127 protein-coding genes, 10 tRNA genes and 6 pseudogenes (2 of these 143 running past the window's edge) are annotated in these 108,642 nt (G+C 57.8%); 111 read left to right on the top strand and 32 right to left on the bottom strand.

Translation table 11 applies throughout. The features are described from left to right. The 41 genes from tsf to DN611_RS07640 form a co-directional block, all read left to right on the top strand. Positions 1 to 749, top strand: partial view of a translation elongation factor Ts gene (gene tsf, locus DN611_RS07835; protein WP_021749870.1) — the 3' portion only. 169 nt of this gene lie to the left of the window's left edge; only the last 749 of its 918 coding nucleotides appear in the window; its start codon lies beyond the left edge, outside the window; the stop codon is at positions 747 to 749. A gap of 156 nt (positions 750 to 905) precedes the next feature. Beyond that, positions 906 to 1,568, top strand: coding sequence for a site-2 protease family protein (locus tag DN611_RS07830; RefSeq protein ID WP_025544547.1), 663 nt, complete (start codon positions 906 to 908; stop codon positions 1,566 to 1,568). Positions 1,569 to 1,578: 10 nt separating this feature from the next. Beyond that, the gene (locus DN611_RS07825) at positions 1,579 to 2,364 is read left to right on the top strand and encodes a segregation and condensation protein A (RefSeq protein ID WP_119311030.1); all 786 of its coding nucleotides are present in this window, start codon (positions 1,579 to 1,581) and stop codon (positions 2,362 to 2,364) included. Beyond that, positions 2,361 to 3,014: an SMC-Scp complex subunit ScpB gene (gene scpB, locus DN611_RS07820; protein WP_021749874.1), complete on the top strand. Its 654-nt coding sequence runs from the start codon at positions 2,361 to 2,363 to the stop codon at positions 3,012 to 3,014. Before DN611_RS07825 ends, scpB begins: the two co-directional genes overlap by 4 nt. Positions 3,015 to 3,053: 39 nt before the next feature. Further along, positions 3,054 to 3,734, top strand: a complete 681-nt coding sequence (locus DN611_RS07815) for a DUF2953 domain-containing protein (RefSeq protein ID WP_021749875.1) — start codon at positions 3,054 to 3,056, stop codon at positions 3,732 to 3,734. An 18-nt stretch (positions 3,735 to 3,752) separates the two neighbouring features. Further along, entirely contained in the window at positions 3,753 to 4,151 is a 399-nt protein-coding gene (ytfJ, locus tag DN611_RS07810; RefSeq protein WP_174232996.1) for a GerW family sporulation protein, read from the top strand. A gap of 42 nt (positions 4,152 to 4,193) precedes the next feature. Then, entirely contained in the window at positions 4,194 to 5,294 is a 1,101-nt protein-coding gene (locus DN611_RS07805; protein ID WP_249390744.1) for a D-alanyl-D-alanine carboxypeptidase family protein, read from the top strand. 12 nt (positions 5,295 to 5,306) lie between these two features. Beyond that, the gene (locus DN611_RS07800; protein ID WP_119311029.1) at positions 5,307 to 6,017 is read left to right on the top strand and encodes a pseudouridine synthase; all 711 of its coding nucleotides are present in this window, start codon (positions 5,307 to 5,309) and stop codon (positions 6,015 to 6,017) included. Between the two features lie 196 nt (positions 6,018 to 6,213). Beyond that, a complete protein-coding gene (locus tag DN611_RS07795) occupies positions 6,214 to 7,080 on the top strand; it encodes a MurR/RpiR family transcriptional regulator (protein ID WP_021749879.1) in 867 nt (288 codons plus the stop codon). After that, on the top strand, positions 7,073 to 8,323 hold the full coding sequence (locus tag DN611_RS07790) for an NAD(P)/FAD-dependent oxidoreductase (protein ID WP_119311028.1): 1,251 nt from the start codon (positions 7,073 to 7,075) through the stop codon (positions 8,321 to 8,323). The genes DN611_RS07795 and DN611_RS07790 overlap by 8 nt, the downstream gene beginning before the upstream one ends. Next, positions 8,320 to 9,000, top strand: coding sequence for a (d)CMP kinase (gene cmk, locus DN611_RS07785; RefSeq protein WP_025545046.1), 681 nt, complete (start codon positions 8,320 to 8,322; stop codon positions 8,998 to 9,000). The genes DN611_RS07790 and cmk overlap by 4 nt, the downstream gene beginning before the upstream one ends. Beyond that, on the top strand, positions 8,997 to 9,608 hold the full coding sequence (locus tag DN611_RS07780; protein ID WP_021749882.1) for a lysophospholipid acyltransferase family protein: 612 nt from the start codon (positions 8,997 to 8,999) through the stop codon (positions 9,606 to 9,608). Before cmk ends, DN611_RS07780 begins: the two co-directional genes overlap by 4 nt. Further along, the gene (locus tag DN611_RS07775) at positions 9,605 to 11,560 is read left to right on the top strand and encodes a bifunctional 4-hydroxy-3-methylbut-2-enyl diphosphate reductase/30S ribosomal protein S1 (protein ID WP_119311027.1); all 1,956 of its coding nucleotides are present in this window, start codon (positions 9,605 to 9,607) and stop codon (positions 11,558 to 11,560) included. The genes DN611_RS07780 and DN611_RS07775 overlap by 4 nt, the downstream gene beginning before the upstream one ends. 189 nt (positions 11,561 to 11,749) lie before the next feature. Then, positions 11,750 to 13,096, top strand: a complete 1,347-nt coding sequence (locus tag DN611_RS07770; protein WP_021749884.1) for a butyryl-CoA:acetate CoA-transferase — start codon at positions 11,750 to 11,752, stop codon at positions 13,094 to 13,096. A gap of 266 nt (positions 13,097 to 13,362) precedes the next feature. Beyond that, positions 13,363 to 13,860 carry a CarD family transcriptional regulator gene (locus tag DN611_RS07765; protein ID WP_021749886.1) on the top strand — a complete coding sequence of 166 codons (498 nt, stop codon included), beginning with the start codon at positions 13,363 to 13,365 and terminating at the stop codon, positions 13,858 to 13,860. Between the two features lie 66 nt (positions 13,861 to 13,926). Next, positions 13,927 to 14,655 carry a 2-C-methyl-D-erythritol 4-phosphate cytidylyltransferase gene (ispD, locus tag DN611_RS07760; protein WP_256264794.1) on the top strand — a complete coding sequence of 243 codons (729 nt, stop codon included), beginning with the start codon at positions 13,927 to 13,929 and terminating at the stop codon, positions 14,653 to 14,655. Then, a complete protein-coding gene (gene ispF, locus DN611_RS07755) occupies positions 14,652 to 15,137 on the top strand; it encodes a 2-C-methyl-D-erythritol 2,4-cyclodiphosphate synthase (RefSeq protein ID WP_442950792.1) in 486 nt (161 codons plus the stop codon). The genes ispD and ispF overlap by 4 nt, the downstream gene beginning before the upstream one ends. A gap of 80 nt (positions 15,138 to 15,217) precedes the next feature. Next, positions 15,218 to 15,469, top strand: coding sequence for a DUF3343 domain-containing protein (locus DN611_RS07750; protein ID WP_021749889.1), 252 nt, complete (start codon positions 15,218 to 15,220; stop codon positions 15,467 to 15,469). Continuing rightward, positions 15,466 to 16,590 (top strand): aminotransferase class V-fold PLP-dependent enzyme, encoded by a 1,125-nt coding sequence (locus DN611_RS07745; RefSeq protein WP_119311025.1) that lies wholly within the window; start codon positions 15,466 to 15,468, stop codon positions 16,588 to 16,590. Before DN611_RS07750 ends, DN611_RS07745 begins: the two co-directional genes overlap by 4 nt. 103 nt (positions 16,591 to 16,693) lie before the next feature. Further along, the gene (cdaA, locus tag DN611_RS07740; RefSeq protein ID WP_021749891.1) at positions 16,694 to 17,578 is read left to right on the top strand and encodes a diadenylate cyclase CdaA; all 885 of its coding nucleotides are present in this window, start codon (positions 16,694 to 16,696) and stop codon (positions 17,576 to 17,578) included. Beyond that, positions 17,568 to 18,890, top strand: a complete 1,323-nt coding sequence (locus DN611_RS07735; protein ID WP_119311024.1) for a CdaR family protein — start codon at positions 17,568 to 17,570, stop codon at positions 18,888 to 18,890. Before cdaA ends, DN611_RS07735 begins: the two co-directional genes overlap by 11 nt. Then, positions 18,887 to 19,297, top strand: a complete 411-nt coding sequence (locus DN611_RS07730; RefSeq protein WP_021749893.1) for a SoxR reducing system RseC family protein — start codon at positions 18,887 to 18,889, stop codon at positions 19,295 to 19,297. Before DN611_RS07735 ends, DN611_RS07730 begins: the two co-directional genes overlap by 4 nt. Positions 19,298 to 19,301: 4 nt before the next feature. Then, positions 19,302 to 20,207, top strand: coding sequence for a DUF5685 family protein (locus tag DN611_RS07725; RefSeq protein WP_119311023.1), 906 nt, complete (start codon positions 19,302 to 19,304; stop codon positions 20,205 to 20,207). Continuing rightward, positions 20,204 to 20,863, top strand: coding sequence for a J domain-containing protein (locus tag DN611_RS07720; RefSeq protein WP_119311022.1), 660 nt, complete (start codon positions 20,204 to 20,206; stop codon positions 20,861 to 20,863). Before DN611_RS07725 ends, DN611_RS07720 begins: the two co-directional genes overlap by 4 nt. 29 nt (positions 20,864 to 20,892) lie before the next feature. Continuing rightward, positions 20,893 to 21,774, top strand: a complete 882-nt coding sequence (locus DN611_RS07715) for a YicC/YloC family endoribonuclease (RefSeq protein ID WP_021749896.1) — start codon at positions 20,893 to 20,895, stop codon at positions 21,772 to 21,774. A gap of 6 nt (positions 21,775 to 21,780) precedes the next feature. Next, a complete protein-coding gene (locus tag DN611_RS07710; protein ID WP_021749897.1) occupies positions 21,781 to 22,026 on the top strand; it encodes a DUF370 domain-containing protein in 246 nt (81 codons plus the stop codon). 12 nt (positions 22,027 to 22,038) lie between these two features. Next, a complete protein-coding gene (gene gmk / locus DN611_RS07705; RefSeq protein WP_021749898.1) occupies positions 22,039 to 22,635 on the top strand; it encodes a guanylate kinase in 597 nt (198 codons plus the stop codon). 61 nt (positions 22,636 to 22,696) lie between these two features. Further along, positions 22,697 to 22,945: a DNA-directed RNA polymerase subunit omega gene (gene rpoZ, locus DN611_RS07700; protein WP_021749899.1), complete on the top strand. Its 249-nt coding sequence runs from the start codon at positions 22,697 to 22,699 to the stop codon at positions 22,943 to 22,945. 18 nt (positions 22,946 to 22,963) lie between these two features. Further along, positions 22,964 to 25,423 carry a replication restart helicase PriA gene (gene priA, locus DN611_RS07695; protein WP_119311021.1) on the top strand — a complete coding sequence of 820 codons (2,460 nt, stop codon included), beginning with the start codon at positions 22,964 to 22,966 and terminating at the stop codon, positions 25,421 to 25,423. A 28-nt stretch (positions 25,424 to 25,451) separates the two neighbouring features. Continuing rightward, entirely contained in the window at positions 25,452 to 25,982 is a 531-nt protein-coding gene (gene def / locus DN611_RS07690; protein ID WP_021749901.1) for a peptide deformylase, read from the top strand. 4 nt (positions 25,983 to 25,986) lie between these two features. Next, entirely contained in the window at positions 25,987 to 26,901 is a 915-nt protein-coding gene (fmt, locus tag DN611_RS07685; RefSeq protein ID WP_021749902.1) for a methionyl-tRNA formyltransferase, read from the top strand. A 32-nt stretch (positions 26,902 to 26,933) separates the two neighbouring features. After that, positions 26,934 to 27,677 carry a zinc metallopeptidase gene (locus DN611_RS07680; protein WP_119311020.1) on the top strand — a complete coding sequence of 248 codons (744 nt, stop codon included), beginning with the start codon at positions 26,934 to 26,936 and terminating at the stop codon, positions 27,675 to 27,677. Continuing rightward, on the top strand, positions 27,674 to 28,999 hold the full coding sequence (rsmB, locus tag DN611_RS07675; RefSeq protein ID WP_119311019.1) for a 16S rRNA (cytosine(967)-C(5))-methyltransferase RsmB: 1,326 nt from the start codon (positions 27,674 to 27,676) through the stop codon (positions 28,997 to 28,999). The genes DN611_RS07680 and rsmB overlap by 4 nt, the downstream gene beginning before the upstream one ends. 10 nt (positions 29,000 to 29,009) lie before the next feature. After that, complete coding sequence (rlmN, locus tag DN611_RS07670) at positions 29,010 to 30,053, top strand: 23S rRNA (adenine(2503)-C(2))-methyltransferase RlmN (protein ID WP_021749905.1); 1,044 nt, start codon at positions 29,010 to 29,012, stop codon at positions 30,051 to 30,053. Further along, positions 30,050 to 30,796 (top strand): Stp1/IreP family PP2C-type Ser/Thr phosphatase, encoded by a 747-nt coding sequence (locus DN611_RS07665; protein WP_021749906.1) that lies wholly within the window; start codon positions 30,050 to 30,052, stop codon positions 30,794 to 30,796. Before rlmN ends, DN611_RS07665 begins: the two co-directional genes overlap by 4 nt. A 13-nt stretch (positions 30,797 to 30,809) precedes the next feature. Continuing rightward, positions 30,810 to 32,816, top strand: a complete 2,007-nt coding sequence (gene pknB / locus DN611_RS07660) for a Stk1 family PASTA domain-containing Ser/Thr kinase (RefSeq protein ID WP_119311018.1) — start codon at positions 30,810 to 30,812, stop codon at positions 32,814 to 32,816. Next, a complete protein-coding gene (gene rsgA / locus DN611_RS07655) occupies positions 32,809 to 33,696 on the top strand; it encodes a ribosome small subunit-dependent GTPase A (RefSeq protein ID WP_021749908.1) in 888 nt (295 codons plus the stop codon). The genes pknB and rsgA overlap by 8 nt, the downstream gene beginning before the upstream one ends. A 109-nt stretch (positions 33,697 to 33,805) precedes the next feature. After that, positions 33,806 to 33,961, top strand: coding sequence for a hypothetical protein (locus tag DN611_RS16810; protein WP_021749909.1), 156 nt, complete (start codon positions 33,806 to 33,808; stop codon positions 33,959 to 33,961). A 15-nt stretch (positions 33,962 to 33,976) separates the two neighbouring features. After that, positions 33,977 to 34,051, top strand: coding sequence for a stage V sporulation protein SpoVM (gene spoVM / locus DN611_RS17295; RefSeq protein ID WP_119311903.1), 75 nt, complete (start codon positions 33,977 to 33,979; stop codon positions 34,049 to 34,051). Between the two features lie 177 nt (positions 34,052 to 34,228). Continuing rightward, positions 34,229 to 35,767, top strand: a complete 1,539-nt coding sequence (locus DN611_RS07645) for a DUF3794 and LysM peptidoglycan-binding domain-containing protein (RefSeq protein ID WP_021749911.1) — start codon at positions 34,229 to 34,231, stop codon at positions 35,765 to 35,767. 91 nt (positions 35,768 to 35,858) lie between these two features. Then, the gene (locus DN611_RS07640; protein WP_021749912.1) at positions 35,859 to 36,284 is read left to right on the top strand and encodes a hypothetical protein; all 426 of its coding nucleotides are present in this window, start codon (positions 35,859 to 35,861) and stop codon (positions 36,282 to 36,284) included. A 90-nt stretch (positions 36,285 to 36,374) separates the two neighbouring features. On the opposite strand, the gene DN611_RS07635 is transcribed toward DN611_RS07640, so the two are convergent. The 3 genes from DN611_RS07635 to DN611_RS07625 all read right to left on the bottom strand — a co-directional run bounded on the left by DN611_RS07635 (position 36,375) and on the right by DN611_RS07625 (position 38,840). Continuing rightward, positions 36,375 to 37,160 carry an amino acid ABC transporter ATP-binding protein gene (locus DN611_RS07635; protein WP_021749913.1) on the bottom strand — a complete coding sequence of 262 codons (786 nt, stop codon included), beginning with the start codon at positions 37,158 to 37,160 and terminating at the stop codon, positions 36,375 to 36,377. 15 nt (positions 37,161 to 37,175) lie between these two features. After that, positions 37,176 to 37,865: an amino acid ABC transporter permease gene (locus DN611_RS07630; protein ID WP_021749914.1), complete on the bottom strand. Its 690-nt coding sequence runs from the start codon at positions 37,863 to 37,865 to the stop codon at positions 37,176 to 37,178. Positions 37,866 to 37,967: 102 nt separating this feature from the next. Further along, the gene (locus DN611_RS07625) at positions 37,968 to 38,840 is read right to left on the bottom strand and encodes a transporter substrate-binding domain-containing protein (RefSeq protein WP_119311017.1); all 873 of its coding nucleotides are present in this window, start codon (positions 38,838 to 38,840) and stop codon (positions 37,968 to 37,970) included. A 221-nt stretch (positions 38,841 to 39,061) separates the two neighbouring features. Between DN611_RS07625 and spoIVA the strand changes: the two genes are divergently transcribed. Continuing rightward, a complete protein-coding gene (gene spoIVA, locus DN611_RS07620) occupies positions 39,062 to 40,537 on the top strand; it encodes a stage IV sporulation protein A (RefSeq protein WP_021749916.1) in 1,476 nt (491 codons plus the stop codon). Positions 40,538 to 40,753: 216 nt separating this feature from the next. Here spoIVA and DN611_RS07615 read toward each other — a convergent pair whose 3' ends face one another. Genes DN611_RS07615 through DN611_RS07600 form a run of 4 tightly spaced genes read right to left on the bottom strand, consistent with a single transcriptional unit; the run spans position 40,754 to position 42,904 of the window. Then, entirely contained in the window at positions 40,754 to 41,062 is a 309-nt protein-coding gene (locus DN611_RS07615; RefSeq protein WP_021749918.1) for a CPCC family cysteine-rich protein, read from the bottom strand. 16 nt (positions 41,063 to 41,078) lie between these two features. Next, positions 41,079 to 41,606, bottom strand: coding sequence for a methylated-DNA--[protein]-cysteine S-methyltransferase (locus DN611_RS07610; RefSeq protein ID WP_256264792.1), 528 nt, complete (start codon positions 41,604 to 41,606; stop codon positions 41,079 to 41,081). 60 nt (positions 41,607 to 41,666) lie between these two features. Beyond that, positions 41,667 to 42,242 (bottom strand): Ada metal-binding domain-containing protein, encoded by a 576-nt coding sequence (locus DN611_RS07605; protein WP_119311016.1) that lies wholly within the window; start codon positions 42,240 to 42,242, stop codon positions 41,667 to 41,669. Then, complete coding sequence (locus DN611_RS07600) at positions 42,239 to 42,904, bottom strand: DNA-3-methyladenine glycosylase family protein (protein WP_119311015.1); 666 nt, start codon at positions 42,902 to 42,904, stop codon at positions 42,239 to 42,241. The genes DN611_RS07605 and DN611_RS07600 overlap by 4 nt, the downstream gene beginning before the upstream one ends. A gap of 176 nt (positions 42,905 to 43,080) precedes the next feature. Between DN611_RS07600 and DN611_RS07595 the strand changes: the two genes are divergently transcribed. Next, the gene (locus DN611_RS07595; protein ID WP_119311014.1) at positions 43,081 to 43,851 is read left to right on the top strand and encodes a type III pantothenate kinase; all 771 of its coding nucleotides are present in this window, start codon (positions 43,081 to 43,083) and stop codon (positions 43,849 to 43,851) included. A 5-nt stretch (positions 43,852 to 43,856) separates the two neighbouring features. Next, complete coding sequence (locus DN611_RS07590) at positions 43,857 to 44,402, top strand: GNAT family N-acetyltransferase (protein WP_267288360.1); 546 nt, start codon at positions 43,857 to 43,859, stop codon at positions 44,400 to 44,402. 59 nt (positions 44,403 to 44,461) lie between these two features. Here the strand turns inward: DN611_RS07590 and DN611_RS07585 are convergent, their stop codons facing one another. Beyond that, positions 44,462 to 45,700, bottom strand: coding sequence for a 6-phosphofructokinase (locus DN611_RS07585; protein ID WP_119311013.1), 1,239 nt, complete (start codon positions 45,698 to 45,700; stop codon positions 44,462 to 44,464). 214 nt (positions 45,701 to 45,914) lie between these two features. Here DN611_RS07585 and fba point away from each other — a divergent pair, with 214 nt between their 5' ends. Beyond that, positions 45,915 to 46,883 (top strand): class II fructose-1,6-bisphosphate aldolase, encoded by a 969-nt coding sequence (fba, locus tag DN611_RS07580; protein WP_021749927.1) that lies wholly within the window; start codon positions 45,915 to 45,917, stop codon positions 46,881 to 46,883. Between the two features lie 78 nt (positions 46,884 to 46,961). On the opposite strand, the gene DN611_RS07575 is transcribed toward fba, so the two are convergent. Both DN611_RS07575 and mtnN read right to left on the bottom strand, forming a co-directional pair. Next, on the bottom strand, positions 46,962 to 47,192 hold the full coding sequence (locus DN611_RS07575) for a DUF6485 family protein (protein WP_021749928.1): 231 nt from the start codon (positions 47,190 to 47,192) through the stop codon (positions 46,962 to 46,964). After that, entirely contained in the window at positions 47,189 to 47,914 is a 726-nt protein-coding gene (gene mtnN, locus DN611_RS07570) for a 5'-methylthioadenosine/S-adenosylhomocysteine nucleosidase (RefSeq protein ID WP_119311012.1), read from the bottom strand. The genes DN611_RS07575 and mtnN overlap by 4 nt, the downstream gene beginning before the upstream one ends. A 191-nt stretch (positions 47,915 to 48,105) precedes the next feature. On the opposite strand from mtnN, the gene trpS reads away from it, so the two are divergent. The 4 genes from trpS to DN611_RS07550 are packed head-to-tail and all read left to right on the top strand — an operon-like array spanning position 48,106 to position 52,211. Continuing rightward, the gene (gene trpS, locus DN611_RS07565) at positions 48,106 to 49,113 is read left to right on the top strand and encodes a tryptophan--tRNA ligase (RefSeq protein ID WP_021749930.1); all 1,008 of its coding nucleotides are present in this window, start codon (positions 48,106 to 48,108) and stop codon (positions 49,111 to 49,113) included. Positions 49,114 to 49,126: 13 nt separating this feature from the next. Next, a complete protein-coding gene (locus tag DN611_RS16990; RefSeq protein ID WP_021749931.1) occupies positions 49,127 to 50,272 on the top strand; it encodes an MraY family glycosyltransferase in 1,146 nt (381 codons plus the stop codon). Further along, positions 50,273 to 51,421 carry a non-hydrolyzing UDP-N-acetylglucosamine 2-epimerase gene (gene wecB, locus DN611_RS16985; protein ID WP_025544616.1) on the top strand — a complete coding sequence of 383 codons (1,149 nt, stop codon included), beginning with the start codon at positions 50,273 to 50,275 and terminating at the stop codon, positions 51,419 to 51,421. 37 nt (positions 51,422 to 51,458) lie between these two features. Beyond that, a complete protein-coding gene (locus DN611_RS07550; protein ID WP_119311011.1) occupies positions 51,459 to 52,211 on the top strand; it encodes a hypothetical protein in 753 nt (250 codons plus the stop codon). A gap of 97 nt (positions 52,212 to 52,308) precedes the next feature. Here the strand turns inward: DN611_RS07550 and DN611_RS07545 are convergent, their stop codons facing one another. The 3 genes from DN611_RS07545 to DN611_RS07535 are packed head-to-tail and all read right to left on the bottom strand — an operon-like array spanning position 52,309 to position 54,703. Then, the gene (locus tag DN611_RS07545; protein WP_021749934.1) at positions 52,309 to 52,455 is read right to left on the bottom strand and encodes a hypothetical protein; all 147 of its coding nucleotides are present in this window, start codon (positions 52,453 to 52,455) and stop codon (positions 52,309 to 52,311) included. Between the two features lie 11 nt (positions 52,456 to 52,466). After that, entirely contained in the window at positions 52,467 to 54,476 is a 2,010-nt protein-coding gene (gene feoB / locus DN611_RS07540) for a ferrous iron transport protein B (RefSeq protein WP_021749935.1), read from the bottom strand. After that, positions 54,473 to 54,703, bottom strand: a complete 231-nt coding sequence (locus tag DN611_RS07535; RefSeq protein ID WP_119311010.1) for a FeoA family protein — start codon at positions 54,701 to 54,703, stop codon at positions 54,473 to 54,475. Before DN611_RS07535 ends, feoB begins: the two co-directional genes overlap by 4 nt. 246 nt (positions 54,704 to 54,949) lie before the next feature. Between DN611_RS07535 and DN611_RS07530 the strand changes: the two genes are divergently transcribed. Together DN611_RS07530 and DN611_RS07525 are read left to right on the top strand one after the other, a co-directional pair. Continuing rightward, a complete protein-coding gene (locus DN611_RS07530) occupies positions 54,950 to 55,318 on the top strand; it encodes a VOC family protein (RefSeq protein ID WP_119311009.1) in 369 nt (122 codons plus the stop codon). A 153-nt stretch (positions 55,319 to 55,471) separates the two neighbouring features. After that, a complete protein-coding gene (locus tag DN611_RS07525) occupies positions 55,472 to 56,017 on the top strand; it encodes a DUF4352 domain-containing protein (protein ID WP_025544618.1) in 546 nt (181 codons plus the stop codon). A 78-nt stretch (positions 56,018 to 56,095) separates the two neighbouring features. On the opposite strand, the gene DN611_RS07520 is transcribed toward DN611_RS07525, so the two are convergent. After that, positions 56,096 to 57,352 (bottom strand): diaminopimelate decarboxylase, encoded by a 1,257-nt coding sequence (locus DN611_RS07520; protein ID WP_021749940.1) that lies wholly within the window; start codon positions 57,350 to 57,352, stop codon positions 56,096 to 56,098. Positions 57,353 to 57,741: 389 nt separating this feature from the next. On the opposite strand from DN611_RS07520, the gene yedF reads away from it, so the two are divergent. Genes yedF through DN611_RS16800 form a run of 4 tightly spaced genes read left to right on the top strand, consistent with a single transcriptional unit; the run spans position 57,742 to position 59,965 of the window. Beyond that, on the top strand, positions 57,742 to 58,401 hold the full coding sequence (gene yedF / locus DN611_RS07515; protein ID WP_021749942.1) for a sulfurtransferase-like selenium metabolism protein YedF: 660 nt from the start codon (positions 57,742 to 57,744) through the stop codon (positions 58,399 to 58,401). Beyond that, positions 58,398 to 59,540 (top strand): aminotransferase class V-fold PLP-dependent enzyme, encoded by a 1,143-nt coding sequence (locus DN611_RS07510; RefSeq protein ID WP_119311008.1) that lies wholly within the window; start codon positions 58,398 to 58,400, stop codon positions 59,538 to 59,540. Before yedF ends, DN611_RS07510 begins: the two co-directional genes overlap by 4 nt. 2 nt (positions 59,541 to 59,542) lie before the next feature. After that, on the top strand, positions 59,543 to 59,779 hold the full coding sequence (locus tag DN611_RS07505; protein ID WP_119311007.1) for a DUF3343 domain-containing protein: 237 nt from the start codon (positions 59,543 to 59,545) through the stop codon (positions 59,777 to 59,779). A gap of 12 nt (positions 59,780 to 59,791) precedes the next feature. Further along, on the top strand, positions 59,792 to 59,965 hold the full coding sequence (locus DN611_RS16800) for a DUF6472 family protein (protein WP_021749945.1): 174 nt from the start codon (positions 59,792 to 59,794) through the stop codon (positions 59,963 to 59,965). Between the two features lie 75 nt (positions 59,966 to 60,040). Here DN611_RS16800 and DN611_RS07500 read toward each other — a convergent pair whose 3' ends face one another. Both DN611_RS07500 and DN611_RS07495 read right to left on the bottom strand, forming a co-directional pair. Beyond that, positions 60,041 to 60,733, bottom strand: a complete 693-nt coding sequence (locus tag DN611_RS07500; RefSeq protein WP_119311006.1) for a M15 family metallopeptidase — start codon at positions 60,731 to 60,733, stop codon at positions 60,041 to 60,043. Between the two features lie 514 nt (positions 60,734 to 61,247). After that, a tRNA-Pro gene (locus tag DN611_RS07495) sits at positions 61,248 to 61,323 on the bottom strand. A gap of 168 nt (positions 61,324 to 61,491) precedes the next feature. On the opposite strand from DN611_RS07495, the gene DN611_RS07490 reads away from it, so the two are divergent. From DN611_RS07490 to DN611_RS07480, 3 genes are all read left to right on the top strand, one after another. After that, positions 61,492 to 61,579, top strand: a tRNA-Ser gene (locus tag DN611_RS07490). A 27-nt stretch (positions 61,580 to 61,606) separates the two neighbouring features. Beyond that, a tRNA-Ser gene (locus DN611_RS07485) sits at positions 61,607 to 61,700 on the top strand. Between the two features lie 519 nt (positions 61,701 to 62,219). Further along, positions 62,220 to 62,513, top strand: coding sequence for a hypothetical protein (locus DN611_RS07480; RefSeq protein ID WP_145985075.1), 294 nt, complete (start codon positions 62,220 to 62,222; stop codon positions 62,511 to 62,513). Between the two features lie 52 nt (positions 62,514 to 62,565). Here DN611_RS07480 and DN611_RS07475 read toward each other — a convergent pair whose 3' ends face one another. Then, positions 62,566 to 63,372 carry a hypothetical protein gene (locus tag DN611_RS07475; RefSeq protein WP_119311004.1) on the bottom strand — a complete coding sequence of 269 codons (807 nt, stop codon included), beginning with the start codon at positions 63,370 to 63,372 and terminating at the stop codon, positions 62,566 to 62,568. A gap of 307 nt (positions 63,373 to 63,679) precedes the next feature. On the opposite strand from DN611_RS07475, the gene DN611_RS07470 reads away from it, so the two are divergent. From DN611_RS07470 to DN611_RS07450, 5 genes and pseudogenes are all read left to right on the top strand, one after another. Then, on the top strand, positions 63,680 to 64,384 hold the full coding sequence (locus DN611_RS07470; protein WP_119311003.1) for a hypothetical protein: 705 nt from the start codon (positions 63,680 to 63,682) through the stop codon (positions 64,382 to 64,384). Positions 64,385 to 64,453: 69 nt separating this feature from the next. Beyond that, positions 64,454 to 64,660 (top strand): annotated as a pseudogene (locus DN611_RS07465) (M23 family metallopeptidase); the annotation flags it as partial. 16 nt (positions 64,661 to 64,676) lie between these two features. Next, positions 64,677 to 64,982, top strand: a complete 306-nt coding sequence (locus DN611_RS07460; RefSeq protein ID WP_119311002.1) for a hypothetical protein — start codon at positions 64,677 to 64,679, stop codon at positions 64,980 to 64,982. Positions 64,983 to 65,114: 132 nt separating this feature from the next. Further along, positions 65,115 to 65,393, top strand: a complete 279-nt coding sequence (locus tag DN611_RS07455) for a DUF6103 family protein (RefSeq protein ID WP_119311001.1) — start codon at positions 65,115 to 65,117, stop codon at positions 65,391 to 65,393. A 1-nt stretch (position 65,394) separates the two neighbouring features. Further along, a complete protein-coding gene (locus DN611_RS07450) occupies positions 65,395 to 66,408 on the top strand; it encodes a hypothetical protein (RefSeq protein WP_119311000.1) in 1,014 nt (337 codons plus the stop codon). A 26-nt stretch (positions 66,409 to 66,434) separates the two neighbouring features. Here the strand turns inward: DN611_RS07450 and DN611_RS07445 are convergent, their stop codons facing one another. Further along, entirely contained in the window at positions 66,435 to 66,614 is a 180-nt protein-coding gene (locus tag DN611_RS07445) for a hypothetical protein (RefSeq protein WP_119310999.1), read from the bottom strand. 77 nt (positions 66,615 to 66,691) lie between these two features. Between DN611_RS07445 and DN611_RS07440 the strand changes: the two genes are divergently transcribed. The 6 genes from DN611_RS07440 (at position 66,692) to DN611_RS07415 (ending at position 72,693) form a co-directional block, all read left to right on the top strand. Further along, complete coding sequence (locus DN611_RS07440; RefSeq protein ID WP_119310998.1) at positions 66,692 to 67,114, top strand: hypothetical protein; 423 nt, start codon at positions 66,692 to 66,694, stop codon at positions 67,112 to 67,114. Between the two features lie 480 nt (positions 67,115 to 67,594). Further along, positions 67,595 to 68,041 (top strand): hypothetical protein, encoded by a 447-nt coding sequence (locus DN611_RS07435; protein ID WP_119310997.1) that lies wholly within the window; start codon positions 67,595 to 67,597, stop codon positions 68,039 to 68,041. After that, positions 68,023 to 69,615, top strand: coding sequence for a MobP3 family relaxase (mobP3, locus tag DN611_RS07430; protein WP_119310996.1), 1,593 nt, complete (start codon positions 68,023 to 68,025; stop codon positions 69,613 to 69,615). Before DN611_RS07435 ends, mobP3 begins: the two co-directional genes overlap by 19 nt. 29 nt (positions 69,616 to 69,644) lie before the next feature. Continuing rightward, complete coding sequence (locus DN611_RS07425) at positions 69,645 to 70,544, top strand: DUF3991 and toprim domain-containing protein (RefSeq protein ID WP_119310995.1); 900 nt, start codon at positions 69,645 to 69,647, stop codon at positions 70,542 to 70,544. Further along, positions 70,541 to 72,403 (top strand): type IV secretory system conjugative DNA transfer family protein, encoded by a 1,863-nt coding sequence (locus tag DN611_RS07420; RefSeq protein ID WP_442950791.1) that lies wholly within the window; start codon positions 70,541 to 70,543, stop codon positions 72,401 to 72,403. Before DN611_RS07425 ends, DN611_RS07420 begins: the two co-directional genes overlap by 4 nt. Further along, positions 72,400 to 72,693, top strand: coding sequence for a helix-turn-helix domain-containing protein (locus DN611_RS07415; RefSeq protein WP_119310994.1), 294 nt, complete (start codon positions 72,400 to 72,402; stop codon positions 72,691 to 72,693). The genes DN611_RS07420 and DN611_RS07415 overlap by 4 nt, the downstream gene beginning before the upstream one ends. 405 nt (positions 72,694 to 73,098) lie before the next feature. Here the strand turns inward: DN611_RS07415 and DN611_RS07410 are convergent, their stop codons facing one another. Continuing rightward, entirely contained in the window at positions 73,099 to 73,569 is a 471-nt protein-coding gene (locus DN611_RS07410; RefSeq protein ID WP_119310993.1) for an RNA polymerase sigma factor, read from the bottom strand. A gap of 14 nt (positions 73,570 to 73,583) precedes the next feature. Here DN611_RS07410 and DN611_RS07405 point away from each other — a divergent pair, with 14 nt between their 5' ends. From DN611_RS07405 to DN611_RS07340, 14 genes are all read left to right on the top strand, one after another. Continuing rightward, the gene (locus tag DN611_RS07405; protein ID WP_119310992.1) at positions 73,584 to 74,060 is read left to right on the top strand and encodes a metallophosphoesterase; all 477 of its coding nucleotides are present in this window, start codon (positions 73,584 to 73,586) and stop codon (positions 74,058 to 74,060) included. A gap of 16 nt (positions 74,061 to 74,076) precedes the next feature. Next, the gene (locus tag DN611_RS07400; protein ID WP_119310991.1) at positions 74,077 to 74,472 is read left to right on the top strand and encodes a hypothetical protein; all 396 of its coding nucleotides are present in this window, start codon (positions 74,077 to 74,079) and stop codon (positions 74,470 to 74,472) included. A 209-nt stretch (positions 74,473 to 74,681) separates the two neighbouring features. Continuing rightward, a complete protein-coding gene (locus DN611_RS07395) occupies positions 74,682 to 75,116 on the top strand; it encodes an Hsp20/alpha crystallin family protein (RefSeq protein WP_108979725.1) in 435 nt (144 codons plus the stop codon). A gap of 163 nt (positions 75,117 to 75,279) precedes the next feature. Continuing rightward, a complete protein-coding gene (locus DN611_RS07390) occupies positions 75,280 to 75,813 on the top strand; it encodes an HdeD family acid-resistance protein (protein ID WP_119310990.1) in 534 nt (177 codons plus the stop codon). A gap of 114 nt (positions 75,814 to 75,927) precedes the next feature. Next, a complete protein-coding gene (locus tag DN611_RS07385) occupies positions 75,928 to 76,314 on the top strand; it encodes a hypothetical protein (RefSeq protein ID WP_108979727.1) in 387 nt (128 codons plus the stop codon). 73 nt (positions 76,315 to 76,387) lie between these two features. Next, positions 76,388 to 76,627, top strand: a complete 240-nt coding sequence (locus DN611_RS07380) for a hypothetical protein (protein ID WP_162497703.1) — start codon at positions 76,388 to 76,390, stop codon at positions 76,625 to 76,627. Between the two features lie 353 nt (positions 76,628 to 76,980). Continuing rightward, positions 76,981 to 77,217 (top strand): helix-turn-helix domain-containing protein, encoded by a 237-nt coding sequence (locus tag DN611_RS07375; RefSeq protein ID WP_108979729.1) that lies wholly within the window; start codon positions 76,981 to 76,983, stop codon positions 77,215 to 77,217. A 29-nt stretch (positions 77,218 to 77,246) separates the two neighbouring features. After that, a tRNA-Glu gene (locus DN611_RS07370) sits at positions 77,247 to 77,323 on the top strand. A gap of 6 nt (positions 77,324 to 77,329) precedes the next feature. Further along, positions 77,330 to 77,405, top strand: a tRNA-Gln gene (locus DN611_RS07365). A gap of 1 nt (position 77,406) precedes the next feature. Then, positions 77,407 to 77,483: transfer RNA gene (locus DN611_RS07360), tRNA-Cys, on the top strand. A gap of 3 nt (positions 77,484 to 77,486) precedes the next feature. After that, a tRNA-Glu gene (locus DN611_RS07355) sits at positions 77,487 to 77,563 on the top strand. A gap of 9 nt (positions 77,564 to 77,572) precedes the next feature. Then, a tRNA-Trp gene (locus DN611_RS07350) sits at positions 77,573 to 77,647 on the top strand. Positions 77,648 to 77,653: 6 nt separating this feature from the next. Continuing rightward, positions 77,654 to 77,729, top strand: a tRNA-Gln gene (locus DN611_RS07345). Between the two features lie 96 nt (positions 77,730 to 77,825). After that, positions 77,826 to 77,913 (top strand) — tRNA-Tyr (locus DN611_RS07340). A 131-nt stretch (positions 77,914 to 78,044) separates the two neighbouring features. On the opposite strand, the gene DN611_RS16980 is transcribed toward DN611_RS07340, so the two are convergent. The 3 genes from DN611_RS16980 to DN611_RS07330 all read right to left on the bottom strand — a co-directional run bounded on the left by DN611_RS16980 (position 78,045) and on the right by DN611_RS07330 (position 79,876). Beyond that, a complete protein-coding gene (locus DN611_RS16980) occupies positions 78,045 to 78,500 on the bottom strand; it encodes a DUF4368 domain-containing protein (protein WP_227145533.1) in 456 nt (151 codons plus the stop codon). A 180-nt stretch (positions 78,501 to 78,680) separates the two neighbouring features. After that, entirely contained in the window at positions 78,681 to 79,601 is a 921-nt protein-coding gene (locus DN611_RS16975) for a recombinase family protein (RefSeq protein ID WP_333637358.1), read from the bottom strand. Between the two features lie 56 nt (positions 79,602 to 79,657). After that, positions 79,658 to 79,876, bottom strand: coding sequence for a hypothetical protein (locus tag DN611_RS07330; protein WP_008978047.1), 219 nt, complete (start codon positions 79,874 to 79,876; stop codon positions 79,658 to 79,660). Between the two features lie 191 nt (positions 79,877 to 80,067). Here DN611_RS07330 and DN611_RS07325 point away from each other — a divergent pair, with 191 nt between their 5' ends. The 11 genes and pseudogenes from DN611_RS07325 to DN611_RS07275 all read left to right on the top strand — a co-directional run. Then, complete coding sequence (locus tag DN611_RS07325) at positions 80,068 to 80,595, top strand: TetR/AcrR family transcriptional regulator (RefSeq protein WP_071430984.1); 528 nt, start codon at positions 80,068 to 80,070, stop codon at positions 80,593 to 80,595. A gap of 19 nt (positions 80,596 to 80,614) precedes the next feature. Beyond that, positions 80,615 to 82,132, top strand: coding sequence for a cardiolipin synthase (cls, locus tag DN611_RS07320; RefSeq protein ID WP_008978049.1), 1,518 nt, complete (start codon positions 80,615 to 80,617; stop codon positions 82,130 to 82,132). A 7-nt stretch (positions 82,133 to 82,139) separates the two neighbouring features. Continuing rightward, a complete protein-coding gene (locus DN611_RS07315) occupies positions 82,140 to 82,601 on the top strand; it encodes a hypothetical protein (protein ID WP_009295644.1) in 462 nt (153 codons plus the stop codon). Between the two features lie 9 nt (positions 82,602 to 82,610). Beyond that, complete coding sequence (locus tag DN611_RS07310; RefSeq protein WP_008978051.1) at positions 82,611 to 83,729, top strand: MGDG synthase family glycosyltransferase; 1,119 nt, start codon at positions 82,611 to 82,613, stop codon at positions 83,727 to 83,729. After that, positions 83,719 to 84,420, top strand: a complete 702-nt coding sequence (locus DN611_RS07305; RefSeq protein ID WP_008978052.1) for a phosphatase PAP2 family protein — start codon at positions 83,719 to 83,721, stop codon at positions 84,418 to 84,420. The genes DN611_RS07310 and DN611_RS07305 overlap by 11 nt, the downstream gene beginning before the upstream one ends. A gap of 2 nt (positions 84,421 to 84,422) precedes the next feature. Beyond that, a complete protein-coding gene (locus tag DN611_RS07300) occupies positions 84,423 to 85,577 on the top strand; it encodes an AI-2E family transporter (RefSeq protein WP_071430986.1) in 1,155 nt (384 codons plus the stop codon). A 43-nt stretch (positions 85,578 to 85,620) separates the two neighbouring features. Next, positions 85,621 to 86,070: pseudogene (locus DN611_RS07295) on the top strand (sensor histidine kinase); the annotation flags it as partial. 33 nt (positions 86,071 to 86,103) lie between these two features. Continuing rightward, entirely contained in the window at positions 86,104 to 87,168 is a 1,065-nt protein-coding gene (locus DN611_RS07290) for an FUSC family protein (protein WP_005946426.1), read from the top strand. Next, positions 87,158 to 87,282 (top strand): annotated as a pseudogene (locus tag DN611_RS07285) (CDP-alcohol phosphatidyltransferase family protein); the annotation flags it as partial. The gene DN611_RS07290 and the pseudogene DN611_RS07285, both read left to right, overlap by 11 nt. A gap of 122 nt (positions 87,283 to 87,404) precedes the next feature. After that, on the top strand, positions 87,405 to 88,394 hold the full coding sequence (gene bsh, locus DN611_RS07280) for a choloylglycine hydrolase (protein WP_009295645.1): 990 nt from the start codon (positions 87,405 to 87,407) through the stop codon (positions 88,392 to 88,394). 395 nt (positions 88,395 to 88,789) lie between these two features. Then, a pseudogene (locus tag DN611_RS07275) lies at positions 88,790 to 89,343 on the top strand (transposase); the annotation flags it as partial. Between the two features lie 19 nt (positions 89,344 to 89,362). Here the strand turns inward: DN611_RS07275 and DN611_RS07270 are convergent. From DN611_RS07270 to DN611_RS07260, 3 genes are all read right to left on the bottom strand, one after another. Then, entirely contained in the window at positions 89,363 to 90,019 is a 657-nt protein-coding gene (locus tag DN611_RS07270) for a hypothetical protein (protein WP_119310988.1), read from the bottom strand. A 264-nt stretch (positions 90,020 to 90,283) separates the two neighbouring features. Beyond that, positions 90,284 to 90,661 carry a type II toxin-antitoxin system death-on-curing family toxin gene (locus tag DN611_RS07265; protein ID WP_108979730.1) on the bottom strand — a complete coding sequence of 126 codons (378 nt, stop codon included), beginning with the start codon at positions 90,659 to 90,661 and terminating at the stop codon, positions 90,284 to 90,286. Next, entirely contained in the window at positions 90,658 to 90,909 is a 252-nt protein-coding gene (locus DN611_RS07260; RefSeq protein ID WP_108979731.1) for a type II toxin-antitoxin system RelB/DinJ family antitoxin, read from the bottom strand. Before DN611_RS07260 ends, DN611_RS07265 begins: the two co-directional genes overlap by 4 nt. Before the next feature lie 238 nt (positions 90,910 to 91,147). On the opposite strand from DN611_RS07260, the gene DN611_RS07255 reads away from it, so the two are divergent. Beyond that, positions 91,148 to 91,588: a hypothetical protein gene (locus DN611_RS07255; protein WP_119310987.1), complete on the top strand. Its 441-nt coding sequence runs from the start codon at positions 91,148 to 91,150 to the stop codon at positions 91,586 to 91,588. Positions 91,589 to 91,895: 307 nt separating this feature from the next. On the opposite strand, the gene DN611_RS07250 is transcribed toward DN611_RS07255, so the two are convergent. Together DN611_RS07250 and DN611_RS07245 are read right to left on the bottom strand one after the other, a co-directional pair. Continuing rightward, entirely contained in the window at positions 91,896 to 92,096 is a 201-nt protein-coding gene (locus DN611_RS07250) for a helix-turn-helix domain-containing protein (RefSeq protein WP_252267274.1), read from the bottom strand. A gap of 39 nt (positions 92,097 to 92,135) precedes the next feature. Then, positions 92,136 to 92,960 carry an XRE family transcriptional regulator gene (locus DN611_RS07245; protein ID WP_119310985.1) on the bottom strand — a complete coding sequence of 275 codons (825 nt, stop codon included), beginning with the start codon at positions 92,958 to 92,960 and terminating at the stop codon, positions 92,136 to 92,138. A 183-nt stretch (positions 92,961 to 93,143) separates the two neighbouring features. Here DN611_RS07245 and DN611_RS07240 point away from each other — a divergent pair, with 183 nt between their 5' ends. The 3 genes from DN611_RS07240 to DN611_RS07230 all read left to right on the top strand — a co-directional run bounded on the left by DN611_RS07240 (position 93,144) and on the right by DN611_RS07230 (position 94,880). After that, entirely contained in the window at positions 93,144 to 93,866 is a 723-nt protein-coding gene (locus tag DN611_RS07240; RefSeq protein ID WP_119310984.1) for an ImmA/IrrE family metallo-endopeptidase, read from the top strand. A 15-nt stretch (positions 93,867 to 93,881) separates the two neighbouring features. After that, positions 93,882 to 94,115 (top strand): hypothetical protein, encoded by a 234-nt coding sequence (locus tag DN611_RS07235; protein WP_119310983.1) that lies wholly within the window; start codon positions 93,882 to 93,884, stop codon positions 94,113 to 94,115. Between the two features lie 318 nt (positions 94,116 to 94,433). Continuing rightward, positions 94,434 to 94,880 carry a sigma-70 family RNA polymerase sigma factor gene (locus tag DN611_RS07230; RefSeq protein ID WP_119310982.1) on the top strand — a complete coding sequence of 149 codons (447 nt, stop codon included), beginning with the start codon at positions 94,434 to 94,436 and terminating at the stop codon, positions 94,878 to 94,880. Between the two features lie 490 nt (positions 94,881 to 95,370). Here DN611_RS07230 and DN611_RS07225 read toward each other — a convergent pair whose 3' ends face one another. Then, a complete protein-coding gene (locus DN611_RS07225) occupies positions 95,371 to 95,631 on the bottom strand; it encodes a hypothetical protein (protein WP_119310981.1) in 261 nt (86 codons plus the stop codon). 217 nt (positions 95,632 to 95,848) lie between these two features. Here DN611_RS07225 and DN611_RS16795 point away from each other — a divergent pair, with 217 nt between their 5' ends. The 9 genes and pseudogenes from DN611_RS16795 to DN611_RS07190 all read left to right on the top strand — a co-directional run bounded on the left by DN611_RS16795 (position 95,849) and on the right by DN611_RS07190 (position 102,140). Next, a complete protein-coding gene (locus DN611_RS16795; RefSeq protein WP_174232995.1) occupies positions 95,849 to 95,992 on the top strand; it encodes a hypothetical protein in 144 nt (47 codons plus the stop codon). A gap of 75 nt (positions 95,993 to 96,067) precedes the next feature. Further along, positions 96,068 to 97,660 (top strand): recombinase family protein, encoded by a 1,593-nt coding sequence (locus tag DN611_RS07220; protein WP_119310980.1) that lies wholly within the window; start codon positions 96,068 to 96,070, stop codon positions 97,658 to 97,660. Further along, positions 97,660 to 98,409 (top strand): recombinase family protein, encoded by a 750-nt coding sequence (locus DN611_RS07215; RefSeq protein WP_119310979.1) that lies wholly within the window; start codon positions 97,660 to 97,662, stop codon positions 98,407 to 98,409. The genes DN611_RS07220 and DN611_RS07215 overlap by 1 nt, the downstream gene beginning before the upstream one ends. After that, positions 98,406 to 98,948 (top strand): annotated as a pseudogene (locus DN611_RS17290) (recombinase family protein); the annotation flags it as partial. The gene DN611_RS07215 and the pseudogene DN611_RS17290, both read left to right, overlap by 4 nt. Beyond that, the gene (locus DN611_RS07210; RefSeq protein WP_442950798.1) at positions 98,928 to 100,058 is read left to right on the top strand and encodes a recombinase family protein; all 1,131 of its coding nucleotides are present in this window, start codon (positions 98,928 to 98,930) and stop codon (positions 100,056 to 100,058) included. The pseudogene DN611_RS17290 and the gene DN611_RS07210, both read left to right, overlap by 21 nt. Continuing rightward, complete coding sequence (locus DN611_RS07205) at positions 100,055 to 100,801, top strand: metallophosphoesterase family protein (protein ID WP_119310977.1); 747 nt, start codon at positions 100,055 to 100,057, stop codon at positions 100,799 to 100,801. Before DN611_RS07210 ends, DN611_RS07205 begins: the two co-directional genes overlap by 4 nt. Positions 100,802 to 100,896: 95 nt before the next feature. Next, positions 100,897 to 101,289, top strand: a pseudogene (locus DN611_RS17285) (DUF1016 N-terminal domain-containing protein); the annotation flags it as partial. Positions 101,290 to 101,377: 88 nt separating this feature from the next. Beyond that, entirely contained in the window at positions 101,378 to 101,848 is a 471-nt protein-coding gene (locus DN611_RS16670; RefSeq protein WP_119310976.1) for a low molecular weight protein-tyrosine-phosphatase, read from the top strand. Positions 101,849 to 101,939: 91 nt separating this feature from the next. After that, the gene (locus DN611_RS07190) at positions 101,940 to 102,140 is read left to right on the top strand and encodes a hypothetical protein (RefSeq protein WP_333637355.1); all 201 of its coding nucleotides are present in this window, start codon (positions 101,940 to 101,942) and stop codon (positions 102,138 to 102,140) included. 105 nt (positions 102,141 to 102,245) lie between these two features. Here DN611_RS07190 and DN611_RS07185 read toward each other — a convergent pair whose 3' ends face one another. The 4 genes from DN611_RS07185 to nth all read right to left on the bottom strand — a co-directional run bounded on the left by DN611_RS07185 (position 102,246) and on the right by nth (position 104,082). Continuing rightward, on the bottom strand, positions 102,246 to 102,602 hold the full coding sequence (locus DN611_RS07185; RefSeq protein ID WP_119310975.1) for a hypothetical protein: 357 nt from the start codon (positions 102,600 to 102,602) through the stop codon (positions 102,246 to 102,248). A gap of 3 nt (positions 102,603 to 102,605) precedes the next feature. Then, complete coding sequence (locus tag DN611_RS07180) at positions 102,606 to 103,031, bottom strand: hypothetical protein (RefSeq protein ID WP_021750686.1); 426 nt, start codon at positions 103,029 to 103,031, stop codon at positions 102,606 to 102,608. Between the two features lie 30 nt (positions 103,032 to 103,061). Continuing rightward, complete coding sequence (locus tag DN611_RS07175) at positions 103,062 to 103,322, bottom strand: hypothetical protein (RefSeq protein WP_025544228.1); 261 nt, start codon at positions 103,320 to 103,322, stop codon at positions 103,062 to 103,064. 115 nt (positions 103,323 to 103,437) lie between these two features. Then, entirely contained in the window at positions 103,438 to 104,082 is a 645-nt protein-coding gene (gene nth, locus DN611_RS07170; RefSeq protein WP_021750684.1) for an endonuclease III, read from the bottom strand. Positions 104,083 to 104,248: 166 nt separating this feature from the next. Between nth and DN611_RS07165 the strand changes: the two genes are divergently transcribed. The 4 genes from DN611_RS07165 to DN611_RS07150 all read left to right on the top strand — a co-directional run. Next, positions 104,249 to 105,661 (top strand): sodium:solute symporter family protein, encoded by a 1,413-nt coding sequence (locus DN611_RS07165; RefSeq protein ID WP_021750682.1) that lies wholly within the window; start codon positions 104,249 to 104,251, stop codon positions 105,659 to 105,661. Between the two features lie 87 nt (positions 105,662 to 105,748). Then, positions 105,749 to 106,876, top strand: coding sequence for an aminopeptidase (locus tag DN611_RS07160; RefSeq protein WP_021750681.1), 1,128 nt, complete (start codon positions 105,749 to 105,751; stop codon positions 106,874 to 106,876). 15 nt (positions 106,877 to 106,891) lie between these two features. Further along, positions 106,892 to 108,148: a peptidase T gene (gene pepT / locus DN611_RS07155; protein ID WP_021750680.1), complete on the top strand. Its 1,257-nt coding sequence runs from the start codon at positions 106,892 to 106,894 to the stop codon at positions 108,146 to 108,148. A 4-nt stretch (positions 108,149 to 108,152) separates the two neighbouring features. Further along, positions 108,153 to 108,642 carry the 5' portion of a M24 family metallopeptidase gene (locus DN611_RS07150; RefSeq protein ID WP_021750679.1) on the top strand. It continues 584 nt past the right edge of the window, so the window shows 490 of its 1,074 coding nt (coding positions 1-490); the start codon lies at positions 108,153 to 108,155; its stop codon lies off the right edge, out of view.

The raw sequence follows: 108,642 nt of genomic DNA, 5'->3' as shown, positions 1-108,642 counted from the left end.
CCGAGGGTATGGCCTATGCCGCCGTCATCGACGGCGTGGGCGTGGTGGTCGAGGTCAACGCCGAGACCGACTTCGTGGGCAAGAACGAGAAGTTCGTGGACTTCGTCAAGGGCGTGGCCGCCACTGTGGCCAAGGAGGCTCCCGCCGACCTGGACGCGCTGATGGAGTGCAAGTACGTCGGCACCGACCTGACCGTCACCCAGCAGCAGCAGGAGATGGTGCTGGTGATCGGCGAGAACATCAAGGTCCGCCGCTTCGCCCGCTTCGCCGAGAACGTCTCCGTGCCCTATGTGCACGCCGGCGGCAAGATCGGTGTGCTGGTGAACCTGGAGTCCGACCTGCCCGCTGAGAAGGTGGAGGAGATCGGCAAGGACGTGGCCATGCAGATTGCCGCTCTGAACCCCCGCTTCTGGGACAAGTCTCAGGTGGGCCAGGACGTCCTGGACGAGGAGAAGAAGATCATGATGGTCCAGATGGAGAACGATCCCAAGATGGCCTCCAAGCCCGAGGCCGTGCGGGAGAAGATCGTCATGGGCAAGCTGAACAAGTTCTACTCCGAGAACTGCCTGCTGCAGCAGGAGTTCGTGAAGGACAACTCCATGAGCGTGGAGCAGTATATCGCCTCCGCCGCCAAGGCCGCAGGCGGAAAGGTGACCTTCAAGGACGCCATCCGCTTTGAGAAGGGCGAGGGCATCGAGAAGAAGCAGGAGAACTTCGCTGAGGAGATCGCCTCCATGGTGAAGGGCTGATTATTAAGCCAGCTGAATCAGGAGCGGGTGCGAAAGCACCCGCTCCGCTTGTTTCCGCCTGAAAGCCCTTTGAATTCCGGTGATTTTCCTTGTATTGCGGGGGGAAAACTGGTATAATACTCCTATCTTTTGGGTTATCATCACAGGGAGACGAATATGCTGCACTATTTACAGGGATTGCTTTCCGCGCTGGACCTGACTTCACTGCTGGACGCGGTGTTGCGGGTGGCCGCGATTTTTCTCTGCCTGACAGTCCACGAGACTTGCCACGGTCTGGCGGCCCTGGCTCTTGGGGACCCCACGGCCAAATCCATGCACCGCCTGAGTCTGAATCCTCTGCGGCACATCGACTGGATCGGCCTGCTGATGATGTTCGTGGCAGGATTCGGCTGGGCCAAGCCGGTGCCGGTGGACCCCCGGTACTTCCGAAAGCCCAAGCAGGGCATGGCATTGACCGCCCTGGCGGGACCCGTCTCCAACTTTGTGCTGGCGGTTTTGGCAATGCTTATCAGTAAGGTGATTTACCTTTACGCCCCTTATTCTGCGGCGATGGACGTGGTGTTCAGCTTCTGCCTGTACACGCTGGCGCCTCTGTCCATCGGTCTGGGGTTGTTCAATTTGATTCCCATCCCGCCGCTGGATGGGTCCAAGGTGCTGGCGGCGTTTCTGCCGGACCGGCAGTACATCACGCTGATGCGGTATGAGCGGTACGGCATTGTCGTGCTGTTGGTGTTGTCCTTTGTGGGCATCGGCAGCAGTTTGATCTCCCGGGGCATCCTGGGCATTTACAGTGCCCTGTTGTCCCTGATTTTTGGTTGAGGTGAACGGTTTGCAAAACCCCGTATTCAAGCTGGAAAAGGTGGTCCGCAGCAAATCCGAGGAAGAGATGCAGGACTTTGAGGGCCCTCTGGACCTGATTCTATATCTGCTGGGCAAGAACAAAATGGAGATCCAGGACATCTCCATCTCCCTGATCTGCGACCAGTACATGGCGTGGCTGGCCCGGCGGCAGGAGATGGATCTGGAGGTGGCCAGCGAGTTCGTCACCATGGCCTCCCAACTGGTGTACATCAAGACCCGGATGCTTCTCTCCATTGAAGATGAGGAGGCCCAGAGCGAGATGGATGCCCTGATCGCCTCTCTGGAGGAGCGGAAGCGCAACGAGAACTACGCCAAGGTGAAGTCCATGGCCGCCCGGCTGGAGCCCATGGGAGAATTCGGACGGAATATCCTCACCCGTCCGCCGGAGCCGGTGAAGCGGGGAAAGATCTACGAGTACGACCAGACACCGGCGGACCTGGTCTTGGCCATGGCCGAGATCCAGGGCCGGGCGGAGCGGTCCCTGCCGCCGCCCCGCTCCGCCTTCCAGAGCATCGTCCAGCACGAGCCCTATCCCGTGGAGAGCAAGGCCCGGGAGATTCTGAGCCGGCTAAGGACTCACGGCGTCACTCGGTTTCTGCTGCTGTTTCGGGGCAGCCGCAGCCGCAGCGAGGTGGTGGCCACCTTTCTGGCGGTGCTGGAGCTGTGCCGGGCCCACATCCTGCATCTGGCAGGGAGTGAGACGGACTGCACTGTCCGGCAGGAGCGGGAGTTGCCCCAGGATCTGAAACTGTGAGAGAGGACCGTTCCAAGATGGAGATGAAAGAGATCGAATCGGCAGTGGAGGGTATCCTGTTTGCCTCTGGGGAGCCGGTGCAGACCGACCGGATCTGCGTGGCCCTGGAGATGGACCGCCCCACGGTGGAGCAGGTGCTCCAGAAGCTGATGGACTACTATGCCTACGAGCGCCGGGGCATCCGGCTGCTGCGCATGGAGGATACCTGGCAGCTGTGTTCCGCGCCGGACTACGCGGATGTGATCCGAAAAGCCTTTGAGATCCGCAAGCCCGCCAAGCTCAGCCAGCCGGCGCTGGAGGTGCTGACCATCATCGCCTACTACCAGCCCACCACCCGGGCCTATGTGGATCAGATCCGGGGTGTGGACAGCGCCTATACCATCGGCCTGCTGCTGGACCGGAAGCTCATCGAGGAGTGCGGCCGCCTGCAGGTACCCGGAAGGCCCCGCCTGTACCGGACCACCAAACAGTTTCTCCGGGCCTTCCATCTGACCAGCCTGGATGACCTGCCGGAGCTGCCGGACCTTGGCGGCGAGGGACAGATGCGGATCGGCGAGGACGGACAGATCATGGACCCGGCGGACACGGCAGAGATCACCGGAGCCGACACGCCGGAGACGGCCGGCGCCATGGAGGAAGAGGCGCCTTGAGAATCCGCTCCGCCAGAGCGGTCAGGGGGGTGATGGACGTTGCTGGGACTTTGGATCACGTTGGCGGTGCTGCTGGCACTTGCGATTTTTCTGTGGCGGCTGCGGCTGGGACTGTATGTGGTCTTCGGCAGGGGGCAGGCCGCGGCGGATTTGACGATTGGTCCCTTCCGGGTCCGGCTGGTACCGTCCAAAGAGACAAAAAAAACGCCGCAGGAAACCAAAAAAACGGGAAAGCCTAAAAAGGAGCCGAAGGACCTGGCAGAGGCGGCAAAAAAAATCCCGAAGCCCAAACTGGAAGATCTTCAGGACGCCGCAAGGACGCTGTGGCCCGCCGCCAAAAAGGCTCTGCGCCGCACCCGGCGGGGTATCCGCGTAGACCCGCTGCGCCTGTCCGCCACCCTGGGCGGGGCGGAGGACCCGGCGGCAGCCGCAGAGTTGTACGGTGGACTCCACGCCCTGGTCTGGACCGGGATGCCGGCTCTGGAGAAGCTGGTGGTGATCCGGGATCCCGGGATTCATCTCGGAATTGATTTTGACGCGCAGGAGACCCGGGCGGAAGGAGAGCTTGGCATCTCCATCCGGCTGGGGACGCTGATCGCCGTGGGAACGCAGCTGGCGGTCCCGGCCATCGGCTGGCTCCGGCGGTTCATGAAGCGGCGGCGGATGCCGCCCGCATCCAAAGCAGCAGACAACAAGGCGGCAGAACACCCCGCCGCGTGACGAGAAAGGATGGCATCCATGGACGAGACAATGGACAAGAAGAGACCCCTCAGCGATTTGATGCGTTCCACGATGGACAAGATCCGGGAGATGGCGGACACCAACACCATCGTGGGGCAGCCCATCACCACGCCTGACGGCGTGACTCTGATCCCCATTTCCCGGGTCAGTATGGGCTTCGGCTGCGGCGGCGCCGACTACGGTAAGACCCAGCCCAAGGACTTCGGCGGCGGCAGCGGCGCAGGCGTGAAGATTGAGCCTGTGGCGTTCCTGGTGATCCGGGAGGGAACGACCCGGGTGCTGCCGGTGGCGATGCCGCCCATGACCACGCTGGACCGGGTGGTGGAGATGATGCCGGATCTGGTGGACAAAGTGGAAAAATATTTCGACAAGAAGGAAGAAAAAGAACCCGTCTGAACGGGGTATACTACCATCACCAAACAAATGAGGTGATGGCATTTGCAAACCCTGCTCCGGCGGCTTGCCGCTTTGGGGATCGCTCTGGCGGCCCTGTTCAGTCTTTTTCCTTGTCAGACGCACGCGGTCAGTACGTCTGCCTCCTCCGCTATTTTGATGGACGTGGACAGCGGCCGGGTGTTGTATGAGCAGAACGCCGACGCGAAAATGCTGATCGCCAGCACTACCAAGATTCTGACGGCCCTGGTGGCTATCCGGGAGGGAGACCTGAACGATGTGGTCACAGTCTCCCGGGAGGCGGCGTATACAGAGGGCTCCTCCATGTATCTGAAGGTGGGGGAGAAGCTGACGCTGGAGACACTGCTGTATGGACTGCTGCTCTGCTCCGGCAACGATGCGGCCGTGGCCATTGCCGAGCACATCAGCGGCAGCCAGGAGGACTTTGCAAAGCTCATGAATGCAACGGCCCGGGAGATCGGCATGGAGCACTCCTCCTTCGCCAACCCTAACGGGCTGGACCATGAGGACCATTACTCCACGGCCCGGGACATGGCGCGTCTTGCCTGCGCGGCGGTGGAAAATGAGACTCTGGTACGGATGGCCTCCACCCGCAGCGTCACCATTGGCGGGCGGACCATGACCAACCACAACAAGCTGTTGAACCAGATAGAGGGGTGTATCGGCCTGAAGACCGGCTATACCATGGCGGCAGGCCGGACGCTGGTGAGCTGTGTGGAGCGAAACGGCCAGCGGCTGGTGGCGGTGACTCTCCAGGACGGCAACGACTGGGCGGACCACGCGGCCCTGTATGACTACGGTTTTTCCACCTATCCCGCCAAGCTGGGGGCCTCTCTGGGCCAGACAATCCAGCGGGTCCAGGTGGAAAACGGCATGAGCGCCACGGTGCCCCTGGTGGCGGCGGACAGCTTCGCCTGGCCGCTGGCGGAGGGGGAGTCCCTGGAGCTGGACGTGGAGCTGGCCGGATCTCTGCGGGCCCCCATCCGGGCCGGCCGGCGGGCCGGGGAGGCGGTTTTCTCGGTCAATGGAAAAGAGGTGGGCCGGGTGGCGCTGCTGTATGGCGCCGACGTGGCGCCCCGGATGGAGAGCGCCCTGAGCATTCTGAAGCAGGGGTTGCCGGGATAGAGAGAGGACAACATGGAAGAACGACTGCAGAAGCTGCTGTCCGCCGCGGGGGTTTGCTCCCGGCGGACGGCAGAGACATATTTGATCGCCGGAAGGGTGACGGTGAACGGCCAGACCGCCCATCTGGGCCAGCGTGCAGACCCGGATCGGGACGAGATCCTGGTGGACGGCCGTCCCCTGGCGCCCCGGGCGGAGGCCGTGTACATCCTGCTGAACAAGCCGCGGGGCTATGTCTCTACCCTCTCGGACGAGCGGGGGCGGCGGACAGTGGCGGAGCTGGTAGCGGACTGCGGGAGCCGGGTTTATCCCGTGGGACGGCTGGACCTGGATTCCGAGGGCCTGCTGCTGCTGACCAACGACGGTGCCTGGGCCCAGCACCTGCTGCATCCAAAGCACGAGGTGGAAAAGACGTATCACGTCTCCGTATTCGGACCGGTGGCCGGCGCGGCGGCCCGGCTGGCAGCCGTTACCGACCTGGAGGGGGAGCCCATCCGCCCCGCCCGGGTGGAGGTGCTGCGGGAAACTCCCGGAACCGCGGTGCTGGCAGTGACCATTCATGAGGGGAAGAACCGGCAGGTCCGCCGGATGTGTGCCCAGTGCGGCCTGACGGTGAAGCGGCTGCGCCGGGTCCGGGAGGGAGCTCTGGAGCTGGGCGATCTGCCGCCGGGAAAGTGGCGGTATTTGACACAGGACGAGGCTGGGGCGCTGGGAGTCACCCCCTGACTGAAAAGCGGAAGGCGCCGCCCTGAATGGGGCGGCGTCTTTTCCATTCCGGCGGCGAGACGGAAAAATCCCGCAAAGCGGTTTGAATTTTGAAAAAACTGTGCTACAATAGACCGCGGAACGTCCGGCGGGCCAGCGGAGCTGCCGGGCAAGATCAAGAACGGCCCCCTGCAGGCGGCCGACGGAGGAAACAGCAGTGGCTAAGAGCATCCTACATACCATCGAGCGCAATATGCCCACCTTTTCCAAGGGACAGAAGCGGATTGCCGACTACATCCTGCAGAATTACGACAAGGCCGCCTTCATGACTGCCAGCAAGCTGGGGAAGCTCTCCGGCGTCAGCGAGTCCACAGTGGTACGCTTCGCATCGGAGCTGGGGTACGACGGCTATCCCAGTATGCAGCGGGCACTGCAGGAGATGATCCGCAGCCGCCTCACTTCCACCCAGCGCATCCAGGCGGCGGACAATCTGTTCGGCGGACAGGATGTGCTGTCCGCCGTGATCCAGTCCGATATGGACAAGCTGCGGATGGTGGCGGAAGAGGCGGACAGGACTGAGTTCAACAAGGTGGTGGACCTGATCCTGGGCGCCGGGCACCTGTACATCCTGGGGGTGCGGACCTCCTCCTTTGTGGCGGGGTATCTGAACTTCTACCTGCACCTGCTGTCCGAGAACGTGACGCTGGTGCAGTCCAACGCCGCAGGGGAGATCTTCGAGCAGCTGCTGCGGATCGGCCCCGGGGATGTGATGATCGCCATCAGCTTCCCTCGGTACTCCAAGGTCACTATGAACACAGTGAAGTTTGCCCAGGACCGGGGGGCTACCATCGTGGCCATTACAGACAATGAGCTGTCCCCCGTCTACCAGATGGCGGAGGCTGCTCTGCTGGCTCCCAGTGAGATGATCTCCTTTGTGGACTCCATGGTGGCGCCTCTGTCCCTCATCAACGCGCTGCTGATCGCCGTGGGCTCCCGGATGCGGTCGGACGTGTCCCGCACCTTTGCGGAGCTGGAGGACATCTGGAACGCCTACGGCGTGTTCGGGAAGATGGACGATGAGTAAGGGGCTGGTAGTGATCGGCGGGGGAGCCGCCGGGATGATGGCCGCTGTCTCCGCGGCGGAGCGGGGCGCACGGGTGACGCTGCTGGAGCCCAATGAGCGGCTGGGAAAGAAGCTGAACATCACCGGCAAGGGCCGGTGCAACGTCACCAACAACGCCGATGTACAGACCTTGCTGGCCAACGTGCCCCGGAACGGCAAGTTTTTGTACAGCGCCTTTTCCCGGTTCGACGGCCGGGACACCATGGCGTTCTTTGCGTCCATCGGCGTGCCGCTGAAGACCGAGCGGGGGAATCGGGTGTTTCCCGTCAGTGACCGGGCCTTTGACGTCAGCGCCGCTTTGGAGCGGCGGCTGAAGGCGCTGAAGGTCTCTCTGGCCCGGGACCGGGCGACGGAGCTGGAGATCACCTCCGGCGCCGTCACAGGTGTCCGGGGAGAGCGGGGGACATACCCTGCCGGGGCGGTAGTCCTTGCCACCGGCGGCGTCAGTTACCCCGCCACCGGCTCCACAGGAGAGGGGCACCGAATGGCCCGGGAAGCGGGGCATACGGTGACGGACCTTCAGGGCTCTTTGGTGCCGCTGCGGGATTACGGCCTGGGCCGGGAGCTCCAGGGCCTGAGCCTGCGGAATGTGGGGCTGGCGGTGTTTGAGGACCGGAAGAAGATCTACACGGACTTCGGGGAGATGCTGTTCACCCACTTCGGTGTCAGCGGGCCCCTGGTGCTGTCGGCCTCCGCCCACATGCGGCACTTCGGCAAAAAGACCTACCGGCTGGAGATTGACTTGAAGCCCGCCCTGGATGAGCAGGCCCTGGACAAGCGGCTGCTGCGGGACTTTGAGAAGTACGCCAACCACGACTTCTGCAACGCGCTGGACGATCTGCTGCCCCAGAAGCTGATTCCGGTGGCAGTGGAGCGGTCGGGCATCCCGCCCCATCAAAAGGTCCATGACCTGACGCGAGAGCAGCGGCGGGAACTGGTCCAGAGCCTCAAGCATTTTTCTGTGGAGATTGCCGGCCCCTGCCCGGTGACGGACGCCATCGTTACTTCCGGTGGCATAAAGATCAGTGAAATTGACCCAAAGACAATGGAATCAAAACTTGTAAAGGGATTATACTTTTCGGGAGAAATCATGGATGTGGACGCCTATACCGGCGGATTCAACCTGCAGATCGCCTGGGCCACAGGCCGGGCGGCGGGACAGGCTGCGGCGGAGGCGCTGAGACAAGGGGAAGAGAACGCATGAGTGAGAACATTCGCGTGGCCATCGACGGGCCCTCCGGCGCGGGGAAGAGCACCCTGGCCAGGAGCGTGGCCGCCAGACTGAACTTTTTATACGTGGACACAGGTGCCATCTACCGCACCATCGGCTATGCCGTGTGGCGGAAGGGGATCGATCCCCGGGACCGCTCCGCCGTGGTGGCGGTGCTGCCGGACCTGGAGATTTGCCTGACCTATGGGACGGACGGCCTGCAGCACATGGAGCTGAATGGAATGGATGTGACGGCGGAGATCCGCCTGCCGGAGGTGTCCCGCTACGCATCTCTGGTATCCGCCTATCCGGAGGTTCGGGCGTACCTGCTGGAGATGCAGCGCCAGCTGGCCCGGGAGAACAGCGTGGTGATGGACGGCCGGGATATCGGCACGGTGGTGCTGCCGGATGCGGAGGTGAAGGTGTTTCTCACCGCTTCCGCAGAGGAGCGGGCCCGCCGCCGGATGCTGGAGCTGGAGGAGCGGGGGACGCCGGAGCCTTATGCGGCTATCCTCCGTGCCATTCAGGAACGGGACTGGAACGATACCCACCGTGACGCCGCACCCCTGCGTCAGGCGGAGGACGCGGTGCTGCTGGACACCACGGCTCTGGATTTTGTCCAGAGCGAGGACGCGCTGCTGCACATTATCCGGGAGAGGACGGGACTATGAGCGAAAAGAGGCCGTTGAATGGATTTTTCGTATGCATCTACTATCTGGTAAACTTGGTGGCGGGGATTCTTCACCCGGTCACCATCATCGGGCGGGAGAACCTGCCGGAGCACGGCGCCCTGCTGTGTCCCAACCACAACAGCAACTGGGACCCGGTGCTGGTGGCGCTGAAGGTTCCGGTGAACTACCGGCTCCACATCATGGCCAAGAAGGAGCTGTTCTGCAACAAGGTCTTTGACTGGGTACTGCGGAAGCTGGGCGCCTTCCCTGTTGACCGGGGCGAGGGGGACATCGAGGCGGTGAAAACCGCCCTGAAGGCTATCAAGAGCGGGGACAACCTGCTGATATTCCCGGAGGGAACCCGGGTGGAACACGAGGGGGCTCTGCCCGCCAAGGGTGGTGTGGCCGTCATCGGCATCCGTTCCGGGGCGCAGTTCGTGCCGGTGTACGTGGAGGGGAACAAACGCCTCTTTCGCCGGACCCGCATCATCTTCGGCCAGGCATACCGGCCGGAGGCCACCAGCCGTCGGCCTTCACCGGAGGAGGTCCAGGCCATCGCCGACGAGGTGCTCCGCCGCTCCTACGCCCTGGGGAAGGAGGCGCGATGAAGGTCCTTTTGGCCAAGAGCGCCGGATTCTGCTACGGTGTGAAGCGGGCGGTGGAGTTGGCGGCAAAGACCGGGGAGGAGACCGGCGGATGCTGGATGCTGGGAGACCTGATCCACAACTCCCACGTGGTGGAGGATCTGGCCCGCCGGGGTGTCCGGAAGACCGAGGACCCGGCTGGCCTGGCGGCGGGGGACACGGTGGTGATCCGATCCCATGGAGAATTGAAATCCGTGCTGGACGATCTGGAGGCCCGGGGCGTCCGGTGCGTCAATGCCACCTGTCCCAATGTGATCCGCATCCAGCGCCTAGTGGCCCAGGCGGAGGCGGAGGGCCGTCGTCCGGTGATCATCGGCGAACCCCTGCACCCGGAGGTGATGGGGGTGGCCAGCTGGTGCCGCCAGCCCCTGGTGTTCGACGGGCCGGAGGCCGTGGAGGCCTGGCTGGACGGGGATGAGAAAAGTCGGGAAATCCCTGTTACCGTAGTAGCGCAGACCACCTGCATCCGAAAACTTTTTGAAACTTCTTGGAAAATCATAAAAAAACAGTGTACAAACGTAAAAATCTTTGATACAATATGTAATGCTACGCATGAACGTCAGTCTGAGGCGGCAGAAATCGCCGGCAAAGCAGACGTGATGGTCGTGGTGGGAGACCGTAAAAGCGCCAACACCAAACATCTGACGGAAATTTGCCTGAGGAGATGCCCCCGCGTGGTCCAGATTGAACGCGCGGACGAGCTCTCGCCGGATTTTTTCAATGGTTGTACTGTTGCGGGCCTTACGGCTGGTGCCTCCACGCCTGCGGGCATCATTAAGGAGGTATATGCAACGATGAGCGAAGAAATCAAGGCGGCCGAGGGCAAAGAGGAGTCCTTCGAGGAATTACTGAATCAGTCTTTTAAAACTTTAAATAACGGTGACCGGGTCACCGGCATCGTTACCGCCATCACCCCCACCGAAGTGCAGGTGGACGTGGGCGCCAAGCAGGCGGCCTACATCAAGCTCAGCGAGCTGAGCGACGACCCCAATGTCAAGGCGGAGGACATCATCCACGTGGGCGACCAGATCGAGACCTATGTGGTCCGCGTCAACGACGTGGAGGGCTACGCAGAGCTGTCCAAGAAGCGTCTGGACGCTGCCAAGGTCTGGGAGAACATCGAGCAGGCCGTGGAGGAGAAGACCGTTCTGGAGGGCACTGTCACCGAGGAGAACAAGGGCGGCATCGTGGTGTCCGTCAAGGGTGTGCGGGTATTCGTCCCCGCCTCTCAGAGCGGTCAGCCCCGCGGCGCCGATCTGTCTGCCATGGTGAAGCAGAAGGTCCAGCTGCGAATCACCGAGGTCAACCGCGCCCGCCGGCGCGTGGTGGGCTCCATCCGCTCCGTCACTGAGGAGGCCCGGAAGGCCGCCCAGGCGGAGGTGTGGGCCAACATCGAAGTGGGCAAGCACTACACCGGCACCGTCAAGTCCATGACCAGCTACGGCGTGTTCGTGGACATCGGCGGCGTGGACGGCATGGTACATATCTCCGAGCTCAGCTGGAGCCGGATCAAGACCCCCGCCGAGGTCTGCAAGGTGGGCGATACCATGGACGTGTACGTCATCTCCTTCGATCCCGAGAAGAAGAAGATCTCCCTGGGCGTGAAGGATCACAGCATCGATCCCTGGCAGGTGTTCATGGACAAGTACCAGGTGGGCGACGTGGCCTCTGTCCGCATCGTCAAGCTGATGACCTTCGGCGCCTTTGCCGAGGTCGTGCCCGGCGTGGACGGCCTGATCCATATTTCCCAGATTGCTGACCGGCGCATCGACAAGCCTGAGGATGTCCTCTCCGAGGGCCAGATTGTGGACGCCAAGATCACGGCCATCGACGAGGAGAAGCAGAAGATCTCCCTGTCCATCCGCGCCCTGCTGACTCCCGCGGCTGAGGAGGAAGAAGCTCCTGTGGAGGAGTAATCCGCACGGATTTCCAGACCTAAAAAAGACAGGCTCCGGTGAGGGGCCTGCCTTTTTTTGAAAATTTTGTGATTTTTTTCACGGTATGGATTGCTTTTCAAGGGCTGGTATGTTATACTCTTGACAATCAATGTAAGACAACACCGATGACATCATACAACAAACGGGAATTACAGGAGGAAGATCAACATGAGCTACCAGGAAGTGTACAAACAGAAGCTGACAACGGCCGACGAGGCGGTCAAGGCCGTCAAGTCCGGCGACTGGGTGGATTACGGCTGGAGCGTCTGCTCGGCGGATGCCTTGGATAAGGCGCTGGCCCGGCGGATGGGCGAGCTGACCGACGTGAAGATCCGGGGCGGTATCCTGACCCACAAGCCCGCCATTTTCGATGTGCCCAATGCGGCGGAGCATTTCTGCTGGAACTCCTGGCACATGGGCGGCATCGAGCGCAAGGCCGTGAGCGAGGGCTTCTCCTATTACATCCCCCTGCGGTATTCTGAGCTGCCGGGGTATTACCGCAACTGCATCAAGAGCCTGGACGTGGCCATGTTCCAGGTGGCCCCCATGGACGAGCACGGCTGGTTCAATTTCGGTCCCGGCGGCTCCCACCTGAAGGCTGTGTGCGAGTGCGCCAAGACCGTCATCGTGGAGGTCAACAAGAACATGCCCGTGTGCTTGGGCGGGTTTGAGAACTGCATCCACATCGACGACGTGGACATGATCGTGGAGGGAGAGAACCCTGCTTTGGATGAACTGGGCGGCGGCGGAGCCGCCAGTGAGGTGGACATGGCGGTGGCCAAACTGGTGGTGCCGGAGATCTGTGACGGTGCCTGCCTGCAGTTGGGCATCGGCTCTATGCCCAACGCCATCGGCAAGATGATCGCCGAGAGCGACTTGAAGGATTTGGGCGTGCACACCGAGATGTACGTGGACGCCTTCGTGGACATGTCCATAGCCGGTCGCATCACGGGCCTGCGCAAGCCCTTTGACCGGGGCCGGCAGACCTATGCCTTCGCGGCGGGCACACAGAAGCTGTATGACTTCATCGACAACAACCCTGAGTGCATGGCTGCTCCCGTCAGCTATGTGAACGACATTGCCCGGGTGTCTCAGATCGACAACTTCATCTCCATCAACGGCGCCGTGGATATCGACCTGTACGGCCAGGTGTCCTCTGAGTCCTCTGGAATTCACCATATCTCCGGTGCCGGCGGCCAGCAGGACTTCGTCATGGGCGCGTACCTGTCCAAGGGTGGCAAGAGCTTCATCTGCTGCTCCTCCTCCTACATGGACAAAAAAAGCGGCCAGCTGAAGTCCCGTATCCGGCCCACGCTGCTGGAGGGGTCCGTGGTCACCGCCACCCGCACCAACCTCCACTATGTAGTGACGGAGTACGGCAAGTTCAACGCCAAGGGCAAGTCCACTTGGGAGCGGGCCGAGGGCCTGATTGCCATCGCCCATCCTCAGTTCCGCGAGGAGCTGATCGCCGAGGCGGAGAAGATGCACATCTGGCGCCGTTCCAACAAGAGATAACAAAATCCTCCGGAGCCGGGCGGCATATCTGCCGTCCGGCTCTTTTGTACAGGGGGGACCTGTGTCTGGAGGAGCTGATGCCCTTGCCGCGGGTGGATGATTCTCTGCGGAAAGTGTAAGGCACTGGAAAAGATAGTAAAAAAATTTCAAAATAAGCTTGTAAAGCTGCTGAAAAGCCGGTATAATGAAATTTATGAAAACAGAAAAGTGGAAATAGAGAGAGCGGGTTCCAGTCACCGCCCGGCGGAAATGGGAAGGAGTTTACCATGTTCAGCGTTGGGGATCTGGTCGTTCATCCAATGCATGGGGCCGGCGTGATCGACGCCATCGTTCAGGAAAAGGTCGCGGGGAGTACACAGGACTACTATGTGTTCAAAATGCCGGTGGGTGGACTGCTGTTGAAGATCCCCACCGCCAACAGCCAGACGATTGGAGTCCGCTCGGTCATCCAGCGGCCGGAGGCGGAAGCCCTGATTGCCGCTATCCCGTCTTTGGCGGTGGAGGAGAGCAGCAACTGGAACAAGCGGTACCGGGAAAATCTGCTGCGGATGAAGAGCGGGGATCTGTACGAGGTGGCACGTGTGATTAAGGGGCTGATGTTCCGGGAACGGAAGCGGGGCCTCTCCAATGGGGAGCGGAAGATGCTTCATACGGCCCGCCAGATCCTGCTGTCGGAGCTGGTGCTGGCAGAGGACAGCGGCTATGAAGAGGTGGAGCGGCGTGTGGAGCAGGCCATGCTCCAGACACCGGAGATCCAGAGATAACGTGTTCGCGGACCATGTCCGCGAACATTCTGCTGTTTCAGGAGAAATTTCCAGGGAGGTCGGATCATGGCATTTTTCAAAAAATTCCGGGATGCCCAGCGCCCTTGCTGCGCCGCGCTGGTGGCGGCGGCAGGCAGTTCTTCCCGCATGGGCGGGGTGAACAAGCTGCTGCAGCCCCTGGACGGCATTCCTGTACTGGCCCGGACACTGACGGCCCTGCAGATGGCCCGGCGGATCGACGAGATCGTGGTAGCCGCCCGGGAGGAGGACTTTCTGGAGATCTCCCAGCTGTGCAGGACCTACGGCATCACCAAATGCACCAAGGTGATCCGGGGTGGGGAGAGCCGGGCCCACTCGGTGCTTCTGGCAGCACTGGAGGCCGGGGAGGGCATGGAGCTGCTGGCGGTGCAGGACGGCGCCCGCCCCTTGGTGACGCCGGAGCTCATCGACGATGTGGCGGAGCAGGCCGCCCGCTGCGGGGCGGCGGCCCCGGCGGTGGCGGTGAAGGACACCATCAAAGCCGTCCGGGACGACGGCACGGTGGCGGAGACGCTGGACCGGGCGGCCCTGCGGGCTGTGCAGACACCCCAGATCTTCGAGAGCGCGCTGCTGAAAGCCGCGCTTCAGGCGGCTGTTGAGGGGGGCATCCCCATAACGGATGACTGCTCCGCCGTGGAGCGGCTGGGCAAGCGGGTCTATCTGGTGGAGGGGGACGAGGAAAACCTGAAGATCACCACTCCGGTAGACCTGATTTTGGCGGAGGCTATTCTGCAGGCCAGGGAGGATCGGATATGACGAATCTGCGGATCGGACATGGATATGACGTCCACCGGCTGACGGAGAGGCGGCGGCTGGTGCTGGGGGGCGTGGAGATCCCCTGGGACTGTGGGCTGCTGGGCCACTCCGACGCGGACGTGCTGACCCACGCGGTAATGGACGCCCTCTGCGGCGCCGCCAAGCTGGGGGACATCGGCAAGCTGTTCCCGGACAGCGATCCCCGCTACGCCGGTATTTCCAGCCTGGAGCTGCTGCGGCAGGTGGCAGCGCTGCTGCAGGAGAGAGGATGGGCCGTGGTGAACATCGACGCCACCCTCATCGCCCAGGCCCCCAAGGTGGGCCCCTACCGCCCGGAGATGGAGGCGAACCTCTCCGCAGCTCTTGGGACGGATGCGGACCGGGTGAATGTGAAGGCCACCACAGAGGAGCATCTGGGCTTTACTGGGGACAGCTCCGGCATGGCGGCCCATGCGGTGGCGCTGCTGAAACGGCTCCCCTGAAAAAAGGACGTGCCTCGGGCGCGTCCTTTTCGCACGTCCGCGCCTCCCGACCATAGAATGGGTAGAGAGGAGGAGTGTCTGTGGAGCACTATTTGATTATCGCCCGCTCGGTGACCTATGCCCAGCGGATGCAGCGGGCGCTGGCCCGGTCGGGGATCCGAAGCCGGATCTTCCGGGCCCCCCGGGACCTGACGGACCGGGGCTGCGCCTACGCCGTGCAGATCGCGGACTCCGACCTGACGGCTGCCCTGACGGCCCTTCACAGGGAATCTTTGGACCCTGTTCAGATATTCTTGACTCAGCGGGGGACGTTCCGGGAGGTGAGACCGTGATCTATTTTGACAGCGCGGCCACCACCTTCCAGAAGCCCCGGACTGTGGCGGACGCCATGCGGAACGCCATGGCCACCATGAGCTCTCCCGGCCGCGGCGGATACCCCGCCGCCATGCGTGCGGCGGAGGCTGCCTTCGACTGCCGGACAGAGCTGGCGGAGCTGTACCATCTGGAGAACCCGGAGCAGGTGGCCTTCACCATGAACGCCACCCACGGCCTGAACATTGCCATCAAGAGCCTGGTGCCCCCCGGCGGGAAAGCCGTGATCTCCGGATATGAGCACAACGCTGTCACCCGGCCCCTGGCGGCCCTGGGGGCCCAGGTGTCCGTGGCGGCGGCGCCCCTGTTTCAGCCTGCAGCGGTGACGGCGGCCTTTGACCGCCTGATCGTGCCCGGCACGGACGCGGTGATCTGCAACCACGTGTCCAACGTATTCGGCTTCGTCCAGCCGGTGGAGGCTATCGCCGCTATCTGCCGGGAGCGGGAGGTACCCTTCATCATCGACGCGTCCCAGTCCGCCGGGATGCTGACCCTGGACATGACGGCCCTGGGGGCGGCCTTCATCGCCATGCCGGGCCACAAGGGCCTGTACGGCCCCCAGGGAACCGGCGTACTGCTGTGCGGGAAGGACGTCCCCGTCCGCACACTGCTGGAGGGCGGCACCGGCAGCATCTCTATCCAGCAGGAGATGCCGGACTTCCTGCCGGATCGGCTGGAGGCGGGCACCCACAATATGCCCGGCATCGCAGGGCTGCTGGCGGGGGTCCGATTCGTCCGCCAGCTGGGGCCGGAGGCCATCTGCGCCGGAGAGCGGCAGCTGACCTTCCAGGCGGCGGAGGGCCTGAGGCGGCTCCCTGGACTGCAGGTGTTTGCCCTGCCAGACCTGGCGGCCCAGGCGGGGGTGCTTTCCATTGTCCCGGAGCACATGGACGCAGAGGCATTGGGCGCGGCCCTGGCAGACCGGGGCATCGCCGTGCGGGCGGGCCTTCACTGCGCGCCCCTGGCCCACCGCACCGCCGGGACGCTGGACACCGGCACCGTCCGGCTGAGTTTTTCCCACTGGAACACGCGGGAGGAAGTATCCCGTTTCCTAGTGGCTATGGGGGAGATCCTGAGGTGACTTTCTGAACAGACCGTGAATTTTAGCTTGGTTTGCCTTGCATTCTACAGGCAGATTTTATATAATCTAGATATTCATGGCCTGAAAGGGATGATGACGTCCAATGGAATTTGTCACGCTCTCCACACTGCCCGGGATCATCGGCCGGTATCTGATGATGCTGAAGGTCACGGACATTTTGGATATAGCGATTATGGTGTTTGTGTTTTACAAGGCTCTGACGCTGATTCAGAGCACCCGGGCCGCCAGCCTGCTCAAGGGCGTGCTGGTGTTTCTGGCGGCGCTGATGCTGTCCATGGTCCTGAATATGAACAGCATCAACTTTATCATGAACCAGCTGGTGAGGTGGGGCGTGGTGGCGCTGATCGTCCTCTTCCAGCCCGAGATCCGACGCATCCTGGAGGAGGTGGGCAGCCGCCGCTTCATCGCCTTCTTCTCCCGGGCGGAGGCCGGCACCGCCGTGGAACAGGCCATCGACCAGACGGTGCTGGCCTGCACCGAGATGTCCCAGTCCCGCACCGGCGCCCTGATCGTGTTCGAGCGGGAAAACCTGCTGGACGACATGGTCCGCAGCGGCACGGTGCTGGACGCGGCGGTCTCCAGCGAATTGCTGAAAAACATCTTCTTTGTAAAGGCTCCCATGCATGACGGCGCCGTCATCGTCCGGAACGGGCGGGTGCTTGGCGCCGGATGCATGCTGCCTCTCAGCAAGAACGTGAACCTCTCCCGGGAGCTGGGGATGCGCCACCGGGCCGGTATCGGCATGAGCGAGAACGCCGACGCCGTGGTGGTCATCGTCTCCGAGGAGACCGGGTCCATCTCCGTGGCCATCGGGGGAATGCTCAAGCGGCACCTCAAGCCGGAGACGCTGGCCAATATCCTGCGGAACGAGTTGCTTCCGCAGGAGGCCGGGGAGGACAAGCCCAAGTTCAGCCTGATGAATCTGCTGCGGGCCGGAAGCACGGGAGGCGACAACCATGAAAAGTAATCCCAAGCAGAAGGCGGTGTATCTCGCCCTGTGCATCCTGGCGGCCATCGTGGTGTGGATCTTCGTGGACAACTTCGGAAACAACGGCGGTGCGGTGATGCATACCAAGTGGTTCCGGGATGTGCCCATCACCTACACTGGGGAGACGGTCCTTACAGAGCGGGGCTTCATGCTGCTGGACGAGGATACCGTCAGCACCGTGGATTTGGAGATGGAAGGGACCGCGTTTGACCTGGCTCTGCTGGACAAAGACTATATCCGGGTGACAGTGGATCTCTCCAACGTGAGCCGGACAGGGGTGCAGACGGTGACCTCGGTGATTTACGGCTATACGGAAGAGTATTTCCGGCAGAATATTACGGTGAGCGACCGGACGCCCTCCGTCATCACCATCAACGTGGCGGAGCTGTACCACAAGACGGTGGATGTCCGGTGCGAGATCTCCGGCAATGTGGCAGAGGGTTACTCCGCCGGAGAGCTGCAGGTCAGCCCCACGGAGATCGAGGTCCGGGGCGATCAGGAGGATGTGGATGCCGTCAGCTATGCCAAGGTGACCCTGGATCTGGGAGAGGACGCCACCTCCACGGTCACGGGAGAGCTGCCCATCCAGTTCTATGACGCAAACGACCAGCTGCTGGAGAACACCAGCCTCCAGACCACAGAGGAGACCATTCAGGTGACGCTGCCGGTATATGTCACCCGGGAGCTGCAGCTGACCATGAACTTCGTGGAGTCCGCCGGCGCCCGCATGTACAACGTGGACTGGGGGATCGAGCCGTCCACCATCTTGGTGTCCGGCCCGGCAGATGTGCTGAACAGCATGGACAGCATCGTTCTGGACGATTTCAATCTGGCGGAGCTGGGCAGCACCACCAATTACAGCTATGCCATTCCCATCCCGGAGGGATGCGAGAATCTCAGCGGCGTCACACGCGCCACGCTGCGCATCTCCTTCAAGGATATGCAGCGCACCACGGTGACGGCCACCAACTTCATTCTGGAGAACGCGCCGGAGGACCGGACCGTAGACCTGCTGACAGAGCAGCTGGCCGTGTCCATCTTCGGCACCAGCGGGGATGTGGGGGCCATTACCTCGGACAACATTCTGGTGACGGTGGATCTGGCGGACTTCGGCTCCGCCGTGGGCACCTACACTGTCCCCGCGGAGGTGACGGTGGTGGGGCACGACGTGGGCGTCTCCGGCGGGACGTATCAGGTGCGTGTCACCATTTCTGAACAGACATCCGATCAGCCGGCGGAGCCTGATACGCCCGCCGGAGAGACCCCAGATACAGGAGACGAGACAACATGACGCAGATCGCAACAGTTGAACGAATTTTAGATGCGGACCACGCGGAGATTTCCGTACCCCGGAAATCCGCCTGCGGACACGACTGCGAGGAGTGCGCCGGCTGCGGCGTCACCGGCGCGGCGGTCCACGCCCGGGCCAGCAACCCCATCGGCGCCCGGCCCGGACAGAAGGTGGTTGTGGAGAGCAGCACCAAGAATATGCTGCGGATCGTGGTACTGGTGTACCTGATCCCGGTGGTGCTCTTCCTGGCGGGGTATGTCATCATGTCCCTGCTGACGGACAGCGTGGCGGCGCAGTACGCGGTGGCTGCGGCCGGATTCGCGGCGGGCATCGTCTTTGCCATCTTCTATGACCGCAGGCTGCGGGCCAGGGGCGGCCTGACCTTCAACATCGTCCGGGTGTTCTGAGGCGGTGTTCGGCTATGTACGCCCCCCGCTGGAGATCCTGCCTCAGGAGGAGGCAGACCGGTTCCGGCGGGCATACTGCGGGCTGTGCCACACCTTGGGGGAGCGGTACGGCCCGGCGGCCCGGATGATCCTGAACTACGACTTCACCTATCTGGCCATCCTGCTGTCGGATCCGGAAGAAGCTGCACCCTGCCGGAGGCGGTGCGTGTCCAGCCCCGTCCGGCTCCGGGCGTACCAGCCCGCAACCGCGGCTCTGGAGCTGGCGGCGGATGAGAGCGTGATTCTGGCCTACTGGCAGCTGCGGGACGGCGTGGAGGACCACGGCCTCTGGAAGGGGTTGGGCTACCGGGTCTCCGCCGCCGCACTGCGGGGCGGCTATCGAAAGGCTGCCGCGGCCCGGCCGGGGTTTGACGGCCGGGTGCGGGAACAGCTGGCGGCTCTGAGCCGCTTGGAGGGGGAGTGTTGTCCCTCCATGGATCAGGCGGCAGATACCTTTGCCCAGCTGCTAGCGGCAGCGGCTGCCGGGGTGGAGGACCCGGTGCGGCGGCGGGTGCTGGAGCAGATGCTCTACCACCTGGGCCGGTGGGTGTATCTGATCGACGCGGCGGACGACCTGCAAAAAGACGCCGTCTCCGGGAATTATAATCCCGTGGCCCTGCGCTATGGCCTGCGGGACGGCAAATGGGACGAGGAGAGCCGCCGGGCCTTTGCCAGAACGCTGGACCACTCCATCCACATGATCGCCACGGCCTTTGAGCTGTGGGACTTCGGCGTCTGGCGCCCCCTGCTGGAGAGTACGGTGTACACCGGGCTTTTTGCCGTGGGCCGGGCCGTGCTGGAGGGCACCTTCCACAAAATGCCCCCCAGGGAACAGAGAAAGAAACACAAGAAGGCTGAGGAGACCACATGAACGATCCCTATCAGATACTGGGTGTGTCGGAGAACGCCTCCGACGAGGAGATCAAAAAAGCATATCGGGAGCTGGCCCGGAAGTACCACCCGGATAACTACCACGACAATCCGCTGGCGGATCTGGCGCAGGAGAAGATGAAAGAGATCAACGCCGCCTACGAGCAGATCACCAAGGAGCGGGCCTCCGGCAAGCGGGGGAGTGGCTCCGGCGGGGCCTCTTACGGCGCTTCCGGCTACGGCGGATACGGCGGCTATCAGGGCTACGGCGGATATGGGGGCTCCCAGAGTTACAGCGGTCAGAGCTCCGTGCTCCAGCAGGCCCGCATCGCCATCAACACCGGCAACATCAGCCGGGCGGAGGCGCTGCTGGCCAATTACAGCGACCACAATGCGGAGTGGAACTTCCTGAAGGGGGCGGTCTGCTACCGCCGGGGCTGGCTGGACGAGGCGCTGCGGTACTACCGGACCGCCTGCCAGATGGACCCCACCAACGCCGAGTACCGGCAGGCGCTGGAGTATATGGAGGGCACGGACGACACGGCATACCGCCCCGGCGGCGGGAGTTTCGGCACCTTTTGCGGCGGAAATCCCTGTATGAGCCTGTGCTGTCTCTGGGCGCTCTGCAATGGCGGCGGCTATTGGTTCTGCTGCTGAGAGACCACAAGAGAGGAAGTAGGGATCACATGATTAAGAGCATGACCGGCTACGGCCGGGCAAGACAGGAGCTGCACAAGCGGGACATCACGGTGGAGGTCCGCTCCGTCAACAACCGGTATCTGGACTGCACCGTGAAGATGCCCCGGATGTATGCCTTTGCGGAGGACGCGGTGAAAAAGCACGTCCAGCAGGCGGTGTCCCGGGGAAAGGTGGACGTGTTCATCACCGTGGACGCCACTGCCGCGGATGTGGTCAAGGTTGCGGTGAACCGGGAGCTGGCGGCCCAGTATGCCGCCGCCCTGGGGGAGCTGTCGGACGTCTGCGGCACAGCGGACTATCGGCCCGCGCCGGAGACGCTGGCCCGGTTCCCGGACGTCCTTACCGTCACGAAGGCGGATGAGGACCTGGAGACCGTCAGCGCCGACCTCTGCGCGGTCTTGGACGAGGCGCTGGCCGCGTACAATGACATGCGGGCCGTAGAGGGGCAGAAGCTGGCGGAGGACATCTCCAACCGGCTGGACGCCATTGAGCGCTACACCGGACAGGTGGAGATGCGGTCGCCGGAGACGGTGGCGGAGTACCGCGCCAAGCTCACCGCCCGGATGGAGGAGGTGCTGCAGAGCACCACCGTCGACGAGCAGCGGATCCTGATGGAGGCCGCCATCTACGCGGACAAGGTGGCTGTGGACGAGGAGACCGTCCGCCTGCGGAGCCACGTGGCCCAGCTGCGTACCATGCTGGCAAGCGACGAGCCCATGGGCCGGAAGATGGACTTCCTGATCCAGGAGGTCAACCGGGAGTCCAACACCATCGGCTCCAAGTGCAACGATGTGGCCATTGCCAATGTAGTGGTGGGGCTGAAGGCGGAAGTGGAGAAGATGCGGGAGCAGGTCCAGAATGTGGAGTGATGGAAGATGAAGCTCATCAACATCGGATTCGGCAATCTGGTCTCCGCTGACCGGCTGGTGGCTGTGGTGGGGCCGGACTCGGCCCCCATCAAGCGCATGGTGCAGGAGTCCCGGGAGCGGGGAATGCTGATCGACGCCACCTACGGCCGCAAGACCGCGTCCATTTTTATCATGGACAGTGACCACGTGGTACTGTCGGCCCTGCCGCCGGAGCGGTTCGCACCGAAGGAAGAGAGAGAGAACGAAGAATAGGAGCGTGTGTATATGAGAAAGGGGAGGACCTTTGTGGTCTCCGGCCCCTCCGGCGTGGGGAAGAGCACGGTGCTCAAGGCCCTGCTGGAGTCCCGGAAGAATCTGTATTTTTCTGTGTCGGCCACCACGCGGGACCCGCGTCCCGGAGAGCTGGACGGCATCCACTACCACTTCATGGACGTGGAGTCCTTCCGGAAGTGGATCGCCATGGACCAATTCCTGGAGTACGCGGAGTATGTGGGGAACTTCTACGGCACACCCAAGAAGTTTGTGGACGATGCCATGGAGGCCGGGAAGGACGTGATCCTGGATATTGAGATCCAGGGCGCCATCCAGGTGTGCAGCAAGCGGCCGGACACGGTGCGCATCTTCATCGCCCCTCCCAGCTGGGCGGAGCTGGAGCGCCGCCTGACAGAGCGGGGCACCGACAGCCCCGAGAAGATCCAGAAGCGGCTGCTGCGGGCCAAAGTGGAGTTTCAGACGGCCCACACCTATGATTACTTTGTCATCAACGACACCGTGGAGAATGCGGTGGGGGAGCTGAACGCCATTATCACGGCGGAGCACTGCAAGCCCCAGGAGCGCATGGAGATCATCAGCGGACGCTGAGACGCCCGCTTTGTCCATAAATAAATTTACGCCTGCAAGGCAGATAGGAAGTTGATCCATTATGATGCTGTATCCCGCAATGAACAAGCTGACCGGCTATATCCCCAACCGCTATATGCTGGTGGACGTGGTGGCCCGCCGGGCCCGGCAGATCGCCGACGAGGCGGAGGAGACTGGCGAGCATCTGACGGAGAAGCCCGTCACCCTGGCCATCCAGGAAGTGGCGGACGGCAAGCTGGACGCCAGAAACATGGACCTGACCATTGAGGAACCGGAGGATCTACAGCCGGCGGAGGAAGAGGCACAGTAACAACAGGAGGGGCGAGGCATGGAAACCGCTGAGATCGTGAAAATCGCGGTGAGCGCCGCGCCCTATTCCATTGACAAGCCCTATGACTACTTGGTTCCCCCGGAGCTGCTGGAAACGGCGGTACCCGGCGTCCGGGTCACCGTGCCCTTCGGCCGGGGCAACCGCACCAGTGAGGGCATTATTCTGGCCCGGACGCCAGGTGAAAAGATGCAGGGGCTCAAACCCCTGCTGTCGGTCCTGGACCGAGGGCCGGTACTGGACGGCGATGGCATCGCCCTGGCATTGTGGCTGCGGCAGCGGTACTTCTGCACGCTGTTTGAAGCGGTGAAGGCCATCCTGCCCGCCGGACTCTGGTACCAGATCCGGGAGGTCTGGCATGTGGCAGAGGGCATGGACCGCTGCGCGGCCGACGGCGCGGCCACCGGCATCCGACGGGCCGCCCCGGTGCTGGACGCCTTGTTTGCCGCCGGAGGCTCCGCAGAGCTGTCAGTGCTGGAGGAGGCCTGCGGCAAGGAGGCTGGCACTGTGCTGCGGGCACTGCAGAAGGCCGGGGTCACGGTCTGCGAGACTGCGGCCCGCCGGAGGATCGGCGACAAGTCCCGTCGGATGGTGGAACTGGCCGTCAGCGCCGAGGAGGCCGCATCTCTGACGGAAAAGCGATCCTCCCCCCAGCGGCGGGAGGCGGTGCGTCTCCTGGCGGCAGAGGGGCGGATGAGCGCGGCGGAGGTATGCTACTTCACAGGCGTCTCCATGGCCGCCCTCCGGGGGATGGAGAAGGCGGGGATCGTGGCTTTTTCAGCGGAAGAGGAGCTGCGGCTGCCGGACCTGACGGCGGTGGAACCCAGCGGTCCTATCGTCCTCAATGAGGAACAGGAGGCGGCCTTTCAGTGTATCCGGACCCTGACGAAGACCGGGAAGCCGGAGGCGGTGCTGCTCCAGGGCGTCACCGGCAGCGGCAAGACCCAGGTCTATCTCCGTCTGGTTCAGGAAATACTGAGCCGGGGGAGGCGGGCCATGGTCCTGGTGCCGGAGATCGTGCTGACGCCCCAGATGATGCGGCGGTTCTCCGCCTGTTTTGGGGACCAGGTGGCCATGCTCCACAGCTCCCTGCGGATGACGGAGCGCTACGACCAGTGGAAGCGTATCCGCCGGGGCGAGGTCCAGGTGGTGCTGGGCACCCGGTCCGCCATCTTCGCCCCGCTGAAAAACGTGGGCCTGATCGTCCTGGACGAGGAGCAGGAGAGCAGCTATCAGTCGGAAAACCCGCCCCGGTATCACACCCGGGACGTGGCCAAATACCTCTGCGCCCGGGACAAGTCCACCTTGGTCCTGGGGTCTGCCACTCCGGCGGTGGAGACCGCCTGGAACGCGGAGCATGGGATCTATCACAAGGCGCTGCTGCGCCGGCGATATAACCGGCAGGCATTGCCGGAGGTGCTGGTGGCGGACCTGAAACAGGAAATCCGGGCGGGCAACGCCGGGATGGTGGGGCAGGTCCTCCGCACTGAGCTGGAGGAAAACTTGCGGCGGGGAGAGCAGAGCATCCTGCTGCTGAACCGCCGGGGCAGCAACAGGTATCTGCTGTGCGGGGAGTGCGGCCATGTGCCGGAGTGTCCCCGCTGCAGCGTGGCGCTGACGTATCACTCCGCCAATGGACGGCTGATGTGCCACTACTGCGGCCACTCGGAGCGATCCAGCGACACCTGCCCCGTCTGCGGCGGCATCATGAAGCACGTGGGCACCGGCACTCAGAAGGTGGAGGAGGAGCTCCACGATCTGTTCCCGGGTACGGAGGTGCTGCGGATGGACGCAGACACCGCCGCGGGCCGTCATGAGCAGCTGCTGGACAAGTTTGAGCGGGAGCAGATTCCCATCCTCCTGGGCACCCAGATGGTGGCCAAGGGGCTGGACTTTCCCCAGGTGACACTGGTGGGGGTTCTGGCTGCGGATCTGTCCCTGTATGTAGACAACTACCGGGCCGCCGAGCGGACCTTCAGCCTGCTGACCCAGGTGGTGGGCCGGGCGGGCCGGGGCGGCAGTGCCGGCCGGGCGGTGATCCAGACCTACACCCCGGAAAACGATGTGATCCAGTGCGCGGCTCGGCAGGATTACCAGGGGTTTTATGAGCGGGAGATCCGGATGCGGCGATTGCGGCGGTTTCCGCCATTTGCAGACCTCTTCACCTTCACCGTCTCCGGTACCGAGGAGGGCGCCGTCCTCCGGGCCGCCGTCGCAGTGCGGGAAGAGCTGCGCCGCCTCTGCGCCCTGCCGGAGCTGGCGGCCGGAGAACCGGAGGTGCTGGGTCCCGCCCCTGCGCCGGTGATGAAGCTGAATAACCGCTACCGCTACCGCTGCCTGCTGGTGGGAAAGAACGACAGGCCCACCCGAGAGGCGGTGAGCTGGCTGCTGAAGGCATTTGCAAACGACCGCGCCAACCGCGGGATGAATCTATTTGTGGACTGCAACTCCATGGAGTGAGCAGCGTTTTGAAGGAGGTCAAGGACTTATGGCTTTACGGAAGATCGTGGTGCAGGGAGAGGAGTGCCTGACAAAGGTGTGCCGCCCTGTGACGGAGTTCAACCCTCACCTGCACCAGTTGCTGGACGATATGCTGGAAACACTGGAGGATGCCAATGGCGCTGGGCTGGCTGCTCCCCAGGTGGGAGTGCTGCGCCGGGTGTGCGTGGTGCTGGACGAGGACTCTGAGGAGTATATCGAACTGGTGAACCCGGAGATCGTGGCTCAGAGCGGCGAGCAGACCGGGCTGGAGGGCTGCCTCAGCGTGCCCGGCAAATGGGGCATCGTCACCCGGCCGGACGTGGTCCGGGTCCGGGCCCAGGACCGGTATGGCGACTGGTTCGAGGTGGAGGGCGAGGGCCTGACGGCCCGAGCCTTCTGCCACGAGATCGAGCATCTGGACGGCCATCTGTTTGTGGAGCACATCGACCACTTCCTCTCTGATGAGGAGCTTCGGGACTATCTGGAGCAGGAAGAGCGGGAGGCCCGTGAGGCCGCAGAAGCTCAGGAAGGGGAGTGAGCCCATGCGGATCCTGTTCATGGGCACGCCGGACTTCGCCGTGGCGTCCTTGCGGCGGCTGGTGGCCGACGGCCATGAGGTCTGCGGCGTGTTCACGCAGCCGGACAAGCCCAAAAACCGGGGACATAAGCTGGTGCCAACGCCTGTAAAGGAATTTGCTTTGACAGAAAATATTCCCGTCTATCAGCCTTTGAAGATGCGGGACGGCACGGCGCTGGAGCTGGTGCAGTCCCTGGCACCGGAGCTGACGGTGGTGGCGGCCTACGGCCGCATCCTGCCGGAGGACATTCTGGAGGCGCCCAGATACGGCTCTATCAACGTCCACTCGTCTCTGCTGCCCAAGTATCGGGGGGCGGCCCCCATCAACTGGGCCATCCTGAACGGGGAGGAGACTACCGGCGTCTCCATCATGTATATGGCGAAGGAGCTGGACGCAGGGGACGTGATCCTGCAGAAGGAGACTCCCATCGGCCCGGACGAGGACGCCCAGGCCCTGACGGTGCGCCTGGCGGACCTGGGGGCAGAGGCCCTCAGCGAGGCGGTGGCGGCCATCGGAAACGGCACAGCCGCCCGGACACCCCAGGATGAGAGCCGTCAGACCTACGCCTCCATGCTGACAAAAGAGATGTCCCCCATCGACTGGACCCGCTCCGCCCGGGAGATCGACTGTCAGGTCCGGGGACTGATTCCCTGGCCCTGCGCGGCCTGCGAGCTGGCAGGGCAGCGGTTCAAGGTCTACCGCACCGCCCCCGGCGAACAGACCGGCGCGGCGCCCGGTACAGTGCTCTCCGCCGGGAAGCAGGGCATCCAGGTGGCCTGCGGCAGGGGAGAGAGCCTGTATCTCACGGAGATCCAGGCGGAGGGCGGCAAGCGCATGGCTGCGGCGTCCTATCTGCTGGGCCACCCGTTGGAGGTCTGAGCTCCGCCAGTTTCACAATTCGGGAGGTTTTTATGCCCTATTACGGTCATATCTATTACGGTTATGGCGACTTTCTTGCAAATAATCTGTACGTCCTGCTGCTGATCCCAGTGCTGCTGCTGTCCCTGTGGGCCCAGTTCCAGGTGTCCGGCAGCTTCCGGCGGTACAATGCCGTGAACAACCGGCGCCGCATCACCGGTGCCCAGGCGGCGGAAGCGGTGCTGCGGGCTCACGGGGTATTCGGTGTGCCTGTCCGGCCCTGCCGGGGAAATCTGACAGACCACTACGACCCTCGGGACAATACCATCTACCTGTCTGAGACAGTCTACGACGCCCCCACCATCGCGGCGGTGGGCGTGGCGGCCCACGAGGCGGGCCACGCTGTCCAGTACGCGGAAAACTACGGCCCTGTGCGGCTGCGCACGGCCATCATCCCCGCCACGCGGATCGGTTCCAGTCTGTCCTTCATCCTGTTGCTGGTGGGGCTGGTGCTGTACAACCAGTCTCTGTTCTTCATCGGCATCGTGCTGTTTTCCTTCACCACGCTGTTCCAGCTGGTGACGCTGCCGGTGGAGTTCAACGCCTCCGCCCGGGCCATCGCCACCATCGACGGGGCGGGCCTGCTGGATGAGGATGAGCTGCCCGGCGCCAAAAAGGTGCTGCGGGCCGCGGCGTTGACCTATGTGGCGGCGCTGCTGATGAGCCTGCTGCAGCTGATGCGGTTTGTGCTGATCTTTATCGGCCGCGGCGGCCGCGATCAGGGAGGCAGCCAATGAGGGCCCCTAATGCCCGGGACACCGCCCTGCGCGTCCTGGTGAGCTGCCGCACGGCCGGGGCCTGGGCGGATGCGGCCCTGAGGGCCCAGCTCCGCCGGGACGGCCTGTCCGGACCAGAGGCGGCGCTGTGCAGCCGTATCGTCTACGGCGTGATGCAGAACCGGCTGCTGCTGGACTTCTACCTGGGTGCCTACTGCTCCCAAAAGGTCGACCACTTGCAGCCGCCGCTGCTGGAAATTCTGCGGATTGGGGCTTATCAAATTCTGTTTCTGGATAAAATTCCCCACAGCGCCGCTGTCAATCAGGCGGTGGAGCAGGCCAAGGACAACGGCCGGGCCAAGGCAGCCGGGCTGGTGAACGCGGTGCTGCGGCAACTCTCCCGGAACAAGGTGCACCTGCCGAGGATCCCAGACCAGGATGCACTGCACAGCCTCTCCATCCGGTACAGCCATCCCAAGTGGCTGGTGAAACGCCTCCAGGCCATTCTGGGGCCGGAGACGGAAGCCTGCCTTGCGGCCGACAACGCTCCGGCGCCGCTGACGATTCAGGTGAATCCGCTGAAAGCTGCTGCGGAGGAGCTGACGGCGGAGCTGGAGGCATCCGGCGTGATTGTCCGGCCCCATCCTTGGGTGTCCGGATGCCTGGAGCTGGACCACGTCGGGGATCTGACGGCGCTGGAGCCCTTCCGAATGGGAAAATTCCTGGTCCAGGACCCGGCGGCCCGGCTGGTGTCCCAAATCGCCGGGGTGGAGCCGGGTATGCGGGTGCTGGACGTGTGCGCCGCGCCGGGAGGCAAGTCCTTCTCCGCCGCCTTTGCAATGGAGGACCAGGGGGAGATTTTGGCCTGCGACCTCCACGAGAACAAGCTGAAGCGCATCCGGGAGGGGGCGGAGCGACTGGGCCTTGCGTGCATCCAGACTACCGCCGCAGACGGCCGGGGGTTCCGGCCGGAGTGGGAGGCGCGGTTCGATGTGGTGCTGGTAGACGCCCCCTGCTCGGGTTTCGGCATCATCCGGAAGAAGCCGGATGTCCGGTACAAAAAGCCTGACGACCTGTTCGCCCTGCCGGTGATCCAGCGGGCGATCTTGGACAACGCCGCCCGGTACGTGAGGCCCGGCGGCACGCTGGTGTACTCCACCTGCACGATCCTGCCGGAGGAGAACGAGGGTGTATCCGACAGCTTCCTGGCAGAGCACCCGGACTTTTGCCGCACGCCCTTCTCCCTGTCCGGACCGGTGGGGGAGACCGAGGGCCAGGTGACTCTGTGGCCCCACCGCCACGGCACCGACGGCTTTTACATCTGCCGCATGACGCGGAATTGAGGAACGATCCATGACCGATTTGAAATCACTGACCCTGCCGGAGATGACGGCCTTCCTCCAGTCCCTGGGGGAGCCGGCCTTCCGGGGCAGGCAGGTGTTCACCTGGCTCCACCGGGGGGTGACGGACTTCGATGGGATGACCAATCTCTCCAAGTCCCTGCGGGAAAAGCTGAAGGAGACCTGTTTCATCACCGCCCCCCAGGTGGCCCGCAAGCAGGTGTCCCGGTTGGACGGGACCATCAAATACCTCTGGGAGCTGTCCGATGGCAACTGCATCGAGACGGTGCTCATGCAGTACCATCACGGCAACACCGTGTGCATCTCCTCCCAGGTGGGGTGCCGAATGGGGTGCGCCTTCTGTGCCTCCACCATCGCCGGCAAGGTCCGGGACCTGACCCCGGCGGAGATGCTGGACCAGGTGCTGTTCACCCAAAAAGACTCCGGCCTGCCCGTCTCCAACATCGTGCTGATGGGTATCGGCGAGCCGCTGGACAACCTGGACACGGTGCTGAAATTCCTGGAGCTGGTGAACCACCCCGACGGGATGAACATTGGGATGCGGCATATCTCCCTCTCCACCTGCGGCATCGTGCCGGGCATCCGGCGGCTGGCGGAGCTTGAACTTCAGCTGACTCTCTCTGTGTCCCTCCATGCGCCGGACAGCGAGACCCGATCCAAGATCATGCCCATCAACCGGGCCTATGACGTGGAGGAGCTGTTCCGGGCCTGCCACGACTACTTCGACAAGACCGGCCGCCGCATCTCCTTTGAGTACGCCATGATCGACGGGGTCAACGACCACGACTGGCAGGCGGACCTGATCGCCAGGAAGCTCCGGGGGATGCCGGGCCACGTGAATCTGATTCCCCTGAACGACGTGGTGGAGAGCCCCTACAAGCCCTCCCGCCGGATCGGGGCCTTTCAAAAACGGCTGGAATCCCACGGCATCACCGCCACCGTGCGGCGGAGCCTGGGTGGAGATATCGACGCCTCCTGCGGACAGCTCCGCCGGAAGGCCATGGAAGAAGCGCAGAAAGGGGAGTGTTCCCAATGAACCAAATGAACGTCTGGGGCATGACCGACATCGGCCTTGTCCGGAAGGAGAACCAGGACGCCTACGTCACGGCGCAGCACACGGCCTCCGGCCGCACGGTGGGCGTGGTGTGCGACGGCATGGGCGGCCCCGCCGGGGGCCGTGTGGCCAGCCAGATCGCCGTCTCCGTCTATCTGGAGGAGCTGGAGAAGCTCCTGACGGCGGATCAGACCCCTCAGCAGCTGCTGGAGGCATCCGCCCAGGCGGCAGCCCTGGCCAATCAGGCCATTCAGGCGGAGGCAGAGCGCCGGGAGGAATGCCGGAACATGGGCACTACCCTGGTGTCCGCCATCTCCTATGACGGCGGCGTGGTGGTCACCAACGTGGGGGACAGCCGGGCTTATCACATCACGGAGGACGGCATCACCCGCATCACCAAGGACCACTCCCTGGTGGAGAGCATGGTAGACCGGGGAGATATCACCGCTGAGGAGGCCCGCCGCCACCCCAGCCGCAATCTCATCACCCGGGCCCTGGGACCGGACATCTCCGCCGACTGTGACGGGTACATATGCCCGATGAACGCCGGGGAGTATCTGCTGCTGTGTTCCGACGGACTGGTGAACACCGTCACCGATCAGGAGATGCTCTTCGAGGTCATCCACGGGGACGGGCCGGACACCTGCCTGGACCGGCTGCTGGCCATCGCCAAGCGCCAGGGCGCGCCGGACAATGTCACGGCCGTCCTGATGCAAAAACAGTAAAGGGGGGAGACACATGGAACACAAGGACCCGTATATTGGAAAAATGCTGGACAACCGCTATGAGATTCTGGAGCGTATCGGCACCGGGGGCATGGCGATTGTGTACAAGGCCAAGTGCCACCGGCTGAACCGCCTGGTGGCCGTCAAGATTCTCAAGAGCGACCTGGCCCAGGACGAGGACTTCCGCCGCCGGTTCAACGCAGAATCCCAGGCAGTCGCCCAACTGTCTCACCCCAACATCGTATCGGTGTACGACGTGTCCAAGGGCGGCGATATCGAGTATATCGTCATGGAGCTGATCGACGGCATCACGCTGAAGCAGTACATGGAGAAGCGGGGGCAGCTAAACTGGCGGGAGTCGCTGCACTTCATTACACAGATCATGCGGGGCCTCAGCCACGCCCACAGCCGGGGCATCGTCCACCGGGACATCAAGCCCCAGAACGTGATGGTGCTGCGGGACGGCAGCGTGAAGGTAGCCGACTTCGGCATCGCCTGCCTGGAGAACGCCGCCCAGACCCTGACCCAGGAGGCTCTGGGCTCCGTCCACTACATCTCTCCGGAGCAGGCCCGCGGGGACCGCACCGACGCCCGCAGCGACATCTATTCCGCCGGCGTGGTGCTGTATGAGATGCTCACCGGCCGCCTGCCCTTTGAGGGGGACAGCGCCGTGTCTGTGGCCATCCAGCACCTGAGCTCCGTGCCCCTGGCGCCCCGGGAGGTGAATCCGGACATCCCGGAGCAGCTGGAGCTGATCTGCATGAAGGCCATGGCGCCGGATCTGGAGAAACGCTACCCCTCTGCAGACGCGATGATCGCAGATCTGGAGGCCTTTCGGAAGAACCCCGGCGTGAATCTGGACTTCGAGCTGTCCGACCTGCGGCCGGAGGAGACCGACGAGCCCACTCAGAAGCTCCGTTCCGCTGTGCCGCCCCAGCTCCACCGGCAGGGCCGGGAGCCCTCCTATGAGCGGGGACGCCGGTGGGAGGAGGATCGCTACGAGGACGAACAGCCCTCCCGCCTCAGCGGCGGCAAGAAGATCGCGCTGATCGGCGGCGGTGCCGTAGTGGTCGTGGTGGTCCTGTTCTTCCTGTTCCGGGCCATCTTCGCCTCCTTTGTCCCGGCGGCGCCGGACACCTACACCGTACCCAAGCTGGTGGGCATGACGGAGGAGCAGGCCAACGAGCAGGCCAGTGTGGCGGACGGCACCTTCCAGGTGGTGGTGGCGGGCACCGAGGCCAGCGACGCCGCCGTGGGTGAAATCATCCGCCAGGACCCGGAGCCGGACACGGAGAAGAAGGGTGAGCTGCCCATCACCATCAACGTCTGGGTCAGCGCCGGTGAGGACGTGGGCACCATGCCGGACCTGACCACCAAGCCCATGACCTATGACCAGGCCATGACCATCCTGCAGGATCTGGTGGCGGAATATGAACTGAACGTCCAGCCCTATGAGGAGACCCAGAAGGAGTACGATGACGAGCTGGCCGTTGACGTCATCAAGTCCACCACCCCGGCGGCGAATGAAGAACTCCACAAGGGGGACACCATCACCTTTGTCCTCAGCCGGGGACCCCAGACCGTGCCGCTGATCGATTTCACGAATAGGGAACGTGCCTGGGCGGAGGACCAGCTGAAGAACGTGCTGGGCCTGGAGGTCGAGGTCCATGAGGAGGCCAACGACACTGTGGAAGCGGGTCTGGTTATCCGTCAGAACCCGACGGCTACCACGCAGGTGCCTGCCGGCAGCACAGTGGAGCTGTGGGTCAGCACCGGCCCGGAGAGCGGCGGCAATGAAGACCTGCAAATGGAACCGCTGATTATCGCCCTGCCCACAGACCGGGAGACAGCAGAAGTTCAGATCGTGGTGGACGGAGTGATCAAGGTCAACGAGTCGGTCCCCTGCCGAGATGGCAACTATGTCTATGAGCTGTACGGCACCGGAACGGTCTCCGTGGAGGTGTACGTGGACGGCGTGATGGATGTGAACAATACCCATGAGGTGACTTTCGGTGAGTGAGGGACGGATCCGAAAGGCCCTCAGCGGCTTCTACTATGTGGACACCGGCAGCGAGGTGCTCACCTGCCGGGCCCGGGGCAAGTTTCGGAAGGAGGGCATCTCCCCTCTGGTGGGGGACCGGGTGGAGGTCCGGGAGCTGGGGAACGGCGAGGGCTTTGTGGAGGCCATCCTGCCCCGGAAGAACGCATTTTCCCGGCCGGCGGTGGCCAACATCGACCAGCTGGTGGTCATCGCCTCCGGTGCCATCCCCAAAACAGACCCGTTCCTCATTGACCGGGTGGCGGCCATCGCAGCACTGAAAGGATGCAGCGTGATGGTGCTGCTGAACAAATGCGATCTGGACTGTGCCGATGCGCTGTACGCCGTTTACGCAGCCGCCGGATTTCCAACTCTGCGGGTCAGCGCGGAGACCGGGGAGGGGATCGAGGAATTGAAGCCCCTGATCGCCGGGAAGCTGTCTGCCTTTACAGGGAATTCCGGTGTGGGAAAGTCCAGCATCCTGAATGCCCTGGATCCGGCGTTTCAGCTCCAGGTTGGGGACGTGAGTCAGGCGTTGGGCCGGGGCCGCCATACCACCCGGCACGTGGAGCTGTTCCACCTGAGCTGCGGGGCGGACGTTGTGGACTCCCCGGGCTTCTCCTCCTTTGAGACCGATGAGCTGAATCTGGAGCTGAAGCACCGCCTGCCGGAGACCTTTGTGGAGTTCCGGCCTTATCTGGACCAGTGCCGCTTCGTGGGGTGCAGCCACACCAAGGAGAAAGGCTGCGCCGTGCTGGAGGCGGTGCGCGCTGGCAAGATCCAACGGAGCCGCCACGCCAGCTATGTGCGCCTGTATGAGGAGCTGAAGCCCCTCCAGGACTGGCAGGAGCGGAAGAAGTGAATCGCGCGGAAGAGGCGGGCATCTGCCCGCCTCTTTTTGTGTGCCCTGCCTTTTGTACCAGGACAGGCAGCGGCGTATATAATGGGAGTGAGAAAGGGGCGTGGGGCGTATGTTTCGGAGAGGCGGCGGATGCTGGATACTGGGCGTCTGTGCGGTGGCGCTGGGGGCCGGGATCCTGATTGCGGCGATCTTTCCGGTAGGGGCGCTGATGTTTTTGGTGGCGGTCCTGCTGATTGCGTGCGGCTGCGCCTGCTGCAGGCGTTAGAAAGGAGCAAATATCATGCGAATTGTAGTGTGGAAGTCCCCCAAAGCCCTCAGCGGCATTCTGCGGAAGCTGTTCAAGATTTCGGAATAAGCAGTCCCGGCCGGGCATACAGTGTCAGCAGAGCGAGACTCCGTGGACAACATGGCGGCGCACAGGGGCGGGAGAGCGGCCGCTGGCGGCCCCTCCCGCCCCGTACCGTTTTCCAGGCGGCGGGAAACGGCTGCGCCGTCCATCGGAGGACCAACGGCCGGAAAGGAAGGGCGAACCATGGAACTGGAATTGAAAAAGGCCTGCTTCGACGCCTATGAGGCGGCGGGAGAGCTGACATTGACTCAGGAGGAGACAGCGGAGACCATCGTGCCGGACTACTGTCCGGACATTGCGCGGATCATCGAGACCACGGGCAAGGTGTTCCTCCACAGCCGGGAGATGCGGGACGGCAGGGCAGAGATCTCCGGCACCGTCCGGGTGACGGTGCTGTACACGCCGGAGGGGGAGGGGGGCATCCGGACCCTGGAATTTGCCATGCCCTTCACGGTGGAGACCGACGGACGCAGTCTGCCGGACTGCGCGGCGCTGCTGGCGGACACGGAGCCGGAGCTTCTGGAGACCCGGATGCTGAACCCCCGCAAGGTCTTCACCCACTGCAAGCTGGTGACGCGGCTGACGGGCTATCAGCGCAGTCCCTTATGCTTCTGCACGGATGCAGAGGCGGGGCCGGAACTGTGCATCGAAAAAAAGCAGGAGCAGCAGCACGCCATCGTGCTGACCCACATTGCGGAGAAGGACTTCACCTTCTCCGAACAGATGGACCTGTCCCCGGGCAGAGAGGGAGCGGCGGAGATCCTCACCAGCCGGGTGAACAGCACTGTGACGGAGACGAAGATCGTGGGCAGCAAGCTGCTGTTCAAGGGTATCTTCACCGTCAGCCTCCTGTACCGGACGGCGGACGGCCGCTGCTGCGCCGCGTCCGGAGAGCTGCCGTTCTCTCAGATCCTGGAGGTGGAAGGCGCCCCGGAGGGCGCAGAGCCATCGGTGCGCCTCCAGTTCACCGGCGCGGATCTGCAGGTCGACGGCGCCGACGCCGAGGGCCGGGAGATCGCGGTGACGCTATACCTCCACGCCACAGCTCTGCTGCGCCAGACCCAGGAACTGACGCTCCTCAGTGACCTCTACTCCACTGCCTATGATCTGACTTATGACGCCGCGCCTCTAGAACTCACCAGCTTTCGGGAACAGTTCACCCGCCGTCAGACGGTGCGGGAGGTGCTGGAGATCGGTGTGGTGGCGGATTCCATCCTGGCCCTCTCCGTCACCTGCGGAGCTGTTTCCGTCAGTCGGGAGGGGGCGGGCGTGGTCCTGCGGACCGGGGCGTCTGTCCGGGCACTGTATCTGGACGAGGGGGGCGTGCCTCTGGTGGCGGAGCGGAGCATCGACGTCAGCTGCCAGCTGGAGCTGCCGGAGGACTGCCGGGTCGCTGCCCGGGCCGTCTGCCCGGAAGAGGTCCAGGGCAGCCTGACGGACCGGGGCATCGAGGTCCGGTTCCCGGTGGACTTCCGGGCGGAGGCGGCCCAGCGTGTGAAACGGGTGTGCGTGTCCGCAGGAAAGATCAATACAGACGCGCCTAAGGAGACCACCGGCGCGCCGTCCCTGGTGCTGCGTTGCCTGGGGAAGCAGGAGACCGCCTGGGATCTGGCGAAACGGTACAACACCACCATCGGCGTGATCCTGGCAGCCAATCAACTGGAGACGGAAGGAGATATCTCCCGGGACCAGCTGCTGCTGATCCCCCGGAAGCGGACCTGAGTCACCCTTGACGGGTCCGGCAGCCCATGGTAGACTGGAAAAAACGGGTATTCGGTCTGTTTCGTCTGCCCTCTGGGAAGTGGAGGTGCCTATGCCGGACTTTGCGGTGCGTGTTCGGGGAGCCAAGGGGAGGAGCTGGCGGTCCCCGAGGCGGCTGGTAGCGGTTTACCTGGGACTCTGGGTTTTTGCCCTGGTGGTGTTCTTGTTGATGGACCCCACGGACGCCATGGGGTACGCCCTTTTATTCCACTGGCTGCTCCTGCCCATCGCCGCCTTTGTGATCTCCCTGCGGATTGGGGAACTGGTCCGCAGGGATGGGCGCATGTGGCTGCTGCCTCTGGCCCTGGGACTTTTGTATATGCTGGCGGACTTTCTCACCTTCCGGCTCGCCAATATGTTGGCCTTTGACAAGATCAACCTGCCTCAGTGGGACCTGTTTTTCATCGGGGCGGCCATCTCTGCCCTGGGCCTTCTCATCGGGCGATTGCTGGGCCGCCGGAGATCCAAACCTGCCTGATTGACGGAGTTTCCCGTTGCCCCGTCTTAACAAGACGGCACAAGATAACAAAAGAGCGGAGCATCAGCTCCGCTCTTTTTCTGTTCCGTTTTATCCCTCGGAATATCGGGCGAGGAACTGACGGGTCCGTTCCTCCCTGGGGTGCTCAATGACTTGGTGGGCGTCACCCTGCTCCACGATGACGCCGCCGTCCATGAAGATCACCTGGTCTGCCACATCCCGGGCAAAGGCCATCTCATGGGTGACGATAATCATGGTGGTCCGCTGTTCCGCCAGCTCCCGAATGACCCGAAGCACCTCGCCGGTGAGTTCCGGGTCCAGGGCGGAGGTGGGCTCGTCAAAGCAGAGGATGTCCGGGTGCAAGGCCAGGGCCCGGGCGATGGCCACCCGCTGCTGCTGTCCGCCGGAGAGCTGGCTGGGGTAGTGATTTGCCCGCTCACTGAGGCCCATCTTCGCCAGCAGCTCCCGGCCGTCCGCTTGGATCTCCTCCAGGATTTGCTTTTTGTTCTGCTTGAAGTCCGGCTGCTCCTGGGCCAGCAGCTCCCGGGCCAGGGTGACGTTCTTCAGCGCCGTGTATTGGGGGAACAGATTGAAGGACTGAAACACCAGCCCGAAGTGGAGCCGCTTCTTCCGCACCTCGCTCTCCCGCTGGGTGGCGGGATCAGCGGCGTCAAAAATCAGATTACCCGCCACAGAGATGGTACCCTGCTCCGGCTTCTCCAGGAAATTCAGGCACCGCAGCAGGGTGGTTTTGCCGGAGCCGGAGGAGCCGATGATGGCCAGGGCCTGGCCCTGCTCCAGATCAAAGCTGATGTCCTCCAGCACCCGGGTGGCGCCGAAATGCTTTTCAATGTGATGTACTTCCAGAATTGCCATAAATCGGTTCCCTCCTTACTGAAAGAAGTCCAGCTTTTTTTCAAGCTTGCCCAGCAGCACCGTGACGATGCCGCTGAAGATCAGATAGTAGACAGCGGTGAAGAACAGGGGCCACACCAGGCCCGCAATGCCGGAGTTGCCCTTCATAAAGGACTCGCCCATCCAGATGACCTCCTGCAATGCGATGACCCGGGCCAGGGAGGTGTCCTTCACCAACGTGATGATCTCGTTGGAGATGGGGGGGACGATTCGCTTGATCATCTGCAGCAGGGTGATGTGGCGGAAGATCTGGGCTTTGGTCATGCCCAAGACCTGGCCTGCCTCCTGCTGGCCCTTCGGCACTCCCTGGATGCCGCCCCGGTAGATCTCGGAGAAGTAGCAGGCGTAATTAATGATGAAGGCCACACACACGGCCATCATCCGCCCGGACTCACCGCTGGGCCAGTTGAACCACTTCTGGATGCCGGGCACATAGAACAGTGCAATGATTTGCAGCACCAGAGGCGTGCCCCGGATGACCCAGACCACCAGGCGGGTCAGCCACCGCAGGGGAGGAAAGCGGCTCATGGAACCGAAGCTGATAACCAAGCCCAGGGGCAGTGCCCCGATCAGGGTGATGAAAAACAGCTGAAGGGTCTTGAGAAATCCGCTGTTCAGGGCCGACAGCACGGTCCGGAATGTGCTGGAGGTAAAAAATTCAATCATGGTATCGTCCTCTCAAGGTCAGTGTGGTAGAGGGGGAAAGCCGCCGAAAAGCAGAGCGCGCACTGCGCACTCTGCTTTTGGAAGATCCGCAGGGGAAGAAGCTCACTCCAGGATCACGGCGTCCTGCAGGCCGTAGGTGGTAGCCACCTCCAGCACGGTGCCGTCAGCCGTCTTCTCCGCCAGGAAGGTGTTGAAGGCGTCCACCAAGTCGGACCCCTGCCGGAAGCCCACGCCATATTCCTCGGAGGGCAGGTCCTGGGCCTCATTCAGGTTCAGGCTGTAGATCAGATCGGCGTAGCTGGTGCCCTCGCCGGTCATCTCAGCGGCCATCAGCACGTCGATGACGGCGGCGTCGGACGTGCCGGCGGCAACCTCCATCAGGGCGTTGGACTGGGCCTGGACCGGCACGGTGGTGGCACCCAAGGCCACGGCGGCATCCTCACCGGCGGAGCCGGACTCCACAGCGATGTTCAGGCCCTCCAGAGAGGTCAGGCCCTCGAACTCAGCGGCCCGGTCGGCAGGATAGACCAGAGTCTGGTAGTTGGTGCAGTATGGGTTGGACGTACCCATAGCAGCCAGAACGTCGTCGGTGAGAGTCATACCATTCCACACGCAGTCGATGGCCCGGGAGTCCAGCTCTTCCACCTTGTAGTCCCAGGTGATCTCCTGGAACTCCACGGAGACGCCCAGGCTCTCGGCAAACAGCTTGGCCAGGTCGGCGTCAAAGCCGATCCACTCATCGCTGCCCTCTTCCTTGTAGTCCATGGGGGCAAAGTAGGTAATGCCCACCACCAGGGTGCCCTTATCCTGGATATAGGCCACGTCGCTCTCGGGAGCGGTGTCACCGGAGACTTCTTCCCCTGTGGGCTGGTCATCAGTGGCGGCGTCCTCGTCAGAGGTTCCGCCGCAGGCGGCCAGAGAGAAGGTCATGGCCAGGGCCAGCAGCGCTGCCCACAGCTTCTTCATGTTTTTCATCGTCAATCCTCCAAATCTCTGGACGGAGATACCGTCCGTTTCATTACATTAGCAGTTTACCACACTAAATTATCCGTGTAAAGCCGCAAAATCAGCCAAGAACGGAGAAGGCCGGCTCCTGAATTTGTGCATCTTCTCCAAAACAAGACGGGCTGTCATACTTCGCAGCAGCCGGACATAGAGTGGAACAAGACTATGGAGCGGAAAAAGGACGGGATGCTATGAATACCAGTATCTATCAGAATATCGCCACCCGCACCGCTGGGGATATCTACATCGGCGTGGTGGGTCCCGTGCGCACCGGGAAGTCCACCTTCATCAAGCGGTTCATGGAGACCCAGGTGATCCCCAACATCGACAACGTCTACCGCAAGGAGCGGGCCCGGGATGAGCTGCCCCAGAGCGGCTCTGGCCGGACCATCATGACCGCCGAGCCCAAGTTCGTCCCGGAGGAGGCTGCCCAGATCCAGCTGCCGGACGGGGCGAGCTTTTCCGTGCGGCTGATCGACTGTGTGGGATACATGGTGAAGGGCGCCATCGGCCAGATGGAGGACGACACCCCCCGGATGGTCACCACCCCCTGGTACGACCATGAGATCCCCATGACCGAGGCGGCGGAGATCGGCACCCGGAAGGTGATCGCCGAGCACTCCACCATCGGCATTGTCATCACTACCGACGGCACCATCTCCGACATCCCCCGGGAGGACTACCTGGAAGCGGAGGAGCGGGTGATCCGGGAGCTGCAGGAGCTGGGGAAGCCCTTCATCGTCCTGCTGAACTCCGCAGACCCCCGGGGCGACCGGGCCCAAGCCATTGCCAAGGACATCTCCTCCCGGTATGAGGTGAACTGCATGGCCGTCAACTGCCTGGAGCTGGACGAGGACGCCGTGGCCGCCATCCTGAAGGCGGTGCTCTACGAGTTCCCCATGCAGGAGCTGGACCTGTTCCTGCCCCCCTGGGTGGATGCCTTGCCGGCGGACCATCCTATCAAAGCGGGCCTGTATGACGCCATCCGTCAGAACACCGCCCAGCTCCGCCACATCCGGGAGGTGGAGGGCGTCATCGCCGCCCTGGGGGAGAGCGAGCACATCAGTGAGGCCAGAATCTCAGCCATCGACCTGGGCACCGGCGTGGCCGCCGCACGGCTGGCCTTGCCCCGGGAGCTGTTCTACAAGACCCTGTCGGAGCAGTCCGGCTTTGAGGTGGGGGATGATGGGGATCTGATGAGCCTGCTGACGAAGCTGGCGGCGGTGAAGGCGGAGTACGACAAGGTAGCCGGCGCCCTCCACGACGTCCGAGAGACGGGCTACGGCATCGTGGTCCCCGGCATCGACGAGCTGAAGCTGGAGGAGCCGGAGATCATGAAGCAGGGCGGCCGGTACGGCGTGCGGCTGAAGGCCAGCGCCCCCAGCATCCACATGATCCGGGCGGACATCGAGACTGCCGTCAGCCCCATCGTGGGCAACGAGAAGCAGTCCGAGGACATGGTGAACTACCTGCTGCAGGAGTTTGAAGGGGATACCAGCAAGATCTGGCAGTCCAACATCTTCGGACGCAGCTTCCACGAGCTGGTGAACGAGGATCTGCAGGCAAAGCTCAAGCGGATGCCGGAGGACGCCCGGCGGAAGCTCCAGGAGACCCTGACCCGCATCATTAATGAGGGCAGCGGGGGACTCATCTGCATCATTCTGTGACGCAGACATCATAGAAAGGGCGCCGGAGGAATCCGGCGCCCTTTCTTACTATTCCAGCCTGTCCCGGAGGGAGCTGGGAAAAGGCCGACTCGCCCGGTATACGTGAGACCGACCACCACAAAGGGAACCAAAAGACGCCGAACAGCGCAAGGATTGGGGGATTCCTGTTCAGATGTCCCAAAGGCATCCCTGAAGAAGAAATTTCCTCCGATGCCCTCACCGCTTCATCCGGGGATCGCAGGTGCCGAACCGCCGGACATTTTCCCGCCCCTGGGACAGGGTCAGCCCATGATTTTCGTCGCTGGGCTCGTTGTCGGAGGAAATGAACACGTCGTTCTCCCACCAGCATACCGGGCAAATGTAAGCCACCGCCTCCTCCGGCGGGACCGGGAGGGTGATCTGCCCACAGCAGGGACAGGGATAGCGCCCGGGCCGATCCTGAGCTGCCGGAATCGGAGGCTCCGGCGGCCCATAGCCGTTGAACGCCTTGGGCGCGTAAAACATCTTTTTTCGTGTGTGCGCCATGGAGACCACCTGCGTCTCACAGCGCCGTGCCACGAGTGGGGACATACAGCCCGGTCATGTCCACGCCCTCCAGCTCCAGCAAGAACTGCTTGTTGGCCACGCCTCCGGCGTAGCCTGTCAGACTTCCGTCGCTGCCCACAACCCGGTGACAGGGGATCAGAATGGAGATGGGGTTGTGGCCCACGGCGCCGCCCACTGCCTGGGCCGCGGCAGAAATCCCCTGGCCCCGGAGCGTCCGGGCCAGGGCGCCGTATGTGGTGACCGTGCCGTAGGGGATCTCCAGCAGCAGGCGCCACACCGCCTGGCGGAAGGGGCTGCCCTGGGGGGCCAGAGGCGGCAGAGCCGGGAGGGGAGCCTTGGCAAAATAGGCGTCCAGCCAGGCGGAGGCCTGCTCAAATACCGGCAGGTCATTTTCCTTTACAGCATTTGGGAGTCCAGCACCAAAGTATTTCTGCCCATCCAGCCACAGCCCTGTGAGGGCTGTGCCGTCCGAGGAGAGGGTCAGCATTCCCACCGGGGAGGGCTTATGAAAGATCATCCACATACAATTACACCTCAAATCAGGATCAGAGTGATGGAGCGATTGCAAACGAATGTAAGTCGTTCAACAGGGACCGCTTGATTTGTCCGGCGCGGAATGGGCGCTCCGGCGGTACGCCAGCGGGGACTGTCCTGTGCCGGACCGGAAGGCCCGGTAAAAGGCGGAGAGGCTGTCAAATCCGGCCTCCCCGGCTATTTGGGCAACGGGCTGGTCCGTCTCCCGCAGCAGGCGGCAGGCCTCGGTCACCCGAAGCGTTCCCAGGCAGCCGTGGAGGGTGGTGCCGTAGGCTGCCTGAAACAGGGCGGCCAGCCTCCGGCGGGAGAGCCCCAGGCCGTTCAGCGCGGCTGACAAGGCCGCCTGATCCCGGAAGTGGCGATGCAGCAGCGCCATGGCCTCCGCAGCAACGTCTTGGCCCGGGGAAAAATCGGTCAGGTCCGGGCGGCAGCGCTTGCAGGGGCGGAACCCCGCCGCCAGTGCAGCGTCCGCCGTGGGGAAGAACCGCACCCGGTCCCGCCGCGGCGGTCGGGAGGGGCAGGAGGGACGGCAGAAGATGCCTGTGGAGGCTACGCCGTAGAAAAATGCGCCATCATACCGGCGGTCGTTGTCCAGGACCGCCTGCCAGCGCTGCCGGTCTGTCATGTGTGCCGCCCCCGTTTTTTGTCCGGTTTCCGTCCGGCGCCAGGGTCCGTCAGCTCCGGCAGGGCGCCGCAGGCGATGGCCCAGAGGTACAGGCTGGCAGTGGTGCCGTAGGGGCTGTACCGCTTCCGCAGGCGCTGGAAGGTCCTCTGGTCGATGGACCGCTTTCGGTACAGCATCCGCATCCCCCGGAGGATGGCCAAGTCGCCCCAGCTGACCACATCTGGCCGCCGGAGGCCGAAGATCAGCAGCATCTCCGCTGTCCAAGGCCCCACACCCCGCAGGGAGGTGAGGCGGGCCAGCACCTCACGGTCCTCCATTTCCGCCAGGGCGTCTAGATCAAAATCCCCGGAGGCCACTTTCCGGGCAAATTCCAGGATGTACAGCGCCCGGCGGCGGGTCATGCCCAGGGCCTGGAGCGCCTCGGCCGGCATGGCCGCGACCGTCTCCGGCACAAGCGTCCCGGCCGCTGCCTGGAGCCGCTGCCACACTGTCCGCTGGGCAGCCATGGATACCTGCTGGCCGATGATGTGATGGATTACGGAGGAGAAGAGGTCCGGGTCCACCTCCCGATGGATGGGGCCGATCCGGTCCATGGCCGCGCCCAGTTTCAGGTCTCTGGCACGCAGATAGGCAATCTCCGTTTCACCATAGGGAAAATCCATGGCGCCTCCTCCTTTCGCGTGTGTTCAACAAAAGTATAGCAGATCCGGCGGCAGATTTCTTCCCGTTTTCGGACGTTTCATCGAAAAATTTTCCCTCTGTCCCGGCCTTGCATCCGGCGGCAGGGCGTGATACCATAGAATACGATCAAGATCGGAAGAAAAAAGGAGAGAGGCTTATGCTGCTGGCCATTGATGTAGGAAACTCCAACACCTCTGTGGGGCTGTTTGACAGGGACAAGCAGCTGCGGTTTCTGGCATCCCTGGACACGGACAGCCGCAAGACCGCAGACCAGATCAGCATCGACCTGATGAACCTGTTCGCCCTGTATCACTTCCGGTTTGAGGATGTGACGGGGGCGATCCTGTGCAGCGTGGTCCCCCCCCTGAACTTCATGATGGAGAAGGCTCTGTCCCGGCTGCTGGGCAAGCCGCCCATGGTGGTGGGGCCCGGTGTGCGGACGGGGCTGAACATCCGGCTGGCGGTCCAGTCCCAGGTAGGGGCGGACATCGTGGCCGACGCGGTGGCGGCGCTGGAGAAATTCGAGCCTCCTATCGTCACCATCGACATGGGCACCGCCACCACCATCGGCGTCATCTCCGAGGGCCGGAATTACGAGGGCGGGATGCTGCTGCCGGGGGTCAACGTGTCCCTGGAGGCCCTGAGCCGCCGGGCGGCCCAGCTGCCCGCCATCTCCCTCCAGCACCCCAAGGTGTTGATTGGCAAGACAACGGAGGACTGTATGCGCTCCGGCATCGTCTACGGCACCGCCGGGATGCTGGACGGGGTCATCGACCGCATCCGGGAACAGTTCTCAGGACGGACCCTCAGCGTGGTGGCCACCGGCGGTAATGCCCCGGTGATCGTGAAATACTGCCGGAACAAGATCGTCTACGACAAGTACCTGCTGATGGACGGGCTGTGGGCGATCTATCAGAAGAACAAGTGAGAACAATGACATTGGGGGCAAGCAGTCCTGTGGTTTTCGAGACAGAACGTCTGGCTTTCAGAGAAATGAATCAGGATGATTTTCTTGATTTGGCGGAGATGCTGCAAAATCCGAAGGTGATGTATGCCTATGAACATGATTTTTCCAACTCGGATGTCCAACAATGGCTTGACCGGCAGATCGGACGATATCGGGACTATGGATTTGGCCTGTGGGCGGTCATATCGAAAACCAGTGGTGTCATGGTTGGGCAGGCAGGCCTTACTATGCAGCCATATCGAAATAAAGACGTGCTTGAAATCGGATATCTGCTCAAGAAGGAGTTCTGGCACTGCGGGTATGCAAGAGAGGCAGCTGAAGGCTGTAAACGATATGCGTTTGAACAACTGAAGCGGGACCGGGTATCGTCCATCATCAAATCGGATAACCTTGCGTCAATCAGGGTGGCGGAGAGCATCGGCATGCGCAAGGAAGATACGTTTCTCACCCGATATTACAGCGGAGAAATGCTTCATTTCTTGTACTCTGTCTACCGAGAGACACGGTGCTGAAGAAAAAGAGATCACCCAAAGCGGGTGATCTCTTTCCTGTTCTGCGGTTTCGCTGCCGCTTACTTTATCAGGACTTTCTTCAGCTTGGCGAAGCGGGGCAGGGAGTCCTCCTTGGGCAGCTTGGGCTCGCCCTGGATCAGGGGCAGCACATAGTCGATGAAGGGCTTCTCCACGCCGTTGTGGGCAGCGTTGATCCACTCGATGGGCACCTTCTTCTCGGTGTTGGCCACATCGGTCAGGGGCAGCAGCTTGGTCTTGCAGACGTACTGGCCGTCCTCATAGCTGCGCTCGAAGCCCACCATCTTGTCGGTGATGCCATTGACGGCGTTCTCCACAGCGGCCTTGCCGCTCATGACGGCCTCCTCGATATCGGTCTCGGACGCTAGGTGGGCACCGCACCGCTGGAGGAGGGAGAGCTCGATGCCCCGGACCTTGGCGCCGGTCTTCTCCTTGACCACCTGGGCCAGCAGGGAGGCCAGGCCGCCCAGCTGAGCATGGCCGAAGCCGTCGGTGGCAGAGGTCTTGGCCTCAGAGACGAAGGAGCCGTCGGCGTAGTGGATGCCCTCGGAGACGGCCACCATACAGTTGCCCTTTTCCTTGTAGATGCGCTCCACGTCGGCCAGGAACTGATCCATGTCGAAGTCCACCTCGGGCAGGTACACCAGATCAGGGCCGGCGCCGTAGGCGGTGGCCAGGGCGGCGGCGCCAGCCAGCCAGCCGGCGTGGCGGCCCATGATCTCAATGATGCAGACCATGCCGGTGTCATACACCCGGGCATCCTGATAGACCTCCATGCAGCTGGTGGCAATATACTTGGCGGCGGAGGCGAAACCGGGGCAGTGGTCGGTTCCGAACAGGTCGTTGTCGATGGTCTTGGGCACGCCCATCACGCGGCACTCATAGCCGACCTTCTGCATGTACTTGCTGATCTTGTTGCAGGTGTCCATGGAGTCGTTGCCGCCGTTGTAGAAGAAGTAGCGGACGTCATACTTCTTGAAGATCTCCAGAATCCGCTTGTAGTCGGTGTCATCCACATCCGGGTCCGCCATCTTGTACCGGCAGGAGCCCAGGGCAGAGGAGGGGGTGTACTTCAGCAGCTCCAGCTCTGCCGGGTCCTCCTGGCCCATATCAAACAGCCGGTCGTTCAAAACGCCCTTGATGCCGTGCTCCGCGCCCAGGACGCGGGTGATGCTGGGGTTCTTCAATGCCGTGGCGATGACGCCGTAGGCACTGGCGTTGATGACGGAAGTAGGGCCGCCGGACTGGCCGAAAATGCAGGCGCCTTTCAGTTCACTCATGGAAAAATCCTCCTCAGATTTGGTTTCGGGATGCTTTCTTTCATCATATCATTCAAAAAAAGAATTGTAAATACTTGCATTTTAAAAATCTTGTGATATTATCATAAGGGAAAATCGTTTTCGTTCTTTTGAATCGGCGTTTTTTGACAACCGGGATCGGACCTGTCGGCCGATGTGGGAGAGCGGGACAAATAAATGAACAGGAGTTGATCTTATGGCACTGGTTACCACGACCGAAATGTTCAAAAAAGCCTACGACGGCGGCTATGCCATCGGCGCGTTCAACGTCAACAATATGGAGATCGTCCAGGGCATCACCGAGGCCGCCCGGGATCTGGAGGCTCCCCTGATTCTCCAGGTGTCCAAGGGCGCCCGGGCCTACGCCAACCACACCTATCTGGTGAAGCTGGTGGAGGCGGCCGTCATCGAGTGCCCCAACATCCCCATCGCCCTGCATCTGGACCACGGCCCTGACTTTGAGACCTGCAAGAGCTGCATCGACGGCGGCTTTACCTCCGTCATGATCGACGCCTCCAGCAAGCCCTTTGCTGAGAACATTGAAATCACCAAGAAGGTGGTTGAGTACGCCCACGACCACGGCGTGGTTGTGGAGGCCGAGCTGGGCGCTCTGGCCGGCATCGAGGATGACGTGAAGGTCTCTGCCGAGGAGTCCCACTACACTCATCCCGAGGAGGTCCAGGAGTTCGTGGAGAAGACCGGCTGCGACTCCCTGGCTATCGCCATCGGCACCAGCCACGGCGCTTACAAGTTCACTGCCGCCCAGTGCACCCGCAACGAGAAGGGCGAGCTGGTTCCGCCTCCCCTGCGCTTTGATATCCTGGACGAGGTCGTGAAGCGCCTGCCCGGATTCCCCATTGTGCTTCATGGCTCCTCTTCCGTGCCCCAGGAGTTCGTCCGTATGGTCAACGAATTCGGCGGTAAGATGCCTGATGCCGTGGGCATTCCCGAGGAACAGCTGCGCAAGGCTGCCCGTAGCGCCGTGTGCAAGATCAACATTGACTCCGACCTGCGTCTGGCCATGACCGGCACCATCCGCAAGTTCATGGCGGAGCACCCCGACAAGTTCGATCCCCGCGAGTACCTGAAGCCCGCCCGCGCCGCCATCAAGGAGCTGGTGTCCCACAAGATCGTGGACGTGCTGGGCTGCGACCACAAGGCCTGAGCCTGCCCCGGACCCTGTTTTTGAAAAGAAGGCGGAGGGAGCGCGATGCGCTCCCTCCGTTTTTCTGTCCGGGGTCAGCTACTGTTTATCAGAGGCGGCCATCTCCGCCTCCCGCTCCAGCACCCGTCGGGCGAAGGCCGCCATGGTACAATCCTCCACTGTCTCCCCGGGTCGGATCACCAGATTGAAAAAGCAGCTGGGGATCTCGCCTTTGCGCAGCTCTTTCTGAATGCACAGATCGCACCCCTGGCTATGGTTGGAGGGATGGCAGCGGCAGGCGGTGTTTTGGCAGGTACAGAAATGCGTCATGGCAGTTCTCCTTTTTCAATCGGGTAGGACTCGCTGACGGCCAGGCGTTTCAACAGGGCGTGGGTCACCTGGGCTGCGATTTCAGAAGCCCGGCGGCAGTTTTCCTCAAAGCAGGCGGCGGCGGATCGGTCGGCCGAATCGGTGATGGTGCGAATGGAGAGGAATGGGATGCCGTTTGCATGGCAGACATGGGCAACGGCCGCGGATTCCATATCCGCGCAAAGGGGGTGAAATGCGGACCGCACGGCCTCTGTCCCAGGGCCAGAGAGAAAGGCTTCTCCGGTCACCATCCGCCCGAAGCGGACGGGGCGGCCGGAGTCCTGGGCCGCCTGGGTGGCCAAGGAGAGCAGGAAGGGGTCCCCCGGGAACCAGATGGAGTCCATCCAGGGATGGAACTCCGTGAGAATATCCTCAGCTACATCGTGATAGGCGGTCTCTGTGCTGATGACGGTATCAAAGATGGAGATGGATGGGTCGATGCCTCCTGCTGTGCCCGCATTGATGATGGCTTCCACCCGGCAGCTGTCAATGAGGACCTGGGCAGCGATGGCCGCATTGACCTTGCAGACACCACTGTACAGAGCGGCGGCAGGAACGCTGGAGATCCATCCCTCGTGGATCGTGAGCATGGCCTGCCGGCGGACGGAGCGCCTGTCCAGAAGAGGCAGGAACGGCGCGAGCTCGTCATCTCCGGCGCACAGGATTCCGATTTTGGGGAGCACGTCCCATCCCTCCTCTTTGCAGAGCAGCTGCGGTTATGGGGGTATTGTAACACGCAACGTCTGGGAGCGCAATCAAAGATTGCACAGAATAATGTTGTATGGTATAATATAATAGTTATCTCGATATAAGGAAAACCGGCCGCCATCCGGCAGAGATGCCTGGCAGCTTGAGTATTTGAGGTGGATACAAAATGGAAAACGAAGTACAGAAAAAACGAATCCTGAGCGGCATCCAGCCCTCCGGCGACCTGACCCTGGGTTCCTATCTGGGGGCCATCAAGAACTGGGCGGCTCTGGCTGACGAATATGACTGCTACTACATGCTGGCAGACATGCACACCATCACAGTGCGGCAGGTGCCCGCTGAGCTGCGGCGGCATACCCTGACCCAGGTGGCGGCCTACATTGCCAGCGGCCTGGACCCGGAGAAAAACGTGCTGTTCGTCCAGTCCCACGTGCCTGCCCACGCCCAGCTGGGCTGGGTACTGGACTGCTACACCATGTTCGGCGAGCTCAGCCGCATGACCCAGTTCAAGGACAAGTCCGCCAAGAACGCCGACAACATCAACGCCGGCCTCTTCACCTATCCGGCCCTGATGGCCGCCGACATCCTGCTGTACCAGGCAGACCTGGTGCCGGTGGGCGGCGACCAGAAGCAGCACGTGGAGATCTGCCGGGACATCGCCACCCGGTTCAACGGGATCTACGGTGATACCTTTAAGCTGCCGGATCCCTATATCCCACAGGTGGGCGCCAGGGTCATGAGCCTCACCAGCCCGGAAAAGAAGATGAGCAAATCCGACAAGGACCCCAACGGCTGCGTCTACATGCTGGAAAAGCCGGAGGACATCCTGCGCAAGTTCAAGAAGGCCGTGACGGACTCCGAGGCCTGCGTCCGCTTTGACCCGGCCGACAAGCCCGGTGTGTCCAACCTGATGCAGATCTACGCCGTGGCCACCGGCAAGAGCTTTGAGACCATCGAGCAGGAGTTCGCCGGCCATGGCTACGGCGACTTCAAGCAGGCGGTGGGTGAGTCCGTGGTGGAGCTGCTGCGGCCCATCCGGGAGGAGACGGAGCGCCTGCTGGCGGACAAGAGCTATCTGGAGAGCGTCTACCGCGCCGGTGCGGAGAAGGCGGCCTATGTAGCCAACCGGACCCTGAACAAGGTCTATAAAAAGGTGGGCTTCCTGCCCCGGTGATGGAGGAGACATCATGTTGATCGAAAACCGGCTGATCGCCTATACGCTGCTGGCGCTGCTGGTGGCGCTGGTCGTCAGCTTTCTGATGACGCCCATCGTCAAGACTTTTGCTTACAAGGTGGGGGCCATCGACGTACCCAAGGACGCCCGCCGGATGCACAAGACTCCCATCCCCCGGCTGGGGGGACTGGCCATCTTTATCGGCTTCATGGTCAGCATCCTGCTGTTTGTGGAGATCACGGCCGAGATGCGCAGCATCCTGCTGGGAGCCGTTATCATCGTGGTGCTGGGCGTGGTGGACGACATCATGGCCCTGCCGGCGCTGCTGAAATTTGTGGTGCAGATCGTGGCCGCCCTGATCCCCGCCACCCACGGCGTGGTGATCCAGGCGTTTTCCAACCCCAACGTCTTTTCGGACAATCCCTATTGGGTGCTGGGAAATCTCTCCGTGCCCCTGACGGTGCTTTGGATTGTTGCCATCACCAACGCGGTGAACCTGATCGACGGCCTGGACGGCCTGGCCAACGGCGTCTCCGCCATCTCCGCCACCACAGTGCTGGTGATCGCCCTCATTGGCGGGCAGTTTCAGGTGGCTGTGGTGATGGCGGCCCTGGTGGGGGCCTGCGTGGGCTTCATGCCCTACAACATGAACCCCGCCAAGATGTTTATGGGCGACACCGGCGCCACCTTCCTGGGCTACATTTTGGCCACCATGTCCATCCAGGGCCTGTTCAAGTTCTATGCCATCATCTCCTTTGCGGTGCCATTCCTGATTCTGGGACTGCCCATCTTTGACACCGCCTTTGCCTTCATCCGCCGCATCGCCCACGGCCAGAGCCCCATGCACGCCGACCGGAGCCACATCCACCACCGGCTCATCGACATGGGCCTGAACCAGAAGCAGGCGGTGGCTACCCTGTACGTGATCTCTGCCATCCTGGGCTTGAGCGCCGTGGTGCTGACTACCAGTGGGGAGGGCCGGGCCATGCTGCTGTTCCTGGTGCTGTGCATCGTGGCAGTGGTGGCCGCCCGGGTGGTGTTCCCCAAGGAGGTCAAAGAGGAGCTGCACGAAGAGTTGGAGGAGCTGAAGGAGCACGGCCACCACGGCCATCATCCAGCGGACAAGCCGGAGGATGATGGAAAGACGGAGGAGAAGTAAATGGAAAAGCTGCGGATCATGAGCGTCTTCGGCACCCGGCCGGAGGCCATCAAGATGTGCCCCCTGGTGCAGGAGCTGGCGAATCGGGAGGGGATCGAGAGCCTCTGCTGCGTCACCGCCCAGCACCGGCAGATGCTGGACAGCGTGCTGGAGGTCTTTCAGGTGAAGCCGGACTGGGATCTGGACATCATGACCCCCCGGCAGACGCTGTCCACCATCACCAGCAAGTGCCTCACCGGCATGGACGAGGCCATCGACGCCCTGAAGCCGGATATGATCCTGGTTCACGGGGACACCTCCACCACCTTTGCCGGTGCCCTGTCAGCCTTTTACCATCAGGTGTCCGTTGGGCACGTGGAGGCAGGATTGCGAACCTATGACAAGTATTCTCCCTTTCCAGAGGAGATGAACCGGAAGCTGGTGTCCGCCATTGCGGACCTGTATTTCTGTCCCACCGCCAACAATCGGGCCAACCTGGAGCGGGAGGGTATTACCAAGGGGCTGTTCGTCACCGGCAACACGGTCATCGACGCTTTGAAGACCACGGTCCGGCCGGACTACCGCTTTTCCACAGAGGAGCTGAATCAGCTGCCCTATGGGGAGAAGAAGATCGTTCTTGTTACCTGCCACCGGCGGGAGAATTATGGCGAGCCGATGAAGAACATCATGCTGGCCCTGCGGCAGATCGCCGAGGAGAACCGGGACGTGGAGCTGGTGTACCCGGTGCACCTGAGCCCGGTGGTGCGGGAAGCAGTGGACACCTATCTTCGGGGCGCGCCCCGGGTCCATCTCATCGACCCGCTGCCGGCGGACGAGATGCATAACCTTATGGCCCGGTCTTATCTGGTGCTGACAGACTCCGGTGGTCTCCAGGAGGAGGCCCCTGCCCTGGGCAAGCCGGTGCTGGTGATGCGCCGGGAGACGGAGCGGCCGGAGGCGGTAGAGGCCGGGACCGTGAAGCTCTGCGGCGTGGTACAGGATGACATCGTCACCATGGCGGAGCGGCTGATCCGGGACAAGAGCGCCTACGACGCCATGGCCCACGCGGTGAATCCTTACGGTGACGGCCATGCCTGCCGCCGGATTGCCGATGCCATCGAGTGGAAGTTCGGCCTGCGGCGGGATCGGCCGGCAGAATTCGGCGTCTGACCTGCCGCGGACGGCACCCTGAGAGAGGAGGGCGGAGATGGAGAAACGGAAGCTGAACCGGATCACCGCGGGCTTTATTGTCCTGGTGGTGATGGTTCTGATCCTGATGTTCAGCAACAGTCTGCGCCGCTCCTCCCATATCACGCTGCCGGAGGAGGGGAGCTCCCCCGGACAGACAGAGGATGATACCAATGCCTCCGGCGGTGACGCCCTGACAGTGATCGCGGTGACGCCGGAGACGGTGCAGACCGCCATTGAGACGCTGACCCGCCCGCGGCAGTACAGCCGGGTGATCCGGGTGGAGCAGCTGTGGGACGGCGGCAGCGGTTCCTTTGAGACCACCGTCACGGTCAGCGGCCGCTGGACACGGACAGATCGCTCCCTGTCGGACGGACAGGTTCGCCACACCATCACCGACGGGGAGATCACTTATATCTGGTATGGCAGTGAGAGCAGCGTTTACAGCGCCCCTGCGGGGGACATCACCCCGGATGACGAGCAAGCCATCCCCACCTATGAGACCATCCTGGACCTGCCGGTGGAGGATATCGCCGCCGCGGATTACCGCAGCGTCTCCGATGTGAACTGCATTTACGTGGAGACGGTCCAGGATCCGGAGGGTTACACCCAACGGTACTGGGTCAGCGTGGAGACAGGCTTACTGGTAGCGTCGGAACGGCTGCTGGAGGGGGAGACCATCTACCGCATGGCATCCCTGACGGCAGATCTGAGCACCCCCTCCACAGACCGGTTTATCCTGCCGGACGGCACGGTGCTGCTGGACACATGAGGCGAACCCCCACCGGAGACAGCCGGCGGGGGTTCTTTTCAACAAGGCCCCGGCGGAACATTCCGCCGGGGCCGTTTTACCGACAATATGGGGTATGTCAGCGGCGGGCGCTGCGGCAGGCACCGCCGCAGCGGTCACAGCAGCCATCACAGCCGCCGCAGCCCTTTCCTCTGCGGCGGAGGCAGGAACGGAGGGCAAGCGCCAGCCAGACGCCCAGGGCCGCCAGGATCAAAACTTCCAGCATGGCAGCCTCCTCTATCCCAGCAGCAGCGCCGCGATGTGGTAGACCAGGAAGGCCACCATCCAGGCAATCACGCACTGGCTCAACGCCACACCGGCGGCCTTCCAGCCGGAGCCCAGCTCCCGCTTCACTGCGGAGATGGCGGCCACGCAGGGGGTGTACAGCAGGGTGAAGGCAAGGAACCCGGCGGCAGTGACAGGGGTGAACAGCGTCCCCAGGGCGGCGGTGCTGACATCCGCGCCGGACCCGGTAAGGATTCCAAGGGTGGAGATGACGGACTCCTTTGCGATGAACCCGGTGATGAGGGCAGTGGAGACCCGCCAATCGGCAAAGCCCAGAGGAGCGAAGAGCGGGGCGATCCAGGCACCCACGGTGGCCAGCAGACTGTCGGCGCTGTCATCCACCAGGTTCAGCCGGGTGTCAAAGGTCTGGAGGAACCAGACGATGATGGTGGCCACGAAGATGATGGTGAAGGCTCGGGTCAGAAAATCCTTGGCCTTGTCCCAGCACAGCTGCCACACGCTTTTGGCGGAGGGGAAGCGGTAGTTGGGCAGCTCCATGACGAAGGGCACGGGGTTGCCCTTGTAGACTGTGGTGCCCAGCACCTTGGCCGCCACGATGCCCACCAGGATACCCAGGATGTACAGCCCGATCATCACCAGGGCGGCATGATTCGGGAAAAAGGCGGCGGAAAACACGCCGTAGATGGGGATCTTGGCAGAGCAGCTCATGAAGGGCGTCAGCAGGATGGTCATCCGTCGGTCCCGCTCCGAGGCCAGTGTCCGGGTGGACATGATGGCGGGCACTGAGCAGCCGAAGCCCACCAGCATGGGGACAATGCTCCGGCCGGAGAGACCGATCTTCCGCAGCAGCTGGTCCATGACGAAGGCCACACGGGCCATGTAGCCCGTGTCCTCCAAAATGGAGAGGAAGAAGAACAGCACCACGATGATGGGCAGAAAGCTCAGTACACTGCCCACTCCCGCGAACACGCCGTCGATCACCAGGCTGTGGACCACGGGGTTCAATCCATAGGCGGCGAGGCCGCTGTCCACCGCCGCGGTGAGGGCATCGATCCCCGCGGCCAGCAGATCCGACAGGAAGGCGCCGATGACTTCAAAGGTCAGGAAGAAGATGCCCAGCATGATGGCGAAGAACAGCGGCAGGGCCAGGTATTTGTTGGTCACCACCCGATCGATGGCCTCGCTGCGGGCCCGCTCCCGGGACTCCCGGCACTTCACCACCGTGCCGGAGCAGATGGTTTCGATGAAGGTGTAGCGCATATCCGCCAGTGCGGCATTGCGGTCCATGCCGCACTCGTCCTCCATCTCCTTGACGCTGTGCTCAATGAGCTCCAGCTCGTTCTGGTCCAGGGCCAGGCGGGTCACGATGTCCTCGTCTCCCTCAATGAGCTTGGTGGCGGCGAATCGGACGGGAAGGCCCGCAGCCTCCGCGTGATCCTCGATCTGGTGGACCACCGCGTGGATGCACCGGTGGACCGGTCCGGGGGAGCAGAAGTCGTACACCGTAGGCAGCGTCTTGGTCCGGGCAGTCTGGACGGCAACCTTCACAAGCTCGTCCACGCCCTGGTTTTTCACAGCGGAGATGGGCACCACCGGGATGCCCAATGCCTGGGACATTCCCTTCACGTCGATGGTGCCGCCGCCGGCGGTGACCTCATCCATCATGTTCAGGGCCAGCACCATGGGAATACGCATCTCCATCAGCTGGAGCGTCAGGTACAGGTTCCGCTCGATATTGGTGGCGTCCACGATATTAATGAGGCCGTCGGGCTTTTGGTTCAGGATGAAATCCCGGGTGACAATCTCCTCCGGCGTATAGGGCCGGATGGAGTAGATGCCCGGCAGGTCGACCACCGTGCAGTCCTTTTCCCCCCGGATGGCGCCAGACTTCTGATCCACCGTCACGCCGGGGAAATTGCCCACGTGCTGGTTGGAGCCGGTGAGCTGGTTGAACAGCGTGGTCTTGCCGCAGTTTTGGTTGCCGGCCAGTGCGAAAATCATGTCTCGGCCACCTCCACTTCGATTTTCCCGGCGTCCTCCTTCCGCAGGGACAGGGAGTACCCCCGCACCCGCAGCTCCAACGGGTCGCCCAGGGGTGCGACCTTCTCCACCCGCACGCGGGTCTTCGGGATCAGCCCCATATCCAGCAGGCGGCAGCGCAGGGCGCCCTCGCCGCCCACAGCCGTGATGACGGCCTCCTGCCCCAGGGGCAGCTTGTCCAGTGTCATCGGAACGTTCCTCCTCAAAAGTTAGCATTGTCTAACAATTAGAAGTTTATCATCGTGCACTTTAGGAGGCAACTATAAAACAAGCCAAAAGCCGACAAATTTTTCTCTGGAAATTGTATAACATGGATAAAAAGAAGAAGCGGCGGGCAGGGTTTGGAAAGGGCCTTGCCCCGGAGGGGGCAGAAATGCTATACTAAACCCAAACCAAGCCGGAGGCAGAGGGCCCCCGGCGATCAGGAGGAGCTTATGCTGACATTCAATCACTTCAATTTCAATGTAGCGGATTTGGACAAATCTCTTGCGTTCTACAAGGAGGCCCTGGGCCTGGAGCCGGTGGGGGAGCGGAAGGCGGCGGCCGACGGCAGCTTCATCATCGTCTACCTGGGGGATGGAAAGACGGACTTCCGCCTGGAACTGACATGGCTGCGGGACCATCCCCAGAAGTATGACCTTGGGGAGTGCGAATTCCATCTGGCCCTCCGGGCAGAGGACTATGAGGCGGCCCACGCCAAGCATGCCGCCATGGGCTGCATCTGCTTTGAGAATCCTGCCATGGGGATCTATTTTGTGGCAGATCCCGACGGATACTGGATCGAGATCATCCCCACCCGATAAAGGTGCACAAAGGGAAGCCTCCGCGCTGAGAAAAATTTTTTTGAACGGCAGTTGCGCCCGGCTGGGCGCCATGGTACACTGAGATTGGTCGTGGGGCGTTCTGCCGGGGGCGGCGGAGGCCCGGATCTATTTTTTGGCAAGGGAGAGAGTGAAATGAAACAGAGACTGTTTGCATTGGCGGCGGCTGTGGTGATGGCACTGGGGCTGACCGCCTGCGGCGGAAGCGGCTCCAGCGAGGGCCGCACCGGCGACACCATGGAGACCTACTTCTTTGATTTCACAGTCAACAGCGCATACCTTACCAGCGACTACGCGGGCCGTACCCCTGGGGAGGGGAACGTACTGCTGGTGGCGGACATCACCGTAAAGAACACCTTCGAGCAGAGCATTGAGATGTATGACACTGATTTCCAGGTCCAGTGGGACGACGGCGATGACGCCTATGCCTATCCCATCACCACAGACATGGAGACCTATACGGAAGTGGAGCCGGTGGGGGAGAACCAGCTGCCCGGTACATATCCCATGGCCGTGGACGAGGAGCGCAGCGGCGAGCTGGTCTATGAGGTACCCTCCGGTTTTACGGACTTCTCCATCGCTTATCTGGAGCAGTTTGTGGATGACTCCGGGGAGGAGAGCACCGGCGAGACTTTCTTCGTCTACTTCACTGCTGAAGACCAGACAGGTGCCTCCGCCTGACAAAAACAGAAAAAGCGCCGCCGCTCCTGCGGTGGCGCTTTTGATTTTGATCCGTTGCTGCGGGACTGGGCGGTTTCCTCACCAGACCAATGTGCGGAAATAGTCCTCCGGCGTCTCCGCCCGGCGGATCAGCTCCACGGAGCCGTCCTCCTTCAGCAGCAGCTCGGCGGAGCGGAGCTTGCCATTGTAGTTGTAGCCCATGGAGAAGCCGTGGGCGCCGGTGTCGTGGATCACCAACAGGTCCCCCATGTCGATCTTGGGCAGCATCCGGTCCACGGCGAATTTGTCATTGTTCTCGCAGAGGCTGCCGGCGATGTCATACTTATGGTCGCAGGGCTGGTCCTCCTTGCCCATCACGGTGATATGGTGGTAGGACCCGTACATGGCCGGACGCATCAGGTTGCAGGCACAGGCATCCACGCCGATGTACTCCTTATAGATGTGCTTTTCGTGGATGGCCCGGGTGACCAGATGCCCGTACGGACCGGTCATGAAGCGGCCCAGCTCGGTATACAGGGCCACGTCACCCATCCCGGCGGGCACCAGCACCTCCTCATAGGCCCGGCGGACTCCCTCGCCGATGACGGCGATATCATTGGCAGGCTGCTCCGGACGGTAGGGGATCCCCACGCCGCCGGAGAGGTTGATGAAGGTGATATGGACGCCGGTCTCCGCCTTCAGCTCCGCTGCCAGCTGGAAGAGAATGCGGGCGAGGGCGGGGTAGTAGTCGTTAGACAGGGTGTTGGAGGCCAGGAAGGCGTGGATGCCGAACTCCTTGGCGCCCATGGCGGAAAGGCGGGTAAATGCCTCCGCGATCTGGGCGCGGGTCATGCCGTACTTGGCGTCGCCGGGATTGTCCATCACCTGGAAGCCCTCCCGGGTCTCGCCCAGGGTGAACACGCCGCCGGGATTGTAGCGGCAGCAGATTTTCTCCGGCACATGGCCGATGGACCGCTCCAGATAGTCCACCAGCGTCAGATCGTCCAGGTTGATGATGGCGCCCAGCCGGTCCGCCATCTGGAATTCCTCCGCCGGGGTATCGTTGGAGGAGAACATGATGTTCTCACCGGTGATGCCGCACCGCTCCGAGATCATCAGCTCCGTCATGGAGGAACAGTCGCAGCCGCAGCCCTCCTCGTGCAGCAGCTTCAGCAGGGCAGGGGTGGGAGCGGCCTTCACGGCGAAATACTCCCGGTAGCCGGGATTCCAGGCAAATGCCTTCCGCAGGCGGCGGGCATTCTCCCGGATGCCCTGCTCATCATAGATGTGGAACGGGGTGGGGTACTGGGCGGCGATGGCCTCCAGCTGGTCCTTTGTGACAAAGGGGGTCTTCATATCAACAGCCTCAAATCTTCATAAACTCTACCGCGTCGAATTTTGCGGTGCTATAGATGTGTCCTATTTTACGAGCACATCCATGTCTCTGTCAAGAAATTTGCCCAAAAAACGGAAAAACAGTCCTTGATTTTCCCAAACAGACAGGCAGAGCGATGTTCTTTTCAAAAAACATCCCTTGCTTTTCCAGGAAAGAGACGATACAATGGCCGTAGAGTGCCGTCCCGCCTAGAAGGAGCGGCAACCGCTCCGCAGCGGAACTGTCCCTGCCGGTCCGGACGATGGTTCTGTGCGCGCGGGCAGCGTTAGGCTGGTGGTCGAGCGGTATGCAGACGGAAAGATCGCCTGGGGACGGGCTCTAAATCCTCCGTCCTGCTGCAGGCGAACGGATGAAACACACAGCCGCCGAGGGGCGGGGAGAGGAGAACAAGATGAAAACTGTGATCGTGGACGCTGTGGGGGAGCCGTGCCCCATTCCGGTGGTGAAGGCCACGAAAGCCCTGCGGGAGCTGGGAGAGCCGGGAACGCTGGAGGTCCGGGTGGACAATGAGATCGCGGTGCAGAACCTGACCCGCATGGCGGCGGGGAACCACCTGCCGGTCCAGGCGGAGAAGAAGGGAGAGCACCTGTTTGTGGTGACCATGGAAGTGGCGGAGCCGGTGGGAGATGCCCCGGCGGAGGAACCTGCTCTGACCTGTGTTCCGGACGCCCGGGGCGACTTGGTGGTGGCCGTGGATTCAGAGACCATGGGACGGGGCAGCGACGAACTGGGGAAGCTGCTGATGAAGAGCTTCCTTTTTGCCGTGAGCCAGCTGCCCCGGCTGCCCAGGACCGTCCTGTTCTATAACGGCGGTGCCAAGCTGACGGTGGAGGGTTCCGAATCCCTGGAGGACCTGCGGAATATGGAGGCCCAGGGAGTGGAGATCCTCACCTGCGGCACCTGCCTGAACTTTTACGGTCTGGCGGAGAAGCTGGCTGTGGGCGGCGTCACGAATATGTACGCCATTGTGGAGGCCCTGGCCAATGCCGGGAAGGTCATCAAGCCATGATCTACCTGGACAACGCCGCCACCACCCGGCCCAAGCCTCCCGGTGTGGCAGAGGCGGTGGCCGCGGCCATGAATGACTACGGCAACAGCGGCCGGGGCACCCATCCGGAGGCCCTGGAGGCGGCCCGGAGCATCTACGGCGTCCGTCAGGCGCTGGCGGCTCTCTTCGGCTGTTCCCGGGCGGACCGTGTGGCCTTCACGCCCAATTCCACCATGGCGCTGAACATCGCCATCTCCGGCCTGCTGGGGGCGGGGGACCATGTGATCTCCACAGATCTGGAGCATAACTCGGTTCTGCGTCCGCTGTACAGACTGCGGGCGCAGGGAGGGGCGGTGGACTTCGTCCCGGCAGACCGGCAGGGGCGGATCGACTATGAGGACTTTGAGCGGCTCCTGCGGCCGAATACAAAGGCAGTGGTGTGCACCCACGGCTCCAACCTGACGGGGGATCTGATGGACATCCAGCGGGTGGGGAACTTCTGCCAGAAGCACAGGCTTCTGTTCATTCTGGATGCCTCCCAGACCGCAGGGGTATTTCCCATTGACATGGAACGGCAGCACATCAGCGTGGTGTGCTTCACCGGCCACAAAAGCCTGATGGGCCCCCAGGGCACTGGCGGGCTCTGTGTGGGAGCGGGGGTGGAGATTCGCCCCTTTGCCGTGGGCGGCACCGGCGTCCAGAGCTACTCTGAGACCCAGCCGGAGGCCTATCCCACCCGGCTGGAGGCGGGGACCCTCAACAGCCATGGTATTGCCGGCCTGGGAGCATCTCTGGCGTTTCTGAAGCGTACCGGTTGGGACGCAGTCCGCACGCACGAGTCCGTCCTGGCCCGGCGGTTCTATGAAACCGTTAGAACCATTCCTGGCGTAAAAGTGTATGGGAATTTTGCTGTACAGTTCCGGGCGCCTATCGTGTCCCTGAATATCGCTGATCTGGACTCCTCGGAGGTGGCGGACGAGCTGGCGGAGCGGTTTGAGATCGCCACCCGGCCCGGCGCCCACTGCGCCCCCCGGCTCCACCGGGCGCTGGGGACCGAGGACCAGGGCGCGGTGCGGTTCTCCTGGTCCTATTTCAATACAGAGGCAGAGACCGACGCGGCTGCAGAGGCGGTCCGTATCCTGGCGGCGGAGGCAGTCTGACCATGCGGAAAAAAGAGGAGCGGTTCGTGGTAACTTTCGCCACCACCACCGGGGCCATGGCCATGGAGCGGGCCTGCCGGACGGCGGGGCTGCCGGGGCGGCTGATTCCGGTGCCCCGGAGCATCACCGCCGGCTGCGGGATGTGCTGGTCTGCGCCGCCGTCGGCCCGGGCGGATCTGGAGGCCCTGGTGATCCGGGAAAGACTGGACGTGGACGGCCTGTACGCCGTCCTGCTGTGAGGAGGAGAGAGCATGTCGGCAAATTGCGAGGAGTGTGTCTACTACGACTACGACGAGGAACTGGCGGCTTACGTCTGCGAAGCGGACTTGGACGAGGACGAAATGGAGCGGTTTCTCCGTGGCGGCACACGGGACTGTCCCTTCTACCGGCCCGGCGACGATTACCGCACGGCCAGACGGCAGTGAGCACGACGAACCATGACAAAACGGCGCCTTTGACATCGTATCTGTCCAAGGCGTCGTTTGCATATATACGATGGCTCACTGGGCGGAGAGCCAGTCCACGTATTCCTCCAGGCACAGGTCAAGCTCCGTCATCTCCCGGGCGGCTTCCCGGCCCACATAGCGGTAGTGCCAGGGCTCATAGATAATGCCTGTGATCTCGCTTTTGGCGTTGGGATAGCGCAGGACAAAACCGTATTCCCAGCTGTGCTCGATCAGCCACTGCTGGACCAGGGTGTCTTCCTGCCCCTGGTCCAAAATCTGATAGGAGGCGTCTACGATGTCCAGGGCTAGGCCCGTCTGGTGCTCACTGGTGCCCGGCACGGCTACCACAGTTCCAGCCTCCGTGACGGCGTTTTCGTATGAATATCCCTCTTCTATCAAACGCTGGAGCTTGTTTTCGTACAACTCCTGCTGCTTGGCCTGTGTCCGGTAGGACGAGCAGATCACCGGGTCCAATCCCGCTGCCCGGCAGTCGTCCATCATCTCCTGCAGATCCGGGTATGCTCTGGAATCCACCGAGTGGCCATACTTCAGCTTTGTCCGTTCAAACGTGTATCCATCGGGCAAAGGGGTCCAGCGGTTCACCAGCAGGATCTGCCAGTCATCCGGAGTAACGGCGCCGGACTGGGGGGCCGGATTCAGCTCGACCGGCGGCAGGGCATCGGGTTCCTGCAGCGAAGACTCCGGGTGCTGCTCCGTCAGTTGTTCCGCAGGCTCCAACGCAGACATGGGGGCGGAAAAGGATCTCACTGTGCGTATAGTCAAAACCACGGCAGACAATACCAGACACATGCAGAAAAGCTTCAAAGGCCAGCGCAGTCTGCGGGAGCGCTTTCTACGCCGCCCTTTTGAGCTATGTACGTCTGCGGCTCTATCATTTGTATAAACCATGGGAGTCCTCCTCGGGCGCCTATGTGATCTGTTGCTTTTGGTTCTGCTCTACCTAATAGACGCCGGTTTGTCGAAAAAAGTTTCAAAATGGGGAAATCTTTAGATGGCCGGTCATGGCATGCAATCTCCGGACAGCTAGGTCGGCAGCGGAAGAGCAGGGGGGACTGCGAATCAGAAGACGCCCGCCGCAATCTGTACAACATGGATGCTGTGTTTGTTTCCGCCGGTATATTCTGAACAATAAGGCCGCACACATTGCCGAGCGGGCAATGTGTGCGGTCAGTCACAAACAAGCCAGGGGAGATGTCGGTGAAAGTAAAAAAATCGAAGCATCCAAATTGGATGCTTCGATTGGTCCGAGTGGCGAGACTTGAACTCACGGCCTCTTGACCCCCAGTCAAGCGCGCTACCAACTGCGCCACACCCGGAAATGTGCTGCTCGAAGTCAGCTCAGTTATAATAGCATACTGTTTCTGGAAATGCAACCCCTAAAATGAAAAAAATTAAAAAAATAAAAATGGGAGCAGATTGTTGACAAATCGCCAATCGATATAGTATAATAATCAGGCGTCCGACGGATGGCGCCTTTCCATGATGGAGAGATGTCCGAGCGGTTGAAGGAACCGGTCTTGAAAACCGGCGACGCGCAAGCGTCCGTGGGTTCGAATCCCACTCTCTCCGCCACATCTTTAATCAGTGAATATCGTATCTGCAGAAGTACCCAAGAGGCCGAAGGGGCTCCCCTGCTAAGGGAGTAGGGTGTCTAAAAAACGCCGCGAGGGTTCAAATCCCTCCTTCTGCGCCATAAGGTGGCAACAATTCGGATATTTTAAGCGCAACGCTTAGAATACCAAAGGGTTGCCGCCTTTTTTTATTTCAAATTCTGCGCTCAGAAAAAAGATATTTTCGCGTTATTTTGGTAACCGGGGAGATTTGAACTCCCCTTTTCACAGATTCAAAGGCAAAATCCTGAGAAGCGCCCTTTTTGCGGGCGCAGAATAGAGCGATCTTTCCTCAAAATTTTATACGATCTTTCGGGCGTCTGTTTGTTGGTTTCGTCGAAGCCATCAAAAGGGCGCCCTTTTTCATTTCACAACTTAATCCGTCAACCGGCCGGAGCATTTCAGGATGCTCCGGCTTATTTTTTTGCTTACGAGGAGGACTCCAAAATGAACAATCAGAACGAAACCGCGCAGCTCCGTTTCCTTGAAGAAACCGCCACCCGGCTGCGGCAAAACGGTTTCACGGTAGAGCCCATCGAGGATCACCACCTGCCCGTCTGCGGGGAAAAAGGGCGTCTCTGCCGCATCTCCGGCAGGGCAGCGTGTTGTACCGGCAGGAGTGTGTGGACAGCGTCCGGGCGCAGGATGCGCTGCAAAGCGTCATCGACACCGCCAAAACGACTTCGGAGTACATGGCGATTCTGGAAACCGCGCCGCGGCTCAAAGCCAGCGGTCTCACTGGTGACTACCGCGTCCTTGCTGACTTCGGTGACGCAGTGCTGGCGGGCCACCCCAGCGAGCGCGGCGTCCAGTTTGTGACTTGGGAGTGGGACTTCGACCGCGAGGGCGTCCATCACGGACATTATTTCCAGGATGACTATGATGCCGCCTATTAAAATTTTACTGGCTATTGCTTTTCGAACGCCAGATGAGAAAGATTCATTACAGCTACGCCGTTTTGCTATTTTCCTCCGGCCAAGTCAAAGTTGGGTAAATATCTTGCGCCAGCTCAGGCTTACGCTGGACATCACCATTGTCGGTAATCTCCCAGCGTCCAAGAGTAACTTCGCATTCGATATTTTGAGTATCCTGATAGGCAATGGTCAACCATAGGGCGTCTCTCCGTCTACACGGTACTTCTATACGCTCCGAACAATAGAGGCCGCTTTCTGCATCCCGTGTAGCAGGCGCTACCTTGGTCAAAATGCCATTGCAGTACACACGTAGTTCTACGGTACAGCTGCCATCTTCGTCGCCCTCTAAACAAATATCACTCACTTCGGTGGTAATAACTCCGTTCCCGAGATTTCCCGCTTTAAACTTTGGGGTCAAAAGATTATATTTTCTAAAATGCACCGGAAGCAGTGTTATTGCATTGTCGCAATCACGAAGGCGCTTTTGAACAGTCCCCTCATCCGTCAGGTAGAGCTGAAAGCTGTTTGGCTGATCCAAGGGCACCCTAAAAGAGCCGATGAATAAATCGCTTTTTGTCTCCGTTAAGGAAATTTCCGTAGAGGTATCCTCCGTTTCAAGAAGCAGAGCAGGCTTCTTCCAGCCTTTTAGGGGTACAGCGGCATCTAGAAGAAGTTGATGATTTTCTACATCAATTCCCGTAGATGTTATCCTGACATTCGCCTCTGGCGAGTTATCAATCGTTTCCTGCAACTTACCAATCGTCAGTCGTACACCTACCAGTAGTACTGCAAATAGGAAAAATATCACAATCCGCTTTTGATTCTTCTTGAAAAATTGCATATTCAATGTTCTCCTTTTTTGAATTTTTTTATCCGCTTATACTACCTATGTTGTACCAGTAAACCCCGCTAAATCAACAGTTCCGTATCCCACATAAGTAACTTCCTCCGCAGAGTTTTTGATGATAGCCAACCAGTGCAGCATTCTTAATAGAACATTTGTTTTTATTTTGGTTGCCCTCCTCAAATAAAGCGGTTACTCTGATATTTTCCATTTTTCCCTCACAACTTCCGATTTGTTTGCCACATCATAGCACACCCCCCAAAATGTGTAAAACCAAATTCTACACTGAAAGGAGATCTTAACCTTGAAAGATGCAACACAATTCCATATCCGACCTGCCCGCCCGGATGAGGCGGGCTTATTTTATGCCCAGCCCCCCGAAGAAGATAAGCGCCTTGGCACTGTCGGCTGTGTCCGCATGGACTTCGGGCGCAGCGGAAACGAGTTCTGGCATACCTGGTGGCCCCGTGGCCCGGAGGAACTGAACAGTCCCGCGTTCAAAGCGGAGTTGCAGCAGATCGTTGGTAAGCTCCGCGAAGATGTGCTGAAAAGCCGCTTCGCTATGGAGCTTTTTTGCTATGACCACGGCGGTAAAATCGACGGCGGCTATGTACAGAACTACGGCTACATCGTGGAAACGGAACATTACCGCTTCTGTCTGCGCTGTAATCCGTCCCCTGGAGATTACAATGGTTACCTCACCGCTTACGATTTGGCCGTCCAGCGGCAGAACACGGCGCGGGACAAGCCCCTGGTGGGCCGCGTGTCCTATGCCAACGGCGATGCACAGGATTTTACCGATGCCGAAGCCTTTCTCAAGTGTGTGCGGGAGGAGCTTCCGTATCGCCCGACCACAGGTCTGCACTACGAAGTGCTGACCGATGATCCTGCTGTTCGCAAGGCTGTGGACGATATCGTCTTTAATCTTTATGGCGAGGAAAATCCCCGTCAGTTGGAGGAATATCAAAAAATGCCCGATCAGGGCATGACAATGGGAGGTATAAAGTGATGGACAGAAAAATGGTGAATTTCATCAAGGAACAGTATCCCTCCGGCACTCGCATCCGGCTTAATTCGATATGCGATGATCGACCACGGCAACGGGCTCACCACGCTGTACGGCCACTGCTCCAAGCTGCTGGCAAAAGTGGGCCAGACGGTGGAGGCGGGAGACATCATCGCCCTCTCCGGCAGCACCGGGCGCTCCACCGGTCCGCACCTCCACTTCGAGGCACGTGTCAATGGGGAGCGGACGAATCCAAGGGCATATCTGCCGAAAGGCTGAAAGGAAGGAAATGATTATGAACATGGCTCGCTACGAGCAGGAAACCATTATCGGCTTCAACGAGGAAGAAAAGACCGCCGTGATTTACACCCACAACAAGGTACTGCGTCAGAAGCTGGAAGCGCTGGCGCGGGACAGACCGGAGGATTGCAGGCTCGTCAAAGTGTCCCGCAGCGGGCGGGCAGTTGACTACGCCATCCCGAAATCATGGATAAGGATCGTGTCGCCGCGGATCGCAAGTGAAGCGCAAAAAGAGGCAAGCAGAAAGGCGTGTGAAAAGGCCGTTTCTGCCCGTCGGAAAACCCCGCGCGGGGATAATTGAGACCGCGCACGACCGCCGGAGGGTAGTGATACCACCCACAACACAAAAACACCAAAAAAGCATGGAGCACAGCGACATGAAGGCGCTGGGCTTCCAACTCCGTGACTACTACGAGGAGGTTGAATAACAATCATGAAAAAAGAAAATGTCACGATCTCATTCGAGAGCGAGCAGCTTGCCGCTCTCGAATTTTCTCTCAAAAAGAAGAACACCAGTGTACAGGCGCAATTGGAGGAGCTGCTCAAATGCCTCTACGAATCCGAGGTGCCGGAGCCGGTGCGGGAATACCTCGCCAGCCGCGCGGCGCCCGCTGCCCGTCCCCGCCGTCCGGCAAGACCGGCAAAGCCGCAGCCGCGGGAGGAGCCTCCCACCGCGTTGGCGCAGCCCACTGACGAAAGGAATGGTGAGTGAGATGGCAGATCATGTAGACATCACGCTGTGGATCGACCAGCGATGGAAGGATGCCATTGAAAAGCATCTCAAGGATGAAACCTTGCGGGAGCATCTGGAGGATGTACTGGATGAGATGTGCAACCAACTCCCGGAGCGTGAGTACGAGCGCATCAGTGCCGAAATCTACGCGGAGGATGCCGCACGGCGCGCGGAGGAGGAAGCAGCCCGCACCTATGCCGCCTACCATGTGGTAGAGAACGGGCAGGAGTGGTACTTCAAGACCTCCCCCGGTGAGGAACTGCTGGATGCCGCAGTAAAGCTGCGCGGCTATGTCACTGCGGAGAAAGGCTCCGCGCCGGATCTGTTCATTAAGCTGTTCGCGGACGGGCATCCCATCACGGTGCAGGAGTACAACGCGCTCACCGCCCTTCGCATGGAGAACACCGGCAAGGTGCGCGGCGTGTTTGATCTCAACTTCGACAAGCGGGAGTTCTCCGCCGTTCACATCATGGACGGTTGGCAGACCTGGGCGATGCGGGATGTATCCGTGGCGGCGTACCATGCCACCCGGTCACAATTCGCGTCGAGCGATGATCAGTGGCGCAAGTTGCTGGATCATCTGAGCGGTAAGGAAATCACCTCGGCGGGACACCTCTCCGCGCGGATTTTTTCTTTCGGTGATGAGATCATCGAGATGGACGGCAAGCTCAATTTTTATGTGCGGACGGAGTTCGATGTGGATGCAGCCTTCGGCACCTTCGTCTGCACGGATAAAAACGATGACTGGCTCAACATCTACGCCAACTACGACATGGAGAAAAACCGCCCCTGCGACACGCTGGAACTGAATCTCTGCAAAGCGGATGGCACAGAGGAAACCTGGAGCTACCGGCTCAACGCAGCCGAGCAGGATGTTCTGCTGCGGAAGATGGAGGAATACTGTCAACAGCAGACTGGTATGAGTCTCCACGACTACGCACAGCAGCTCCGAGAGGAACCGGAACAGCGGCAGGGTCCGGTGATGAAACTGTAGGCACAAACACAGCAAGGCTGAAACGCTCACGGCTGCAGAAACAACAGCGTCCAGGCTGCGCAGCCCAGCGGGGCCGCGGCACCGACGAACCGCGTCAACCCGCCCTTGGCGGGCAGCCGCAGTTCGGCGGCTGTTATTCTGCTTCCTCGGTTTTTCTGCGATATGGAAAGGCGCAAAACCTCACGAAAAATTTTGTTGGATTTCATGAATAGCTTTCCGACTGCCGCTGTGCCATTGTGTTTGCGCAGCGCGCTACACAAAAAATAAACAGGAGGAATTTGAAATGAATACAGAAGCCGCAATGGAACTACAAATGCGTCTGGCAAAGGAGGCGCTGGCAATGCTGGTGATTCATCCAACGTTTGACGTGCAGTTGTACCGTGAGAGCATCATGGAGATCGGTGAGGCGTGGGAACTCCCAGCAGACGCAACGCTGGAGGCGCTCGCACTCATCGAACATGAACGATTGGCGATTCAAAAAGCCGGAGAGGGCGGCGTTGTGCAGCACATTCTTCCGGAAGAAGAACTGCCCATGCATGCTACCGGCACGGAAACACTGGATAATGTATGGGATCTGTTTGAAACATCCCTGCGCACTGAGAGCACGAAAGGGCGCACGGTTCTCTACAACATGGCGAGGACACTGGAAGAAACGCAGAACCTGCTGGACTGGATTGAAAAAACGGAGGAGGAAAAACAGGTGTAACTGCGCCTGACCAGAGCGATTCCATACAGCCGAGCCGCCCCACATGGGGCGGCTCCTCGTTTCCCCCCGTGTTTCGCCCTGTGAGCCGCTGTGTGCGCGTTTATGGGCTGGGGTGGCGTGTGTATCCGCCGCAGCCTCTTGAAACGAACGTTGCGGCGTTTGTGGGCGATGTGTGAAAAGGCCCGGTGAATACCGCTCCGGCTGTGGGAAACCGAGCCTTTGGGGATGGGTGCTTCCCTCCCGGCCATGCCCCGTTTCGGAGGTTTTCGCCCCTTATTTACCCGTTCGATAAAAGCACAAGATAAAGAGAGGTGCCCCTAACTGGGCCCCTCTCAGCCACAAAGCCCCGCAGTGCGGGGCTTTCAGAGGTTTGGACAAGGTGCACCTTTTGCGGGTTTTGATGGAAAACAGGTGCACCTTACCCGCAAAAACGCAGGCGTGACAAGAGGTTGCGCCTTTTCAGAAAGGAGTGCTGCAAAAATGCAGGAAAATGACGAAAAGCGGATCGAGCGCACAGTGGTATGGCTGGATGCCAAGCTGGTTCCCCGTATGGACGGCTGGCTGGCCGCGGATAATTGCAAAAACCGCAGCGAATTTATCAACAAGGCCCTGCGCTTTTACATGGGCTATCTCGGTACCGAGGACAACACCGCCTACCTCTCCCAAGCCATCCTCACCGCCATTCAGGGTACGCTGGACGACAACAACAATCGGCTCTGCCGTATTCTTTTCAAGTGCGCGGTGGAGCTGAATATGCTCTGTCACACCATCGCCGCCCACTTCCGTACCGATCCCATCCACACGCGGGAGCTGCGGGCCTACGCCGTGGATGAGGTGAAACGCACCAACGGTCAGGTGAGTTTTGAAAACGCGGTGCGGAGCCAGCGGCGCATAGAGCCGGATGACACATGGCCCGGATCGTACTGATCTCGCCCTACCTCAAGGGCGGACAGAACGCCGCGAAGCTGGCCCAGCGTACTCGCTACGTCGCCACCCGTCCCGGCGTGGAGCTGCTGGCGGACGAGCGCAGTATACTCCCCGCCACAAAAAAGCAGCGGGATTTTATCACGCGGCTGCTGAAGTCCTTCCCCTCCTGCTGGGAACTCATTGAGTACGAGGAATATCTGGATCACCCCACTCAGGGCAGCGCCTCCGCGTTCATCCAGCAGGTGCGGGAAGACTACATGGAGGCGCTGGAGCAAAAGGAAAATTTCATCGACTACATCTCTCACCGTCCCGACGTCCAGAAGGACGGCGAGCACGGGTTGTGGGACGCTCACGGTAAGGTACAAAATCTCGCGCAGGCGGTACGGGAAGTGGCGGAGCATTCGGGCAACGTGTGGACGCCGGTGATCGCGCTGCGCCGTGAGGACGCAGAGCGGCTGGGCTATGACAGCGCGGAAAACTGGCAAGCTCTGGTGAACGCCTCCATCTGCGACATCGCAAAGGCGTATAAGATCCGACCGGAAAACCTGCGTTGGTATGCTGCGTTCCACCAGAAGCCAAATCAGGTGCATATCCACATGATCATCTTTTCCGCGGACCCCAAGGAAGGGTATCTCACCAAGGAGGGCATCCGGCAGGTGAAGTCCGTCTTCGCCAGACGGATCTATCATGCGGATCGGATGCACATCTACCAGCAAAAGGACATCGCGCGTCAGGAACTCCAGATGCAGACGCGCAAGGCCATGGTGGAATGCATCGCTCAACTGAAACATGGTGCAGTGGATAACCCACGGCTGGAGCAGCTCACCGAAGAATTGGCGGAACGCCTGCTGACGGTCAAGGGCCGAAAGGTCTACGGCTACCTGCCGCCAAGGGTCAAGGCCATCGTGGACGCCATCGTGGAGGAGCTGGCGAAGGATGAGCGGGTGTCCGCCGCATACAAAACGTGGCAGACGCTCTACGAGCAGGTGTGTCTGGACTACGATCAACGACCGCCCAAGCGTCTGACGCTCTCCCAGCAAAAGGAGTTCCGGAGCGTCCGCAACATGGTCATTCAGGAAACACTGCAATGGATGGCTGAGCGGCAGAGGTGTGCGGATGCACAGAGAACTTCTGCCACATCGGTGGAATCCATTTCGCCTGAGAATTCCGCGGCGGCCAAGAATGCCAAAGTAGAATCCACAGCACCAGCCGTTCCCGCACAGCCCAAATCTGACCGTGCGGCCAGCGCCACATCGGAAGATCCCGGCTCCGCTGATGCTATCGCTTCCAAGGATGCTGCGCCGCCTGCGGACGAGACACCTCCGATGCCTTCACAGCAGTCCGGTCAAACAGAACAACATGCACCGGTAGAATCAGATTACCATGCTCCCACGGTGGGCGAAACCGTCGTGCGGATGCTGCATCACATGAGCGGAATTTTTGAGGACAACAGCAAGATCGACCAGATCCACCGCGGCTTGCAGATTGACCGCAAGCGCCGTCAGGAATTGCAGCGCAAGCGGCTGGCGATGGGACACAAGCCGGACGACCACGAAGAACAGATGTTCAGGTAGCGCAAAGCAGAATTTTGAAAGGACACATCATGAGCAAATATATTTATTTTACGCCGGAGGAAAAGGCGCGGGCGCAAAGCACGGATCTCGTGTCTCTGCTGCGCGCCCAGGGGGAACGCCCCGTGCGCTCCGGCCGGGAGTTCCGCACGCCCAACGATCCCAGCATCACCGTCCGGGGCAACAAGTGGTTCGACCACTCCAAGCGCGAGGGCGGCTATGCCGTCAGCTTCGCGCAACGCTATTACCGTCTCCCTTATCAGGAGGCGGTTTTGCTTTTGCTGGGCAGAAAGAATGGAAAATCGTATGAGCAGGCAAAGCCCGCAAAGGAGGCTCCGAAGCCCTTCGCTCTGCCGGAGCCTTACGGAACCATGCGGCGTATGTATGCCTACCTCATGCGCCAGCGGCACATCGACCGGGACGTCATCACTGGCTTTGTGCGTGAGAAGCTGCTGTATGAGGACGTCCATCACAACTGCGTTTTCGTGGGGCTGGATGGCAGCGGCGAGGCGAAACACGCCCACATCCGCAGTACCAACAGCGAGGGACGGGTGTTCCGTATGAACATTGAGAGCAGCGCCAGCGGGCATTGTTTTCATAAGGACGGGACCGACAAGTCCCTCTATGTATTTGAGGCGCCCATCGATCTCCTGTCCCACATCACCCTCTACCCATACGGCTGGCAGGAGCACAGCTACGTCGCCTGCTGCGGGACATCCATCCAGCCGGTGCTGGAACGGCTGCGGCAGAACCCTAAGCTGGACACGGTGTACCTCTGCCTCGACAACGATGACGCGGGCAATGACGCCTGCGACCGTATGACGGACACGCTGGAGGACATGGGCTTGGAGGTGGAGCGGCTCTGTCCGGTACGCAAGGACTGGAACGACGATCTCCGCGCCAAATTTGAGAAAAAGGAGAGCCAGCCATGAACGGGGATACATGGATCTTCCTCGCCCTCTGCGGCGCTCTGCTGGTGTTTTTGCTCATGGCATCCTTCCTCTCCAAGAGCTACTCCCTTGACCGCATCAAGAGCAAGACGGTGGGCGACGGTCAGCACGGCACGGCGCGGTGGGCAACGCCCAAGGAGATCGGCAAGACCTATCACACCGTACCCTTCCGCCCCCGCCGCTGGCGCAAGGGGAAGGAGCTGCCCACGGAGCAGGGGCTCATCCTCGGCAGCGTGGGCGGCGGAAAACGTAAAAGCAAGGGAGGTTTCCTGCGGAAAACCTCCCGCAAGCTGCTGGAAAAGCTGCGCCGTCCTGTGGCGAGAAAGCCGAAACGGAGACCGAAGAAAAAATCAAAGGTGCTTTCAAAAGTCAAAAAGATGATCGAGGAGCAGGGGGATATCCGGGCGCTGGTGGACAGCGATGACATCCACTGTCTGATGATCGGTGCCTCCGGCGTGGGCAAGACGGCGTTTTTCTTGTACCCCAATCTGGAATACGCCTGCGCCTGCGGCATGAGCTATCTGGCGTTGGATACCAAGGGGGATCTGGCGCGGAACTACGGTGCCATCGCCTCCCGGTACTACGGCTACCGGGTATCCGTCATCGACCTGCGTAACCCAACCCGCTCGGACGGTTTCAACTTCCTGACACTGATGAATCACTACATGGATCTGGCGAGAGCAGATCCGTCCAACTTGGCGGCGCGGGCCAAGGCGGAAAAATACGCCAAGATCCTTGCCAAGACCATCATCAGCCCGGACGGTGACGCCTCCCAATACGGTGATAACGCCTACTTCTATGACAGCGCCGAGGGATTGCTGACGGCCGTTGTGCTGCTGCTGGCGGAATTCGTGCCGCCAAAGGACGGAGAGCCGGAAAAGCGGCATATCGTGTCGGCCTTCAAGCTGGTGCAGGATCTGCTGGCGATGCCGAGCTCACGGGGCAGGAACGGCTTTCAACTGCTGGTGGACATTCTGCCGCCGGAGCATAAGGCACGATGGCTGGCGGGCGCGGCGCTGACGGCGGCAGATCAGGCGATGGCCTCGGTCATGTCCACCGTTCTCTCCCGCCTGAACGCCTTTCTGGATACGGAGTTGGAGCAGGTCATCTGCTACGACAGCCCCATCAACGCGGAGATGTTTGCCTCGGAGAAGTGCGCCATTTTTCTCATTCTGCCGGAGGAAGACCCCGCCAAGAACTTCATCGCGGGACTTATGATCCAGAACCTCTCCCGTGAGCTGTTCTCCGTGGCGGACGAGCATGACGGCAGGCTCAAGAACCGCGTGGTGCTGTTCTGCGATGAGCTGGGCACCATGCCGCCCTTCGACATCCTGCCCCTGTTCAGTGCGGGCCGCTCCCGCGGGCTGACGCTGGTGCCCATCATCCAGAGCCTTGCCCAACTGGAAAAGAACTACGGAAAAGAGGGCGCGGAAATTATATGTGACAACTGCCAGGACACCATCTTCGGTGGCTTTTCGCCCCAGAGCAAAACCGCCGAAGCACTCTCCGCCGCCCTTGGCAGCCGCACGGTGCTCTCCGGCTCCGTCAGCCAGGGCAAGGAGAGCAGCCAGTCCTTGCAGATGATGGAGCGCCCGCTCATGACGCCAGACGAATTGAAGTCCATCCCCAAGGGCGAATTTGTGGTGATGAAAACAGGAACACATCCCATGCGGACGAGACTGCGCCTGTTTTTGGATTGGGGCATCACCTTCGATCCCGATGGGTACCGGATGCCGGAGCGGGCGGCCAGAAAAATCTCCTATGTGAACCGCGACGAGCTGGCCCGCAATATTCAGAACCGCCGCGAAAACAGCCCTTACAACACGGAGGATAGCAAATGAGCAAATTTAACTTTATTTACGCCGAGGATCTGAGCCACCGGGAAAAGACGGTCTACATCTACCTCCGGGATCGCGCGGATGCCTCCGGCGTCTGCTGGCCGGGGATCAAGACCATCGCCGGTGAGTTGGGCCTCTCACCCCGCACCGTCCAGCGGGCCTTGGCAGATCTGGAACACAGGCAGCTCATTGAGAAGCGGCAGCGCCACCGCGCCAACGGCAGCCTTACCAGCAATCTGTACCGCCTGACAGCGGCAAAAAAGTCACAGTCTCCCGCCAAGGGGGGACTGTGACCTTTTCTCTCCTAAAAATCTGTCCATAGGGTGGCGTCATCATGGCGCATCCAGAAGAACCTACTCTACCGGAGGATATACCAGTACAGAGAAAGAACAAGAATATAAACAATGTTCTTCATGATATAGGTCCATTTGTTGTTGGCATGGTCTTTTCTGAAAATCCACTATAGTTATTCCTGCGGCCACTGAGGTCCTATCTCTGTGGCCGCTGGAGAGGGCTCTATACACTTTAGCTATTAGAGCCTGAAACATCTGCACACTCTCTATTCAGCTGGTCTTAGAACTCTATATATTAAGGTAATAGAAATACTATGCATTGCTATTACAAAGAACAAAATATAGAGTGGTAGATTAGATTCATTCATTGCATCGACATTTGAGGAAACATCTTCTAAAAGAGTATTAAAAATAAGATAAAGGCAATAAAAACCATAGCAAATACCAGTATCGGCATAAAAAAATGTTGCGCTTTTCTTCCCCTATCTGACAAAGGAATGTGTCGATAAGCTGCTCGATGCGCCGATTTTCTGCTTCACTTTCAACATACTCCTTGCCAGAAACACAGTCACCAAGTTCTTCAAATGAACAAATCGCCTCTGGCTTTCGCTTTTCTGCGGAGAGGTATTCATACTTTTTCAGGGCAAGATTTCTGGTAATTCTACTTGCGAATACGGAAAACGGTGACGGCCTTTCTTTGGGAATGGCATTCCATAAGCCTAAATATGTATCGTTCACACATTCCTCGCTGTCCTCATGGTTTAGTAGGATATTACTGGCAATGCGAAAAAAGAGCTTTCCGTATTTTGAGGAGGTTTCTGTAATGGCATCCTCGTTCCTCTCCCAATATAGCCCAATGATTTTTTCATCTTCCATAGGCGACCTCCATTGTGGTACCGCGGTCTAAAAGCGCTTTCACTACCGTCTATATCCTGGGCGATATGGCCATGCGGGGTAAGAACAGTGCACTACTCGCGCTGGTTGCCCAGTTGAAGGGCAAGAAGATTTTGTTTCGCGGTAACCACGATGACCTGTCCGACTATCGCTATCAGCGGCTCTTTGAGGAAATCACTGACTACCGGGAGATTGCCGATTCCTTTGATGGAAAGACATACAAGCTCTGCTTGATGCACTATCCCATCCTGATGTGGAACGGCCAGCATCGCGGATCGATTCTTCTCTACGCCCATACTCATAATACTGTGGAAGAGGCATTCTTCCAGAAATGCGTCAAAGAGCTCAACGAGAACAAGAAACTGAATGTTCAACAAGGAAAGCCCATTCGCGCCATCAATGTCGGCTGCATGATGCCTTACATGGGCTACGAGCCGAGAACGCTGAAAGAAATCCTATCCGCGCATGAATAAGAAAGGAGTGCTGCCTGTGCTGCCAAAAGCACTGTTTTTGAGCACGATTGAGAAGATACGCCAGCAGGAGGCTCGTATTGATGAGTTCGATAAGGCCCTCAGTAAAATGTGCGATGGTTTTCCTGCCTTCGACAAGGACAATCTCTACCTGCTCGCACTGCGCGATTTGCTGAAGTACACTATGCAAGACCAGTATGACAATATCGGCTGGTGGTTATACGAAGCGCCGGATGCCGGTTACACCGTATCCTGGGAAGAAGCCGGCAAGGAAGTCTCTGTTGATTTGACTGAGGCCGGCGCCCTCGAAGTAAAGAAGTCGGGATGCGAGTTTTTAATTTATAAACAAAATGACGATAATTTAAATCGAAACCAAAGAAAAATCGAATATAACAAAACGAATACTCAAAAATAGCAGGAAAGTGTGAACAAAGATCGCTGATTTTGTAAACGTTGGCACTCGTATATTGACATTGCTAAAAACGGGGTTATAATGAACACAATCTTAGGGAGAGGGATAAAGAGATCCCCCCCCAAGAAATCAAATCAAATTATAAATACTCAAGCTCCGGACCGGGAGCTTCTCCCGGAACCGAGAGCGGGAATTGAATGGAGGAACAATTTATGTTACCCAGTATTTTTAGTGAGAACCTGTTTGATGATTTCTTTAATAGCGCAATGTTCCCGAAGGCCGAACATGAGCTGTACGGCAAGCATGCGAAGAACCTGATGAACACCGATGTGCGGGAGGTCGAGAACGGTTACGAGATCGACATGAACCTGCCCGGTTTTAAGAAGGACGAGGTAGAGATCCAGCTGCAGGACGGCTGCCTGACCGTCAGCGCCGCCAAGGGACTGGACAAGGACGAGGAGGATAAGAAGGGCCGTTATATCCGCCAGGAGCGTTACGCCGGTTCCCTCAGCCGCAGCTTCTATGTGGGCGAGGATGTGGAGCCTCAGGATGTGAAGGCCAAGTATGAGAACGGCGTTCTGAAGCTGTTCGTCCCCAAGGCCGAGGTCAAGCAGGTGCCTGCTCAGACCGCTATCGCCATTGAGTGACCAAATGGCCGGGGCCCGCAAGGACGGGTCCCGGCCGGTTTCTTTTAACGGCGGTCCTGCGTCGTATTTCCGTCCGGGTTCCGGGCGGGGATACGAAACAAGATCGAATGGATCGACGGGAGGAAAGTTGGATCCCCCTCTTTTTCCTTAGGAGGCATGATGTATGAATAAAACCGTTTCCCGCGTGCTGTGGATCGTGGCAGGTGTGCTGCTGATCGTGGCGGGTGGTGCGTGTATGCTCCATCCCGGCGCTACCCTGAGCGGGCTGTCCTTCCTGTTAGGAATGGCCATGTTATTTTCCGGTGTGGTAGATATTATGATTTTTGCCACGGCGGGCAGCAGTATTTACGGTTCCGGATGGTTTTTGGTGGATGGCATCCTTACGGTGCTGCTGTCCATCTTCCTGCTGTGCAACCAGATGTTCACCATGATGACTCTGCCCTATATTCTGGGTATGTGGCTGTTGTTCTCCGGCATCACGAAATTTGTAAACTCCTTTGATCTGCGCCGGTTTGGAGTGCGGGGATGGGGCTGGGTGACAGCCTTCGGCCTGCTGATGGCGGCGGCTGGATTCCTCTCCTTTATGGACCCCTTGGCTGCGGCGGTGACGCTGTCCGTTCTGGCGGGGCTGTTCCTGATGATCCAGGGCGTGGTTTCCATCGCGTTCGGGTGTCTGTCCGGACGGTTCTGGATGTAAAGCTTAACAACAAAAATCCACGGTCGCACAGGCTGACTATCTTGTTGAAGAGGTTGCGCATAGAGATGCCTTGAAGGCAGTGCACGGCAGTCATGACTCATGGGAGGAAACACAATGAGTACGCAATATGAATTTATGAAACGACAGGTCGTTGAAGAAGTGGCTGCTCTTCAGGAAAAGCTAATCGCAATCCAGGCGGATTGCATCAACCGGATCAAAGAAATCCCCGTCACTTCTGACCTGGAGGACACCATGGATGAACTGCTTAATAAAATCTCAAATCAGTTCCTCTTTCAGATTGAGGAACCGGAAAGTGCGTCCGTCGTGATCGGCACAGCAAGAGCCGGTCATTTTTCCTGGAGAGTCGAGAATGGGTTTCGAGACATTTTCTCCGTAGAGCAGTGGCTCCGCGACAATCCCGAGTTCAGCATCTATGATGAATACGGTACAGCTATTACATGGGAGCAATTCAAAGAGGCTGTAGCCTGGTGTAATGGGTGAAAACTGCACTTGAAACGGTTTGTGCATTCTGACATATTGGGACCGCATTTTTTTGTACAAGGAGTCGATGACCATGGAGTACAGGGGCCTTTATGTTTCTGCAACACCAGATTGTGAGCCTAATGAAGGCGGATACTATTGTCAGGTATATGCCGACGAGGATTATGGCGACCAGATCGACGACTTTTGTATCCATCCAGATGAGCTTGAAGAGAATGATGATATTAAGCACTGGGGCAAGGTCAATATCGACGGCAGCTACCGATACTATGTTGAGAATGGTGTCATCTCTCCAGAAAACAGCGATATTTAACCACAAGTTGAATGACAAATGACAAACCGAAAGAGTTGTGGTATAGTACAGTCAGAAACCAAGAACAAATCTCTACAGAAAGGACGCAGAACTATGAAGACTATTTCTTCCGCTATCTTCTATATGAGCGAATGGCAGGCTATCTTCCAGTGCGAGGAATATAGCTTTTGCGAAGCACGCCCATATCAAGATAAGCAGAAGAATATGATCGGATTGAGTACCTGTTGACCTGAAAGAATCGGTCTATCAGGATCTCCTTCTCTGAATTATTGAAGCCGCTTGTCTTGAGTGCAGACAAGCGGCTTTTTCATGCCCATGAGGCCAAATAATTCAGATAGGAGGTGTATTTGAGAATGAACATTCCAACGATCAACCTTGCTCGCACAGGCACCAATATTGTGATGCTTCGCAAAGCAGCGGGGCTGACGGTGCATGACCTACAAATGGCATTCGGCTTCAATTCCCCGCAGGCCATTTACAAGTGGCAAAACGGCACTGCGCTGCCGACTGTAGATAATCTTATCGCCCTTGCTGCACTGCTGCATGTGCGTATTGATGATATCCTCATTACCGATCACTCGGTTGCTTAATATGCAGGGAGAACTTCTCCCTGCCATACGGTCCGCTCGTCTAAATGGTTAGGACACAGCCCTTTCACGGCTGCAATGACCGGTTCGAGTCCGGCGCGGATCTCCATAATACTGGGATATTGCTAAGCGGCTAAGGCACCGGCCTTTGATGCCGGCCACTGTTGGTTTGAATCCAACTATCCCAGCCATGATACGGTACTCAAGAGGTTGAAGAGGACAGCCTGCAAAGCTGTTAATCGTCGGTTCGAATCCGACCCGTATCTCCATCTGGTGCCTTCGTCTAATTGGTTAGGACGCAAGCCTCTCAAGCTTGTAATGCTGGGTTCAAATCCCGCAGGCATCACCATCATCATACAGGGGTATAGTTTAACCGGAAGAACAGCGGTCCCCAAAACCGCCCGTGGGTGTTCGAGTCGCCCTATCCCTGCCAATATACTGGGGTGTCGCCAAATGGTCAAGGCACCGGTCTCTGACACCGGCATTTGTTGGTTCAAGTCCAGCCACCCCAGCCATATTTGGAGAGTGAACCCGGAAGGCCCGGGGACCGCCCGCTAAGCGGATCGTATCAGAAGTGATATCAGATTCGAGTTCTGCGCTCTCCGCCATATGGGTCAGTGCGCGTAGTTGGCGATCGCAGCGGTCTGTAAAACCGTGACATCTGAAACATCGTTGGTTCAATTCCAACCTGACCCACCAAAATAGAGGGGTACCCGCTTCTGGGTGCCCCTCTTTCATAATGGTCACATCATTGGCCGGGTGGTCGTAAAACAGTAAAATGAAAAAATGGTGAAAACCTTGAGTTTTCAAAGGGTGCGGCGTGACTTCGGTCACGCCGTTTCCTCTTTCATCAGCTCATTCAGCGGGATGAAGCCCAGCCCATCGTACTGGATGTGAATGTGCTGCACACGCTTCCCGCTGGATTTGTCCGGTGCGTCCACATAGATGGCGGACACCAGTTCCCGCAGAGCGTAGCCGTCCAGCTTATCGATGCCCACATACTTGTGCGCCGTCTGAATGAACTTCTCAACGTTTTCGTTCTGTCGTTCCTGTACTTCAATTTCCTGTCGCAAAGTTACGCACTCGGTCTCCAACTGCTTCTGCTCCGTTTCATAGGTCAGGCTCAGCATATCGAAGCGCTCATCACTCAGCCGTCCGCAGGCGTTGTCCTCGTAAATCCGGATGAACAGCCGTTTCAGTTCAGCGATGCGGTTTTCGTTCCGTTCCAGCCGTTTCCTTCGGATGCGGATCTGCTCACTGCTTTCCAGCCGGAGTTGTTCCTCCATCACTGCACGGAAATGTGCCTCATGCCGCAGAATGTAGCCCGTCACAGCCTGAATGTGTTTCAGGACTATGTGGCTGAGTACGGTTTCCCGGATGTAATGAGTACCGCACTTGTCCTTGTGCTTCTAATGGAGAGAACAGTCAAAGAACGCGCCCTCCGGTCGGTAATTGTTCGTCGCCCCTTAATACAGCTTCTCACCGCAGTCGGCACAGTACACCAGCCCGGAAAAGATGCTGCTTCGGCCTGTACGGGTATTGCGATGCCGCTGCTGGCGCACCTGCTGTACCTTCTCAAACACGGCTTCCTCGATGATGACCTCATGTGTATTGGGGAAGATGGCTTGCTTCTCAAGGGGATTGTCCCGCTGCTTCTTGTCCCAGATGGAGTTGGTATAGGTCTTGAAGTTCACCGTACAGCCCGTGTACTCCCGCCGTTCCAGAATCGCCACAACGGTACTGCTGTGCCAGTCGCAGGGGTCCTCCGGTTTCTTGTTTGGGGTCTTGATGCCCTGCAAGGCCCTGTATGCGCTGGGCGTTAGCACCTTGTCCGCTTTCAGTTGGTTGGCGATCTGCATGGGACCACGGCCCTTCATACACAGGTCGAAGATGCGTTTCACCACATCAGCGGCTACCGGGTCAACCACCCAGCGGCGGGGGTTCTCCAGGTCTTTTACATAGCCATAGGGCACATTGGTGGTCAGGGGTACGCCTCGCTCACCCTTGGCTTTCTGGACGGCTCTGATCTTGCGGCTGGTGTCCCGGGCATAGAACTCGTTGAACCAGTTTTTGATGCCCGCAAAATCGTTGTCCACACGGTTAGGGTCAATGGTGTCGTAGTTGTCGTTGATGGCGATGAAACGAACACCGTTCTTCGGAAAGGTGAAGTTGGTGTAAAGCCCGGTCAGCGCGGAGTTGCGGCCCAGTCTGGAAAGGTCTTTGGCGATCGCCACGGCCACCCGTCCCGCCTCGATTTCGGCCAGCATGGCCTGAAAGCCGGGACGGTCATAGGTCACACCGCTTACACCGTCATCCACGAAAAAGGTTGGGTTGGGGAAGTGATGCTCCCTGGCATACTGCAAAAGCATGGCCTTCTGAGACGAGATTTGTCAAGGTTATTTTCTCCCGCTGAATACAAATGTCCAACTTTACTGTGAATAGCTCAGATATAATAAACACAGAGCCGCAGAATGGCCAGGGTTGCCATCACCGCCGCAATGATTAGGATGGTGTTTCGGTTTTCTCCGGCCACTCCGATGTCAATCATACTGGCCAGGGCAGTAGGCAGCAGCATGGCTGTCACAGCGGAGAGCAGCATCAGCGCCAAGAGGGCGGCCACATGCTTTCCGCTGAGTTTTACACGGGAAAAAATCGTACCCATAGTTTTCCTTTCTGCTCGTCGTACTCGCATTTTAGCTTGACAGGGCAAATAGCAAATGATAGTATAAATGAAACGATAGTATCATAGATGCTATGAATATCACAGAAGCAGGCGTTGTCAATAGTCCGAGCGAAAGTGGAACAAATGACAATCCTTGTTTCAATGATACGCAATTAAAGGAGACGTTTCTTATGCGAAGGACAACGGCTACAACAGACTATCTGAAAGAATGTATGGGTACAGCGTTGCTGGAACTAATGAAAGAAAAACCCATTGAAAAAATCAGTATTGAGGAGATGACTGCCAAGGCAGATGTAGGTCGCTCCACTTATTTCCGTTATTTCAAAAGTAAAGATGAAGTTCTGTCTTTCAAAATCACATGTCTGTGGAAGCGCTTTTCCGACGAACACGGTGCTACCAACTTCGCCACTGGTAGTTATGACGGCATCAGGCTGTTTTTTGAATTTTGCCTTTCCACTCGTCCTATTTGTGATCTGCTCTACTCAGCTGATCGCCAATATGTGATTCTAAACTTCTATTTACAAGAAGCGGCATCCATTGTCGCTAATGCCGATGCCAAAACGCACTACTTTATCCAATTTATTACATATGGATTGTTTGGGCTTATGAATGCGTGGGTATTACGAGGCTATAAAGAAACCCCACAGGAAATGGCACAAATAGTTTGCGATTGGGAAGCATCTTCGGAGGAGAAATAACATAGAGGGGGGTAAACATATGGGAAAAATCATTCGACGCATTCTAACAATTATTCCAGCGGTGGCTTTACAATCGCTCTGGCTTTTGCTGTTGATGAAATGGCTGACCCCTTACGCACCGATTATTGTGTCACTGCTTTCCGTTGCAGCGTTTTTCTTGGTGGTATTTATTATTATAAAGAGAGATGAAACCGCTTATAAATTGCTTTGGCTGCTGGTTATTCTGTCACTACCTTTGGTAGGAGCGTTACTATATCTGCTCTTTGGAAATAAACGGACGGCCCGCCCTCTAAAAAGGCGCTTGCAGCAAGTTCAAAAGAGTTGCAATCCGCAGCCTCTTCCAATAAAAGAAGCGCCCTTTGACGGCGAAAAACGCATGGGGCAAACAGTGCGGTGGCTGGAAGAAAAAACGCAATATCCGATGTGTGCAGTTGAGCAGGTTCGTTACTATCCGTTGGGCGATAATATGTTCCCTGATATGCTTGCCGATTTGAAAAATGCAAGAAACTCGATTTACGTAGAATACTTCATTATTGAGCCGGGGCATATGTGGGACGCAATCGTGAACGAACTGGAAGTAAAAATGGAGCAGGGCGTTGATGTACGTGTGATATACGATGATCTTGGCAGTATTTCTTCGTTCAATTTCAGTAATGTCCGTGAACTGAAAAAGAAAGGCATTCCATGTATTCCTTTTAATCCTTTCCTTGCCTTAAAAGGAACTGCAAACTATCGCGATCATCGCAAAATGCTGATTATTGACAACGAAGTTGCTTATAGCGGAGGTATCAACTTATCAGATCGGTATATCAATTTGGAACATCCCTATGGACACTGGAAGGACACAGGCTTTCGGATTACTGGTGAGCCAGTAAAAAATTTTACCCATATGTTCTTGACCTTTTGGAACGCATTTTCGCTGGAAAAAGAAGCAGGACAGCTTGCAATGCCCACATATCCCAAAAGGTATCCTGCGCCGCCGCACACATTTGATGGTTATGTGCTTAGTTACTACGATTCGCCCCTTAACCATGAAGCTACCAGTAATCAGCTCTTTATTGACTTGCTTTCTCAAAGCACGGATTACGCATGGTTTTTTACACCGTATCTTATGCTTGGCGATGACTTGATGGATGCAATGATTTCCGCTGCTCAACGTGGTGTAGACGTGCGGATCATTATGCCCGGCATCCCTGATAAGAAGCTGATTTTCCGTATGTCTCGGAGCTTTTATCAGGTGTTGCTGACTGGCGGCATCAAGATTTATGAGTATACTCCCGGCTTCGTTCATGCAAAGAGCTTTGTATCAGACGACAAAGTTGCGACGATAGGAACTGTCAATCTGGACTACCGCAGTCTCTTTCTCCACTTTGAAAACAATTCGTTCTTTTATCGTTCCAGTATTATTGCAGCAATAAAGGACGATTTCATCGCTACACAGGCAAAATGTAAAGAGGTAAAGCCCTATGATATGAAACATTATTCGCGCCGCTGGGTCGTAGATGGTGTCCTTCGTATTTTCGCACCGCTATGTTGAGGTTTTTATGAAGCATTTTCTTATGTGTCTGCTATATATCGCGGCGTTAGGGGTTCTCTCCTTTGTAGTGGGGCGCTTGATCCCGAAGCATTGGTTTCACGCCGATCGTTTTCCTTGGGTCTGCCACCCGGCAGAGCAAAAACTATGGAAGCGGCTTCATGTTCGGAAATGGCAGGCAAAGATCCCCGATATGAGCCGCATATTCGTTAAAATCATGCCGGAAAAGAAACTGACAAAGGAAAACTATGAGAACTTGCCGCGCATGATAGAAGAAACTTGCGTGGCAGAGTGGACACATATTCTGTTGTCTATCGCCGGTCTTGGACTGCTGAAAATATGGTCCGGTGTTGGCGGGGTATGTATAACGATTATCTACATTGTGCTGGGTAATTTGCCGTTTATTGTTGTCCAGCGCTATAATCGCCCACGCCTGCAAAAGCTGTTTGCTATGCAGCAAAGGAAAAAATAGGAGATTCAAATGCAAACACTAATTCTAAGCTGCAACACTGGCGCAGGGCATAACTCCTGTGCGCAAGCAGTTCAGGAAGCCTACCACTCTCGCGGAGAAATCTGCAATATTACAGATTCTTTGCAGTTTATTTCAGAAAAAGCATCCACGTTTATTTCTAATTGGCATACCCGAATTTACCGCCATGCTCCAAGGCTTTTTGATGCTGGGTATCAGCGTGCGGAATCTCACGAAGATATTTTTTGTGAGGGAACGCCGATCTATAAGCTACTTTCCTCCGGCGCAGAGCGGATGTATCAATACATCCGCTCTGCAGGCTACGATAATATTATCTGTACTCATGTATTCCCAGCCTTGGCGTTGACAGAAATGCGCCGACAGCACCCATGCTTACAGCTTGTAACGAGCCACATTTCTACAGACTATACCTGCGCTCCCTGCACAGCGGATTCTGCGCTGGACTGGTATTTCATTCCGTCCACTTCGCTGTTAGGTGAGTTTGAACAATGTGGACTTCAACCTCAAAAGCTGATCGCCAGTGGAATCCCTGTGCGGCAGCAATTCTACCAGCGTGTGTCACAAGAAGCAGGAAAAGCCAACGCCGGAATCTCTCCTGCTCATCAGCATATTTTAATGATGTGCGGTAGCATGGGCTGCGGTCCAATGGAGGAGATTATATCGTATCTCTGCCCTTACCTCACAACAGAACAAGAACTTAGTGTTGTATGCGGCACAAATGATGATTTACGCAAAAAACTCCAAAAAAGAACAGAAAAGTATTCTCAAGTTCATGTTCTGGGAACCGTCAATAATGTGCCGCAGCTCATGCAAGCCTCAGACCTATTCCTGACAAAGCCCGGAGGTCTAAGTACATCTGAGGCAATGGCGGCAGAGTTACCAATGGTGCTTATCGATGCAGTGGCTGGCTGCGAGACACATAATCTGAATTTTTTTCTGCGTAATGGAATGGCCGTCACAGCCAATACGCCAAAAGCAATCGCAGACACCACAATAAAAACGCTAAATGCCCCAGTGCTTCTTTCTAAAATGCGCGCGGCAATGCGGTCGCAGACGGAATGTACGGCAGCCGATAAAATCTATGAATGGATATACAGTCATGCAAAGTAATCATATAAAGCCGGAAGTTAATTACCGTGAGTTCCGCATCCATAAACTTAATACACCTGAATTTTCTCACGTCAGGCTATTGCTTTACTGGCCAATTTTCGGCTTGCTGTTTTTGTTTCTTGAGCGGTTGCAACCGCAACGAAATTACTATCCCGTCTATTGTGGACTCGATGATATAATACCATTTTGTGAATGGGCGTTGATTCCGTATCTATTTTGGTTTGTCTTTCTAATCGGTACGTTGGTTTATACTTTTTTCGTCGATGTACCTGCATTTCGGCGTATGATGTATTTTGTGATAGTCACCTATACGATCACGGTTTTGATTTACCTGTTCTTTCCAACCTGCCAAAATTTGCGGCCAGAAGCATTTGTACGCAATAATCTACTTACACGCTTTATTGAATTATTCTATAGTTTCGATACCAATACAAATGTTTGCCCCTCACTTCATGTAATAGGCTCTGTTGCCGCGATGTTTGGGTTATGGGATTGCAAGGCGCTCCAAAGCGTCGGATGGAAAATCGCTGCTACATCAATCGCCGTGTGTATCAGTCTCTCCACCGTTTTTATGAAACAGCATTCTATCATGGATGTTCTCGCTGCATTGCCAGTCTGTTTCTTTGGTTGGTGGATTGCCTATAAGATACTCCCCAATAATAAAACAAACCGATTTCTTACGAGGATGTAATCATGGATAAATCCTACAAAAAGCCGCTTCTACTAATCACGTTTGGGGTGATCTTATTTGCGGCATTCAACAATCTAAACTATGTTGCCAACTTTCTAAAATCGTGTATTGGCTTGCTCGCTCCGATTTTATCAGGCCTTTTGCTGGCCTTTGTTCTGAGTGTACCCGTGCGCGGACTGGCAAAGAGGCTTCGACGAAAGCTGACTAAAGCTACAGATCGGCAAATAGACATGATAAGCCTGTTACTGACGCTGATATGTGTTATTGCGATTATTGCTCTTCTGTGTGTAATTGCGATTCCACAGCTCACTGCATCTGTAAAAAGCATTGCTGCTCTTGTTCAAGAAAAATGGCCTGACTGGGTCGGCTTATTGCAAAGATACGGCATTGACACAGAGAAACTGTCGGCACATTTTGCTGCGCTCGATTGGAAATCTATTCTGCAAAGCATTTCGAGCGAAATGAACACAGTGATTTCCTCAGTTGCCAATGTTGCTGGCTCTACGGTATCTGCGATTGCTGATGTTGCAATTTCACTTGTGATCACATTCTATGTGCTAATTGGATGGCGTGAATTGAGCAGTCAAAGCAAACGGGCACTGTATGCCTACTGTAAGGAATCCGTTGCAGATAGAATTTGCCATATTTCGAAACTTGCACATGACACCTATGCGAAGTTTCTTTCTGGTCAGTGTGTCGAGGTTATGATTCTTGGAACATTGATCTTTCTTTCGTTTTCTGTTGCAGGGATTCCATATGCGGGGCTAACAGCCGTTTTAACTGCCGCCTTTGCATTCGTTCCTTATATTGGAGGATTTCTCTCCTGCGCTTTCGGCATTTTATTTACTTTATTGGCGGCTCCGAACAAGGCGCTCCTATGCTTGATCGTCTATCAGGCAACTCAGTTTGTTGAAAATCAGTTCATCTATCCGCACGTCGTGGGAAACAGTGTAGGGCTATCCCCGTTCTGGACGTTGTTGGCGGTTTTGCTGGGCGGTAAACTGTTCGGTGTCCTTGGCATGATCTTCTTTATTCCGTTAATGGCTCTTGTATCTCAGCTTCTACACGAATCAATCGAACGGCGGCTGCATACCCGCAAACCGGAGCTGTCCAATGTACAAAGCAACTCAGACGAGAATACAGACATATCTCAATGATGTAGCAGGCGTTCGAATAGTTTGTGCGTTTATTGACGATAATCGTCTGGATGAACAGATCCGCCAGGCAGTTCTTTCATTGGAAACAAAATGGACAGAAAAAGAAATTGGTTTTCAGGTAGAATTGGAGGAAGTTAAATATACTGCGAATGAAGGACTTTTTATGCATATCTGGATAAATCTTTTAGATAATGCGATTAAGTTCAGCCCTTCAAAGGGGACAATTACGATGTTTCTGAAACAAGAACAGGATTCTGTTAAGTTCATTCTGGAAGATGAAGGACCAGGAATAGAGGATGATGTAAAATCCAGAATATTTGACAAGTTCTATCAGGTAGATGGATCTCATAAAGCAGAAGGAAATGGCCTAGGTCTTGCACTTGTAAAACGGATTGTAGATAGTGCCGGAGGAACAATCAAAGCAGAAAACCGTGAATATGGTGGATGCAGATTTGTTATAGAGCTGCCAAAGCAGAAAGATGAGATTATCTAGTTTTAAGATAAATTAGAAGATGGGAGTATTTATATGACATTTTATCAGGAGTTGCAGTTAAATCAGGCAGGTTCTAAAAACCTGTTGAAAAAGAGTGAAACACTAAAAGAAAAACTATATCATATGTGGGTATATCTGGTGAAGATAGCTGCTACAATGGCATTTTGTTTTTTCTTTGTTAGTATTTTCAGCATCCTATTTGGAAATGAGAACAGCATTGTAGGTGTAGTAGTCTTATTATGTCTCATGGTGTTTAGGAATGCGGATCTGGGGATCCACACCGGACAATCTACGATGCTTTTGGCTTTGTTCTTTGTAATTATGACTGTATGTCCGCATTTAGCAAATCAGTTTTCACCGGTATTGGGAATGCTGTTAAATATTGCGGCACTGGCTGTGTTGATTCTGTTCGGATGCCATAATCCATCCATGTTTAATCAATCTACATTGGTTCTTGGGTATCTGCTGCTATATGGTTATGATGTTACGGGAAAAAGCTATCAGATGCGATTAGTCGGAATGGCTTTAGGTGCAGCACTTACCTGCTTCGTATTTTATCGAAATCATAAAAACAGAACTTATAAAAGAAATCTGAAAGATCTGATACAAGAATTTGATATCACTTCTTCCAGAACAAAATGGCAGATATGTCAGATTTTATGCGTACCGATTGTCCTTTGCATTGCAGAACTTTGTAATATGCCACGTGCAATGTGGGCTGGTATTGCGGCCATGTCCGTGATTTTGCCGTCTATGGAAGATATGCACTACAGAGTCCGTAAAAGGATTGTCGGAAATATTGCAGGTGTTATATGTTTTACAGTATTATATTTTCTGCTTCCTTCGTCAATCTATGCATATATAGGAATTCTTGGTGGAATCGGTGTAGGATTTTCAGCACAATATGGCTGGCAGGCAGTATTTAACACATTTGGTGCTTTAGCCATTGCTGCAGAGACATATGGACTACAAGGAGCGGTTAGTCTTAGAGTGAGTCAAAATGTTTTTGGTGTTGTGTTTGCTTTAGCATTTTGTGTTATATTTTATTGGTTTATGCCTAAAAAAAAGGAAAGTGAGGTGACCGTACATGCAGAGTGAAGTGAATCAGAAAGAAAATTTGAATAGAATTATTACGGTTCCTAATCTTCTTTCTTTTTTCGGCTTTGTCTGATTCCGGTAATTATATGGAGTTATTGTGTAAAGAAAAATCCTCGAATGAATGCAGGGAAGTGACCGAAAAGTACCGCACAGGACGGAGTGCATATTTATGGCTCGGACAGTTGTTTATGAGATTGTTTGCAGGACTATTATAGCAGAAAGAAGAGGTGTTCGATATGTGTACAGCAGCAACTTACAAAACAAAAGATTTTTATATGGGCAGAACGCTTGATTATGAATTTTCCTATGGGGAACAGATCACGATAACGCCAAGAAATTACGAATTTGATTTCCGGTTTGCCGGGAAGATAAAAAGCCATTATGCTTTGATCGGAATGGCATTTGTTGCAGGAGGTTATCCGCTTTATTATGATGCTGTTAATGAAAAAGGCCTTGGAATGGCAGGTCTTAATTTTGTCGGCAATGCGGCATATGAAGAAGCTTTGCCGGAAGATGAAACAGAAGTCAGCCAGGTGGCACAGTTCGAGTTCATCCCATGGATCCTTACACAGTGTGCTACTGTAGCAGAGGCGAGAGAGAAGCTGGCAGCAATGAGACTGACAGGCACAGCATTCAGTGAACAGCTGCCGACAGCACAGCTTCACTGGATCATTGCAGACAAAGACTCCTGTATCGTTGTTGAGTCTATGAAAGATGGGCTGCATGTATATGATAATCCGGTAGGAGTGCTTACCAATAATCCACCATTCCCGAGTCAGATGTTTGCACTGAATAATTATGCCGGAGTATCCAGAAAACAGCCGGAGAGTACTTTTGCAGGAGTATTACAGCTTGATGCATATAGCAGAGGAATGGGTGGAATGGGAATACCTGGAGATCTTTCCAGCCAGTCAAGATTTGTGAAAGTTGCCTTTACAAAATTAAATTCGATCTCCGGTGAAGAAGAGGATGAGAGTGTAAGCCAGTTCTTCCATATCTTAGGATCCGTAGATCAGCAGCGTGGATGCTGTGAGGTGACAGAAGGCAAATATGAGATCACGATATACACGTCCTGTTGTAATACAGCAAAAGGTATTTATTATTATACGACTTATGATAATCATCAGATCACAGCGGTTGACATGCATGCGGAAAATCTGGATTCAGATCAGCTGATCTGTTATCCGCTTCTGTCCAAGGGCGAAGTCAGATGGCAGAATAAATAATACGAAAATGCACGGAGAAAGCATAACGCAGAACAACAGGAGGACAATATCGAGATTGTATGGAATGCAGATGTTAGGTTGATAATTGTGCAAGCACCGCCTGCACAATTTGTGCAACAAAAAAGAGGAGCCAGTCCAGACTCCTCAAAGGTACGTTATTTCAAAAAGTTGCTCTTGTGTTCCAGCGCGTACAGATTATGATAGTCCTCATAAATAAGTCAATTTTGCAGATAAAATTAGCAACTCAGGAAAAAATGATTTGCTTGGAGAAATCGAAACGATAAGCTGAGATAATGGTTTCTCTTCTTTAGTGAGCCTATGAAATTTTTTCTGTAAAATAACCTAAGTAAGGTCCTTCTATGATACAATAAATATCATTAGGAGGGCCTTTTACTATGGCAAAACAAAAGAAACCTGTTCACAGAGTTGAAATGACTGAAGGAAAAAGGAACATCATCCGCCAGCTTCTCGAAGAATACGATATCGAGACCGCAGAAGATATCCAGGATGCACTCAAAGATCTTCTGGGCGGCACGATTAAAGAAATGATGGAGGCTGAAATGGATGACCATCTTGGATATGAGAAATCCCAGCGTTCTGACAATGACGATTATCGTAACGGTTATAAACGCAAGCAGGTAAACAGCCGATATGGCTCTATGGAAATCGAGGTCCCACAGGATCGGAAATCGACCTTTGAACCACAGGTGGTGAAAAAGCGTCAGAAAGATACCAGAGGTGTATTGTCCATCAGGTAAGAAACACCCTGAAATACGTTCCGGACAAGGACAGAAAAGCCTTTGCTGCAGATTTAAAAACCATCTATCAGGCCGCTGATGAGCAGAAGGCTCTGGCTGCCTTGGAACGTGTAACTGAAAAATGGACTCCGAAATACCCGAATTCCATGAAACGCTGGAAAGACAACTGGGATGCTGTTTCTCCAATTTTTCCACAAAGTTTGCAACACATTAACAAGAAATTAAGTAGGATAGAATCCTGACAAAATCATCTTTATCGAAGTTGTACCCATAGACTGTAAACCCGAGACTTTTGTGGACGAACTCAGCATAATATCCACTTTGCTCGTCACTGTCAAAGCGGAATATATTTACATTTTCTCCCGAAATTGTAGAGGCCAATGGCGCACTATCGTTAGTTACTTGGGTATTGTCCGACTTTGGTGCTCCGTCTTTGATTATTTCTATACTTACTTTCTCATTACCGATAGGGTTAGCCCATATGAAATTATGCCCCTGCATATCGCTTCCATCGCTGAACTTGAAGATGCCATAAGACCCGGTGTTCTCCTCAATCATGTCGGGGAAAACACTTGAAATATCAAATTCAATCCCATAGTAATCAAAAAGCTCTTCTTTTGTGTATTCATGGTAGTTGTCGGGGTCCAAAGCAAAGAAGCCTGTTTCGGGAATTTCCGAGGCGAGTTCATTTATTATAATTTCTGTATCCTCCGTGTTTGCGAGAGACAATGCGGCACCTCCCTCCGAATTTCCCGAAATTTCACTTGAAATAGCTTGACCCCGGCTGCTCAACACCACCCCAGTAAATATAGCAATTATTAAAACAACGCCAATAGCCATTCCTATCGTTTTGGACTGTGCTTTCATATACTACACCACCTCGTTTTTCGTTATAGACACAAGTTCTATTATATCTTACACGATAATAGACGAAAAATCTAATGTTTTGTTCCTTTATAAATGACGAAATGTGGCTTGCCACATCAAAAAGCCGATAAAATGACAAAACAACTCGGCCATGCAGCCAAAACACTCCGGCTATCCGACAAAACAGCCCGGCTTTTTTTCGTCAAATCAGGTCGGCTTTAACAAAAAGGTTGCCTCACATTATTGCGTGAGGCAACCTTTTCGTTATTCAATATGGTCGTTGATCCAATACCGAAGCTCCGTTTCGTCCTTTGTGCCATCCGCGATACCAATGAACATATCGGCCAGCTCATTCTGCTCCAATTGGAACTGATATCCATTCCATTTGAGTAGCAGTTGCGTGACCATGGCGCCAATTCGCTTATTGCCATCGATAAATGCGTGATTGGACGCTAACCCAAACCCAATACGAGCGATTTTCTCTATGTCAGTTGGAAAAAGATCTTCTCCTCCAAATGATTGAAGGGGTGCGGCAATAGCCGCTTCTAATCCAGCACGATCACGCAGACCATCAATGCCACCAGAAACTTGAATGATACGGCTATGAATCGCTACGACATCTTCTGCTGTAACCCAAATCATTCTGCCATCCTCTTATAGTCAGAAGCGAACTCGCTCAATAGTTGATCGGTGTCCGCCAGCATTTTTTCGCGGCTCACAGCTGTTACAGGCTCCTGAATCGTGACAGCAAAAGGCATGCCTTTTGCTCGAACAAAGGCATTGGCAAAAATATTAAAGGCAGTAGAAGTTGACATGCCCAGTGCATCACAGATGGCTGCCATTTGCGCTTTCACTTCAGAATCAATGCGAAAAGTCATGTTGGAATCCATGTTCAAGCCTCCTTTGCACTACAATAATACTACATAATATGTGCATTGTCAATCCGGTCGTTTCTTGATGATGGTCGGATGCGGCTGATCCAAAGGGAATTGATTATTCGACATAGTTCGATTATATCACAGAACGGCGACAACAGTGTGGCGCGGTTTTCCTTTTTTGCTCATTATGATCGATTTGTTGCATTTTCGACCGTTAATCCGTAAGACTTACCAGAATGGAGGTATGTCTATGTATCCGCGCACGATTATTGACTCACTATCGGCAGTTCCTAACAGAGATCAACTCACGCATAAAGATCTACACGCACATTTCAGCACTGGTCAATCGATTCTTCTTTCTGGTTCTGGGAGAGATAAGAAGTACGGGTACCGCAATGGTATAGAGTATGCGAAAAATTATGTGCCAACGGAAGAGGACGTTCTTGCAGCACGCCAACAAGCAACCGAAGGAATGTCTCAACAGCAAATAGAAAATCTGACCGAGGTGGTTAAGACTGCAAATTTGTGGTTGGAGCATAAATATATGAATGGAGATTTTTTTGAGCAACTGTCAGATCCCAATAATTTGTACTGGAATTACTTCCATCAGACCGGAGAGATTCAAATTGGCTGGGCAGTTGACGGTGGTCTCGATATGGATGCTGTATGTGAACAGAAAAGCTTTCCATAGAAGAATTTTATGCCAAGTATGGAACGCCCGTTGTTACAACGAATCTCTATGATGCAGATGGGTTCATTGGTCTGTTGTCAGAAATAAATTCATTCATTCAAAATGGAAATCTTAAATCCGAACTTCAGTATCTCATGGATCAGACGGAACAGGCAAAAGAAACCCATAGGATGGAAATTGTAAATGACATCTACAAAAAGCTACATGATCTGGATTATTTTTTGCTGCGATATGGTCCTAAAGATGTCGCTAAGTATGTCGAAGATGATTCTACGGTATCTAAATACTACGGCACCCTTCCTTTCTATTAACCTTTCCTCGCAAAGAACTCCGACATGGTAATGCCCAACCCATCGCAGATCCGCTCAATCGTGTCGACAGATAATTGTCCGCCGCGGCGTTCGCTGTTTTTCAGGGTCGAATGAGATACATCGCATATCTGAGACAGCTTAAAAAACGTAAGACTCCGCTCATCTGCCAACTCTCTCACTATTGCAATCGTGTTCATCAAATCCCCGCCTTTCAGCATTTTAATTTTCAAAGTTTCTTACAGCACACGCCCAATGACTCGAAATCCTCGTTCCGGACTAATGATCCGATCGGAATAGTCTTTGTTATACGAAATCAGAACCGGCTGCATGTGGAGCCTTCCGTAGCTGTCCGTAAATGCGTCACGGTCGCTCTCGTCAGGCTCCCGCTCCCCATAGGATTTCAAATAGCCCTCACCGTCATAGACGAACACACCGACCTGGCCTATTGAGAGCGTCTCGCACCGCTCCACCCAGACGATCTGCCCGTCATGATAGACCGGCTCCATACTGTTGCCGGATACTCTAACGCCAAAATCCGCTTCCGCCGGAACCGCGTTTTCCGGAAAACTGACCATCTCAAAGTTGTCCTCATCCAAGAAACTGCCTGTACCGGCTGAGACTCTGAGATTGCTGACAGGCTTATCGATATAGCGGATCGTATTCGTGGGCGTTGGCATGGGATTGTATTTACCGGTAGCGATCAGATCCTTCCGGTAAGCACGAACCTTTTCCGCACCCGCTTCGTTGAGCAGAGGCGTGTGTTCTCCGGTAAAGGCAGCAAGGCCATCCTCAAGGTCCAGCGCATAGCAGATCGCCAGCAGTTGGTATGCATTGGGAACAGTCAGGCCATTCGTCCACTTTCCCAGCGCGGATTGGCTTACATCTACACCAAAGTCCTTCAATGTTGTGCAGAATTCTTTTTTACTCAGCTTTCGGTTTTTGAGTTCTTCCGAAAGCCTTGTACCAATTACATTGTTCTGCTTCTCAGCCTCAGCACTGTATCTCACACCGTTCTTTGAAGGAGCTGGAAACGGGATAACCGTTGTTTTCTGACTGTTCATAAAGAAACCCTCCGTCTTAGGATGATCCCATTATACACGGGAATAGCTATTCTTGTCAATCACAAATAGCTTGTTACGCTACAAATGCGACATTGACATAGCTTTATGAGATTGTTATGATGGGGCCATAGCCAAGGGAACATCTTCCCTTCCATGACAGCCAAGATGTGAGGAGGAACACGGATGCCGATTTTATCTCGGAAAAATCTTGAACGGATATCCCGCAGAGTGCTGTTCCGCTATCTGACGCTGTCAGACCGCAAAATGGATCGCATCGACCCGGTCGACTTTGCGGAAAAGATCTGCGGACTTCACTTCGCGTTTGCGGATATGAGCGTAACGGGCTCGATCCTTGGACTGACCTCCTATAGCGACGTCGATCTCACCATATCCGTTCCCCGTGGAAACGGGTCAGTCCAGGAATTTCACTTGAACGGCAATATCGCCTATGTGGATCAAAACCTCGCAAATGCGGGATCGGTGGGGCGGTTGAATTTCACTCTGGTACATGAAGCCGCGCACCAGATCCTCGGTATGCTTTACCCGGAGGAATACAATCCAAGCGCGCAGCCGTTCATCTGCCGCCTTGCGGATGAGCGCTGCACATACCCCATCACCGACTGGGTAGAATGGCAAACGAATGTGCTGACGGCGTATCTCCTACTCCCCCGTGAGCTGATCGACCGCTACATGGATGAGCTTGGCCTTGGCCGACAGATCAAACTCCTGAACAAAGTATTTGCCCCCAAGGAATACGCCCTATTTTCTGAAATGGCAAAGCGTCTGGGCGTCTCGAAAACAGCATTATCCATTCGTCTGGACAATCTTGGCATGATCGGCCGAAATGATTTTAGTAATCCGTATGCGCCCATCCATATTTATGCGGATGACTTTGACACAGCATAGGAGGTAGTTGTTATTATGGCAAAAATCAATTCCAAAGCGCTTGACCCGCAGCGGTATGCCTGCATCCAAGCCGAACAGCGGGAGCTTGAGCAGCAGTACTCCACCCATATCACCATGGCACGGCTTTGCCCGTATTGTAAGCTGCGGCTTGAAACGCTCTGCAAAGGGGCCCACGGCGCGACATACCTGAAGTGCCCGCAATGCGGAGAGGCGGTTTTCTTCCCGCCTGTTGTATTCCGCATCGCATAACCGCGAATAATCGATCTGTCCCCAACAATTAAATACCAAGTATGAGCCTCGGAGCCGCTTGATGCGTGACCATCCCATGTGCCGCTTGATTTGTAACTATCGTTCCTTTTAGGAACATAGTTCTGTCAACGCGGCCAATGGTCAGACAAATCAAGCAGCTCTTTTTTTGCGCATGCAGCTCCGGAAAAGGAGTCTGCAATGCGCTTTTTTCATATCCTCCCCCTTTTAGCGTGGGAACCGTATATCGCTGAATACCCCTGATCTCCCGATTTTTTGAACCTTACCAAATTCAAAAAATCACAAAGGAGATCAAAAATCATGTCTGAAAAAGCATATATTCTCAATATTTACAACACTATGACCGGCGAATTTGAGCTCGTCCAGGTCACAAAAGAAGTCTTCCAGACCTACAGACGGACGAAATGGCACATTGAAGACAGCACGGAACGCTTTTACAAACACGAAACGCAGATGAGTTCTCTGATCGGCGGTGAAAATGACGGATACGAGCGGTTCCATGAATTTATTGATTATGACAACACCCCTGAAAATCAGGCAATTGAGGAAATGGTGCGTCAGTCCCTGCGTAATATTCTGGATCTGCTCCCGCCGAAGGATTATGAGCTGATCTACGAGCTTTACTTCAAAAACCGCTCCGAAAAGGAATACGCACAGATGCTTGGGGTCTCTCAGCAGGCCATTCATGTGCGGAAAAAGCGCATCCTGAAAAAAATTAAAAATAATTTGGATGAGCAGGGTTGTTAAGATGCCAGTTTTTTCCCGTATACATACGAGAAGAAAAGAATCTTCTTGTGAACATTGAAAACTGAATATCCGGTGACGAATAACGTCAGTTGACGGTCCCCCGGCGAGGGGGAACAGCGATGCGGCGAATGCGCGAAGACCACCTGCATCGGAATTACTCCGATGTCAATGAACGGCCAATAAGGTGCAGAGCGAAACTCATTCAGCCAAAAGCGGGCATGGCAGCCCGTCTCGCAATGATCCCGTCAGCCTATAATGGTACATTCTGTCCAGCCACAGCCGCAAGCAATGGGGGCAGCTCGGAGAGATCCTCTGAGGGGTTAGATTCCCGATGGGCGCTGCCAGGCGCCGGTTCGTTCAACCGCCCGACAGTCCGGGAAGTAGTGTCGAATAGGACTGAGCAAAAGAACTTTAAAAAATATAATGAGGGCCGCTCCATATCCGGGTATAGCAATATGCTTCCAACCAAGACAGGAGCGGCCCTCTGTTTTTATTTCTGAGCTAAAAGATGTGTTTTCAACAGCACATTCTCTAAGGCTCTATGATCTTCATGTAACTGCCACCAGCAGGGCTTCAGAAAGCAGAGAACATTCTCTGCCCATCTGTAGTCATCCGGCTGCAGCGTTCCCATTATGACACCGCGCTGAAACGCGGCGTTTCGTTTCCGCACAGACACTTCCACACCGGCCTGCGCCAAATGCGCGTTCAAAAAACCGCAAATGACAGCCGCTTCTTCCGTTGTATAAAGCATAGTTCTCATCCCTTTCCACAAACAGGCACCATTGTAACATGATACCCCTATTTTTGAAATCGGCTGTTTCCACAAGAATCCAGCCGAAAGTTTTATACAAACGCTTGTTCGATTTATGGTGCTGTGCTAAGATCCCATAACGAAAACTCCCAAACCCATTTGTGAAAGTGGGCTTGGGAGTTTTCATTCAAATTAACTCACAAAAGGAGGAATCCGAATGAATCCAAACGCAGATTATCTCGGCATCGTCACCATGCTTCGCAGCCTGCGGGAGCAGGGTCTCGTCAGCGGCAGCGAAGCCAAAAAGATCGCCGCGCGGCTGAGGGTACAGCTTGGCGCAGACATCATTATTTCTCTTTGATTTCTTCGCTTTTAGGATAGCTATTGCGGATGTTATATGGTATTGTGTGTTACTGACGAAGGAGGTGGCAGAGGAATGAGTGATAAGGAGAAAACCAACGGTTCTCTGGCGATGGCTCCGCGGGTCATTACGATCCCGGCAGCGAATCAGGAAACCGCACGAAAACTCCGCGTGGCAGCGTATACCCGTGTCAGTTCCAACTCCAAGGATCAAGAACACTCCTTTGCCGCGCAGAATGCCTACTTCTCCAAACTCATCACAGACAACCATGATTGGGAGTTGGCAGACATATATGCCGACCAGGGCATCACCGGCACGTCCATAGACAAGCGGGATGACTTCCTACGGATGATGGAGGACTGCCGAAAAGGGCGCATCGACCGCATCCTTGTGAAATCTTCCTCCCGCTTCGCCCGGAATACCAAGGAAAGTCTGGCGGCTGTACGGGAACTGAAGTCTCTCAACATCAGCGTCTACTTTGAGGAGCAAAACATTGACACCGCGCAGGTGTCCGGCGAAGTTCTTATTGCCATGTTCGCGGCACTGGCCCAGCGGGAGAGCGAGGCTATCTCCGAACGGGTGCGGTGGAGCTACAGAGTCCGAATGAGCAAAGGGAGATTTTCCACCTGCAAAGCACCCTATGGCTATCGGCTCGTTAAAGATCATTTGGAGATTCAAGAGGATGAAGCGTCAATCATCCGACATATCTTCGACCGTTACCTTGCAGGTGTCAGTATGGAGAATATTGCAAAGGAAATCACGGCGCTGGGCTGTCCAACGCGGGACGGCACTCAATATTGGCAGTTAACCTCCATCCAGTACATACTGCAAAACGAAAAATACGCCGGAGATTCTCTGTCTCAAAAGAAATATACCACCCGCAGCTTTCCTCGGCAGCAAAAAATCAACCACGGCGAACGAAAACAGTATCTTGTGATAGATTCTCATCCCGCAATCATCAGTAGAGAGATTTTTCAAAAGGTGCAGGAACTTCTGACACAGAGAAGTGCCGCGATTCATCCACGGTCAGATGTCCCACACGCTTTCGCGCGTAAAGTCGTGTGCGGTCATTGCGGCACACTCTGCAAAAGGAAAAATTGTGGTGGCTCTGTAAATTGGGCGTGTCGCAGACACGACAAGTCTATCACCGCCTGCCCCAATACGCAGGTTCCAGAGGAACAGATGAAAAACGCATTCCTCCATGTATATTACAATCTTAAACATTATGGAACGAACATTCTCACCCAACTCATCTCTGACCTCTACGCCGCCAGAACCGGCAGTCTCCTCTGGAGCGAAAACATCGTGGAGATCAACAAACAAATATCGGATATCGCCAGTCAGGAACGACTTCTGGCCCAGCTCAAGCAGCAGGGAGTGGTCGATCCTGACATTTTTATATCCCGCAGCAATCAGCTTGCGGAACGCCGCCGGGAACTGAAACTCCAAAAGGAGCGCATCCTGCGGTCTGAGGAGGATCACACCATCCAGCAAACACAGGATCTGCTGGATGTGCTCGAAAGCGGACCGGACTGGCTGGATGACTTCGATGAGCAGCTATTCAGCGATATGGTCGAGAAAATCGTGGTCGTGGACAATGAAACACTGCGCTTCCGCCTTCTCAATGGACTGGAGGTCACAGAAAAAATAGAAAGGACACGGAGATAATGGGAAAACGAAAGCAGCCCTTCGGCTATAAAGTGAAGCTCGGCGAGATCGTGCCACAGCCGCAGGAGGCGGAAACGGTGCGGAGCATCTACCTGCAATACCTTGCTGGTGCCTCCTTCAAGCAGCTTGCCGAACATCTTCAGACAGAGGATGTTCCCTACGATGAGGACAAGTCCTGGAACAAAAATATGGTGGCGCGAATTCTGGAGGATGACCGGTATATCGGTGAGAAAGAATTCCCGGCGCTCATCCCAACGAAGCAATTTCACGCCGCCCAGGAACGCAGGAAAGAGATGTGCCCCGAGTATAAGCAGACACCTGCGCAAAAGGAGTTACGCAAGCTGTGCGGCGGCACCGTACCCGACAGCGTTGCACGAAAAGTCCTCAAGATACTGAATCAGATGGTCGACGATCCGCAGATCATCAAGATAGAAACATCCGGTGTTCCCACCACAGAAGATATCCGGCGGCTCCGGCAGGAACTGGACACGCTGCTGCAGACACCACCTGTAGATGCGGACACCGCGCGGCAAAAAGCCTTGGAGGTCGCATCCCTAAAGCTGGCGAGTGTCAAAACGGAGGAATATGAATCACACCGGCTCCGCCGCATCTTTGACCAACAGGCAAAGTTGTGGGAGCTGGACGCAAACCTCCTGCGGCAGAGTGTCCGGAAAATCACGTATGGCAGCAAAACAGTCAAAGTCCTGCTGAAAAATAATCAAGTCTTAGAGGAGTGTGATAATGTATGACGCAGTCCCGCCCTGAACCGAAGGTCATCGTGATTCCCGCAAAGGAGGAATCGCCGCAGGATCAGGAAAAGAAGAAAAATCTCCGGATAGCCGCATACTGCCGAGTGTCCACGAAAAAGGACGAGCAGCTCAACAGCTACGAAAACCAGAAAGCATACTATATGGAAAAAATCATGAAAAATCCGGAGTGGACGATGGCGGACATTTTCGCGGATGAAGGCATCACAGGCACTTCCGCCTGCAAGCGCAAGGATTTTCTTCGCATGATCCGCCAGTGCAGGCAGGGCAAAATCGACATGATCCTTGCCAAATCCGTCTCCCGCTTCGCCCGTAATACCGTGGACACGCTGAACTATACCCGCGAACTGCGCGGCATGGGCATCCCGGTCATCTTTGAGGAGCAGAATATCAACTCCATCTACCCGGAAAGCGAGTTCCTGATCACTATCCACGGTGCCTTCGCACAGTCCGAAAGTGAGGGCATCTCCTCCCGTGTTAAGTGGGGCAAGCATCAGGCGATGCGGACGGGAAAGGCGAATATCCAGTATAAGACCCTGCTGGGCTATGAAAAGAACCCTGACGGTGAGATGGTGGTGAATGCGGAGCAGGCGGAAACGGTCCGAAGAATTTATGAGATGTACTTATCCGGCCAGACGCTGCGCAGCATCAAGGAAGCCTTGGAATCCGGCGGCTTCAAGAATTCGGCAGGAACAATGGAATGGACAACTTCTAATCTGCGGACGATCCTCTCTGACGAAAAATACTGCGGTGACGTCCTGCTCCAGAAAACATTCATTCAGGATTGTATCAGTAAAAAGGTTATCAAAAATACCGGACAGCTTCCCATGTATCTGATTCAGAACCACCATGAAGCCATTATCCCACGGGACCGATTCGATGCCGTGCAGGTGGAATTGGCACGGCGCAAAACATTGACAAGCAGCACGAAAAAGAGCGCTCCGACCGGCATGAGCCGTTACAGCGGCAAATACGCGCTCAGCGGTCTGCTGTTCTGCGGCGAGTGCGGTACGGCGTACCGCAGAGTGGTGTGGACACAGCACGGTGAAAAACGAGCCGTGTGGCGCTGCAGCAGCCGCTTGGACTATGGAAAGAAATACTGCAAAGAATCTCCGACGCTGGACGAATCGCCGCTTCAGCAGGCGGTGCTGGCAGCCATCAATGCATCCATGTCAGGGTGCAAGGTTCTGGCAGATCAGCTTGTAGATGCGATGGAGCAGGAATTGGCGCCGATTCCCGGTGAGAGCATGAGCCTTGGAGATATCGACCGAGCGGTCACAGAGTTGGGCAAACAATTCGATACGCTTCTGGCAGAAGCGGCAAATGGTGACGCGGACGAATACGCCGAGCGCTTTCGCACCATCTCCACCACGATGGAGGAACTGAAGCGCCGCAAGGCGGCAATCCTCGGTATCCGGCAGGAACAGGAACAGATCAGCCGTCGTATCCATGCGGCAGCCTCGGCAATGACCGCGGCGACTGTGGGGATCACAGAGTGGGATGATGGCGTGGTCTATCAGATGCTGGAAAAGGTCACCGTCCTGACGGGTAACCGCATCAAGGTCACTTTCCGCAACGGCGTAGAAATCGAACAGACCGTAGACCAACCTAAGAGGAGGAAATTCATATGATTTATGTAACTGGCGATTGCCACGGAAACTTCCGGCGTTTCCAATCGGATTGTTTCCCGGAGCAAGCGAACATGACGAAGGATGACACGGTCATCATCACCGGCGACTTCGGCGGCGTGTGGTTTGGTGACAGCCGCGACGATGAAACGCTGGACTGGCTGGAACGCCTGCCCTTCACGCTGGCCTTCGTCTGCGGCAATCATGAAAACTATGACGCGCTGGAACGATATCCGGTGGACGATTGGCACGGCGGCAAGGTGCATCGCATTCGCCCTCATGTACTGCATCTGACGCGCGGTCAGATCTTCGAGCTGGAGGGCAGCCGCTTCTTCACCATGGGCGGCGCAAAAAGCCACGACATCGAGGATGGGATTCTGGAGCCGGATGCCCCGGATTTTGAGCGAAGGCTCATGATGCTCCAGCGCAAGCCCAGAGCGAGATACCGCATCAACCACATCTCGTGGTGGGCGCAGGAACTGCCTTCCGATGAGGAATACGCCGAGGCGAGGCGAAGCCTCGACGCGGTCGGCTGGCAGGTGGACTACATCATCACCCACTGCGCTCCCACCAGCATCGCCCTCATGGGAAGCCGCCACAACGAGGCGGACCGGCTCACGGACTTCCTGCAAGAGGTACGGGAAAGAGCAAAATACCACTACTGGCTGTTCGGCCACTATCACGACAACAAAGCCATTGACGAAAAGCACATCCTGCTGTGGGAGCAGATCGTGCGGATCATCTGAAGTAGGTCAAAGCAGAGGAAAACACGGTGACACCGCCGTGCTTTTCTCTGCTTTGAGCGTTGATCAGGCGCACCGCGCCGGAAAGGAGAAAGCCCATGAACATTCGCAAACCCACAGATTACATCACCATGTTCACCACACTGGACACGCTTATGGCGGCGCAGCTCCCGCAGATGGAGTTGTACCGCGAGATCGGTCGAGTGGTCAGCGGCAGGAGCGAAAAAGGCGCGGCTGTCGCGGCGTCGGAATACCTTCAAGCGGCCTATCCCACAGCCGAGGGCTTCTCTCCCCGCAACCTGCGCCGTATGCGAGAGTTTTACGCAGCCTACGAGGAATCCCCTGAAATCATACGGCTGGCAATGAACCTCGGCTGGACGCAGAATGTGGCGATTTTAGAACGGTGCAGCAGCAACGAGGAACGGGCGTGGTACATCCGAGTCGTGCTGCACTTCGGCTGGAAGAAAGCAAAACTGCTGGCCGCCATAGAATCTCAGGCGTGGCTGCATTCTACTCTCGACGAACAGGCGGTTTCCTGCTATACTGAGGAAAAAGAAGCAATGCAGGAGAGCGAGAGCGATGAAGAAGATACTCTTTGTGTGTCATGGAAATATCTGCCGCAGCCCCATGGCCGAGTTCGTGATGAAGGACTTAGTGAAGAAAGCGGGGCTGGCGTCAGAGTTCCATATCGAATCGGCGGCCACCAGCCGGGAGGAGATCGGCAACCCGGTCTATTCTCCGGCGCGGCGCAAGCTGGCGGAGCATGGGATCTCCTGCGACGGCCACGCGGCGCGGCAGCTTACCAATGCCGACTACGAAAAATACGATCTCCTGATCGGTATGGACAGTGCGAACCTGCGGAATATGCACCGCATCTGCGGCGGCGACTTTGCCGGCAAGCTGCACCTCCTGATGGACTACACCGACCGCCCCGGCGATGTTGCCGACCCGTGGTATACCGGCGATTTCGAGGCGACGTGGCAGGATGTGCTGGCGGGATGTCAGGGGTTGCTGCGTGAAATAACCGGCCATCATCATACGAGGGAATGAACACGAAAAAAACAGAAAAGCCATTCGTAACAGTACAGTCGATTTCCTCGTTTTCACTAAGGATGCCGGTGACGACAGTATTGAAGTCCGTGTGCAGGATGGCGAGGTCTGGCTGACTCAGGATGGGATCGCACAGCTTTTTGATGTAGACCGAAGCGTAGTGACCAAGCACCTCAAGAACATCTTTCAGGATGGGGAGCTGGCAGAAAAAGAAACTCGTGCAAAATTTACACAAGTTGCTGACAACGGAAAAACCTATCAATATCATTCAGGACAAAAATTATCAGAGTGACTTCGACCGATTGATGGCGGAAACGGCTGAAACAAAATATCCGAATTGAAGCCACTTGCCACACGCCGCAAGCACAGAATGCTTGCGGCGTGTTTTTTCTGTCATTTACAAGATCAGCAGCAGGCCCAGGGCCACCAGCAGCTCTTCATCCGCGCCCTCCCGGAAGAGGAAGAAGAGGATGGCCAACAGCAGCAGGTCCCCGGAATCCACACTGCTCAGGTGAAACTGGTCCAGCAGATGCCGGAGCAGGCTGCTGAGGCTGTCCGGCCCATTCTCGCCGGAGGGGGGAGGATCAGGGCGGGGCGGGGGGGCGCTGTCCCAATGGGGAGGCTGCTGCCCGCCGCCGGATGGCGGGTGTTCCGGCTGACCGGAAGGGGAGGTGCCGCCCTGTGTATGCCGGGGCTCCTCCTCCGGGATACGGGTGTAGGTGCCCTGGTCGTTGCGGATGTAGCGGTTATACATGTCTCACCCCTCCCATCCAGCCAGAAATTTCCGGCCCAGGTGGAACAGGCGCGCCAGCTGGAGAGCCCGTTCCACCTTCTCCTGCCGCTCCGGCTTGAGATAGGGCCGCAGTGCGTACAGCAGCTGCCGGGCGTTGGAGTCCCGTGCTCCTCCCAGCTCCTGGATCAGGGGCAGGAACCGCAGGAGCAGCTGCGGATCCAGCCCACCGGCCAGGGCGGAGAGAGGATCGCCGCCGGATGGCGGCGGAGTCTGCGGCTGCTGGCCCCAGCCGGGAGAAGAACCGCCCGGCTGGGACGGGGGAGGGGGCGGCGCATTGGCGGCGTTGTTTCCTCCGGTCCCACCGGAGAGAGACTGGGCCAGTTGCATGATCTGTGCCATGGCGTCCGGGTTGGAGAGAATGCTGTTCAGTTTATCGTCGAATTCCGCCACCGCCGGTCCGCCCCCTTTCTGTACTTGCCGTTACCGGCCGTTCATGGTCTTGTTGATGCGGTCGATCAAAGCTGCGCCGTCCGGGCTCTGCATCAGCTGGTTCACCATGCGGACCATCTCCGCCGGGTTGCCCTTGGCGGCGGACTGGGCCGCCCGCTGGAGAGATGCTCCACGGTCTCCCCCGGAGAGCATCTGCATCAGCGCCTGCCCGTCCCGGGACTGCATCAGCGCCTGGAGCATGGCGGGGTTGCTTTTCAGCTGTTGGATCATACGGGCCGTCTGTTCGTCCATAGTGCCTCCTTGTGCCGTCTGTCGGATGGATTTCATCTCAGTATATGAGGGAAGACAAAAAAACGTGCCTGCGCATTGCGCAGACACGTGAAGTTCCAGAGTGATTCCAATGCTGTCAGCCCCGTCTGGCGGCTTTGGCGGTGTCGCAGTCCTTTGCCAGGGGGCAGCCCTCGCACTTGGGGGAGCGGGCGGTGCAGGTATCCCGGCCGAAGAGCACCATCCGGTGGCAGAAGTTGTTGGACTCCTTGGGAGGGATCCGCTCCCGCAGCTGCCGCTCCACCTGAAGGGGATCTTTGGAGCCGTCGGTGATCCCCAGCCGTCCCGTGATGCGGATGCAGTGGGTGTCGCAGACATAGGCGGGCTGGCCGAACACGTCCCCCAGAATCAGATTGGCGGTCTTGCGCCCCACGCCGGGAAGGCCGGTCAGTTCTTCCATGGTGCCGGGGACTCTGCCGCCGTATTCATTCACCAGCTTCTGGGCACAGGCCACGATGTCCCGGGCCTTGCCGTTGTAAAAGCCGCAGGAGTGGATGTATTCTCCCACCTCCGCCGGATCCGCCTCGGCAAAACTTTCCAGGGTAGGGAAGCGGGCGTACAGCGCCGGGGTCACCTTGTTCACCCGCTCGTCTGTGCACTGGGCGGACAGGCGCACCGCAAACAGCAACTCGTAGTCCTTTTTATATTGTAAGGAGCACAGCCCGTCCGGGTAAATGCCCTTCAGTGTCTCAATGATGCGGTTCACCGCAGCCTTGGATGTCATGTCGCTCACCTCGGGGACAGGATACCACAGATTTCGACAAAAAGCCAGAGAAAAATTGCCGCGTCCGGATGCCGGCGCATACGCCGGACGGGATACAACTTGACATTATTCCCCTGAAAGAGTAAAATCTCTTTATTATTCTATTGTGTGAGGAGAAGGAGAATATATGACTTACATTGTTGCGATCAGCGCCTATCTGGTGCTGCTCACGATCTTCGGGCTGATCGTGGCCCGGAAGAAAGTCAAGACCTCGGATGACATGGTGACCGGCGGCCACCGGATCCCCTTCATCATCCTGGTGGGCACACTGCTTGCTACTTGGTGCGGCGGCGGCGGAATCACCGGCTCCGCCAGCGTGGTGTACACCGGCGGCCCCTGGGTGGGTCTCATCACCTTTGCGGCGCCGCCCATCGGCATCATCCTGCTGTATTTCATCGCCGGCAAGGTCCGCAAGTCCAACAAGGTCACGGTGCCGGAGATCATGGGCGCCCGTTACGGCAAGGCCGCCAGCATCATCGCCGCCCTGTGCGTCATGCTGGCCTATGTGGGCGTGCTGGCCACCCAGCTGAAGGCTGCGGCGGACATCATCGTGCTGCTGTGCGCTTCCAGCGGGATTGAGATCTCCCACGGCTTGGCCCTGACCATCTGCACAGCCCTGATCGCCATCATCACCGTGGGCGGCGGTCTGGTGTCTGTGGCCTATTCCGACGCCATCAGCGCCCTGCTGATGATCGGCGGCTTCTTCCTGGCGATTCCCTTCCTGATCGGCGTGGCCAACTCTCAGGGCGCCACTCTGCCTCCGGAGAAGATGACCATTACCGGCGGTATGTCCGGCTGGGAGCTGCTGGGCTACTTCCTGCCCTCCCTGGCCCTGATGCTGGGCGACCAGAACATGCTGCAGCGGTTCGCCTCTGCCAAAAACAGCGACGAGGCCAAGAAGTCCAACATCGGCATGTTCATCGGCGAGATCCTGGTCATCATCAGCATTGTCCTGGTAGTCACCCAGGCAGCCAAGCTGTATCCCACCCTGGACGTTCCCTCCAATGTGATCTTCCAGGTAGCGGTGGACTACCTGCCTCTGGCCTTCGGTGCGCTGGTGATGTGCGCCTGCATGGCCTTCATCGTCACCACGGCGGACAGCTATCTGCTCTCCTCTGCCACCAACCTGACCAACGACATCTATGTAAAGTACATCCGCAAGGATGCCACCGACAAGCAGAAGATGCTGGTCCTCCGGGGTACCATCATTGTGTTCAGCTTCATCGCTGTGGCGCTGACGCTGTATTTCCCCACTGTGCTGTCCCTGCAGATGACGGCCTACACCATGTACGGCGCCGCCATCACCCCGGCGATCCTGTTCGCCCTCTTCTCCAAGAAGGTGACGCCCGCCGGCGGCATGGCCGGTATCCTGGTGGGCGGTCTGGTCACGATCATCTGGACGCTGATGGGCACGCCCTACGGCATCCAGTGCGCCATTGTGGCGGTGCCTGCCTCGGTGATTGCCATACTGATCGTCAGCGCCGTGACCCGCTGCAACGATCCCAAGCGGTCTCTGGAAGCCCTGTACCAGGACAACTGATTCCAGGCGGGGCAGAAGAGATGCTCTTCTGCCCCGTTTTTTCTGTGCGGTGACGCGCAAGGACTGAAAGGAAAGAGAGGAACCACCATGGAAGATCCCCGTATCCGCAAATTCGCCCAGTTCCTGATCCGCAGCGCTGTGGGCCTGGAGAAGGGCGAGAAGATCCTGATTGAGCTCCACGGCAGTGAGACCGGATTGATGAAGTCCCTGGTCCAGGAAGCCTATGCTGTGGGCGGCAAGCCCTTTGTCCACATCTTCGACTACGCCGTGGAGGGTGCCCTGGTCCAGGGAGCCGACGCGGAGCACATGGAGGAGATCGCCTCCTACGAGCTGGAGCGGATGCGGGACATGGACGCCTATATCGACATTCGGGCCACCACCAATATCAGCATGTGGCACAACGTCAGCGACGAGGCCCAGAAGCGCTACCGCCAGTATTACTGGGGCCCCATCCATCTGGCGGAGCGGTGCAACCATACCAAGTGGTCCGTGCTCCGGTACCCCAACGATGCCATGGCCCAGCTGGCGGGCGTTTCCACGGAAGAGTATGAGGACTTCTATTTCCGGGCCTGCCTGGTGGACTACGACAAGATGGGCCGGGCCATGCAGCCCCTCCAGGACCTGATGGCCAGGACCGACAAGGTCCGTATCGTCGCTCCCGGCACAGACATCTCCTTCTCCATCAAGGGCATCCCCAGCTTCGGGATGCACGGCAACCGGAACATCCCCGACGGTGAGATCTACACCTCGCCCGTGAAGAACTCCGTCAACGGGCACATCACCTACAACGTGCCGTCCCCCTATGACGGCTTTTTATTCCGGGATGTGTATCTGGAGTTCAAGGACGGCAAGATCGTCAAGGCCACCAGCAACAACACGGACTATATGAACGAGATTCTGGACATCGACGAGGGCGCCCGGTACATCGGCGAGTTCGCCTTCGGTGTGAACCCGGAGATCAACCACCCCATCGGGGACATTCTGTTCGACGAGAAGATCGCCGGCAGCTTCCACCTGACCCCCGGCAACAGCTACGACAATGCCTCCAACGGCAACCATTCCGCCGTCCATTGGGACCTGATCCAGATCCAGACGCCGGAGTACGGCGGGGGCGAGATCTGGTTCGATGACGTGCTGATCCGCAAGGACGGCCTCTTCGTGCTGGACGAATTGAAATGCCTGAATCCGGAGAATCTGCTCTCCAAGGAAGAATAAGGAGGAATCTAGAACATGGATACCGTTGTTGACCGCCTGATCCGCTACGCCAAGGTGTACAGCGAGAGTGACTACCACGCCGGCCGCACTGTCACCCCCAGCACGGACCGCCAGTTCGACATGGCCAAGCTGCTGGTAGAGGAGCTCCACGGCCTTGGCATCGAAAACGCCCGGTACGATGACAAGTGCTACGTCTACGCCACACTGGATGCCACGCCGGGGTGCGAACAGCTGCCCGCCATCGGCCTGATCGCCCACATGGACACCACCCCGGACATGACCGGCAAGGACGTGAAACCCCAGATCATCCACTACACCGGCGGGGACGTGGTGCTGAACCGGGAGCAGAACATCGTCATGGAGGCCGCCCAGTTCCCGGAGCTGCAGAAATTCGTGGGTCAGGAGCTGGTCTGCACCGATGGCACCACCCTGCTGGGGGCGGATGACAAGGCGGGCATCGCCATCATCCTTCAGGCGGTGGAGGAGCTGCTGGCAGAGAAGGCTCCCCACGGCAAAATCTGCCTGGGCTTCACCCCGGACGAGGAGATCGGCATGGGCGCCAGCTTCTTCGATGTATCCGGCTTCGGCGCGGACTTTGCCTATACCCTGGACGGCGGCGATATCACCGACTATGAGTACGAGACCTTCAACGCCGCCAAGACCGTGGTGACCATCAACGGCTTCAGCATCCACCCGGGCACCTCCAAGGACAAGATGCGCAACGCCCTGTTGATCGCCATGGAGTACAACGCCCTGCTGCCGGCGCTGGAGACCCCCGCCCACACGGAGGGGTACGAGGGCTTCTTCCATCTGCAGGAGATGCACGGCAAGGCGGAGAAGGCCACGATGGAGTATATCGTCCGGGACCACGACATGAAGCGGTTCCAGGAGCGCAAGGCCATGATGGACAAGGCCGCGGAGCAGATCAACCGCCGCTGGGGCGACGGCACCGCGGTGGTGGACACCCACGACCAGTACTACAATATGTACGAGGTGCTGAAGGACCACATGGAGATTCTGGAGCTGGCAGAGTCCGCCATGAAGGCCGCCGGCATTGAGCACCCCACCCATTCTCCCATCCGGGGCGGCACTGACGGCAGTGTGCTGACCTACAAGGGCCTGCTGTGCCCCAACCTGCCCAGCGCGGGCCACAACGCCCACGGCCGGTACGAGTATGCGCCGGTAGAGTCCCTGAAAACCGGCGTCAAGACCGTAAAGGCTCTGGTCTCTCCGGAGCTGGTGGAGACCATTATCGGAAAAAAAGAGGGGTGACATCATGTATCAGGAGCGAATCAGCCGCGTACTGGCCGCCATGGAACGGATGGGCCTGGAGCAGATGCTCGTGTCCGATCCGGACAGCATCTGGTATCTGACAGGGTACGATGTGTTCCCGTTTGAACGGCTGTACGCCTTTTACCTGCGGAAGGACGGACAGCACAAGTTATTTCTGAACAAACTGTTCCCGGTGCCGGAGGCACCCTATGAGCAGGTGTGGTTCTCCGACACGGACGACTATCTCGCCATTCTGGCAAATGCCGTGGACGGGGAAAAAGACATGGGCGTGGACAAGGACTGGCCCGCCCGGTTTCTGCTGCCCCTGATGGCCCACAATCCCAGCTGCAAGTATGTGCTGGCCTCCGACTGCGTGGACGACGCCCGGGCCTGCAAGGACGCGGTGGAGCGGGACCTGATGCGGGAGGCCTCCCGCATCAACGACGTGGTGATGGAGCGGGCTGCCGCCTACATGAAAGAGGGCATGACCGAGC

This window comes from Oscillibacter sp. PEA192, assembly GCF_003574015.1.
Lineage (GTDB): Bacteria > Bacillota > Clostridia > Oscillospirales > Oscillospiraceae > Oscillibacter > Oscillibacter welbionis.
This window is presented reverse-complemented; position numbering and strand designations above follow the sequence as displayed.

What these genes read in the sequence shown, in the direction of transcription:
- DN611_RS07520 (WP_021749940.1), bottom strand. Translation starts at nt 57,352, where the DNA reads ATGAAGACCCCCTTTGTCACAAAGGACCAGCTGGAGGCCATCGCCGCC.
- gmk (WP_021749898.1), top strand. Translation starts at nt 22,039, where the DNA reads ATGAGAAAGGGGAGGACCTTTGTGGTCTCCGGCCCCTCCGGCGTGGGG.
- cdaA (WP_021749891.1), top strand. Translation starts at nt 16,694, where the DNA reads ATGGAATTTGTCACGCTCTCCACACTGCCCGGGATCATCGGCCGGTAT.
- DN611_RS07550 (WP_119311011.1), top strand. Translation starts at nt 51,459, where the DNA reads ATGGAGAAACGGAAGCTGAACCGGATCACCGCGGGCTTTATTGTCCTG.
- DN611_RS07790 (WP_119311028.1), top strand. Translation starts at nt 7,073, where the DNA reads ATGAGTAAGGGGCTGGTAGTGATCGGCGGGGGAGCCGCCGGGATGATG.
- DN611_RS07230 (WP_119310982.1), top strand. Translation starts at nt 94,434, where the DNA reads ATGTCTGAAAAAGCATATATTCTCAATATTTACAACACTATGACCGGC.
- DN611_RS07215 (WP_119310979.1), top strand. Translation starts at nt 97,660, where the DNA reads ATGGGAAAACGAAAGCAGCCCTTCGGCTATAAAGTGAAGCTCGGCGAG.
- DN611_RS07160 (WP_021750681.1), top strand. Translation starts at nt 105,749, where the DNA reads ATGGAAGATCCCCGTATCCGCAAATTCGCCCAGTTCCTGATCCGCAGC.
- nth (WP_021750684.1), bottom strand. Translation starts at nt 104,082, where the DNA reads ATGACATCCAAGGCTGCGGTGAACCGCATCATTGAGACACTGAAGGGC.
- DN611_RS07595 (WP_119311014.1), top strand. Translation starts at nt 43,081, where the DNA reads ATGCTGCTGGCCATTGATGTAGGAAACTCCAACACCTCTGTGGGGCTG.
- DN611_RS07220 (WP_119310980.1), top strand. Translation starts at nt 96,068, where the DNA reads ATGAGTGATAAGGAGAAAACCAACGGTTCTCTGGCGATGGCTCCGCGG.
- DN611_RS07175 (WP_025544228.1), bottom strand. Translation starts at nt 103,322, where the DNA reads ATGGACGAACAGACGGCCCGTATGATCCAACAGCTGAAAAGCAACCCC.
- pknB (WP_119311018.1), top strand. Translation starts at nt 30,810, where the DNA reads ATGGAACACAAGGACCCGTATATTGGAAAAATGCTGGACAACCGCTAT.
- yedF (WP_021749942.1), top strand. Translation starts at nt 57,742, where the DNA reads ATGAAACACACAGCCGCCGAGGGGCGGGGAGAGGAGAACAAGATGAAA.
- DN611_RS07330 (WP_008978047.1), bottom strand. Translation starts at nt 79,876, where the DNA reads ATGGGTACGATTTTTTCCCGTGTAAAACTCAGCGGAAAGCATGTGGCC.
- DN611_RS07645 (WP_021749911.1), top strand. Translation starts at nt 34,229, where the DNA reads ATGGAACTGGAATTGAAAAAGGCCTGCTTCGACGCCTATGAGGCGGCG.
- DN611_RS07590 (WP_267288360.1), top strand. Translation starts at nt 43,857, where the DNA reads ATGACATTGGGGGCAAGCAGTCCTGTGGTTTTCGAGACAGAACGTCTG.
- DN611_RS16800 (WP_021749945.1), top strand. Translation starts at nt 59,792, where the DNA reads ATGTCGGCAAATTGCGAGGAGTGTGTCTACTACGACTACGACGAGGAA.
- fmt (WP_021749902.1), top strand. Translation starts at nt 25,987, where the DNA reads ATGCGGATCCTGTTCATGGGCACGCCGGACTTCGCCGTGGCGTCCTTG.
- DN611_RS07460 (WP_119311002.1), top strand. Translation starts at nt 64,677, where the DNA reads ATGAACATGGCTCGCTACGAGCAGGAAACCATTATCGGCTTCAACGAG.
- DN611_RS07260 (WP_108979731.1), bottom strand. Translation starts at nt 90,909, where the DNA reads ATGGATTCCAACATGACTTTTCGCATTGATTCTGAAGTGAAAGCGCAA.
- DN611_RS07225 (WP_119310981.1), bottom strand. Translation starts at nt 95,631, where the DNA reads ATGCTTTATACAACGGAAGAAGCGGCTGTCATTTGCGGTTTTTTGAAC.
- DN611_RS07715 (WP_021749896.1), top strand. Translation starts at nt 20,893, where the DNA reads ATGATTAAGAGCATGACCGGCTACGGCCGGGCAAGACAGGAGCTGCAC.
- DN611_RS07630 (WP_021749914.1), bottom strand. Translation starts at nt 37,865, where the DNA reads ATGATTGAATTTTTTACCTCCAGCACATTCCGGACCGTGCTGTCGGCC.
- DN611_RS07245 (WP_119310985.1), bottom strand. Translation starts at nt 92,960, where the DNA reads ATGAACAGTCAGAAAACAACGGTTATCCCGTTTCCAGCTCCTTCAAAG.
- DN611_RS07455 (WP_119311001.1), top strand. Translation starts at nt 65,115, where the DNA reads ATGAAAAAAGAAAATGTCACGATCTCATTCGAGAGCGAGCAGCTTGCC.
- DN611_RS07240 (WP_119310984.1), top strand. Translation starts at nt 93,144, where the DNA reads ATGCCGATTTTATCTCGGAAAAATCTTGAACGGATATCCCGCAGAGTG.
- DN611_RS07510 (WP_119311008.1), top strand. Translation starts at nt 58,398, where the DNA reads ATGATCTACCTGGACAACGCCGCCACCACCCGGCCCAAGCCTCCCGGT.
- DN611_RS07640 (WP_021749912.1), top strand. Translation starts at nt 35,859, where the DNA reads ATGCCGGACTTTGCGGTGCGTGTTCGGGGAGCCAAGGGGAGGAGCTGG.
- DN611_RS07385 (WP_108979727.1), top strand. Translation starts at nt 75,928, where the DNA reads ATGAGTACGCAATATGAATTTATGAAACGACAGGTCGTTGAAGAAGTG.
- rpoZ (WP_021749899.1), top strand. Translation starts at nt 22,697, where the DNA reads ATGATGCTGTATCCCGCAATGAACAAGCTGACCGGCTATATCCCCAAC.
- spoIVA (WP_021749916.1), top strand. Translation starts at nt 39,062, where the DNA reads ATGAATACCAGTATCTATCAGAATATCGCCACCCGCACCGCTGGGGAT.
- DN611_RS07615 (WP_021749918.1), bottom strand. Translation starts at nt 41,062, where the DNA reads ATGGCGCACACACGAAAAAAGATGTTTTACGCGCCCAAGGCGTTCAAC.
- DN611_RS07420 (WP_442950791.1), top strand. Translation starts at nt 70,541, where the DNA reads ATGAACGGGGATACATGGATCTTCCTCGCCCTCTGCGGCGCTCTGCTG.
- DN611_RS07505 (WP_119311007.1), top strand. Translation starts at nt 59,543, where the DNA reads ATGCGGAAAAAAGAGGAGCGGTTCGTGGTAACTTTCGCCACCACCACC.
- DN611_RS07545 (WP_021749934.1), bottom strand. Translation starts at nt 52,455, where the DNA reads ATGCTGGAAGTTTTGATCCTGGCGGCCCTGGGCGTCTGGCTGGCGCTT.
- ispD (WP_256264794.1), top strand. Translation starts at nt 13,927, where the DNA reads ATGGCATTTTTCAAAAAATTCCGGGATGCCCAGCGCCCTTGCTGCGCC.
- DN611_RS07205 (WP_119310977.1), top strand. Translation starts at nt 100,055, where the DNA reads ATGATTTATGTAACTGGCGATTGCCACGGAAACTTCCGGCGTTTCCAA.
- fba (WP_021749927.1), top strand. Translation starts at nt 45,915, where the DNA reads ATGGCACTGGTTACCACGACCGAAATGTTCAAAAAAGCCTACGACGGC.
- DN611_RS07265 (WP_108979730.1), bottom strand. Translation starts at nt 90,661, where the DNA reads ATGATTTGGGTTACAGCAGAAGATGTCGTAGCGATTCATAGCCGTATC.
- DN611_RS07445 (WP_119310999.1), bottom strand. Translation starts at nt 66,614, where the DNA reads ATGAAATCCAACAAAATTTTTCGTGAGGTTTTGCGCCTTTCCATATCG.
- DN611_RS07435 (WP_119310997.1), top strand. Translation starts at nt 67,595, where the DNA reads ATGCAGGAAAATGACGAAAAGCGGATCGAGCGCACAGTGGTATGGCTG.
- DN611_RS07575 (WP_021749928.1), bottom strand. Translation starts at nt 47,192, where the DNA reads ATGACGCATTTCTGTACCTGCCAAAACACCGCCTGCCGCTGCCATCCC.
- DN611_RS07440 (WP_119310998.1), top strand. Translation starts at nt 66,692, where the DNA reads ATGAATACAGAAGCCGCAATGGAACTACAAATGCGTCTGGCAAAGGAG.
- DN611_RS07525 (WP_025544618.1), top strand. Translation starts at nt 55,472, where the DNA reads ATGAAACAGAGACTGTTTGCATTGGCGGCGGCTGTGGTGATGGCACTG.
- DN611_RS07680 (WP_119311020.1), top strand. Translation starts at nt 26,934, where the DNA reads ATGCCCTATTACGGTCATATCTATTACGGTTATGGCGACTTTCTTGCA.
- DN611_RS07600 (WP_119311015.1), bottom strand. Translation starts at nt 42,904, where the DNA reads ATGGATTTTCCCTATGGTGAAACGGAGATTGCCTATCTGCGTGCCAGA.
- wecB (WP_025544616.1), top strand. Translation starts at nt 50,273, where the DNA reads ATGGAAAAGCTGCGGATCATGAGCGTCTTCGGCACCCGGCCGGAGGCC.
- DN611_RS07830 (WP_025544547.1), top strand. Translation starts at nt 906, where the DNA reads ATGCTGCACTATTTACAGGGATTGCTTTCCGCGCTGGACCTGACTTCA.
- DN611_RS07720 (WP_119311022.1), top strand. Translation starts at nt 20,204, where the DNA reads ATGAACGATCCCTATCAGATACTGGGTGTGTCGGAGAACGCCTCCGAC.
- DN611_RS07665 (WP_021749906.1), top strand. Translation starts at nt 30,050, where the DNA reads ATGAACCAAATGAACGTCTGGGGCATGACCGACATCGGCCTTGTCCGG.
- bsh (WP_009295645.1), top strand. Translation starts at nt 87,405, where the DNA reads ATGTGTACAGCAGCAACTTACAAAACAAAAGATTTTTATATGGGCAGA.
- cmk (WP_025545046.1), top strand. Translation starts at nt 8,320, where the DNA reads ATGAGTGAGAACATTCGCGTGGCCATCGACGGGCCCTCCGGCGCGGGG.
- DN611_RS16980 (WP_227145533.1), bottom strand. Translation starts at nt 78,500, where the DNA reads ATGGAGGAACAACTCCGGCTGGAAAGCAGTGAGCAGATCCGCATCCGA.
- DN611_RS16990 (WP_021749931.1), top strand. Translation starts at nt 49,127, where the DNA reads ATGTTGATCGAAAACCGGCTGATCGCCTATACGCTGCTGGCGCTGCTG.
- DN611_RS07410 (WP_119310993.1), bottom strand. Translation starts at nt 73,569, where the DNA reads ATGGAAGATGAAAAAATCATTGGGCTATATTGGGAGAGGAACGAGGAT.
- DN611_RS07375 (WP_108979729.1), top strand. Translation starts at nt 76,981, where the DNA reads ATGAACATTCCAACGATCAACCTTGCTCGCACAGGCACCAATATTGTG.
- DN611_RS07770 (WP_021749884.1), top strand. Translation starts at nt 11,750, where the DNA reads ATGAGCTACCAGGAAGTGTACAAACAGAAGCTGACAACGGCCGACGAG.
- DN611_RS07415 (WP_119310994.1), top strand. Translation starts at nt 72,400, where the DNA reads ATGAGCAAATTTAACTTTATTTACGCCGAGGATCTGAGCCACCGGGAA.
- ytfJ (WP_174232996.1), top strand. Translation starts at nt 3,753, where the DNA reads ATGGACGAGACAATGGACAAGAAGAGACCCCTCAGCGATTTGATGCGT.
- DN611_RS07800 (WP_119311029.1), top strand. Translation starts at nt 5,307, where the DNA reads ATGGAAGAACGACTGCAGAAGCTGCTGTCCGCCGCGGGGGTTTGCTCC.
- DN611_RS07390 (WP_119310990.1), top strand. Translation starts at nt 75,280, where the DNA reads ATGAATAAAACCGTTTCCCGCGTGCTGTGGATCGTGGCAGGTGTGCTG.
- DN611_RS07635 (WP_021749913.1), bottom strand. Translation starts at nt 37,160, where the DNA reads ATGGCAATTCTGGAAGTACATCACATTGAAAAGCATTTCGGCGCCACC.
- DN611_RS07315 (WP_009295644.1), top strand. Translation starts at nt 82,140, where the DNA reads ATGAAGCATTTTCTTATGTGTCTGCTATATATCGCGGCGTTAGGGGTT.
- rsmB (WP_119311019.1), top strand. Translation starts at nt 27,674, where the DNA reads ATGAGGGCCCCTAATGCCCGGGACACCGCCCTGCGCGTCCTGGTGAGC.
- cls (WP_008978049.1), top strand. Translation starts at nt 80,615, where the DNA reads ATGGGAAAAATCATTCGACGCATTCTAACAATTATTCCAGCGGTGGCT.
- DN611_RS07730 (WP_021749893.1), top strand. Translation starts at nt 18,887, where the DNA reads ATGACGCAGATCGCAACAGTTGAACGAATTTTAGATGCGGACCACGCG.
- feoB (WP_021749935.1), bottom strand. Translation starts at nt 54,476, where the DNA reads ATGATTTTCGCACTGGCCGGCAACCAAAACTGCGGCAAGACCACGCTG.
- DN611_RS07500 (WP_119311006.1), bottom strand. Translation starts at nt 60,733, where the DNA reads ATGTCTGCGTTGGAGCCTGCGGAACAACTGACGGAGCAGCACCCGGAG.
- def (WP_021749901.1), top strand. Translation starts at nt 25,452, where the DNA reads ATGGCTTTACGGAAGATCGTGGTGCAGGGAGAGGAGTGCCTGACAAAG.
- trpS (WP_021749930.1), top strand. Translation starts at nt 48,106, where the DNA reads ATGGAAAACGAAGTACAGAAAAAACGAATCCTGAGCGGCATCCAGCCC.
- DN611_RS07255 (WP_119310987.1), top strand. Translation starts at nt 91,148, where the DNA reads ATGTATCCGCGCACGATTATTGACTCACTATCGGCAGTTCCTAACAGA.
- DN611_RS07290 (WP_005946426.1), top strand. Translation starts at nt 86,104, where the DNA reads ATGACATTTTATCAGGAGTTGCAGTTAAATCAGGCAGGTTCTAAAAAC.
- DN611_RS07775 (WP_119311027.1), top strand. Translation starts at nt 9,605, where the DNA reads ATGAAGGTCCTTTTGGCCAAGAGCGCCGGATTCTGCTACGGTGTGAAG.
- DN611_RS07530 (WP_119311009.1), top strand. Translation starts at nt 54,950, where the DNA reads ATGCTGACATTCAATCACTTCAATTTCAATGTAGCGGATTTGGACAAA.
- DN611_RS07250 (WP_252267274.1), bottom strand. Translation starts at nt 92,096, where the DNA reads ATGAACACGATTGCAATAGTGAGAGAGTTGGCAGATGAGCGGAGTCTT.
- DN611_RS07780 (WP_021749882.1), top strand. Translation starts at nt 8,997, where the DNA reads ATGAGCGAAAAGAGGCCGTTGAATGGATTTTTCGTATGCATCTACTAT.
- ispF (WP_442950792.1), top strand. Translation starts at nt 14,652, where the DNA reads ATGACGAATCTGCGGATCGGACATGGATATGACGTCCACCGGCTGACG.
- DN611_RS16795 (WP_174232995.1), top strand. Translation starts at nt 95,849, where the DNA reads ATGAATCCAAACGCAGATTATCTCGGCATCGTCACCATGCTTCGCAGC.
- DN611_RS07305 (WP_008978052.1), top strand. Translation starts at nt 83,719, where the DNA reads ATGCAAAGTAATCATATAAAGCCGGAAGTTAATTACCGTGAGTTCCGC.
- DN611_RS07610 (WP_256264792.1), bottom strand. Translation starts at nt 41,606, where the DNA reads ATGTGGATGATCTTTCATAAGCCCTCCCCGGTGGGAATGCTGACCCTC.
- DN611_RS07185 (WP_119310975.1), bottom strand. Translation starts at nt 102,602, where the DNA reads ATGTATAACCGCTACATCCGCAACGACCAGGGCACCTACACCCGTATC.
- DN611_RS07585 (WP_119311013.1), bottom strand. Translation starts at nt 45,700, where the DNA reads ATGAGTGAACTGAAAGGCGCCTGCATTTTCGGCCAGTCCGGCGGCCCT.
- DN611_RS07235 (WP_119310983.1), top strand. Translation starts at nt 93,882, where the DNA reads ATGGCAAAAATCAATTCCAAAGCGCTTGACCCGCAGCGGTATGCCTGC.
- DN611_RS07710 (WP_021749897.1), top strand. Translation starts at nt 21,781, where the DNA reads ATGAAGCTCATCAACATCGGATTCGGCAATCTGGTCTCCGCTGACCGG.
- DN611_RS07325 (WP_071430984.1), top strand. Translation starts at nt 80,068, where the DNA reads ATGCGAAGGACAACGGCTACAACAGACTATCTGAAAGAATGTATGGGT.
- DN611_RS07310 (WP_008978051.1), top strand. Translation starts at nt 82,611, where the DNA reads ATGCAAACACTAATTCTAAGCTGCAACACTGGCGCAGGGCATAACTCC.
- DN611_RS07765 (WP_021749886.1), top strand. Translation starts at nt 13,363, where the DNA reads ATGTTCAGCGTTGGGGATCTGGTCGTTCATCCAATGCATGGGGCCGGC.
- DN611_RS07165 (WP_021750682.1), top strand. Translation starts at nt 104,249, where the DNA reads ATGACTTACATTGTTGCGATCAGCGCCTATCTGGTGCTGCTCACGATC.
- priA (WP_119311021.1), top strand. Translation starts at nt 22,964, where the DNA reads ATGGAAACCGCTGAGATCGTGAAAATCGCGGTGAGCGCCGCGCCCTAT.
- DN611_RS07300 (WP_071430986.1), top strand. Translation starts at nt 84,423, where the DNA reads ATGGATAAATCCTACAAAAAGCCGCTTCTACTAATCACGTTTGGGGTG.
- DN611_RS07535 (WP_119311010.1), bottom strand. Translation starts at nt 54,703, where the DNA reads ATGACACTGGACAAGCTGCCCCTGGGGCAGGAGGCCGTCATCACGGCT.
- rlmN (WP_021749905.1), top strand. Translation starts at nt 29,010, where the DNA reads ATGACCGATTTGAAATCACTGACCCTGCCGGAGATGACGGCCTTCCTC.
- DN611_RS07735 (WP_119311024.1), top strand. Translation starts at nt 17,568, where the DNA reads ATGAAAAGTAATCCCAAGCAGAAGGCGGTGTATCTCGCCCTGTGCATC.
- DN611_RS07425 (WP_119310995.1), top strand. Translation starts at nt 69,645, where the DNA reads ATGAGCAAATATATTTATTTTACGCCGGAGGAAAAGGCGCGGGCGCAA.
- DN611_RS16810 (WP_021749909.1), top strand. Translation starts at nt 33,806, where the DNA reads ATGTTTCGGAGAGGCGGCGGATGCTGGATACTGGGCGTCTGTGCGGTG.
- pepT (WP_021750680.1), top strand. Translation starts at nt 106,892, where the DNA reads ATGGATACCGTTGTTGACCGCCTGATCCGCTACGCCAAGGTGTACAGC.
- DN611_RS07210 (WP_442950798.1), top strand. Translation starts at nt 98,928, where the DNA reads ATGCGGACGGGAAAGGCGAATATCCAGTATAAGACCCTGCTGGGCTAT.
- DN611_RS07625 (WP_119311017.1), bottom strand. Translation starts at nt 38,840, where the DNA reads ATGAAAAACATGAAGAAGCTGTGGGCAGCGCTGCTGGCCCTGGCCATG.
- DN611_RS07450 (WP_119311000.1), top strand. Translation starts at nt 65,395, where the DNA reads ATGGCAGATCATGTAGACATCACGCTGTGGATCGACCAGCGATGGAAG.
- mobP3 (WP_119310996.1), top strand. Translation starts at nt 68,023, where the DNA reads ATGGCCCGGATCGTACTGATCTCGCCCTACCTCAAGGGCGGACAGAAC.
- DN611_RS07270 (WP_119310988.1), bottom strand. Translation starts at nt 90,019, where the DNA reads ATGAAAGCACAGTCCAAAACGATAGGAATGGCTATTGGCGTTGTTTTA.
- DN611_RS07475 (WP_119311004.1), bottom strand. Translation starts at nt 63,372, where the DNA reads ATGCAATTTTTCAAGAAGAATCAAAAGCGGATTGTGATATTTTTCCTA.
- DN611_RS07380 (WP_162497703.1), top strand. Translation starts at nt 76,388, where the DNA reads ATGGAGTACAGGGGCCTTTATGTTTCTGCAACACCAGATTGTGAGCCT.
- DN611_RS07605 (WP_119311016.1), bottom strand. Translation starts at nt 42,242, where the DNA reads ATGACAGACCGGCAGCGCTGGCAGGCGGTCCTGGACAACGACCGCCGG.
- DN611_RS16670 (WP_119310976.1), top strand. Translation starts at nt 101,378, where the DNA reads ATGAAGAAGATACTCTTTGTGTGTCATGGAAATATCTGCCGCAGCCCC.
- DN611_RS07395 (WP_108979725.1), top strand. Translation starts at nt 74,682, where the DNA reads ATGTTACCCAGTATTTTTAGTGAGAACCTGTTTGATGATTTCTTTAAT.